Source organism: Moraxella lacunata (assembly GCF_900453205.1).
GTDB classification, from domain to species: domain Bacteria; phylum Pseudomonadota; class Gammaproteobacteria; order Pseudomonadales; family Moraxellaceae; genus Moraxella; species Moraxella lacunata_B.
Genome location: NZ_UGQU01000003.1, coordinates 229,946 through 345,288 on the forward strand (window position 1 = coordinate 229,946; position 115,343 = coordinate 345,288).

General features: G+C 43.4%; 111 protein-coding genes, 1 other RNA gene and 4 pseudogenes (2 of these 116 running past the window's edge). 71 read left to right on the forward strand and 45 right to left on the reverse strand.

From position 1 onward, the window contains the following. A protein-coding gene (gene exaC, locus DX073_RS10050) for an acetaldehyde dehydrogenase ExaC (protein WP_115007929.1) crosses the window boundary here: on the forward strand, positions 1 to 701 show its final stretch. The gene continues 814 nt to the left of window position 1, outside the view; only the last 701 of its 1,515 coding nucleotides appear in the window; the start codon falls outside the window, past its left edge; the stop codon is at positions 699 to 701. Positions 702 to 764: 63 nt separating this feature from the next. Here the strand turns inward: exaC and DX073_RS10055 are convergent, their stop codons facing one another. The 5 genes from DX073_RS10055 to DX073_RS10075 form a co-directional block, all read right to left on the reverse strand. Next, positions 765 to 1,250, reverse strand: coding sequence for a PIN domain-containing protein (locus tag DX073_RS10055; protein ID WP_115007930.1), 486 nt, complete (start codon positions 1,248 to 1,250; stop codon positions 765 to 767). A gap of 7 nt (positions 1,251 to 1,257) precedes the next feature. Next, positions 1,258 to 1,578 carry a hypothetical protein gene (locus tag DX073_RS10060; RefSeq protein ID WP_115007931.1) on the reverse strand — a complete coding sequence of 107 codons (321 nt, stop codon included), beginning with the start codon at positions 1,576 to 1,578 and terminating at the stop codon, positions 1,258 to 1,260. Between the two features lie 84 nt (positions 1,579 to 1,662). Then, positions 1,663 to 2,274, reverse strand: coding sequence for a rhomboid family intramembrane serine protease (locus DX073_RS10065; protein ID WP_115007932.1), 612 nt, complete (start codon positions 2,272 to 2,274; stop codon positions 1,663 to 1,665). Between the two features lie 161 nt (positions 2,275 to 2,435). After that, complete coding sequence (locus DX073_RS10070) at positions 2,436 to 4,661, reverse strand: NADP-dependent isocitrate dehydrogenase (protein WP_115007933.1); 2,226 nt, start codon at positions 4,659 to 4,661, stop codon at positions 2,436 to 2,438. Positions 4,662 to 4,847: 186 nt separating this feature from the next. Beyond that, positions 4,848 to 5,213, reverse strand: a complete 366-nt coding sequence (locus DX073_RS10075; protein WP_115007934.1) for a TfoX/Sxy family protein — start codon at positions 5,211 to 5,213, stop codon at positions 4,848 to 4,850. A gap of 163 nt (positions 5,214 to 5,376) precedes the next feature. Here DX073_RS10075 and DX073_RS10080 point away from each other — a divergent pair, with 163 nt between their 5' ends. Both DX073_RS10080 and pta read left to right on the forward strand, forming a co-directional pair. Continuing rightward, complete coding sequence (locus DX073_RS10080; RefSeq protein WP_115007935.1) at positions 5,377 to 6,564, forward strand: acetate/propionate family kinase; 1,188 nt, start codon at positions 5,377 to 5,379, stop codon at positions 6,562 to 6,564. 245 nt (positions 6,565 to 6,809) lie between these two features. Next, complete coding sequence (pta, locus tag DX073_RS10085) at positions 6,810 to 8,270, forward strand: phosphate acetyltransferase (RefSeq protein WP_115007936.1); 1,461 nt, start codon at positions 6,810 to 6,812, stop codon at positions 8,268 to 8,270. Between the two features lie 143 nt (positions 8,271 to 8,413). Here the strand turns inward: pta and DX073_RS10090 are convergent, their stop codons facing one another. Continuing rightward, entirely contained in the window at positions 8,414 to 9,316 is a 903-nt protein-coding gene (locus DX073_RS10090) for an IS982 family transposase (protein WP_115005464.1), read from the reverse strand. 259 nt (positions 9,317 to 9,575) lie between these two features. On the opposite strand from DX073_RS10090, the gene DX073_RS10095 reads away from it, so the two are divergent. The 6 genes from DX073_RS10095 (at position 9,576) to lpxK (ending at position 15,184) form a co-directional block, all read left to right on the forward strand. Next, the gene (locus tag DX073_RS10095) at positions 9,576 to 9,824 is read left to right on the forward strand and encodes a PspC domain-containing protein (protein WP_115008332.1); all 249 of its coding nucleotides are present in this window, start codon (positions 9,576 to 9,578) and stop codon (positions 9,822 to 9,824) included. Between the two features lie 138 nt (positions 9,825 to 9,962). Further along, a complete protein-coding gene (locus tag DX073_RS10100) occupies positions 9,963 to 11,003 on the forward strand; it encodes a ParB/RepB/Spo0J family partition protein (RefSeq protein WP_115008333.1) in 1,041 nt (346 codons plus the stop codon). Positions 11,004 to 11,036: 33 nt separating this feature from the next. After that, complete coding sequence (locus tag DX073_RS10105; protein ID WP_115007937.1) at positions 11,037 to 11,666, forward strand: MotA/TolQ/ExbB proton channel family protein; 630 nt, start codon at positions 11,037 to 11,039, stop codon at positions 11,664 to 11,666. Positions 11,667 to 11,882: 216 nt separating this feature from the next. Continuing rightward, positions 11,883 to 12,314 carry an ExbD/TolR family protein gene (locus DX073_RS10110; protein WP_115007938.1) on the forward strand — a complete coding sequence of 144 codons (432 nt, stop codon included), beginning with the start codon at positions 11,883 to 11,885 and terminating at the stop codon, positions 12,312 to 12,314. A 69-nt stretch (positions 12,315 to 12,383) separates the two neighbouring features. After that, complete coding sequence (msbA, locus tag DX073_RS10115; RefSeq protein ID WP_115008334.1) at positions 12,384 to 14,162, forward strand: lipid A export permease/ATP-binding protein MsbA; 1,779 nt, start codon at positions 12,384 to 12,386, stop codon at positions 14,160 to 14,162. Then, positions 14,159 to 15,184 carry a tetraacyldisaccharide 4'-kinase gene (gene lpxK, locus DX073_RS10120; RefSeq protein ID WP_115007939.1) on the forward strand — a complete coding sequence of 342 codons (1,026 nt, stop codon included), beginning with the start codon at positions 14,159 to 14,161 and terminating at the stop codon, positions 15,182 to 15,184. The genes msbA and lpxK overlap by 4 nt, the downstream gene beginning before the upstream one ends. A 32-nt stretch (positions 15,185 to 15,216) precedes the next feature. Here lpxK and DX073_RS10125 read toward each other — a convergent pair whose 3' ends face one another. Beyond that, positions 15,217 to 15,729 carry a WG repeat-containing protein gene (locus DX073_RS10125; RefSeq protein WP_181814424.1) on the reverse strand — a complete coding sequence of 171 codons (513 nt, stop codon included), beginning with the start codon at positions 15,727 to 15,729 and terminating at the stop codon, positions 15,217 to 15,219. Between the two features lie 151 nt (positions 15,730 to 15,880). On the opposite strand from DX073_RS10125, the gene kdsB reads away from it, so the two are divergent. The 4 genes from kdsB (at position 15,881) to DX073_RS10145 (ending at position 19,474) form a co-directional block, all read left to right on the forward strand. Next, on the forward strand, positions 15,881 to 16,648 hold the full coding sequence (gene kdsB / locus DX073_RS10130) for a 3-deoxy-manno-octulosonate cytidylyltransferase (protein ID WP_115007941.1): 768 nt from the start codon (positions 15,881 to 15,883) through the stop codon (positions 16,646 to 16,648). Position 16,649: 1 nt separating this feature from the next. Then, on the forward strand, positions 16,650 to 17,660 hold the full coding sequence (locus DX073_RS10135) for a DNA polymerase III subunit (protein WP_115007942.1): 1,011 nt from the start codon (positions 16,650 to 16,652) through the stop codon (positions 17,658 to 17,660). A 75-nt stretch (positions 17,661 to 17,735) separates the two neighbouring features. Then, a complete protein-coding gene (locus DX073_RS10140) occupies positions 17,736 to 18,422 on the forward strand; it encodes an SMI1/KNR4 family protein (RefSeq protein WP_181814425.1) in 687 nt (228 codons plus the stop codon). 164 nt (positions 18,423 to 18,586) lie between these two features. After that, on the forward strand, positions 18,587 to 19,474 hold the full coding sequence (locus DX073_RS10145) for a DUF2272 domain-containing protein (RefSeq protein ID WP_115007944.1): 888 nt from the start codon (positions 18,587 to 18,589) through the stop codon (positions 19,472 to 19,474). Between the two features lie 74 nt (positions 19,475 to 19,548). Here the strand turns inward: DX073_RS10145 and DX073_RS10150 are convergent, their stop codons facing one another. Further along, positions 19,549 to 20,586: an IS110 family transposase gene (locus DX073_RS10150; RefSeq protein ID WP_258556830.1), complete on the reverse strand. Its 1,038-nt coding sequence runs from the start codon at positions 20,584 to 20,586 to the stop codon at positions 19,549 to 19,551. 517 nt (positions 20,587 to 21,103) lie between these two features. Between DX073_RS10150 and pheA the strand changes: the two genes are divergently transcribed. From pheA to DX073_RS10175, 5 genes are all read left to right on the forward strand, one after another. After that, positions 21,104 to 22,216, forward strand: a complete 1,113-nt coding sequence (pheA, locus tag DX073_RS10155) for a prephenate dehydratase (RefSeq protein WP_115007945.1) — start codon at positions 21,104 to 21,106, stop codon at positions 22,214 to 22,216. A gap of 203 nt (positions 22,217 to 22,419) precedes the next feature. Further along, a complete protein-coding gene (locus DX073_RS10160; RefSeq protein ID WP_115007946.1) occupies positions 22,420 to 22,680 on the forward strand; it encodes a hypothetical protein in 261 nt (86 codons plus the stop codon). After that, positions 22,677 to 23,099, forward strand: a complete 423-nt coding sequence (locus DX073_RS10165) for a type II toxin-antitoxin system VapC family toxin (RefSeq protein ID WP_115007947.1) — start codon at positions 22,677 to 22,679, stop codon at positions 23,097 to 23,099. Before DX073_RS10160 ends, DX073_RS10165 begins: the two co-directional genes overlap by 4 nt. Position 23,100: 1 nt before the next feature. After that, positions 23,101 to 24,021: a prephenate dehydrogenase/arogenate dehydrogenase family protein gene (locus DX073_RS10170; protein WP_115007948.1), complete on the forward strand. Its 921-nt coding sequence runs from the start codon at positions 23,101 to 23,103 to the stop codon at positions 24,019 to 24,021. Between the two features lie 32 nt (positions 24,022 to 24,053). Then, positions 24,054 to 24,716: a LysE family translocator gene (locus DX073_RS10175; protein WP_115007949.1), complete on the forward strand. Its 663-nt coding sequence runs from the start codon at positions 24,054 to 24,056 to the stop codon at positions 24,714 to 24,716. A gap of 250 nt (positions 24,717 to 24,966) precedes the next feature. On the opposite strand, the gene DX073_RS10180 is transcribed toward DX073_RS10175, so the two are convergent. Both DX073_RS10180 and DX073_RS10185 read right to left on the reverse strand, forming a co-directional pair. Continuing rightward, complete coding sequence (locus tag DX073_RS10180) at positions 24,967 to 25,167, reverse strand: hypothetical protein (RefSeq protein WP_115007950.1); 201 nt, start codon at positions 25,165 to 25,167, stop codon at positions 24,967 to 24,969. A 10-nt stretch (positions 25,168 to 25,177) separates the two neighbouring features. Next, positions 25,178 to 26,107: a hypothetical protein gene (locus DX073_RS10185; RefSeq protein ID WP_115007951.1), complete on the reverse strand. Its 930-nt coding sequence runs from the start codon at positions 26,105 to 26,107 to the stop codon at positions 25,178 to 25,180. Positions 26,108 to 26,202: 95 nt separating this feature from the next. Here DX073_RS10185 and DX073_RS10190 point away from each other — a divergent pair, with 95 nt between their 5' ends. The 9 genes and pseudogenes from DX073_RS10190 (at position 26,203) to DX073_RS10230 (ending at position 32,054) form a co-directional block, all read left to right on the forward strand. Continuing rightward, positions 26,203 to 26,568 carry a helix-turn-helix domain-containing protein gene (locus DX073_RS10190; protein WP_220186744.1) on the forward strand — a complete coding sequence of 122 codons (366 nt, stop codon included), beginning with the start codon at positions 26,203 to 26,205 and terminating at the stop codon, positions 26,566 to 26,568. Positions 26,569 to 26,881: 313 nt separating this feature from the next. Next, a complete protein-coding gene (locus tag DX073_RS10195) occupies positions 26,882 to 27,919 on the forward strand; it encodes an IS110 family transposase (protein WP_258556830.1) in 1,038 nt (345 codons plus the stop codon). Between the two features lie 59 nt (positions 27,920 to 27,978). Further along, positions 27,979 to 28,365 (forward strand): Imm8 family immunity protein, encoded by a 387-nt coding sequence (locus tag DX073_RS10200; protein WP_147279719.1) that lies wholly within the window; start codon positions 27,979 to 27,981, stop codon positions 28,363 to 28,365. Positions 28,366 to 28,429: 64 nt separating this feature from the next. Then, positions 28,430 to 29,737, forward strand: a pseudogene (aroA, locus tag DX073_RS10205) (3-phosphoshikimate 1-carboxyvinyltransferase); the annotation flags it as partial. Beyond that, positions 29,737 to 30,135, forward strand: coding sequence for a type II toxin-antitoxin system VapC family toxin (locus DX073_RS10210; RefSeq protein WP_115007955.1), 399 nt, complete (start codon positions 29,737 to 29,739; stop codon positions 30,133 to 30,135). The pseudogene aroA and the gene DX073_RS10210, both read left to right, overlap by 1 nt. A 1-nt stretch (position 30,136) precedes the next feature. After that, complete coding sequence (locus DX073_RS10215) at positions 30,137 to 30,367, forward strand: hypothetical protein (RefSeq protein ID WP_115007956.1); 231 nt, start codon at positions 30,137 to 30,139, stop codon at positions 30,365 to 30,367. Then, a complete protein-coding gene (gene rarD, locus DX073_RS10220; protein WP_404932941.1) occupies positions 30,367 to 31,254 on the forward strand; it encodes an EamA family transporter RarD in 888 nt (295 codons plus the stop codon). The genes DX073_RS10215 and rarD overlap by 1 nt, the downstream gene beginning before the upstream one ends. Further along, positions 31,251 to 31,610, forward strand: a complete 360-nt coding sequence (gene folB / locus DX073_RS10225) for a dihydroneopterin aldolase (RefSeq protein WP_115007958.1) — start codon at positions 31,251 to 31,253, stop codon at positions 31,608 to 31,610. The genes rarD and folB overlap by 4 nt, the downstream gene beginning before the upstream one ends. Before the next feature lie 15 nt (positions 31,611 to 31,625). After that, positions 31,626 to 32,054: a 2-amino-4-hydroxy-6-hydroxymethyldihydropteridine diphosphokinase gene (locus DX073_RS10230; RefSeq protein WP_115007959.1), complete on the forward strand. Its 429-nt coding sequence runs from the start codon at positions 31,626 to 31,628 to the stop codon at positions 32,052 to 32,054. A 174-nt stretch (positions 32,055 to 32,228) separates the two neighbouring features. On the opposite strand, the gene DX073_RS10235 is transcribed toward DX073_RS10230, so the two are convergent. Then, positions 32,229 to 33,524 carry a DUF2868 domain-containing protein gene (locus DX073_RS10235; RefSeq protein WP_115007960.1) on the reverse strand — a complete coding sequence of 432 codons (1,296 nt, stop codon included), beginning with the start codon at positions 33,522 to 33,524 and terminating at the stop codon, positions 32,229 to 32,231. 16 nt (positions 33,525 to 33,540) lie between these two features. Continuing rightward, positions 33,541 to 34,371: an RnfABCDGE type electron transport complex subunit B gene (locus tag DX073_RS10240; RefSeq protein WP_115007961.1), complete on the reverse strand. Its 831-nt coding sequence runs from the start codon at positions 34,369 to 34,371 to the stop codon at positions 33,541 to 33,543. 170 nt (positions 34,372 to 34,541) lie between these two features. On the opposite strand from DX073_RS10240, the gene argC reads away from it, so the two are divergent. Next, positions 34,542 to 35,624, forward strand: a complete 1,083-nt coding sequence (gene argC, locus DX073_RS10245; RefSeq protein WP_115007962.1) for an N-acetyl-gamma-glutamyl-phosphate reductase — start codon at positions 34,542 to 34,544, stop codon at positions 35,622 to 35,624. 85 nt (positions 35,625 to 35,709) lie between these two features. Beyond that, positions 35,710 to 35,922: a heavy-metal-associated domain-containing protein gene (locus tag DX073_RS10250; protein WP_062498173.1), complete on the forward strand. Its 213-nt coding sequence runs from the start codon at positions 35,710 to 35,712 to the stop codon at positions 35,920 to 35,922. 62 nt (positions 35,923 to 35,984) lie between these two features. On the opposite strand, the gene DX073_RS10255 is transcribed toward DX073_RS10250, so the two are convergent. Both DX073_RS10255 and DX073_RS10260 read right to left on the reverse strand, forming a co-directional pair. Continuing rightward, the gene (locus DX073_RS10255; protein ID WP_181814426.1) at positions 35,985 to 36,605 is read right to left on the reverse strand and encodes a histidine phosphatase family protein; all 621 of its coding nucleotides are present in this window, start codon (positions 36,603 to 36,605) and stop codon (positions 35,985 to 35,987) included. A 65-nt stretch (positions 36,606 to 36,670) separates the two neighbouring features. After that, the gene (locus tag DX073_RS10260; RefSeq protein ID WP_115007964.1) at positions 36,671 to 37,666 is read right to left on the reverse strand and encodes an adenosine kinase; all 996 of its coding nucleotides are present in this window, start codon (positions 37,664 to 37,666) and stop codon (positions 36,671 to 36,673) included. A gap of 133 nt (positions 37,667 to 37,799) precedes the next feature. Between DX073_RS10260 and rlmN the strand changes: the two genes are divergently transcribed. From rlmN to bamB, 9 genes and pseudogenes are all read left to right on the forward strand, one after another. After that, a complete protein-coding gene (rlmN, locus tag DX073_RS10265; protein WP_115007965.1) occupies positions 37,800 to 38,987 on the forward strand; it encodes a dual-specificity RNA methyltransferase RlmN in 1,188 nt (395 codons plus the stop codon). A 219-nt stretch (positions 38,988 to 39,206) separates the two neighbouring features. Continuing rightward, positions 39,207 to 40,034, forward strand: coding sequence for a type IV pilus biogenesis/stability protein PilW (pilW, locus tag DX073_RS10270; protein WP_115007966.1), 828 nt, complete (start codon positions 39,207 to 39,209; stop codon positions 40,032 to 40,034). Continuing rightward, positions 40,031 to 40,840: a helix-turn-helix domain-containing protein gene (locus tag DX073_RS10275; protein ID WP_115007967.1), complete on the forward strand. Its 810-nt coding sequence runs from the start codon at positions 40,031 to 40,033 to the stop codon at positions 40,838 to 40,840. The genes pilW and DX073_RS10275 overlap by 4 nt, the downstream gene beginning before the upstream one ends. A 10-nt stretch (positions 40,841 to 40,850) precedes the next feature. Next, positions 40,851 to 41,969, forward strand: a complete 1,119-nt coding sequence (ispG, locus tag DX073_RS10280; protein WP_115007968.1) for a flavodoxin-dependent (E)-4-hydroxy-3-methylbut-2-enyl-diphosphate synthase — start codon at positions 40,851 to 40,853, stop codon at positions 41,967 to 41,969. A gap of 135 nt (positions 41,970 to 42,104) precedes the next feature. Further along, positions 42,105 to 42,779: a YceI family protein gene (locus DX073_RS10285; RefSeq protein ID WP_115007969.1), complete on the forward strand. Its 675-nt coding sequence runs from the start codon at positions 42,105 to 42,107 to the stop codon at positions 42,777 to 42,779. A 182-nt stretch (positions 42,780 to 42,961) separates the two neighbouring features. Then, on the forward strand, positions 42,962 to 43,798 hold the full coding sequence (locus DX073_RS10290; RefSeq protein WP_115007970.1) for a substrate-binding periplasmic protein: 837 nt from the start codon (positions 42,962 to 42,964) through the stop codon (positions 43,796 to 43,798). Between the two features lie 204 nt (positions 43,799 to 44,002). Further along, positions 44,003 to 45,271, forward strand: a pseudogene (gene hisS, locus DX073_RS10295) (histidine--tRNA ligase); the annotation flags it as partial. A 608-nt stretch (positions 45,272 to 45,879) separates the two neighbouring features. Continuing rightward, a complete protein-coding gene (locus tag DX073_RS10300; protein ID WP_115007972.1) occupies positions 45,880 to 46,680 on the forward strand; it encodes a YfgM family protein in 801 nt (266 codons plus the stop codon). A 282-nt stretch (positions 46,681 to 46,962) separates the two neighbouring features. Continuing rightward, positions 46,963 to 48,141, forward strand: coding sequence for an outer membrane protein assembly factor BamB (bamB, locus tag DX073_RS10305; protein WP_115007973.1), 1,179 nt, complete (start codon positions 46,963 to 46,965; stop codon positions 48,139 to 48,141). A gap of 85 nt (positions 48,142 to 48,226) precedes the next feature. On the opposite strand, the gene nhaC is transcribed toward bamB, so the two are convergent. Continuing rightward, on the reverse strand, positions 48,227 to 49,660 hold the full coding sequence (gene nhaC / locus DX073_RS10310) for a Na+/H+ antiporter NhaC (RefSeq protein WP_115007974.1): 1,434 nt from the start codon (positions 49,658 to 49,660) through the stop codon (positions 48,227 to 48,229). A gap of 158 nt (positions 49,661 to 49,818) precedes the next feature. Between nhaC and der the strand changes: the two genes are divergently transcribed. The 19 genes from der (at position 49,819) to DX073_RS10405 (ending at position 62,454) form a co-directional block, all read left to right on the forward strand. Next, entirely contained in the window at positions 49,819 to 51,237 is a 1,419-nt protein-coding gene (der, locus tag DX073_RS10315; RefSeq protein WP_115007975.1) for a ribosome biogenesis GTPase Der, read from the forward strand. Next, positions 51,237 to 51,539, forward strand: a complete 303-nt coding sequence (locus DX073_RS10320; protein WP_115007976.1) for a BrnT family toxin — start codon at positions 51,237 to 51,239, stop codon at positions 51,537 to 51,539. Before der ends, DX073_RS10320 begins: the two co-directional genes overlap by 1 nt. Beyond that, positions 51,529 to 51,774: a hypothetical protein gene (locus DX073_RS10325; protein ID WP_115007977.1), complete on the forward strand. Its 246-nt coding sequence runs from the start codon at positions 51,529 to 51,531 to the stop codon at positions 51,772 to 51,774. The genes DX073_RS10320 and DX073_RS10325 overlap by 11 nt, the downstream gene beginning before the upstream one ends. Before the next feature lie 14 nt (positions 51,775 to 51,788). Further along, on the forward strand, positions 51,789 to 52,550 hold the full coding sequence (locus tag DX073_RS10330; RefSeq protein ID WP_115007978.1) for a hypothetical protein: 762 nt from the start codon (positions 51,789 to 51,791) through the stop codon (positions 52,548 to 52,550). After that, a complete protein-coding gene (locus DX073_RS10335; protein WP_220186745.1) occupies positions 52,532 to 53,146 on the forward strand; it encodes an aminotransferase class IV family protein in 615 nt (204 codons plus the stop codon). The genes DX073_RS10330 and DX073_RS10335 overlap by 19 nt, the downstream gene beginning before the upstream one ends. Position 53,147: 1 nt before the next feature. Continuing rightward, positions 53,148 to 54,002 carry a metallophosphoesterase family protein gene (locus tag DX073_RS10340; RefSeq protein ID WP_115007980.1) on the forward strand — a complete coding sequence of 285 codons (855 nt, stop codon included), beginning with the start codon at positions 53,148 to 53,150 and terminating at the stop codon, positions 54,000 to 54,002. Between the two features lie 594 nt (positions 54,003 to 54,596). Beyond that, complete coding sequence (locus tag DX073_RS10345; protein ID WP_115008335.1) at positions 54,597 to 55,811, forward strand: RtcB family protein; 1,215 nt, start codon at positions 54,597 to 54,599, stop codon at positions 55,809 to 55,811. Between the two features lie 3 nt (positions 55,812 to 55,814). Next, positions 55,815 to 56,255 (forward strand): hypothetical protein, encoded by a 441-nt coding sequence (locus tag DX073_RS10350; protein WP_115007981.1) that lies wholly within the window; start codon positions 55,815 to 55,817, stop codon positions 56,253 to 56,255. A gap of 18 nt (positions 56,256 to 56,273) precedes the next feature. After that, positions 56,274 to 56,495: a hypothetical protein gene (locus tag DX073_RS10355; protein WP_115007982.1), complete on the forward strand. Its 222-nt coding sequence runs from the start codon at positions 56,274 to 56,276 to the stop codon at positions 56,493 to 56,495. Between the two features lie 89 nt (positions 56,496 to 56,584). Beyond that, the gene (locus DX073_RS10360; protein ID WP_115007983.1) at positions 56,585 to 56,959 is read left to right on the forward strand and encodes an HvfA family oxazolone/thioamide-modified RiPP metallophore; all 375 of its coding nucleotides are present in this window, start codon (positions 56,585 to 56,587) and stop codon (positions 56,957 to 56,959) included. Positions 56,960 to 56,971: 12 nt separating this feature from the next. Further along, positions 56,972 to 57,205, forward strand: coding sequence for a DUF2798 domain-containing protein (locus tag DX073_RS10365; protein WP_115007984.1), 234 nt, complete (start codon positions 56,972 to 56,974; stop codon positions 57,203 to 57,205). An 8-nt stretch (positions 57,206 to 57,213) separates the two neighbouring features. After that, entirely contained in the window at positions 57,214 to 58,530 is a 1,317-nt protein-coding gene (locus DX073_RS10370) for an FAD-dependent oxidoreductase (protein ID WP_181814427.1), read from the forward strand. Between the two features lie 45 nt (positions 58,531 to 58,575). Beyond that, positions 58,576 to 58,965 (forward strand): rhodanese-like domain-containing protein, encoded by a 390-nt coding sequence (locus DX073_RS10375; protein ID WP_115007985.1) that lies wholly within the window; start codon positions 58,576 to 58,578, stop codon positions 58,963 to 58,965. 10 nt (positions 58,966 to 58,975) lie between these two features. Next, the gene (locus DX073_RS10380) at positions 58,976 to 59,176 is read left to right on the forward strand and encodes a YgaP family membrane protein (RefSeq protein WP_036366328.1); all 201 of its coding nucleotides are present in this window, start codon (positions 58,976 to 58,978) and stop codon (positions 59,174 to 59,176) included. Positions 59,177 to 59,192: 16 nt separating this feature from the next. Continuing rightward, positions 59,193 to 60,101, forward strand: a complete 909-nt coding sequence (locus DX073_RS10385; protein ID WP_063514280.1) for an HvfB family MNIO-type RiPP peptide maturase — start codon at positions 59,193 to 59,195, stop codon at positions 60,099 to 60,101. A gap of 35 nt (positions 60,102 to 60,136) precedes the next feature. After that, entirely contained in the window at positions 60,137 to 60,928 is a 792-nt protein-coding gene (locus DX073_RS10390; RefSeq protein ID WP_115007986.1) for an HvfC family RiPP maturation protein, read from the forward strand. Positions 60,929 to 60,945: 17 nt separating this feature from the next. Then, positions 60,946 to 61,584, forward strand: coding sequence for an HvfX family Cu-binding RiPP maturation protein (locus DX073_RS10395; protein ID WP_115007987.1), 639 nt, complete (start codon positions 60,946 to 60,948; stop codon positions 61,582 to 61,584). Then, complete coding sequence (locus DX073_RS10400; protein WP_258556930.1) at positions 61,551 to 62,255, forward strand: sigma-70 family RNA polymerase sigma factor; 705 nt, start codon at positions 61,551 to 61,553, stop codon at positions 62,253 to 62,255. Before DX073_RS10395 ends, DX073_RS10400 begins: the two co-directional genes overlap by 34 nt. A 10-nt stretch (positions 62,256 to 62,265) precedes the next feature. Next, positions 62,266 to 62,454 carry a zf-HC2 domain-containing protein gene (locus tag DX073_RS10405; RefSeq protein WP_115007989.1) on the forward strand — a complete coding sequence of 63 codons (189 nt, stop codon included), beginning with the start codon at positions 62,266 to 62,268 and terminating at the stop codon, positions 62,452 to 62,454. A gap of 15 nt (positions 62,455 to 62,469) precedes the next feature. Here DX073_RS10405 and DX073_RS10410 read toward each other — a convergent pair whose 3' ends face one another. The 5 genes from DX073_RS10410 to DX073_RS10430 all read right to left on the reverse strand — a co-directional run bounded on the left by DX073_RS10410 (position 62,470) and on the right by DX073_RS10430 (position 66,706). After that, the gene (locus DX073_RS10410; RefSeq protein WP_115007990.1) at positions 62,470 to 63,201 is read right to left on the reverse strand and encodes a ribonuclease HII; all 732 of its coding nucleotides are present in this window, start codon (positions 63,199 to 63,201) and stop codon (positions 62,470 to 62,472) included. A gap of 68 nt (positions 63,202 to 63,269) precedes the next feature. After that, the gene (gene mnmC, locus DX073_RS10415) at positions 63,270 to 65,168 is read right to left on the reverse strand and encodes a bifunctional tRNA (5-methylaminomethyl-2-thiouridine)(34)-methyltransferase MnmC2/FAD-dependent 5-carboxymethylaminomethyl-2-thiouridine(34) oxidoreductase MnmC1 (RefSeq protein WP_115007991.1); all 1,899 of its coding nucleotides are present in this window, start codon (positions 65,166 to 65,168) and stop codon (positions 63,270 to 63,272) included. A 16-nt stretch (positions 65,169 to 65,184) separates the two neighbouring features. Then, positions 65,185 to 65,607, reverse strand: a complete 423-nt coding sequence (locus DX073_RS10420) for an SH3 domain-containing protein (RefSeq protein WP_115007992.1) — start codon at positions 65,605 to 65,607, stop codon at positions 65,185 to 65,187. Positions 65,608 to 65,615: 8 nt separating this feature from the next. Next, positions 65,616 to 65,921, reverse strand: a complete 306-nt coding sequence (locus tag DX073_RS10425) for a YciI family protein (protein WP_115007993.1) — start codon at positions 65,919 to 65,921, stop codon at positions 65,616 to 65,618. Between the two features lie 158 nt (positions 65,922 to 66,079). After that, positions 66,080 to 66,706, reverse strand: coding sequence for an inner membrane-spanning protein YciB (locus tag DX073_RS10430; RefSeq protein WP_115007994.1), 627 nt, complete (start codon positions 66,704 to 66,706; stop codon positions 66,080 to 66,082). A gap of 189 nt (positions 66,707 to 66,895) precedes the next feature. Between DX073_RS10430 and truC the strand changes: the two genes are divergently transcribed. Further along, positions 66,896 to 67,618, forward strand: a complete 723-nt coding sequence (gene truC / locus DX073_RS10435; protein WP_115007995.1) for a tRNA pseudouridine(65) synthase TruC — start codon at positions 66,896 to 66,898, stop codon at positions 67,616 to 67,618. A 381-nt stretch (positions 67,619 to 67,999) separates the two neighbouring features. Here truC and DX073_RS10440 read toward each other — a convergent pair whose 3' ends face one another. Next, entirely contained in the window at positions 68,000 to 69,079 is a 1,080-nt protein-coding gene (locus DX073_RS10440) for a 3-deoxy-7-phosphoheptulonate synthase (RefSeq protein WP_029103111.1), read from the reverse strand. Positions 69,080 to 69,320: 241 nt separating this feature from the next. Between DX073_RS10440 and DX073_RS10445 the strand changes: the two genes are divergently transcribed. The 3 genes and pseudogenes from DX073_RS10445 to DX073_RS14745 form a co-directional block, all read left to right on the forward strand. Next, positions 69,321 to 70,316, forward strand: a complete 996-nt coding sequence (locus DX073_RS10445; protein ID WP_220186756.1) for a polyprenyl synthetase family protein — start codon at positions 69,321 to 69,323, stop codon at positions 70,314 to 70,316. A 102-nt stretch (positions 70,317 to 70,418) separates the two neighbouring features. After that, a pseudogene (locus tag DX073_RS15085) lies at positions 70,419 to 70,538 on the forward strand (helix-turn-helix domain-containing protein); the annotation flags it as partial. Between the two features lie 82 nt (positions 70,539 to 70,620). Continuing rightward, positions 70,621 to 70,710: pseudogene (locus DX073_RS14745) on the forward strand (IS3 family transposase); the annotation flags it as partial. Positions 70,711 to 70,952: 242 nt separating this feature from the next. Here the strand turns inward: DX073_RS14745 and DX073_RS10455 are convergent. The 9 genes from DX073_RS10455 to DX073_RS14115 form a co-directional block, all read right to left on the reverse strand. Further along, entirely contained in the window at positions 70,953 to 73,103 is a 2,151-nt protein-coding gene (locus tag DX073_RS10455; protein WP_115007997.1) for a heavy metal translocating P-type ATPase, read from the reverse strand. A gap of 166 nt (positions 73,104 to 73,269) precedes the next feature. Continuing rightward, a complete protein-coding gene (locus tag DX073_RS10460) occupies positions 73,270 to 73,803 on the reverse strand; it encodes a hypothetical protein (protein WP_115007998.1) in 534 nt (177 codons plus the stop codon). 5 nt (positions 73,804 to 73,808) lie between these two features. Further along, on the reverse strand, positions 73,809 to 74,195 hold the full coding sequence (locus DX073_RS10465) for an ASCH domain-containing protein (RefSeq protein WP_115007999.1): 387 nt from the start codon (positions 74,193 to 74,195) through the stop codon (positions 73,809 to 73,811). Positions 74,196 to 74,227: 32 nt separating this feature from the next. After that, complete coding sequence (locus tag DX073_RS10470) at positions 74,228 to 74,722, reverse strand: hypothetical protein (protein WP_115008000.1); 495 nt, start codon at positions 74,720 to 74,722, stop codon at positions 74,228 to 74,230. Between the two features lie 11 nt (positions 74,723 to 74,733). Continuing rightward, on the reverse strand, positions 74,734 to 76,275 hold the full coding sequence (ilvA, locus tag DX073_RS10475) for a threonine ammonia-lyase, biosynthetic (protein ID WP_115008001.1): 1,542 nt from the start codon (positions 76,273 to 76,275) through the stop codon (positions 74,734 to 74,736). Positions 76,276 to 76,285: 10 nt separating this feature from the next. After that, the gene (locus DX073_RS10480; protein WP_115008002.1) at positions 76,286 to 76,897 is read right to left on the reverse strand and encodes a Fic/DOC family protein; all 612 of its coding nucleotides are present in this window, start codon (positions 76,895 to 76,897) and stop codon (positions 76,286 to 76,288) included. Beyond that, positions 76,894 to 77,064, reverse strand: coding sequence for a hypothetical protein (locus DX073_RS14360; RefSeq protein ID WP_156471027.1), 171 nt, complete (start codon positions 77,062 to 77,064; stop codon positions 76,894 to 76,896). Before DX073_RS14360 ends, DX073_RS10480 begins: the two co-directional genes overlap by 4 nt. A gap of 52 nt (positions 77,065 to 77,116) precedes the next feature. After that, on the reverse strand, positions 77,117 to 77,866 hold the full coding sequence (locus DX073_RS10485; RefSeq protein ID WP_115008003.1) for a YebC/PmpR family DNA-binding transcriptional regulator: 750 nt from the start codon (positions 77,864 to 77,866) through the stop codon (positions 77,117 to 77,119). Positions 77,867 to 77,939: 73 nt separating this feature from the next. Beyond that, positions 77,940 to 78,152: a hypothetical protein gene (locus tag DX073_RS14115; RefSeq protein ID WP_147279721.1), complete on the reverse strand. Its 213-nt coding sequence runs from the start codon at positions 78,150 to 78,152 to the stop codon at positions 77,940 to 77,942. A 119-nt stretch (positions 78,153 to 78,271) separates the two neighbouring features. Here DX073_RS14115 and DX073_RS10495 point away from each other — a divergent pair, with 119 nt between their 5' ends. Then, positions 78,272 to 79,102: an ion transporter gene (locus tag DX073_RS10495; RefSeq protein WP_115008005.1), complete on the forward strand. Its 831-nt coding sequence runs from the start codon at positions 78,272 to 78,274 to the stop codon at positions 79,100 to 79,102. A 128-nt stretch (positions 79,103 to 79,230) separates the two neighbouring features. Here DX073_RS10495 and DX073_RS10500 read toward each other — a convergent pair whose 3' ends face one another. Next, a complete protein-coding gene (locus DX073_RS10500; protein WP_115008006.1) occupies positions 79,231 to 79,836 on the reverse strand; it encodes an META domain-containing protein in 606 nt (201 codons plus the stop codon). 182 nt (positions 79,837 to 80,018) lie between these two features. Here DX073_RS10500 and DX073_RS10505 point away from each other — a divergent pair, with 182 nt between their 5' ends. The 3 genes from DX073_RS10505 (at position 80,019) to DX073_RS10515 (ending at position 83,707) form a co-directional block, all read left to right on the forward strand. Then, positions 80,019 to 80,888: an EamA/RhaT family transporter gene (locus tag DX073_RS10505; protein WP_115008007.1), complete on the forward strand. Its 870-nt coding sequence runs from the start codon at positions 80,019 to 80,021 to the stop codon at positions 80,886 to 80,888. Between the two features lie 190 nt (positions 80,889 to 81,078). Continuing rightward, a complete protein-coding gene (locus DX073_RS10510; RefSeq protein ID WP_115008008.1) occupies positions 81,079 to 83,112 on the forward strand; it encodes a UvrD-helicase domain-containing protein in 2,034 nt (677 codons plus the stop codon). Between the two features lie 40 nt (positions 83,113 to 83,152). After that, complete coding sequence (locus DX073_RS10515; RefSeq protein WP_115008009.1) at positions 83,153 to 83,707, forward strand: acyl-CoA thioesterase; 555 nt, start codon at positions 83,153 to 83,155, stop codon at positions 83,705 to 83,707. Positions 83,708 to 83,913: 206 nt separating this feature from the next. Here the strand turns inward: DX073_RS10515 and DX073_RS10520 are convergent, their stop codons facing one another. The 4 genes from DX073_RS10520 to DX073_RS10535 all read right to left on the reverse strand — a co-directional run bounded on the left by DX073_RS10520 (position 83,914) and on the right by DX073_RS10535 (position 98,749). Next, a complete protein-coding gene (locus DX073_RS10520; protein WP_115008010.1) occupies positions 83,914 to 85,767 on the reverse strand; it encodes a hypothetical protein in 1,854 nt (617 codons plus the stop codon). A 221-nt stretch (positions 85,768 to 85,988) separates the two neighbouring features. After that, positions 85,989 to 88,328 (reverse strand): hypothetical protein, encoded by a 2,340-nt coding sequence (locus DX073_RS10525; RefSeq protein ID WP_115008011.1) that lies wholly within the window; start codon positions 88,326 to 88,328, stop codon positions 85,989 to 85,991. Between the two features lie 238 nt (positions 88,329 to 88,566). Beyond that, the gene (locus tag DX073_RS10530; RefSeq protein WP_115008012.1) at positions 88,567 to 97,446 is read right to left on the reverse strand and encodes a calcium-binding protein; all 8,880 of its coding nucleotides are present in this window, start codon (positions 97,444 to 97,446) and stop codon (positions 88,567 to 88,569) included. 55 nt (positions 97,447 to 97,501) lie between these two features. Beyond that, positions 97,502 to 98,749, reverse strand: a complete 1,248-nt coding sequence (locus DX073_RS10535; RefSeq protein ID WP_115008013.1) for an RCC1 domain-containing protein — start codon at positions 98,747 to 98,749, stop codon at positions 97,502 to 97,504. Between the two features lie 382 nt (positions 98,750 to 99,131). Between DX073_RS10535 and DX073_RS10545 the strand changes: the two genes are divergently transcribed. Next, the gene (locus DX073_RS10545; RefSeq protein ID WP_115008015.1) at positions 99,132 to 101,678 is read left to right on the forward strand and encodes a heavy metal translocating P-type ATPase; all 2,547 of its coding nucleotides are present in this window, start codon (positions 99,132 to 99,134) and stop codon (positions 101,676 to 101,678) included. Positions 101,679 to 101,763: 85 nt separating this feature from the next. On the opposite strand, the gene DX073_RS10550 is transcribed toward DX073_RS10545, so the two are convergent. Then, entirely contained in the window at positions 101,764 to 104,553 is a 2,790-nt protein-coding gene (locus DX073_RS10550) for a DEAD/DEAH box helicase family protein (protein ID WP_115008016.1), read from the reverse strand. Continuing rightward, positions 104,543 to 106,120: a site-specific DNA-methyltransferase gene (locus DX073_RS10555; protein ID WP_309473756.1), complete on the reverse strand. Its 1,578-nt coding sequence runs from the start codon at positions 106,118 to 106,120 to the stop codon at positions 104,543 to 104,545. Before DX073_RS10555 ends, DX073_RS10550 begins: the two co-directional genes overlap by 11 nt. Between DX073_RS10555 and DX073_RS14750 the strand changes: the two genes are divergently transcribed. Then, complete coding sequence (locus DX073_RS14750) at positions 106,056 to 106,259, forward strand: hypothetical protein (protein WP_147279722.1); 204 nt, start codon at positions 106,056 to 106,058, stop codon at positions 106,257 to 106,259. The two genes, DX073_RS10555 and DX073_RS14750, sit on opposite strands and share 65 nt — an antisense overlap. A gap of 28 nt (positions 106,260 to 106,287) precedes the next feature. Here the strand turns inward: DX073_RS14750 and DX073_RS10560 are convergent, their stop codons facing one another. The 5 genes from DX073_RS10560 to DX073_RS10580 all read right to left on the reverse strand — a co-directional run bounded on the left by DX073_RS10560 (position 106,288) and on the right by DX073_RS10580 (position 108,601). Continuing rightward, entirely contained in the window at positions 106,288 to 106,788 is a 501-nt protein-coding gene (locus tag DX073_RS10560) for a site-specific DNA-methyltransferase (protein WP_115008018.1), read from the reverse strand. 257 nt (positions 106,789 to 107,045) lie between these two features. Continuing rightward, positions 107,046 to 107,186: an entericidin A/B family lipoprotein gene (locus DX073_RS10565; protein ID WP_115008019.1), complete on the reverse strand. Its 141-nt coding sequence runs from the start codon at positions 107,184 to 107,186 to the stop codon at positions 107,046 to 107,048. A gap of 166 nt (positions 107,187 to 107,352) precedes the next feature. After that, the gene (locus DX073_RS10570) at positions 107,353 to 107,700 is read right to left on the reverse strand and encodes a TusE/DsrC/DsvC family sulfur relay protein (RefSeq protein WP_115008020.1); all 348 of its coding nucleotides are present in this window, start codon (positions 107,698 to 107,700) and stop codon (positions 107,353 to 107,355) included. A 194-nt stretch (positions 107,701 to 107,894) separates the two neighbouring features. Next, complete coding sequence (locus DX073_RS10575; RefSeq protein ID WP_115008021.1) at positions 107,895 to 108,215, reverse strand: hypothetical protein; 321 nt, start codon at positions 108,213 to 108,215, stop codon at positions 107,895 to 107,897. Between the two features lie 2 nt (positions 108,216 to 108,217). Continuing rightward, on the reverse strand, positions 108,218 to 108,601 hold the full coding sequence (locus DX073_RS10580; protein WP_115008338.1) for a DsrE family protein: 384 nt from the start codon (positions 108,599 to 108,601) through the stop codon (positions 108,218 to 108,220). 112 nt (positions 108,602 to 108,713) lie between these two features. On the opposite strand from DX073_RS10580, the gene glnE reads away from it, so the two are divergent. The 4 genes from glnE (at position 108,714) to DX073_RS10600 (ending at position 113,323) form a co-directional block, all read left to right on the forward strand. Continuing rightward, entirely contained in the window at positions 108,714 to 111,722 is a 3,009-nt protein-coding gene (glnE, locus tag DX073_RS10585) for a bifunctional [glutamate--ammonia ligase]-adenylyl-L-tyrosine phosphorylase/[glutamate--ammonia-ligase] adenylyltransferase (protein WP_258556931.1), read from the forward strand. Between the two features lie 477 nt (positions 111,723 to 112,199). Then, positions 112,200 to 112,694, forward strand: coding sequence for a DUF4130 domain-containing protein (locus DX073_RS14755; protein WP_258556932.1), 495 nt, complete (start codon positions 112,200 to 112,202; stop codon positions 112,692 to 112,694). After that, positions 112,663 to 113,037: a TIGR03915 family putative DNA repair protein gene (locus DX073_RS14760; RefSeq protein ID WP_258556933.1), complete on the forward strand. Its 375-nt coding sequence runs from the start codon at positions 112,663 to 112,665 to the stop codon at positions 113,035 to 113,037. Before DX073_RS14755 ends, DX073_RS14760 begins: the two co-directional genes overlap by 32 nt. Positions 113,038 to 113,092: 55 nt before the next feature. Further along, on the forward strand, positions 113,093 to 113,323 hold the full coding sequence (locus DX073_RS10600; protein ID WP_115008022.1) for a transposase: 231 nt from the start codon (positions 113,093 to 113,095) through the stop codon (positions 113,321 to 113,323). 126 nt (positions 113,324 to 113,449) lie between these two features. On the opposite strand, the gene ssrA is transcribed toward DX073_RS10600, so the two are convergent. From ssrA to DX073_RS10615, 3 genes are all read right to left on the reverse strand, one after another. Further along, positions 113,450 to 113,808, reverse strand: a transfer-messenger RNA (tmRNA) gene (gene ssrA, locus DX073_RS10605). Positions 113,809 to 113,860: 52 nt separating this feature from the next. Then, the gene (locus DX073_RS10610) at positions 113,861 to 114,703 is read right to left on the reverse strand and encodes a substrate-binding periplasmic protein (protein WP_115008023.1); all 843 of its coding nucleotides are present in this window, start codon (positions 114,701 to 114,703) and stop codon (positions 113,861 to 113,863) included. 598 nt (positions 114,704 to 115,301) lie between these two features. Then, a protein-coding gene (locus tag DX073_RS10615) for an OmpA family protein (RefSeq protein ID WP_115008024.1) crosses the window boundary here: on the reverse strand, positions 115,302 to 115,343 show its 3' portion. Its footprint extends 2,073 nt past the window's final position; the window shows 42 of its 2,115 coding nt (coding positions 2,074-2,115); its start codon lies beyond the right edge, outside the window; the stop codon is at positions 115,302 to 115,304.

A 115,343-nucleotide genomic window follows, 5' to 3' on the forward strand; every position in this document is an offset into this window, starting at 1 on the left:
TTGCTGATGTCATGGACAAAGATGATGAGTTTTTGGACAAAGCCCTAGAAGGCTTTGCCATGTTCGCCCTAAACCAAGGCGAAGTGTGTACTTGTCCGTCTCGTGCGTTGGTGCATGAGAGTATCGCTGATGAGTTTATCAAGCGTGCCATTGAACGGGTTAAAAACATCAAAACAGGACATCCGCTTGATACCGAGACGATGATTGGGGCTCAGGCAAGTCAAGAACAGCAGGACAAAATCCTAAAATACATCGACATCGGTCAAAAAGAAGGGGCGGAGCTTTTGACAGGTGGCGGTGAGCGTAAAGAGAACGAAGACGGCGGATTTTATATTGAGCCGACTGTCTTTAAAGGCACCAATGGAATGCAGGTGTTCCGTGATGAAATCTTTGGTCCTGTCTTGACGGTTACAACCTTTAAGGATTTTGATGAAGCCATGCAAATCGCCAATGACACCATGTACGGCTTGGGTGCAGGCGTGTGGTCTCGCTCTGGAACGACTGCCTACCGTGCAGGGCGTGCGATACAGGCAGGGCGTGTGTGGACAAACTGCTATCACATCTATCCTGCCCACGCTGCCTTTGGCGGCTACAAAAAATCAGGGATTGGGCGTGAAAACCACAAGATGATGTTAGAGCATTATCAGCAAACCAAGAACCTATTGGTCAGCTATTCGCCAAAGGCAATGGGGTTTTTCTAAGTTTTTACTTAGTCTTTAAAGCCTTTAAACAAAAAACAGACAATGAAAAGTTGTCTGTTTTTTTTATTGAAAATGACGGTCTCGAATGTGATTGAAATTTATGGTTTTGATGCCGTGATTCACTCCAAAAGCATATAAAGGCAAATCTGCGGTAATCAAAACTGTGTGGGTATCCTTTGCTAGCTCAAAAATCGCACCATCGGTTAAGCCTAAATGAATAAAAGCAGGGCTTTTTATGATGTCTTTGGCGGATAAATATATTTCTTGTTTTTGGCTAATAAAATCCGCCAAATAAGCAAACAAAATCTGCCTGTGTTCGCCTTGCACCCAATCAATTAAATTAACTGTTTCAGCCAAAATATGGGGCGTGGTAATAATATCTTTAAATTGGCTGAGTAGGTCGTTTAATAAAATAAAATCATCGCTCGTATATTGACGTGTCTTTTTGTTTTTCTCAATAGAGCCCACACCCAATTGACCAACCAATAAGACGGTCAATAAGTTGGTGTCTAATAACGCCACATGGGCGGAATTGGCATAAAAGTGCATGATGACTTTAAAGTGGTCTTATCATCATTTTGATAAGTTTGCCATCATGGGCGTTTATTTCAAAGATTTTGTATTCTCGAATCATTTCTAGTCGCTCGCCTTTTTCGGCATTGAGATTGGCAAAATAGTCCATGGCAAGATTGGTGCGATATCTGGCATTACTCTCAATTTTGTGGCGTTCGGTATTATAACCCAAAGTAACTTTCCAGTTATCATGTTGGTCGTCAAAATCAATCTCTTCTAGACTTAAATCTTTGATGTCTTCATCAGCATACAGCTCTTTGGCGTAGAATTTGGCTTTTTTGACGGCTTCTTGCATATTTAACATGGTGCAACCCTTGGTTGAAATCAGGTTATTGTAGTGAATTTGATGGATTTTGACAAGACTGTTTTGTAATGGGTGCTTTTTAAATCACCTTAAAAAAGCAGGGTTTAACAAAGCGTTGATAAAATGTATCGCAATGGCAGGCTTGATGATGATGGTGGCAATCACGCCAAATGCCGCCCCCGATAGGTGAGCAAGATGGTTAATTCGTCCTGTGCCACGTCTGTCCGCCCAAATGCTATAACTGATGTAGCCAATGGCAAAAATAATCGCAGGAATGGGGATAAAAAACAGATAAATGGTCTGCCATGGTGCTAGCAGAATAAAGGCAAATAACACCGCCGACACACCGCCTGACGCCCCAAGACTGGCAAAGCGTGGGTTGTTTTTGTGGCGGATGTAGTCAGGAATGCTAGAAGCGATGATGGCAAGGGTATAAAAGCCCACAAAGCCTAACGCTCCTAGCTCATGAATATAAAACCGCTCCATGGTTCGCCCAAAAAAGTATAGCGTAATCATGTTAAACAGCAGGTGCATGCCGTCTCCATGTACAAAGCCACTGGTCAAAAAACGGTCGTATTGCTTATGGCGAGTGATGGAGATGGGGTCGAAGATGAGCCTACCAAGAAACGTTTTGTTTTGCCATGCCATAAGGCTGACAGCGACAGTAATAATAATGATGACAGTGGTGTGATTCATGATAAATAATGGTAAATGATGATAAGTGGTAATAAGTTAAATGATGGTCAGTATATCAAATTTGTACAGGGGTGCAACCATCATTACAATTTGCAACAAATAAAAATGCCATCCTAGGACGGCATTTTTATCATCTTTAACATCATGCTTTGATTGGCTTATTAGCCTAATTTGGCGATGATGTCGTTAAAGGTAGCGCTTGGACGCATGGCTTTGTCAAGCAAATCACGGTTGGCAAAATAGTAGCCTTCGGTCTCAACGGCCTCGCCTTGTACGCCATTTAGCTCGCTCACGATTGTCTCTTCTTGTTCGTTCAATGCTTTGGCAATGGGAGCGAACTCGTCGGCTAGGGCTTTGTCGTCCGTTTGTTCAGACAAGGCTTCTGCCCAGTATTTGGCTAGGTAGAAGTGGCTACCACGGTTGTCGATAGAGCCGAGTTTACGCTGTGGCGACTTGTCGTTCATCAGTAGCTCTTCGGTTGCCTTGTCTAGGGCATCGGCTAGAATTTGGGCTTTTTGGTTGTTTGTTTTTTGGGCTAGGTGTTCAAGTGATACCGCCAATGCCAAGAACTCGCCAAGTGAGTCCCAACGCAGGTAGTTTTCTTTGTTAAACTGCTGAACATGTTTTGGTGCGCTGCCGCCCGCCCCAGTCTCAAACATACCGCCACCATTCATGAGTGGCACGATAGAGAGCATTTTGGCAGATGTACCCAGCTCCATGATGGGGAATAGGTCGGTTAGGTAGTCACGCATGACGTTGCCGGTTACGCTGATGGTGTCTTTGCCAGCCACTAGGCGTTCTAGGGTGAAGTTGGCAGCGGCGGCAAGTGGTAAAATGCGAATGTCTAGACCGTCGGTGTCAAGCTCGGCAAGGTAGGCATTGACTTTTTTGATGACCTCGGCACTGTGAGCACGTTTTTCGTTGAGCCAGAATACCGCAGGCGTGTTAGACAGTCTGGCACGATTGACCGCCAAAGCAACCCAGTCCTTGACGGGGGCGTCTTTGGTTTGGCAAGCACGCCAAATGTCACCTGCTTCAACGTCATGAGACAGTAGGACATTGCCGTCTTGGTCTTTGACTTCAACTTTACCGTCTGCTTCAATCTCAAAAGTCTTATCATGCGAGCCGTATTCTTCGGCTTTTTGAGCCATCAGACCTACGTTTGGTACAGTACCCATCGTGGTTGGGTCAAAGGCACCATGTTCTTTACAGAACTCAACCACAGCTTCATATAGGGGAGCATAAGTGCTGTCAGGAATGATGATTTTGGTGTCTTGAAGTTCACCATTTTTGTTCCACATCTTGCCAGAACTACGCACCATCGCAGGGATAGAAGCATCAATGATAATGTCACTTGGAACGTGTAGGTTGGTGATACCCTTGTCAGAGTCAACCATTGCCACATCAGGGTTGTTGGCGTAGGTCTCATCGATGAGTTTCTCAACATCGGCTTTGACCGCAGGGTCAAGATTGTCAAGCTTGGCAAGCAAATCACCAAAACCGTTATTGACATTCGCGCCAGCATTTTCTAGCTCTTTGCCGTATTTGTCAAAGACAGGTTTAAAGAATGATTTGACCGCATGACCAAAGATGATGGGGTCAGACACTTTCATCATCGTGGCTTTCATGTGCAGGCTATATAGCACGCCTTTTTCTTTGGCGTCAGCGACTTGCTCGTCTAGGAACTTGACCAATGCTTTTTTGTTTAGCACGGTGGCGTCCAAAATCTCGCCAGCAAGTAGCGGTAGGGGTTTACGCAACTCTTTGCTGTTGCCGTCTTTGTCAGTAAAGACGATGTGAACGGTGGTGGCTTTATCTAGGGTGATGGCTTTTTCGTTGTGGAAAAAGTCGTTATCGCTCATGGTGGAGACGTGCGTTTTGCTGCCTTTTGACCACTCGCCCATAGAATGGGGGAATTTTTTGGCGAAGTTTTTCACCGCTTTGGGGGCGCGGCGGTCAGAGTTACCTTCACGCAGAACGGGGTTTACCGCTGAGCCTTTGACACGGTCATAACGAGCTTGGATATCACGTTCTTTGTTGTCTTGGGGTTCGGCAGGATAGTCAGGCACCGCATAGCCGTCATCTTGTAGCTCTTTGATGGTCGCCAAAAGCTGTGGCATGGACGCTGAGATGTTAGGCAGTTTGATGACGTTGGCGTCAGGCTTGGTGACGAGTTCGCCCAATTTGGCTAGGCTGTCTTCACGTTGTTGTTCAGGTTTTAGGTATTCTGGGAATTGAGATAGGACACGGCTTGCCAAAGAGATGTCGCTGGTGGTGATGTCAATGCCTGAGCTTTTGGTAAAGGCTTGGATAATCGGCAGTAAAGAGTGCGTGGCAAGGGCAGGGGCTTCATCGGTATAGGTATAAACAATGGTCGGTTTTGACATAAAAACTCCGAGTTTGGTGATTGTAAATGCAAGTTCGCTTTGCAAGGGAATATGTTGTTTTGGGTATGACAGTCGTTCACAGATAACCCAAAATTAGTGCCTATTATGCCATATTTTTGCCAATTTTCCTAACTTTTTTTGTGAAATAAGTCAAGTATTATTTTTAAATAAAATACCAAACATAAGTCATTTTTGATGATTAGGACGTGGCATTTGATTTTTTTGGCTTGCCCCTATCCCCAACCCTGCCCAACGGCACAGCTCATCAGTATCATCCAAGGCAAATTCAGGAAGCTGATAATAGCCCAATGCGACTTGTTTTTTAACGCCTGCTCGGCTTGTCCAATAGGTAAATTTCTCACAGTTTTTATCAATAAAGGCTTGACGGTTGTCATCATCGGCTTTTAGGTAAAGCGTGTCATTGCTGATAATGCCAAACATTTTACCGTTTTTAAAAAGGCACTTCGCCCCGAACATTTGCTTAACCGTGATGGGGGCAAGTGGGGCTAATTGGTCTAGGATAAAGGCGGTAAATTCACTGTATGCGGTCATGACGTGTGATAAATGTGATAAAAACGTATCTTACTCTAAACCAAAGCTGACCATTTTGCAATGTGTGAATGTGTGGTATTTTGGTTAAATCAGGCTTTTGTCAAAGCCTATTTTGTGTGTTATAATCATCGCCGTATCTTTTTCATTCCAATAAGGAAAGCTTATGTCTCTAACCAATCCCACCCTAGTGCTAAACTGTGGCTCATCATCTATCAAATACGCCCTTATCAGCGAAGACGGCAACACTCGCATTGAAGGTCTTGCCGAAGCGTTGGGCAATACTGACGCCCGTATCAAGCACAAAAACCTAGATGGCTCAAAAGTAGAAATCAATATCCCAAATTCGGGGGCTCATACCGAAGCCTTGCAAATCATTCTAGGCGAGCTTATCGCTGAGCATAAGCCTGTGGCGGTGGGTCATCGTGTGGTACACGGTGGCGATAAATTCAAATCGGCAACCGTCATCACCCCAGAAGTACTGGCAACCATTGAAGAGCTGGCAAGCCTTGCCCCACTTCATAACCCTGCCAACGCTGCTGGTATCAAGGCGATTAACGCTATTTATCCTGACCTGCCCCAAGTGGCGATTTTTGATACGGCATTCCACCAAACCATGCCTGCCCACGCTTACCGCTATGCTGTGCCAAAAGAGCTGTACACCGAACACCAAATCCGCCGTTATGGTTTTCACGGTTCATCACACGCCTATGTGTCAAACCGTGCCAGCGAGCTGACCGAGCAAACAGGCGAGCATGGTTGGGTAATTGCTCACTTAGGTAACGGCTGTTCAGCCACCGCAGTTTATAATGGCAAAAGCCTAGACACGTCTATGGGTATCACACCACTTGAAGGTTTGATGATGGGTACTCGCTCAGGCGACATCGACCCAAGCATTCACTTGCATTTGCACCGTACTTTGGGTCTGTCTATCCAAGAGATTGATACTTTGCTTAACAAAAAGAGCGGTCTTTTGGGCGTGTCGGGTGTATCTAACGACATGCGTAACCTAGAACAAGCCGACAAAGAGGGCAATGCTGACGCCACGCTTGCCCTAGAAATGTTTGCCTATCGTACCGCCAAGTACTTGCTTGGTTTGACTGCAGGTTTGCCTGTTTTGACAGGTTTTGCCTTTACAGGTGGCGTGGGCGAAAACGGTGCGGATATGCGTGCTAAGATTGTTGGTTATATGAAACATTTGGGTCTAAAAATTGACACCGCCAAAAATGCCGAGTTGTTCCGTGGGGCGGAGGGCAGTTTCCATGCGGACGGCTCATCAGCAGAATTGTGGGTTATCCCAACGGATGAAGAATTCCAAATCGCCAGCGAGTCTCGTGCGGTATTAGGGTTGTAATAAAAAGAAAAGTCAGGCAAACGTCTGGCTTTTCTTAAAAAAACCTGTGATTTTTTAATTAAATTAAAAGGCATTGTTAAATCAAAATACATTTTAAAATTGGATGTTATAGGGCAAATACCACGCCCAAGTATTTATGCGTTACAAAGGGCAGATGTAATTTGCCCCTACAAATCCATTTAAAGGTATTGTGATTGACAATGGCAAATTTAAAAATCTTACTAAAACTGATAAAAAGGTAACTTATGAAAACACTACTGCTTATCCCCACCACCAGCCAAATCAACATGGAAACGTTGGCTCAAAATGTCGCAAACTTAGTCGGTGGTGAGATTGTCGCCATCCCAAGCCATGATGAGTTGGTGAGTGCCATTAGCGACAACAACCTTGATGACCTGCTAGAAACCGTCATCGCCAAACAATCTGCCCCTGTCAGCGTGGTGGTGGGTGTGCTTGCCGATGAAAGCCGTCCTTATGCCAACCGTGTGAACCGTGAGTTGGGAACAGGTTTTGATGCGGACGTGATTTTGGTGGGCGATAATGACGTGCGTCTGCCTGTATTTGCGTCTGTGTTTGGCGGTCTCAAAGGCGAGCGTATTTGGGGCGTGATTGGCACAGCCGAACTGTCGGGCAAAGTGCAAGTCGTGGCACGCACCGACAAAGGCGGTCATTTATCTGAGATTGACGGTGGTGCTTTTGAAAGCTACAAAACGTCCGAGCGTACCCAAAAATTATCGCCCTATGCGTTTCGTAACCAAGTGGTTCGCCTTGCCCAAAACGCCAAAAAACGTATCGTTCTGCCCGAAGGCGATGAGCCACGCACCATTGAAGCGGCAGCGATTTGCCAAAGCCGTGGCATTGCTCAGTGCGTGCTTTTGGGCGACCCTGCCAAAATCCGTGCGGTGGCGGACGAGCGTGGCGTTACCTTGCCTGATGATATTGAAATCATTGAGCCGTCCACCATTATTGAAAAATACGTTGCCCCCATGGTAGAACGCCGTAAGGGTAAGCTAGATGAAGCAGGAGCAAGAGAAGCCCTACAAGACACCGTCTATCTTGGCACGATGATGCTACAAGTGGGTGACGTGGACGGCTTGGTATCAGGTGCGGTACACACCACCGCAGATACCATTCGCCCAGCGTTCCAGCTTATCAAAACTGCCCCACAGTACAGTCTAGTATCTAGCGTGTTCTTTATGCTACTGCCCGAGCAAGTGGTCGTCTATGGCGACTGTGCGGTAAACCCAAACCCTACTGCCGAGCAACTTGCTGAGATTGCCATTCAATCGGCTGAGTCTGCCAAAGCCTTTGGCATTGACCCCAAAGTTGCCTTGATTAGCTACTCTACCATGAACTCAGGTTCAGGCCCTGACGTGGATACGGTCAAAGGTGCATTGGAAATCGTCCGTGAAAAAGCTCCTGAGCTAAAAGTGGACGGCCCCTTGCAGTTTGACGCAGCGTCTGTACCAAGCGTGGGTAAGCAAAAAGCCCCAAATTCAGCCGTGGCAGGCGAAGCCAACGTGTTTATTTTCCCTGATTTGAACACAGGTAACACCACTTATAAAGCCGTGCAACGTACCGCAGGCGTGATTAGTGTGGGCCCTATGCTACAAGGTCTTAACAAGCCTGTTAATGACTTGTCTCGTGGCTGTTTGGTGGATGATATTGTTTATACCATTGCTTTGACAGCGATTCAAGCGGTGTAAATTTGTCATATTTACAATACATGATAAAAGAGTGGTTTTTTCCGCTCTTTTATTTTTATAATTGGGCATTGTTAAAAAACCAATCTTTGAATGGGTTTGTAAGGGCAAATCACATTTACCCTGTGATAAGATATACCCCACTCTCAACTAAAAATCATCTCAAACTTAAGCGGTGGGTTGCCAAGTTGTTTGTTAATCTCTATGCAAAAACTGTGGGCAAGTAGCTTTCTAGTAAGTCGGTTAGACAGATGCCATAAATCTCTTGCTTTTGTTTGTTGAATGTTAAATCTTTGTGACAGTTGCGAGATGACGGTCTCTATGGTTTTTCTGCTTTTTTTAAGATGGCTTAAAAACCCTTTATCCCTGTCATCGGTCATATTGTCCCTAAGCGGTGTTTGTAAGTCAATGTCAGCTTTGGCAAGTTCGCTTTGCAGATCTTTGGATAAATACCCTTTGTCGCCAAATAACTGACAGATGTGTTGCTTTGATTGGTTTTGTAGGATGTCTGTTAGTTCAAATACCATTTGTCTATCATCAATGTTGGCAGGTGTTAAACCAAAGCCAATCACTTGACCTTGTACACTGGTCAGTAGATGACCTTTAAAGCCAAAATAATGCTCATGTTGACTTGCACAAAACCCAAAACTTGCCACGGATTTAAAGCTTTTGTTTCGTCTTGCTCTACCATAACGACACACAGGCAAGGGAAAACTGTCAATCAGATAAGGGTTGTATTCATTCTGGCTGTGTATGCTGATTGCATTCATCATCTTATCTTTTACCCAAAGCAAATTGGCACAATGTTTGGCAAAATTAGGGTATGAGCCTAATTTGGGAAAGTAGTGAGTGTAATGATTGGTAAAATAAGCCCAAATACCTTTGTCTGTATCAAAACCCAAACACTCACCAACAAGTTCCATAGTGATGACTTCGGCATCGGATAAGGCAGGAGGATAGCCTTTGGTTCTGATAGGCTTAGTTACAATATTTTTATAAAAAGCATCTACCATAAGATAGACACTAATGATAAAATCATCATAAGACATAACTTACTCCCTTTGTTTTGTGGTGAAACTTGGATTGGGCTATGTCTTTTTTTATTTCAAGGGAAAGTTGAGAGTGGGGTAAGATATTGATTTTTGGGCGAATAAATTACCCCTACACGTCTGATTAAAAAATATCTTAATTGAACAGTGTTTTGTAAATGTAAAGTTTTGCAAAAGGGCATTGTATTTACCAAAAAAGACGTTATTATTTTTATACCCATTTCAAATTTATTTCATTTTAAAAGGTAAAAAACAATTCATGACCCATACTGCCAAACCCAAACTTATCCGCTTACACCGTTCAAAACATCATCGCATGATAGCAGGCGTGTTTGGCGGTATTGCCGAATACATGGGGTGGTCGCCTGCGGTGCTACGATGGCTGTTTGTACTGTCTATTCCACTGACAGCAACGGTGACGTTGTTTGGTGGGATTTTGTTTTATCTTATCATGTGGCTCATCATGCCCGAAGCGAGCGATGAGTCTTATATTTATGAGTCGCATTAATTTTGAATTTACCCCTTACCCAAAGACAACTTTGGGTATTTTTACGACAAAAAGCACACTTAGCACTTAGCATTTAACATAAGATGTTATTTGTGGTAAAATACCCTGCTATTTTCTGTAACACTGGTGTAAATGGGTATGACAAAAAAGCGTGGGCTTGGCACGAAACGTGGCTTAGAAGCCTTGATGGGCAACATTAAACGAGAAAGAGATTTGACCGCAGAAGCCATCATGCCGACAGCGGAATCTGCCCCTACCCCCAAGTCAGCCAGCCCCAAAAAAACTGGCACAAAAGCCAATGCCGACAAAAGCACCGCCCAAGTAGCCAGTAAATCTGCCAAGACTACCCAGTCTGAGCCCACCCAAGATGGTGAACAGGTCACGCTCATTCAAATCGACCCTGCCAGATTGCAATCAGGTAAATATCAGCCCAGACGAGACATTAAAGAAGAAGCCTTGCGGGAGCTTGCCGAGTCAGTACGTCAGCACGGGGTCATGCAACCCATCGTTATCCGTCCTTTGTTGGAGGGCGAGAGTAAGGCGGATGGCATTACCCATGAGATTATCGCAGGTGAGCGACGTTGGCGAGCTGCCAAACTGGCAGGGCTTACCACCATTCCTGCCATCGAGCGTGTGCTGTCTGATGAAGTGGCGATTGCCTTGGCACTCATTGAGAACATTCAACGTGAAGACTTGACGGTGTTGGAGCAGGCGGCGGCGTTGGAGCGGTTTCATACCGAGTTTGGTATGAGTCATGCGATGATTGCCGATGTCGTGGGTAAGGCACGCACGACCGTATCCAACCTGCTACGCCTTAACGCCTTGCATGATGAAGTCAAGGCGTTTATGATGGATAACTTACTTGACATGGGTCATGCTCGCACTTTGCTGTCTTTGTCCAAAGACCAACAGCCCATCATCGCCAAAAAAATCATTCATGCGGACATGACGGTGCGTGAAGCAGAAAAACTGGTCAAATCTATCTTGCACCCCGAGCCAAAGGCAGTCTTAGTCAATAGTCGTGAAGTCATCGCCCTAAACCAGAAGCTCTCGGACGCATTGGGGGCGACGGTTAAGCTAAAACAAGGCAAAGATGGCAAGGGTAGTGTGGAGATATTTTTTCATAGTCATGATGAGCTAAGTGGGCTGATGGCACAGCTTGGCGTGGCAAAGTCTTGATGTTTAACTAATAATTGTGTAACGGTGTAAATTATGTGGGAGCTTGTCAAAGCAGGCGGTTGGCTGATGTTGCCAATCATCGTGTGTTCTATTGTGGCACTGGTCATTATCATCGAGCGTGGCAAAGTGTTACGCATGGGTTTGCTTGCCCCGAGTGGACTTAGAGAACAGCTGATTGGTCAGTTGCGCACCAAGGGTGATATCAATAAAAACACTCTGCTTGCCATTAAAGAAGAGTCGCCATTGGGTGACATTTTGGCAACGGGGCTCTTGTATCGCCAGTATGGACTGGACAGTATGACCATGCACATGCAAAACCGTGCCAGCGTACAGATTCATACCTTAGAGAAGAACATTAACATGCTCGGTACGATTGGGGCGATTGCACCGCTTTTAGGTCTGTTAGGGACAGTACTGGGTATCATCATCTCATTTTTGGCGGTAACAGATGGCTCCATGCAAGACCCTGCCATGCTCGCAGGGGGTGTCTCTCAGGCTTTGATTACTACCGCAGGCGGTATGTTTGTCGCCATTCCTGCTCTGATGGCGTACCGTTATTTCCAAAGGCGTATTGTGGATATTAATGCCAAATTTGAAAGCGAAGCGGGGCTACTCATTCAAGAGATGTATGATTATGGGCTGATGAAAGATGGGTATTGTTAATTGAGTATACTTTTCTAGAAAGCCGTTCGTGGTGAGCTTGTCGAACCATAACGGTTTTCCTAGACTTCGACAAGCTCAGTCCGAACGGAAAACCTTAAAATCTATCTTTATTTAACAATACCGAAAGATGGTTCGCAAAAAGAGCCAATCCTAGCCAGCGAGCCTGTCGCCCATTCCCAAAATCAAAACCAAGAGCAGTCATAGTCGAGTATCGCCATGAGATTTCGTAAACCGACCGTTGAGCCTTTGGAAATCAATCTGACCCCCATGATTGATTGCTTGCTGTTTTTGATTGTATTTTTGCTGATGGCGACGACCTTTAATCATTTTAGTCGCATTAACATCGTCCTGCCCGAAGCCGAAGGCGTGGCAGTGACCAATGAAGGCAAACAGATAGAAGTGGCGGTACAAAAAGACGGTACTTATTTGGTTAATGGGCTTGCCTTAGGGTCTAGCACCGAAGCTGAGCTCATTAACATGCTCCAAAAAGAAGCGGGCAGTGACCGCAAACAACTGTTTGTCATCGCAGCCGATGCCGAAGCATCACACCAAGCGGTGGTGCGTGTCATGGATGTGGCAGGTAAAATGGGCTTTTTAAACCTAAACATCAGCACTGTTGTGCCAGCACCACAAAGCAGTAGTAAGTAATCGCAAGATTTATGCGGTGCGATGTGGCATTTTGTGTTAAAATGCCACAAAACTTTTCTTTTAAAAATCATGTCAAAACCTACCCCCCAAACCAACTTTGACCCCAATGATAAATTGGCGGTCTTTTTGCGTCTGATGTCCTACCTAAAACCTTACTGGTGGGCGGCGATTTTTATGGCGATTGGTATGGTGCTAAGTGCAGGCTCTGAGGTTGCCAGTGCCAAGCTCTTTGAGTTTATTATTGATGCCATTAACAACAATGATGAAAAAGGCAAATTTTGGTTTCCGTTTTTGGTAATCGCTCTGTTTTTCTTTCGGGGGGTTGGGGCGTTTTTGGGGGGATATTATTCGGCGTATATCTCTCGTAATCTTGTCTATCATTTGCGTGTGGCGGTGTTTGAAAAGCTGTTACGTTTGCCGTCTGATTTTTATCTAAAAAACCCTGCTGGCACGATTTCATCCAAGCTCATCTTTGATGTGGAGCAAGTTACCGCAGGCAGTAACGAGGCGATTACCACGCTACTAAAAGAAGGTTTGACGGTCATTGCGTTGTTTGGTTATCTGTTTTATAGCAACTGGCGACTGACGCTTGTTTTGATGATAGTCGTGCCACCGATTTTTTGGATTATCAAAAAGGTCTCTAAAAAATTCGCCGCACTATCGACAGGCATCCAAGAGTCCATGAGTGCGGTAAGCCATATCACCAATGAGGCAGTGGCAGGCTATCAAGTCGTCAAAAACTACGGCGGACAGGCGTATGAAGCTGATAGATTTAACAAAGCAAGTCTGGATAACCTGCAAAAGGGCATGAAAATCACGGTGCTTGCCGCCATTAATTCGCCACTCATTCAGCTGCTCATGGCGATGGGGATGTGTTTTGTGGTGTGGTTGTCGCTACGTCCTGAAGTGCTTGGCGGTATGACGGCAGGGCAGTTTACCTCCTTTCTTATCGCCGCAGGACTGCTTGCCCGTCCTGTTAAGGCATTGACCGATGTCAATCAAAAACTGCAACGGGGCTTGGCGGGGGGTGCGTCTGTGTTTAAACTGTTAGACACGCCTGAGGAGCGTGATACAGGCACGCTAACCCCTACTATTCATGGTAATATCCGTTTTGATGATGTCAGCTTGACCTATGATGGCGGTGTGCAAGCGATAAAGGGCTTTAACCTTGACATCAAAGCAGGCGAGACAGTAGCGGTGGTGGGACGGTCAGGCTCGGGCAAGACCACGCTGGTGAACTTGCTTACTCGTTCACTCACGCCGACGTCGGGACAGATATTGATAGACGGCACGCCCATTGATGACATTAAATTATCGTCTTTGCGTGAGCAGATTGCCATGGTCAATCAGCAAGTTACGCTATTTTTGGATACGGTCGCTCATAACATCGCTTATGGGGCATTATCCGCCAAATCCCATGATGACATCATACAAGCGAGCAAATCCGCTTATGCTCATGATTTTATTATGGATTTGCCAGATGGTTATGATAGTTTTATCGGGTCGGACGGTTTGCAGCTGTCAGGCGGACAACGCCAACGACTCTCCATCGCACGGGCGTTATTAAAAGACGCACCGATTTTGATATTGGACGAAGCCACATCTGCCCTTGATAACGAAAGTGAATACTATATCCAAAAGGCGTTAGAGACCGTCATGCAAGGACGTACTACGCTTGTCATCGCTCATCGCTTATCCACCATACAAAACGCCGACCGTATCATCGTCATGGATAAAGGGCAAATCGTGGAAATGGGCACGCATGACGAGCTGTTTGCCAAAGGCGGTATGTATCGCACCATGTACGAACGAACCTTTGATGAGCAAAGCGAACAGGGCAAGGCATGAAAAACTTAGAACTTCTCATCACAAAGGCATGGCAGGAAAACTCCCCCATGCTTGCCACGCTTGCCCCGTTGTCCGCTCTGTATGGCGTGGTGGGTCGTGTGCGTAAGTCCTTGTATGATAACGATAAACTTGCCAAATACCATGCCCCCATTCCTGTGATGATAATTGGCAATATCACGGTGGGCGGTAGTGGAAAAACTCCGCTTATCATCGCTCTTGTCAAGTATTTGCAAGATAAAGGTGTGAATGTGGGCGTGATAAGTCGGGGCTATGGACGGGCGGACAGTAGCCCTGCAATGGTTCGTGTCGATAGCACTCCCAAAGACGTGGGCGATGAGCCGTGCCTTATCGTCCAAAATACAAATGTACCTATGGCGGTGGGGGCAAATCGTGGTGGGACGATTGAGATTTTGCTTGAAAATTACCCAAATCTACAACTCATTATCAGTGATGATGGACTGCAACACTACGCCCTACACCGAGATGTAGAATGGATAGTGGTGGACGGTGTGCGTGGGTTTGGTAATGGCAAACTCTTTCCACAAGGGTTTTTGCGTGAGCCGATAGACCGCCTAGATGGGGCAACGGTCATCTATCATGACGCACGAGCCGAGCAGTATGATGATAATGCCCTTTTAATGCACTTAGCCCCAAACAATCCCATGCCACTTTTGGGAAATGACAAATCGGTAAATGATAAAACTTTACCACCCCAAAAGGTCTATGCCCTAAGCGGTATTGGCTATCCTACTCGCTTTTTTAAAACGTTAAATGAGCTTGGTTTTGACGTGGTGGAGCGTGCTTTTGGCGATCATCATGATTTTACCCTTGATGATTTGGCGGATTTGACCGATTTGCCAATCATCACAACCAGTAAAGATGCGGTTAAATTGCGTGAACTTGCCACACGCACGCCCCATGCGATTTTTGATAATGTATGGGTATTGCCTGTGCAGGCGGTGTTGTCGGAGGGAGTGTATGGGGAGATGGAGAGGGTGCTTGGGGAGCTTGGGATTGGTTAAAAGGCAGGATTACCTGCCTTTTGTGATTGAAATTATTGAATGCGTTTGCCTGTTTTGTCGATGTAAAATGTTTCGTCATCTAATTTAACCTTAGCCTGATTATTTTTAAAACTGTAAGCGTCATCATATTGAGTGGAAATAACTATTGTGCCTGTTCTATCAATAAATCCATACTTACCGTTCTGTTCAATTACCGCTAAACCTTCACGAAAACTATAAGCACTGTCGTATTGAGCAAGTATTGCTAATTTGCCCATTTTATCAATAAATCCATATTTACCATTTTGTTCAATTGGTGCTAAACCTTCACTAAAAGTGTAAGCGAAATTGTATTGAATGGGAATGATCACCTTACCTGTTTTATCAACAAAACCATATTTGTTGTTTTGCTTAACTAATGCCAAGCCCCCATTTAGGCAACTCACATCATCATAACCACTCACCTGTGGTCTTTCGCACGCCCATGCCGATAAGCCAAAAATAGCAACATAGATTAGGGTGGTGCTTAGGGAGAGTTTGGAAAGTTTGTTTTTAAATGATGTCATGACAGTTTTCATTGTAAGGAATTATCACTGATTATAGCAAAATTATCTGGTATGGTTAAGATTTTTTGTAGGGTAATTTGGGTGCGGTTGTGCTTTTCGTTTGGTTGATTTTGCTTTATAATGGGTCTTTTATCGCAACACAAAAAACTTTATGAAAACCCACATCATTATCCCCGCCCGCTACAAATCCACTCGCCTGCCTGCCAAGCCTTTGCTGGATTTGCACGGTCAGCCCATGATTCTCTGGACAGCTCAAAAAGCCCTGCAAGCAACCTTTGCCGACAGTGTGTGCGTGGCAACGGACGATGAGCGGATTTTTGCGGTGTGCGAGAGTGCGGGCGTGCCTGTGGTGATGACGGGTGAGCATGCGTCAGGCACGGACAGACTGGGGGAGGTGGCACAGATTTTGGGCTTGGCGGACGATGACATTGTCATCAATATGCAAGGCGATGAACCGCTTGTACCGCCTGTGTTATTAGAACAAGCCAAAAATCTACTCCTTGCCAATGACGACTGTGTCATGGCGACATTATGCGAAGTCATTGATAATTATGATGATTTTTATAAAAATTCGGTGGTAAAAGTCATCCACGCTCGCCAAAATGCCCTGTATTTTAGCCGTAGCCCCATGCCGTACGATAGAGACGGACATTTAAAAGATGAGCTTGGCGAGCGACCCAAAAACGCCTATCGCCATTTGGGGTTGTATGCCTATCGGGTCAAATTGTTAAAGGAATTTGGCACATGGGAGCAGGGCGAGCTTGAAGTGTTAGAGAGCCTAGAACAGCTTCGCATTTTAGAAAATGGTCAAAAAATCGCCATAGATGTCGCCAAAGTTGCCTTGCCGCTTGGGGTGGACACGCAGGAAGATTTGGATAGGCTAAATGCCATGCCGATTGATGAGTTTTTAAAATTCTGATATGAACGAACAAGAACAGTTGCCCTATTTTGCCCCGTTACTGCCTTGGCAAACCCACGCTTGGGAGCAGGTGGTCGGTCAGTTTTATGACGGCAAATTACCGCATGGGTTGTTGGCGTGTGGTATGGCAGGCATTGGTAAGCGTGAATTTGTGTGGCGGTTTGTGGCGTGGCTACTGTGCCAAAACAAGGGCGAGCAGGGGGCGTGTGGGGCGTGCGATAGCTGTCATTGGCTCATGGCAGGGACGCACCCCGATGTCATGGTGTTGCCGTCCGAGAGCTTGCCGACGTCTGATGAGAGCGAACGCTCGTCCATTAAGATTGATGACGTGCGAGCCTTACAAGAGTATAGCCACGTCAAGGGGCATGGCGTTCGGCTCATCGTGCTGGATGATGCCGACAGTCTCACGATTGGGGCGAGTAATGCTTTGCTAAAAACCTTAGAAGAGCCACGGGCAGGCGTGCATTTGATACTGATAAGCGACAACCCTGCCAAACTCATGCCTACCATAAAAAGCCGTGTGCAAGCCCTACCGCTTGGGGCTGTTGCTCATGATGTGGCGTTGGCTTATGTGGGTGGAGTGTTGGGTGATGAGAGTCTTGCCAGACTTGCCCTGACACTCACCGACGGGGCGGTATTAAAGGCGGTAGAGTTGCCAAAGGCGGTGTGGTTTGACAAGCGTGCATTATGGCTAAAAACATGGCTTACGCTAAGGCATGGCGAGCGGTCGGCAGTGAGTGCGAGCGACTATTGGCAGGGTGTGATGAGCTTTGCTGATTTTGCGGTTTTGACACGGCTTATGCTGATGGACGTGGTGCGAGTGGGGCTTGGGCTTGATAGTATTCACACCGACATGGACGTGGCAGGGCTGATAAATGGGGCGGAAAATCTAAGCCTTGATAAGGTAGAGAATTTTTTAGCAAGCCTTGATGATATGGCGGTGGCGGTGGGACAAAACGTACAAGAAAAAATGGCGTATGATGAGCTGTTTTGTCGGTTGGTGGATTTGTAGTATTTATTCTTGATTTTGTAGAATGTAAATTAAGCTCAAATGTTATTATTCATTTGCCATTTAAAGGAAAATATCATGACTGTTTCATTAAAACAATTACAAAACTTAGAAAATAAACATGGATTTAATTATCCCATACTTTATAAAACATTATGCCAAGATAATATGCTAACGTGGGGCAAGGTAGATATTCATTGGCAAAAAGAAGTCTATCCTAATTTAAAGGATAGTCCGCCATTGTCATTATATAGCAATTACATTGAAATTATGGATTTTGACGACATTGAGCATATTACAGATATGCTTTTAAATCAAGATGACTATATGGCAATCAACCCAAATTATTTATTTGTACCATTTGTGCAAGACGGCTCAGGGGATTATTATTGCTTTTGGTATCATCATGATTTGCCATATTTGTCAAAAGATGATGTGCCGATTGTGCTTTTTCATCATGATTATGATGAAGCTGATATTCTGGCAAAAGATTTACAGGATTTTATTTTTTATTTGATGTTGTATGGCGTTGTTGATATTGAGACTGACAGCGAGCTTATGCAGGATATTGGGACAAATTTAGCCAATTATCTAAAAAGCCATAAAAAATACCTAAAACCCGAGCATTACGATGTCATCAAGAAAATTTATGGATATGATTTTGATGATAATAAAGAAGGATTGATTGATGAAGATGAATTTATAAAAATTTTACATGAGCATATCGGCTTTGAAGGATTATTGACAAGTTTTGATTGTCGGTAAATTGTTTGATATCAAAAATTGGTATTATTAAGATGTATTATTAATGTCAAACAATATATTATTTTATAAAAAATATAAATTTTCTTATAAGAATATATTTGTCTTGCTTTTTAAAGCCCCCATCTTAATGATAAAATAAATTCCCTTGTAAAAAACCAAATCCCATGCCAAAACTTCTACCCCTACTCTGCACCGCCTTAGCCTTATCTGCTTGTGTGAGTACGCACGCTCCACAGGACAGCTTGCAAGACAATTTGTGGCAATCACCCGCACCCACATTCGCCCCACATACCCCAAAAGCCGAACGCATCGCCCAAATCGCCCTGCGTGAACACAAGGCATGGGGCGAGCCGTTTATCACCACAAACGGACAAATCGCCAAATATAGCCATTACGAATCCGAAAACGCACGCCTGACGGACGGCTCACGGGCGTGGGAGCGTGTAGTGGCGTATTGGCGTGATAGTGGGGCGTTGGCACGGCTTGATAGGGCGTTGCCTTATGAGCGTTGCGACAAGGCGGACAGCGGCGAGAACGCCAGCACCAACATTTGCCGAGCCTTTGTGAGTGATGTGGCATGGTCGGCAGGCTTTGTGTCGTATGTGATGAGACAGGCGGACGTGGATTTTTATGTGTCGCCACGCCATTTTGATTATATCGCCACATCTTGGCAGGGCGTGGGCGATTATCGCACGGCAGACCCTTTGGTAAGCCCCCTAAAACAGGGCGATATACTGTGCTATGTGCGAAGTTATGGGCGTGAGCTGATTGGCAGTTATCAGGATTTGGATAAGTATTTGGCGGATAATGGACGTGGTTTGCCTGCTCATTGTGATATTGTGGTCAAGACTGATAAGAAAAATCGTGAGATTTGGCTCATCGGCGGTAATGTACTGCATACCGTCATGCTACGCAAAATGCCTATGGATAATGACGGCAAGGCGATATTACCAGCCCCAAGCGAGACAGAATGTAGTCCCAATCATGAAACGGCGTGTAATTTTAATCGGCAAAATTGGGTGGTGGCATTGGTGTTGCAGGAGTGGGATTAAATACAATAGTAGCAACTGTATCCCTAAAGAATACAGTACCACCAACCCTCATTAACTTTGTTGGCTTGTGGATGTTACTTAACGCTAAGATTAAGATGATAATCCGCTTGCCAAACACTGTCATTTCTAACAATGGCGTTAATGACGATTAGGAGTTTACGCATACAAGCGTTGATGGCAACTTTAAAGGGTTTGCCTTTGCCTATCAAACGCTCATAAAACTGTTTAAATTTGGGTTCATATTGTCTTGCCACATTGGTGGCATTGTATAAGACATTACGAACCGATTGCCTACCCCCTTTGCAATGGCTCTTGTATTTAAGTGTGCCACTTTCTTTGGGGTGTGGGGCAACGCCCACTAAGGAGGCGATTTCTTTATTGCTTAATGTACCAAGTTCAGGTAACATTGACATCAAGGTAGCGACAGTAACACCACCAATCCCCTTGATGTCTTTAAACTTTTTTGTGGTGTCATCAAAATGTTTGCTTAGGGTGTCGATGTCTTGTTCTAACTTAGCAATCTGTTCATCAAGGTAAGCAATGACTTGTTTAACACTCTCAAGCTGACTTTGATGAATTTGCCAAATACGGTTCTTTTCTTGTACACGCATTGCCACAAGCTGATGACGGCGTACTACCAATGCCTCTAAGCGTTCTTGCTCTTCGCTTGGTGGGACATAGAGCAAATGAGTAAGTTTGCTCTCATCAAGACTTAAAAACTTGGCATAAAGAGCAAGCATTTTGGCATCTTGGTTATCTGTCTTAGCATTAGAATAAGACTTAGCAAACTGGCTGGTTTTATTAGGATTGGCAATCACCACATTAAAGCCTGATTGATACAGGGCTTTGGCAAGGGGGATTTCTAATCCGCCTGTACTTTCAAGTACTACCAAAGCTAGGTTTGTGCCTGCATTGGTATTAAGATAAGCCATCGCTTGTTTGATGTCGCCCCCAGTGTTTGAAAAGGTTTTGGTTTTATCCTTACAAGAAAGTGATACCACAAAGACCTTTTTGCCCACATCAATGCCACAGTAAATGGGTTCATTGGGCTTGTTCGCTACATTGGTTTTGGTTTGCTTGGTATTTTTGGTTTGTTTAGCATTATTCATCATTAACCTGCCTTGTATTCGGTTTAGAGTCTATCAACTGTACGGTTTTGATTGATGAAAGGTTATCCACTCTTAAAGCTACGACACGAACTTAATCTTGGGTGGTTGCCCTTATGGTTCTAAGGTGCGTACAAGATGTGGATAACGGGTTTTTGCTTATTATACCTTAAAAGGGGGTATACAAAGGTGTGTATTACGCACCGTTTTGGCATACAAAAATTACTTTACACTTAACTTAAAATATTAATTTATTGACTATGCAGTAATTATTTTTAATTGCAGGGGCAAATTGCAACTCACCCGTGCTAAATAAATCACTTATATAAAGGATAATAATTGGTGCGTGGTACGCACCTTACCTTTCGTTTGTTTTTATCAATTTAACACCCACAGCCCCAAAAACCGCCAATTTCCCCAACCAATCCCCACAAAATCACCCCCAAACCCCAAAAAAACATTTGCCCAAACCCCTAGTATTCATGTATCATTAACCTATTTTTAGCACACAAAAAGGGCAGACATGAGCAAACAAACCCCCAAAGCCAACCTAGACACCAACCAAATTACCGATTTGCGTGGCAAGATTGACAGCATTGATGAACAAATTCAACGACTTATCAACGAGCGAGCAGGCATCGCCCAACAGGTCGCCATCGCCAAAAAGAACCATGAAAATCACCCCATTTTTTATCGCCCTGAACGTGAAGCCCAAGTGCTAAAAGCGGTCATGGCTCGTAATACAGGACCTTTGAGCGGTGAGAAAATGGCACGCCTATTCCGTGAGATTATGTCGGTGTGTTTGGAGCTTGAAGCTCCGCAAAAGGTCGCTTTTTTGGGGCCTGTTGGCACGTTTACCCACGCCGCCGCCCTAAAACATTTTGGTAAGGCAGCGACAACCGTACCGCTTGCCACGATTACCGATGTGTTTCGTGAAGTGGAGGCGGGCTCTGCCATGTATGGCGTGGTGCCTGTGGAAAATTCCAGTGAGGGCGTGGTCAATCATACGTTGGACGCCTTTCTGGGGTCAAGTCTTAAAATCATCGGCGAGGTGGAGTTGCCCATTCATCACAACTTTTTGGTGGCAGAACACACCAAGGTGGACAGCCTAAGTCGCATTTATTCGCACCAGCAGTCGCTTGCTCAGTGCCGTCATTGGCTTGATGTCAATTTCCCCAATGTGGAGCGTGTGGCGGTATCAAGCAATGGCGAGGCGGCAAAACGCCTGCAAAACGAATGGCATTCGGCTGCCATTGCAGGCGATGTGGCAGTGGCAGAATACGGCTTGCACAAGTTGTACGAAAACATTGAGGACAACCCCAACAACACCACTCGCTTTCTTATCATCGGACACGAAACAGTTGCCCCAAGCGGTCAGGACAAAACGTCCATAGTCGTGTCAAGCCCAGACCGTGCAGGGGCATTGATTGAGCTACTAGAACCCCTAAAAAAACACGGCGTATCCATGACGAGCATTGAGACCCGCCCCGAACGCCCCAACAAATGGGCGTATGTGTTCTTTATTGATATGATTGGACATATTAATGATGATAATGTCAAAAATGCCATTGATGACATTGCCAAAATCGCCAAAGACGTGCGAGTATTGGGGTCATATCCTAAGGCGGTTTTGTAAAATCATGATGATAAAATTGCCCTGTTTTGGGGTAATTTGGTATTGTTAATTAACCCTATCTTTGAGCGGTTTTGTAGGGGTAAATTGCAATTTGCCCTTTGACAAAATGTTGATTTTGGGCGAATGTAATTCGCCCCTACTGCCCGAATTTTAAAACATATTTTTATTAACCAATACCAGTAATTTTAAATAGGGAGTAAACAATGATTACTGATACAGTAACAATTAACGAATACGGGCAAGTAACATTGCCGATGTGGTTTTTTGAAAAAATTGGAGCAAAAAAAGGCTCTCCATTAACCATTCAATTTGATGAACAAAGTGGCAATTTCCAATTTTTATCGCCCACTCATCAAGACGAACCAAAAAAGCAAATTAAATCAGGGTTTGGTATGCTAAAAACACATTTATCAGCACAAGATTTAGATGTAGATGTGGCACAATTTGCAAGAGATATTTTATGATTGGTTTGGATACAAATGTCTTAGCTCGCTATTATGTGCAAACCCAAAATGATGATATAAAAACGCAAAAGCAAAAACAAATTGCCAAGCAACTTCTTGACCATTCGCCAAGTTTATTTATTGCTAATACGGTAATTATTGAGTTTGAATGGATATTGCGTGCAATTTGTAAATTTAGTGTTGATGATATTATATTGGTTTATGAGCATTTATTATCCCTACCCAATGTATTTTTTGAAAATAAAACAATGATAGAAAAAGCCATTATTTTTGCCAAAGCTGGCATTGAATTTACGGACGCATTTCATTTGGCAAGTTATCAACATTGCAACGTCATGTATTCGTTTGACAATAAAGGTTTTGCCAAAAAAGTGGAAAAGTATCAATTTTTGCCAACCGTGATTGTGCCAAGTGAATAAGATGACTACCAAACCATTATTTAACAAAACCGCCATTATCGGACTTGGGCTTATCGGCGCAAGCCTTGCAACCGCCATGCTTGACAAAAGGCTCACCCATGAGATTGTGGCGTGCGATGACAATGCCGACACCCTAAAAACCGCCCAAGAAATTGGGCTTATCTCGCAAGGCTCGTCCATGCTCACGGACGTGCTACAAGGGTGCGATTTGGTCGTGATTTGTGTGCCTGTGCAAGCGGTGTTGCCGATTTTTCGTACGCTCGCCCACGCCAAAAAAAGCGGACTGCTTACGGACGACTGTATCGTGAGCGACGTGTGTAGCACCAAAATGAACGTCATCACCGCTTGCAACACCGCCCAAGATGAAACGGGCATTGACCTAAATTTTGTCCCTGCTCACCCCATTGCAGGGGCGGAGCGGTCTGGGGTACTCTCTCGTAAGGCGGATTTGTTTGTCAATCATGCCCTTATCATCTGCTCCAATCAAGCGGACGATATTTATACCAATAAAATCATAGACTTATGGCAAAATATCGGAGCGGTTGTGAGTCTGATGACCCCACAAAAGCACGATGAAATCCTAAGCCTAACCAGTCATTTGCCCCATTTATTGTCCTATGCCTTGACTTATCAGCTTGCCAAAGATGATGATAATTTAGAGATTTTTAAATATGCGGCGGGGGGATTTCGGGATTTTAGCCGTATTTCGGCAAGTAGTCCGATTATGTGGCACGACATTTTTTTGGCAAATAAACAGGCGGTATTAAAAGGGTTAGATGAGTATCAAAAGATATTGGACGAATTAAAATCTGATATTGAAAATAACAATTCAGATAAGTTATTAGAAACTCTTGCCATTGCCAAAAATGCCAGAGAATATTTTGGACAGCTTTTGATTGAAAAAGAGAAGCTCAAACAGTAATAAATCAAATCAACCTTTTTAGGAATACGCCAATGGATATCTTTATCAGCAATCTTGGAGCAAGTTTTGGCATTCATCATTTAATGTTATTTATCAGTTCAGCGGTTATTTTTATTTTGACACCGGGCATTGATACAGTATTTGTATTAAATCGCACTCTACAAAATGGGCGAATGGCAGGGATTTTATCCGCTCTTGGTGTGGCGACAGGTGTTTTGGTACATACTTTATTTGCCACGCTTGGGCTTGCCAGTATTTTGGCAAAATCAGCAACCGCTTTTATGGTGATTAAATATTTGGGGGCGGTGTATTTGATTTATTTAGGCATTATGGCGATTAAAAATGCCCTAAATGCTAAAAACTACCAAATCAATGCAGACACCAGCCCAAAATCTACCAAAAACGCCTATTTAATGGGGTTATTAACCAATGTCTTAAATCCCAAAGTGGCGTTATTCTTTTTGGCATTTTTTCCGCAATTTATCCAAAAAGAACAATTAGCGAGTGCCACGCCTTATTTATTTTTGGGTGGATTGTATTCGCTCTTTTCAGCCATTTGGCTTGTATTATTGGCGGTCATTGGAGCGATGTTTATTGGCTATTTGCAAAGTGTCAAAGCAAGACGGTCAATGGACGGCATCTCTGGCACGGCTTTTATTGGGCTTGGAGTGAAATTGGGATTTGCACAGCAATAAACTTTTGAAATTGCTAAAAATGCCAGAGAATATTTTGGGCAGTTATTGGTGGAGAAAGAGAGGTTAAAAAATAGTTCGTAGAGTATGTAAAGTTTGTAAGGTGCGTATTATGCACCAAATATAAAAAATGATGCGTAACAAACAAAACAAGATTATTTTTTAAACTTATTTTTTACATAATTGACACCGATACTAGCAAAAATAAATATAACAATAAGTTTGATGATTGTCATAATATCCATAAATAAACTCACTTTTTGCTTGAATTAAAGATAGCATTGCCAATATACAAAATAAAGCAATACAATAAAAATGCTCCAAAAATATCTACCATTCCAGACGAAACCATTCCACGATTGAGCATTTGGACTGCGTTTGGATTTAGAATAATTGCCAACACTAAGGATACAATAGGTATCCAAATTGGAAATTTTTTACGATTGTTTGACATTGATAAGCTCCTAATAACTACTTCGTAATAAATTATCACCAATCATTTGTCTATATTTGACAGCGGAATTCCAAGGGGCAAGTATTTCATTTTTAAGGCTACCAGCTCTCATTTTTAGGTATGAGTCTGCATTGTTTTCGGTGTATATGAATTCTGCACCCAATTTTTCCCTAGAAGCCTGTTCTAGGAAATTCTGATACATTTTCAGAAAAATAGGTATGTAATTTTGTTCAAAACCACGCTCGCTACGAAATTCGTAATGTTTTTCACAAAATTCTAAGAATGTTATGTAAAAATCGCCATTATAGACAGCTTTCTTTTTGCCCCTTTGTTGCTCCAATGTATCTACATAAAAACTATGTCTTTCTTGCAGAAAATTCTTTATAATAGTAATATTATTCTCATTGTGATTTAATCCATAAATTTTTAATATTAACTCAATCCATTTGTTTTCAATCCCTTTGGCAATACTTCGCCTTTTTTCTCTTAAATTTTCTATTTGTATGGCTTCATTGGATTGTGCAATATTGCTCAGAACTTGATTGTCTCTATTCTTATCTCCGCTAGGATTACTTGCTATGGCATAACGCATCATATCGGTAGAATGCATTTCGTATAGTGTAATACAATGTGTGAAAATAATTAGCTGAAAATAAGCAATTTCCAATTCAAACGCATAACTCCAAGCGTTTTTATCTTGATTTAATGAGAAAAATCCATCGCTATTTATAATATCCATTGTTTCTTGGTAACTTTTGGATAAGTATTCTAATCCCAATGCGATTTCTCTATTGTAATTGTTGGTGTGGCTTGATTTTGGGGCTTGGCTATCTTGGTTGTTTTGAGAGAATAAATAAAACAAAATAACAACGCCTGCAAGACCGCCAAAAAATATAAGAACTTCCACAAAACTCTCCAAAAAATTTTGAATTTCAACCATTATATGTTACAATAATTTATTTTATTTTTAAACCAACCTGCACTTGTCATTTGACAACTGCGAGTGGTCTTTTGTTAAAAAATATGGGTATTTTTATGATAAATGTTGAAACCATTCGTGAGTTAAGAGAGCAAAAGGACTGGACGCAAGAGCAAGTGGCGGAAAAATTAGGCATTACCAGAAATGGCTATGCCAAAATAGAAAGGGGTGAGAGTATGCCAAATTTAGAACGATTAAATGATATAGCGACTTTATTTGGTGTTGAAGTTACTGAATTATTGGATAATAAAAAATTTGTTTGTCAAATTAGTGAAAATCATAGCAATAATTATTATAATGGCGACCAATATTTAATTGCCCAAATTGAAAAATTGCAATTATTCCTTTGCCATAAAGATGAATTACTTGCTCAAAAAGATAAAGAAATTGAATTATTAAGAAAACTTTTGGATAAAGTTTGATATTTAATCGTAAGGTGCGTCATACGCACCACTTAATGAGATAATTATAATTGCTATTAATTTTTTATTTAATAATTATAATTACCCAATTCAAGAACTTTTATTTTTTAAAAAGGTGCGTAATACGCACCTTTGTATACCCCCTTTTAAGGTATAATAAGCAAAAACCCGTTATCCACATCTTGTACGCACCTTAGAACCATAAGGGCAACCACCCAAGATTAAGTTCGTGTCGTAGCTTTAAGAGTGGATAACCTTTCATCAATCAAAACCGTACAGTTGATAGACTCTAAACCGAATACAAGGCAGGTTAATGATGAATAATGCTAAACAAACCAAAAATACCAAGCAAACCAAAACCAATGTAGCGAACAAGCCCAATGAACCCATTTACTGTGGCATTGATGTGGGCAAAAAGGTCTTTGTGGTATCACTTTCTTGTAAGGATAAAACCAAAACCTTTTCAAACACTGGGGGCGACATCAAACAAGCGATGGCTTATCTTAATACCAATGCAGGCACAAACCTAGCTTTGGTAGTACTTGAAAGTACAGGCGGATTAGAAATCCCCCTTGCCAAAGCCCTGTATCAATCAGGCTTTAATGTGGTGATTGCCAATCCTAATAAAACCAGCCAGTTTGCTAAGTCTTATTCTAATGCTAAGACAGATAACCAAGATGCCAAAATGCTTGCTCTTTATGCCAAGTTTTTAAGTCTTGATGAGAGCAAACTTACTCATTTGCTCTATGTCCCACCAAGCGAAGAGCAAGAACGCTTAGAGGCATTGGTAGTACGCCGTCATCAGCTTGTGGCAATGCGTGTACAAGAAAAGAACCGTATTTGGCAAATTCATCAAAGTCAGCTTGAGAGTGTTAAACAAGTCATTGCTTACCTTGATGAACAGATTGCTAAGTTAGAACAAGACATCGACACCCTAAGCAAACATTTTGATGACACCACAAAAAAGTTTAAAGACATCAAGGGGATTGGTGGTGTTACTGTCGCTACCTTGATGTCAATGTTACCTGAACTTGGTACATTAAGCAATAAAGAAATCGCCTCCTTAGTGGGCGTTGCCCCACACCCCAAAGAAAGTGGCACACTTAAATACAAGAGCCATTGCAAAGGGGGTAGGCAATCGGTTCGTAATGTCTTATACAATGCCACCAATGTGGCAAGACAATATGAACCCAAATTTAAACAGTTTTATGAGCGTTTGATAGGCAAAGGCAAACCCTTTAAAGTTGCCATCAACGCTTGTATGCGTAAACTCCTAATCGTCATTAACGCCATTGTTAGAAATGACAGTGTTTGGCAAGCGGATTATCATCTTAATCTTAGCGTTAAGTAACATCCACAAGCCAACAAAGTTAATGAGGGTTGGTGGTACTGTATTCTTTAGGGATACAGTTGCTACACATTGAACAAATTTTTAAAATGAAAGCAGAAATCAAAGAAATTTTAGAAACTGAAAATTTTGGCTATTTAAAGGATTATTATCCTGAAAATCCCAATGATTTTTGTATCAATATTAGTATGGAAATTGGTATATTTGGTCAAGAAGGTACGGATTATTTTTATACCAGTATTTGTTCTTTTGATTATTTAAATCAATTAAAAGGACAGCAAAAAACTTTTCATCAAAGAGAGTTGATAATTATGGAAAAATATGATTATCAAGCCATTATGGCACATTTAAATCGCATTGTTACAATGTATGATGAAAATGATTGGCATACTTTGGCAAATCAATTAAACAAATATTTTTTGTGGGAATTTGATGATTATCGCCCTTAGATGAATTTTTTAACTAACTATTTTATTTGAACGGAAAAACCCTATGAAATACAAACTCACCCCAAGCAACACTTTTACAGGCACACATAAAGTCGCTCCTGACAAATCCATTTCGCACCGCTGTATTATGTTTGGTTCTTTGGCAAATGGCGTAACTCGTGTTACGAATTTCCTAGAAGGCGAAGACGCACTCTCAACCCTACAAGCCTTTAAAGATATGGGCGTACGGATAGACCGAGATGGCGATAAGGTAACGATTTATGGCGTGGGAATGCACGGACTAAAAGCCCCCGCCAAACCGCTTGATATGGGCAACTCTGGCACAAGTATGAGGCTACTGGCTGGGATTTTGTCCGCTCAGAGCTTTGACAGCACGATGATTGGCGACCCAAGCCTATCCAAACGCCCAATGGAGCGAGTCGCCAAACCCTTACGCCAAATGGGGGCGGTTGTGGCGACCACAGGCGAGCGTGGCACACCGCCAATCACAATCACAGGCAATCAGACCCTAAATGCCATCACTTATGATATGCCTATGGCGTCCGCTCAGGTCAAATCCTGCCTGCTTTTGGCAGGTCTATGGGCAGATGGCGAGACGGTGGTGGTAGAGCCAGAGATTACACGAGACCACACCGAGCGAATGCTGACCGCTTTTGGTTATGAGGTTAAGGTTACGCCTATGGGGCACGGCAACGAAATCCGTGTCAAGGGCGGTGGGGAGCTTGTGGCGTGTGATATTGAAGTGCCTGCAGATATTTCAAGCAGTGCGTTTTTTATGGTGGCAGGTCTGATAGCAGGGCGTGGCGATGTGGTGCTACCTAAGGTGGGTATCAATCCGACCAGAACAGGGGTCATTGATATTTTACGCCTGATGGGGGCGGATATAACGCTTAAAAATCAAACAATGGTTGGTGGCGAGCCTGTGGCTGACATTTGTGTCAAATCAAGTCAATTACACGGCATTGAGATTCCTTTGCACCTTGTACCGCTGGCGATTGATGAATTTCCTGTGATTTTTGTGGCAAGTGCCTGTGCGACTGGCAAGACCATTTTGCGTGGGGCAGAAGAGCTTAGAGTCAAAGAATCTGACCGCATTCAAGTCATGGCGGACGGTCTTGCCACGCTTGGCATTGATTGCACGGTGCTTGATGACGGCATTGAGATTGTCGGGCGTGGCGGACACGAATTTGTGTTTGGTGGTGGGGAGATTGAATCGCACCACGACCATAGAATTGCAATGAGCTTTGCGGTAGCGAGCCTGCGAGCGTCTGATGAGATTGTGATTAACGGCACAGAAACGGTGGCGACAAGTTTTCCGAATTTTGCCAAGTTGGTAAAAGAAGCGGGGCTGAATTTGGAAGTGGTTGAATAATGAAAAATATCATTGTTGATGCCAATATTTTGATTGCAATTGGATTGAATTTTTCTGAAAAACCGACCATTATTCAAGGGACAAAAGGGGCAAATTTATTTGCTCCGATTGTATTGCCTTTTGAAATTGGCAACGCATTATCAGCAATGGTTAAAAGAGAGCAAATCCAAATTGATGAAGCGAATGAATGTTGGCAAACCATACAATCTTTTCCTGTGCAATTATTAAAATTTGATATGCAACAAGCAATTAACCTTGCTTTTGCCAACAATAGTTATGCCTACGACGCTTATTATTTGCAATTGGCATTAGAAACTGGATTTTCTTTATTTACCTTTGATAAGAAAATGCAAAATATTGCCAATTCTTTATCCATTCCCTTAATAGAAGGAAAATAATATGCAAACTTTATCTGTACAAAATTTTCAAAAATCTTTTAATGAAATCATTCACATTGCCAAAAAAGAACCAATAGAGGTGAGTGCTGATGATGGTACAGTTTTTGTTTTTCAAATAAAAAAAGAATTTTACGAACAAAAATCGCCCCTTGATGTTGAAGGTGTAAAAACCAAAAAACAACTTTGTATGGCGGATTTGATGAGTGCGGTTGAAGAAAGCCGAAATCGATAATTAAAAAAATGCAAACCAATCAACAAAAAGGCATAGTATTAGGATTAACCGCCTATTTTATTTGGAGTTTATTTCCATTTTATTTTAAGGAGTTAAGTCATTATCATGCCATAGAAGTCATCGGTCATCGTTTAATTTGGACTTGTGTGCTTTTATTGTTATTTCTAATCCTCAAAAAACATTGGCAAGCCATCACGCTCATTAAGCAAAACCCCAAAATCATTTTTTGGACTTTTATTTCAGGTGTGCTGATTGCAATTAATTGGCTCACTTATGTATGGGCGGTGGGGCATGATAGGATTATCGATGCCAGTTTGGGTTATTTTATCAGTCCTTTAATGGGGGTGGCATTATCATTTTTTATTTTAAAAGAGCGACTTAGACCCTTACAATTCTTGGCGATTGCTTTGGCATTTATTGCGGTATTTATTCAAGTGGTAATGCTTGGATTTTTACCCATTGTGTCTTTATTATTGGCACTAAGCTTTGCATTTTATGGGCTGATGCAAAAACGCACGCCACTTGACAGTATTTCGGCATTGTTTTTGGAAACTGCCATGCTTGTGCCATTTTGTGTGGTGTGGTTTATGACTCATGATGTGCCAAGCAGTGAACCATCATTTTGGGTATCCCATGATATTTGGCTATTAATGCTCGCAGGCCCTATTACTTTAATTCCGTTATTATTATATAATCAATCCACCAAACTCGTGAATTTTAATACCCTAAGTTTCATGCAATATATTACGCCCACATCAGTATTTATGATTGCGGTGTTTTATTATCATGAACCCATTGACAGTAAAAGACTGCTGGTATTTGGACTAATTTGGCTTGGGCTTATCATATTTAGTATTGATATTTTAAAACATAGGAAGTCATCATGAATGATATTGTGTTTATTAAATCCTTAGAAATAAATACGCTCATCGGTGTCTATGATTGGGAGCGAGCCATTAAACAATCACTGGTAATAGATTGTGAAATGGTGTGCGACATGACACAGGCAAGCCAGACTGATGATGTGGCGTATGCCATCAATTATAAAACGGTGTGCGAAGACATAGAACGGCTATGCCACAAGATACAGGCGAAGTTATTGGAAAAACTTGCCGAAGAGATTTGTACATACTTGCTCGCCCATTATCCTTGCCAAACCATTACGCTTACCATTCATAAGCCCAATGCCATAAAACAAGCCGAAAGCGTGGGCGTAAAAATCATTCGCCATAAATCTGCATAAGTATTTTAATTAAAAATGATACGCCAATATATCATCGCCTTAGGCAGTAATCATGATAGCCAGATGAGTTTTAAAATCGCCCTTGATGAATTAAAGTCATGGGGCGATGTGGACTTGTCGTCTGTAATCATTGGTAAAGATTTTACAGGCAAAACAGAACTCATCTATCATAATGCCGTGATAATGATAAAGTTATACAAGCCGATGAATTATGATGAATTTAATGGCGTATTAAAAAACATAGAAACACAATGCGGACGAGAGCAGGATAATTTAAAAAAGGACAGTTTAAAAAAAGTGACTATTTTAAAAGTGCCTATGGATTTGGATATTTTGGCGTATTATGAAAATGATGAATGGTTTATTATTAAAAAACGCTTGCCCTTTAAAAATCATGAAAAAACGGGACTGATTGAAATCGCCCCGTTTTTATTAATTGATTAATTGGTATTGTTAATTAACCATACCTTTGGGTATATTTGTAGGGGAAAATCACATTTGCCCTGTGATAAAGTGTTGATTTTTGGGCGAATGTAATTCGCCCCTACACGTCCAAATTTTAGAATATATCTTTATTGAACAATACCGATTAATTAATTTACGAATAAAACCAATTCATCAATTTATCTGGTCAACATTTCGCTCATTTAATGCGTCTCGCCATTCATTGACATAACCGCCACTGTGTAAGATTTTGACAATCACGCCATAATCGCTATTTTGGCGAATCAAATCTACTTTGCGAAGTACGCCCCTATCAGGCAGGATACGGCAGTCCACGCCGAGTAGGATTTGGGCGTGTAGGGTGCTGGCGATTTGGGTGAGATACAGCACGTCTTCTTTGGTATCAACCGCCCCTAAGTTTTTGACATCATCGGTCAGTCCGTGCCATAGCTCATCATCGCTTGCCCACTCTAAGGTTGCCACGACTTTTTTGTGAGTGCTAAGGGCGGTTTTGGTGGGTGTTGGCGTGCGTGGGGTGAAGTCGTCTTTATCAACAATGGTTTGGTTAAAGGTGCGAAGTAAGTTTTCGTAATAATATAAATTGGGATCAATGGCAAAACGCTCACGGGCATTAAAATGGCACAGCAGGTAAGCACACAGGCGGGGTATCATGCCATAGACCACCACGGACAACATCATGAGTGTGGCAAGGCGAGCAGGGGGAACATCGCCCCGAGATAGGCTGATTTGGCTGGGTAGTTCAAAACCAAACAGGCTCGGCACAAAGCCCAAACCCTTTAAAATCATGGCAAAATGGCTTTGGGATAACAGCGTGGACTCCCACATAAAGGCATAGCTTTTGAACAAAAACAGCATGAGCAGGGCAAGCACACTGCCTGCCAAGCCACAGAGCCACGCCTTGTGAATGACTTTGCCGATTTGCCATGCGGTGTTTTTTTGAAATTCTTCTTGATAGATGTCAAAGGCTTCACTTTCTATGGCGGATTTGGGGCGAAGTCGGTCTAGTATGCCATAAATACCAGAATAGCGGTTGGGGTTGTTTAGCCTCACAAACCACAAAATAAGCGTAACCGTATGCCAGCCGAGCAGTCCAAGCAGTACATAGAAAAAATTAACCACGTGCGTGCTAAGCAGTCCAAGCACGCCCACAAACCCGACCACGAACGAGATACCTGCATAGAGCCTGCCGACACCCTTCACCAAAAAATCGCCTTTGTGCAGGGCGGTTTGTAAGTCGCCTTGACTGTCCATGAGCGTGGCACGATAGATGAGCTTATCGGTGGGCGTGCCGTCTGATGAGCGAGCAAGGTCGGTGGCAACTTTGGGGTCGGTGGCAAAGATAAAGCCTGACTTCTCTAAGCGTCTGACTAGGTCAAGCTGTTTGTGCGTGGCAGGGTCTATCTCATGGGCATTACCCAGATTTTCTAGGCGAATATTTTCTAATGACATGGCGTGGCTCGTGGGGTTATTGCTCTAATTCTCGCAATTTCTGCGTTAAATTGTCAAGTTCATCTTGTATGGCAGGGTTGTTTTTTACGCTTAGCTGTTTGGTGAGTTTTTTGATTTGGGTGCGGATTTTGGCAAGTTCAATGGCGTTTTTGGCAGTGTCTTTGTCCATGGGCGTGCCACTTGGCTCGCTCATGACGTTCGCCATGACCGACTCAACCGAGCTGACCACAGGTTTGGTGCCGTCCGTGATACTTTGGGCGACACGGTCAAGATGGCGATGATAGCGAGTGCGTAGATGTGCCTGCTCGTCCGCTCGCCCCTCTGCCGTGATGGTGCGTGGGTGTACTTCTAGGCGAATGCAGTCCACAGGACAGGGCGGTAGGCACAGCTTGCACCCTGTGCATAGGTCGGTTAAGATGGTGTGCATGTGCTTGGCGGTGCCGATGATGGCGTCCACAGGGCAGACAGGGATACATTTGGTGCAGCCGATACAGTCGTTCTCATTGATGATGGCTCGTACCTCCACGGGGCGGTCGGTGGCAGGGTCGGTTGCCCATTTGCTGGCAGTGGCGCTCAGGGTGGGGCGTGGGTCGCCATGCTCGGCAAGCACCGTGCTAATGGCGTCCGTTACCGCTTGACCACCCGGCACGCATAAGTTGTGAGGCTCGCCACGCACCGCCACGCCATAGGCATAGGGCAGACAGCCGTCTGGGTGTCCGCACAGACCGCACTGGGTCTGGGGCAAAAGTTCGTCTATTTGCTGGACGATGATTTTTTGGGTGGGGGTCAGGCGGTCAAGGGCTAAGGTGTTAAATAAAATCGGTAGGCAGGCTAAGCGGTCATTCATGGCGACAGGCTGTGAATAAAAGGGGTATTATAACAAGTTTTGGCAGGTTGTGCGAATTTGTGATTGGTGTGTGGCAGGCGTGATGTTAAATGTTGGATTTTATTTGCCAAAAGGAGTAAAATTCTTTATAATCCAAGGGTTTATTCAATGATTTTTATTTAGGAAAGCCCATGTCAAAAATTAACGTTGCCATCATCGGCGGTACAGGCTATACAGGCGTTGAGTTGATACGTCTGTTATCACGCCACCCCCATATTAATATCAGCCACTTGACTTCTCGCAGTGAAAAGGGGCGGGCGGTGAGTGAGATTTTCCCGAGCCTGCTTGGTGTGTGCGATGTTGTGTACAGTGATATGACGGATGATGTCATGGGCGAGATTGGCAAGGCGTGCGATGTTGTGTTTTTTGCCACGCCACACGGGGTCGCCATGAGTCATACGCCACGCCTTATCGCACAAGGGGTGAAGGTCATTGATTTGGGGGCGGATTTTCGTTTGCAGGATTTGAGCGAGTTTGGCAAATGGTATGGTTTGGAGCATATCTGCCCTGATGTGTTGGCCGAAGCGGTGTATGGCTTGCCTGAGATTCACCGTGAAAAAATCAAATCCGCCAAGGTCATCGCCAACCCTGGTTGCTATCCCACCACCGCCATTTTGGGGTTAAAACCTGTGATAGGCACCCAAAACAGTGCGGATAAACCGTTGATTTTGCCAAACATTATCATTGATGCCAAATCGGGCGTATCGGGGGCAGGACGTAATGCCAAGATGAACCTGCTATTTAGTGAATTATCCGACAATTTCTCTGCCTATGGCGTGGCAGGTCATCGCCATACCCCTGAGATAAGCCAAGGCGTGCATCTGTTCTTAGGGTCTAAATTTACCCAAAAAGTGCGGTTTGTCCCTCACCTTGTACCGATGATTCGGGGCATGTTTAGTACCATTCATCTGACCTTAACCGATGACGGTAAGGCGTTAAATTGGCAAGAGATTTTTGAAAAAACGTATCAAAACGAGCCATTTGTGGACGTGCTTGCCAAAGGAGTGCTCCCTGATACCCGTTCGGTGCGAGCGTCCAACCGCCTAAAAATCGCCGTTCATCAAGATGATGATGCCTTGACCGTGCTGGTCGTCCAAGATAATTTAGTGAAAGGAGCGAGCGGTCAAGCGGTGCAAAACATGAATATCCTGTGCGGATTTGATGAGATGTGCGGATTGGGTGTGGAGTTTGGCGGTTGTGCGGTTGTGCCTTGAAAAATATGTGTTTATCCCAACATAAAACACACCACTTGATTTTAGCGGTTTAATTTACCAATTTAATTTAACAAAGGAGCGTATCATGGCAGTTGAAACCCTAACCCTAAAAGTCTTTGGCATGACCTGTGATGGCTGTGTGCAAAGCGTGCATAACGCCATTAATGACATTGCAGGCGTGCAAAACGTGGAAGTCAATCTGCCCCTTGAACAAGCCGTCATTGAATATGACGACACCCAAGTGGATAAGATTGAGCTGATTCGTGCGGTAGAAGACGCAGGATTTAGTACGACCTAAGATAAATATAGACATAAATAAAAGGCTAATCCTATGGGTTAGTCTTTTTTATACGTTAGGGATTAGGCAATCCATGCCAGATTTTTGACATTATCCGCCACGTCTAACCGATACAGTACGGTGTTATGCATGGGCATGGCGGTCTGAAAAGCACGAAATCGCCTTATGTCGCCACTATCACGCACAGGCAGATTCATGAGCCGATAGGCAAGCAGTCCAAGCCAAATCCCATGCCCAAAAAACAGCGTATTATCATTAAATTCATCAATCCTACCGATGAATGTGTCAACACGCCCCATAAACTCGCCAAAGCTGTCCGCTCCCACGCCATGCCTATCATCTAGTCCCGCCGTTTGCCACCAGTTGGCATTCATCAGACGGCGTGCGTCCATCGAGATGTCTTTGATGGCATCAAAGGCAAGGGTATTTAACTCATCAAGCAGGTCAAGTGTGCTTGCGGTCATGTTATAGTGCCGACAAAATGGCAGGGCGGTCTGCTGTGTGCGAAGCATGGCAGAATGATAAATGTGGCTTGGGCGTATACCCATCTGTTGCCAATGAGTAAGGCGGTCTTTGGCTTGAGTGTGTCCTTTTTCGGTCAAAGGAATATCAGCATTGGGCAGGGGCGTGCCACCAGCGTTGGCAAGGCTTTCGCCATGACGGATAAAATATAGACTTTTCATGGTGTTTGTACCTATTAAAAAAGCGGAACTTTGCCCGCCTTTTAGATTCATATCAAATTTTAGATTTATCCCAAAACCGTCTGTTTAATCAAGCCATACTCCGCTTTGGGCAGTCTTGCCCCAAACTGGCTCACCACACGGCTTGCCACTGCTCCTGCCAATGCCACGCACGCCTGATAATCCGCCCCTTGTGCTAAGGCGTACAAGAACGCCCCTGCAAAGTTATCGCCTGCCCCGTTGGTATCCACCACGTCCGCAGGTGGGACATCATACAGGCGAACGCTGTCTTTGTCTGCCACGGTAGTGGGGTTTGCTCCGTTGGTGATGACGACTACTTTGGCGTGATTTAGCAGGGCATGAACCGCCCGAATGTCATCATCTGTCTCGGCAAAGAGTTTGGCTTCGTCCATGTTGCAAAAAATCATGTCCACACCGTCAGAAAGCCACGACATCACACCGTCTTTGGCAAAGCGAACTACTGCAGGGTCGGCAAAGCTCACCACGATTTTGACCCCTTGTGCTTTGGCGGTTTGGCACAGTTTGCCAATGGCATTTTGTACGGACGGAGTCATGGCAAGATAGCCTTCTAGGTATAGGTATTTTGCCCCAGCCAACACATCAAAATCCACGTTCGTCTCGTCAATGTCGCCACTTACCGCCAGATTGGTCTGCATGGTGCGTTCGCCGTCAGCGGTAACTAATACTGCACAAGTACCGGTCGCCCCTACCACTTCGGCTTTACTACCGTCTATCGTCACGCCCATATTTGCCATGTCGGATAGATAGAACGCCCCACGTTTGTCATGCCCCACTCGGCAGTTATAAAAAGACGTGCCACCCAATGCTGAAAAGCACGCCACCGTGTTGCCTGCCGAACCGCCCCCTGCTTGCTTGGCGGGGGTCAGCCCATGCGTGTTTAAAATGTCAAATAGGGCGGTCTGCTCGTCTGTGCTAGCAAGAGTCATGTTGCTTTTGGTGAGTCCTGTTTGGGTCAAAATCTCATCGGTGAGTTTAAATTCGGTATCAAGAAGAGCGTTACCAATGGCGACAAGTTGGTACATGGGGTTTCCTTATGATTTAGAAAATGAAAAACGCCATTATAACAAAATTTGCCAAAATTGCCTGTTAAATTCATGACTTTATCAGATTTTTTTTGTATAATAAGCGGTTAATTTTTTAAAATAAAACAATACCATGACCGCCAAAATTCCTGTGATTCACACGCCCGACACGCCAAACACCGACCAAAAAACCAATCTTTTGGGTATGTCAAAAGAGGAACTCTCCCAATTTTTTGTAGCTATGGGCGAAAAGGCATTCCGTGCCACGCAGGTGATGAAATGGATTTATCAGTTTGGCGTTACCGACTTTTTTGAGATGACCAACCTATCCAAAGCCTTGCAAGCCAAGCTCGACAAAGTGGCGTGCGTTGTGCCACCCACGGTCAAATTCAAGCAGTTTAGCGAGGACGGCACTCGCAAATGGGTGTTTGAAGTGGCGGGCGGTTCGCTTGTTGAGACGGTGCTAATCCCTGCCGAAGATGGCAAGCAGTTTGGGCGTAAGACCTTGTGCGTGTCTAGTCAAGTCGGCTGTGCGTTGGACTGCTCATTTTGTAGTACAGGCAAACAAGGCTTTGAGCGGGATTTGACCGCCAGCGAGATTATCGGACAGTTGTGGGTTGCCAATCAGTCCTATATGCAAGGCGTTGCCCCAACTGAGCGTGAAAACCGTGTTACCAATGTTGTCATGATGGGCATGGGTGAGCCACTGTTAAACTACGAGCCTGTCGTGGCGAGCATGAGCCTCATGCTTGATGACCATGCCTTTGGCTTATCCAAACGCCGTGTTACACTCTCCACGTCTGGCATCGTGCCAAAAATGTATGACCTTGCCAAGGACATTGATGTGGCTCTTGCCATCAGTTTGCACGCTCCTAATGACGAACTGCGTAACGAGCTTGTGCCTATCAATAAAAAGTACCCGTTGGCAGAGCTTATCCGTGCCGCCAAAGCCTACGTCTATGATGAAAACCCCCGCCACAAAAAGCACGTTACCATTGAATATGTCATGCTACACGGGGTCAATGACAGCGATAAACACGCTCATGAATTGGTGGCGTTACTGGCGGATTTGCCAAGTAAAATCAACTTAATTCCCTTTAATCCTTTTCCGCACGCTCCTTATGGACGTTCTAGCAATAACCGCATTCATGCGTTTAGTAATATCCTAAATCAAGCAGGCTTTGTCTGCACCGTCCGCCAAACTCGTGGCGATGACATTGATGCAGCGTGCGGTCAGCTTGTCGGACAAGTGGCGGACAGAACACGGCGAGCCAAAAAATGGCAAGAGAGTATCCAAAAACGTCAAGACCAAAAAGCGTGATGGTTTAAAAATACGATGAAATAACAAGATTTTGGTAGGAAAAAGGCAAAAATATTGGCAAAAATCATTGATAATTGTTAGAATGGCGATTATTTGTCCGCTGTATTTGTTCAATGCCAAATAAGTATGTAAGTTTTGGGGTTGTCAGTATGGATTTGACGCCCTACTTAGGTTAAGACAAAACGGTTAATTTTAAATCATAGTCATTATGGTAAAGTCATGAAATATTTAGTCATTCCTGTGCTATTGACCGCCTTATTGGCAGGATGTCAGAGTACCTCACAAAGTTCGAGTACGGTTTATCAAGGCACTGACCCATCACAGCGTAAACGTGATAAGTCTGAGCTTGCCCAAGCACGTACTGCTCTGGCGGGACAGTTTATCGCTCAAAGACAGCTTGATGCCGCCAAAAGACAGCTTGATGAAGCGTTAGAGGCGGACAGCCGTTATGCTCCCGCCTATGACATGATGGGCAATCTACTTAGAATAGAGGGCAGTCCTAGCAATGTCGCCAAAGCTGATGAGTATTTTAAAAAGGCGATTAGCCTAGACCCTGAGTTTACCCAAGCACGCAACAACTATGGCGTGTATCTGTCAGAGCGTGGGCGTTACCAAGAGGCAATAGAGCAATTTAATATCGCAGGGGGCACGCTCGGCTACCGTAACCGTGCGGGAGCCCTTGAAAATCTTGGGCTGACTTATTTAAAAATGAATAACCCAGCAGCGGCAGAAGTAGCCTTTAATAAGGCGATGGAAACTGAGCGTGGTACAGTCGTGGCAAAGATGGAGATGATTGACATTCTCATCAATAGACGTGAGTCTCTAAAAGCCAAAGAGTATTTTGAGGATTTAAAGAGTTTATCCCAAATGCATGGTCAGCCCATGCCACCACGTCTGATATACCAAGGCATTCGTCTAAATATTTTACAAAACAATCACCAAGAGATTCAGCGGTTGTCCAGTCAGCTTTTGTCGCAGTATCCGCTGTCCGATGAAGCAAAAAAACTAAAACAATGGCTAAATAACCCAACGGGAGCATTAAAGTGAGTCAAACCAACGACAAACCAACATCAAACACAGGTTTTGGCGGTAAATTAAGAAGTGCCAGAACATCTCGGGGTTACTCACTAGATGCAGTGGCAGGCGAGCTCAACATTCTAAAACGCCATGTGCAGGCGATGGAAGAAGAAAACTTTGATGCCCTGCCCCAATTTGCATTTGCTCGGGGTTTTGTGGTGAACTATGCTAAGTTTTTGGAACTTGATGCCGATGAGTTTGCCCGAGAGTTTGAAAGCATCTATCCTGAGAGCAAACGCACCAAGCGTGTTGAGGACATCAAAGCACCACTGGCACCCATGGGTACCATTGAGCGTGGGCGTGGGGGCATGCGATTTAATCCATGGCTCATTGCAGGGGTGATTGCTTTGGTGATTTTTGGGTTTGTGCTATTAAAAATCATATCTAGTGCAGTGGGTAAATCAGATGAGACCAATCCAACGACCCAAACACAAGTGCTAAGCCCGAGCGAACAAGCCCAAGGAGCGGCAGTCGGGGCATCGGGTTCGGCATTAAACCTAGGTACAAATGATGGCGAGCCTACTACCCAAGCTGTGACAGGACAAGGCGTGATTGATATTTGGTCAAAGGGTGATGTGAATATCAAAATCACCGACAAAAATGATAACGTACTCATGCAGGGCTTGCAGTCTCGTGGCGGTTATCAGTTAAAGGGCGAAACACCCTTTACCATTGAAATTGACAATCCTGCTCAGGTGGATTTAAACTTCAACCAACGCCCCATTCGCTTGGGCGAGCATACCCAAAACGGCAAAGCCACTCTAACCCTACAATAAGCGAGTCATCATGAGCCATCACAGCCCCATCAAACGCCGTCCCACTCGCCAAATCATGGTTGGCAATGTCGCCATCGGTGGTAACGCTCCCATTAGCGTACAGAGCATGACCAACACCAACACTTGCGATGTGGATGCCACAGTCGCCCAGATACAACGCTGTGTGGACGCAGGGGCGGACTTGATGAGGGTCTCCACGCCTACTATGGAGAGTGTGGAGGCATTCGCCCAAATCAAAAGACAGGTAAACATTCCGCTCATTGCTGACATTCATTTTGATTACAAAATCGCCCTAGCGGTGGCGGACGCAGGGGCGGACTGCTTACGCATTAACCCTGGTAATATCGGCAATGACCAAAAGGTGCGTGAAGTGGTGGCTTGTGCTCGCCACCATAACGTGCCTATCCGTATCGGGGTCAATGCAGGTTCGCTTGAAAAAGATTTACAAAAAAAATATGGCGAACCGACAGGACAAGCCATGTTGGAGTCGGCATTACGTCATATTGATATTTTAGAAAAACTAAATTTTCAAGACTACAAAATCTCAGTCAAGGCGTCTAACGTTTTTTTGACCCTAGATGCTTATCGGCTTATCTCGGCAGAGGTGGACTGCCCGTTGCATTTGGGCGTTACCGAGGCTGGCGTGTATCGTACAGGCACGGTCAAATCCGCCATTGCCCTAGGTGGGCTTTTGCTTGACGGCATTGGCGACACCATGCGGATATCCTTGGCAAGTCCGCCTGAGGAGGAGATTAAAATCGGTTTTGATATTTTAAAATCGCTAAACATTCGCTCCAATGGCGTAAACTTTATCGCTTGTCCGTCCTGTAGTCGTCAAGAATTTGACGTGATTAAGGTCATGAACGAGCTAGAATCTCGCCTAGAAGACATCAGAGAACCGCTTGATGTGTCCGTCATCGGCTGTAAGGTCAATGGACCGGGGGAGGCTAAGGAAGCGACCATTGGCGTGGTGGGGGCAAGCCCCAATTCGCTCGTGTATAAAATGGGACAAAAAAGCCATTTGATTGATACCAAAAATCTAGTGGACGAAATAGAGCAAATGGTGCGTGAAAAAGCCAAAGAGTTGGCAGACAAGCGAGCCAATGAGATTATTAGAGTGGCTCAATAAAATTGTCATTTGGTATTTTAACGTATGCTTGTATTTTGCATTTGTTAATGATGGGTATTCTCCGATACATAAATGTTCTTGCCGACTTTAATAGATTATTTTTTTTAATTTTATGTTTTTATATGAGGTAATGTGATGAAACATACTTTTGTTTTGGGTCTTCTGATCCTATCATTTGGTATGCATGGTTGTGCCAAAGAAGAAAATTTTGCCGAACAGCCTGCTGTGGAGAGTAACCCCCCCCCGCACGGTGTCCAAATGGCAGAAAAGTCAAATGAACTATCCTTTTGGATTTTAGATGAGGCAGACATTAGGTTTTATAGCACAAAGACCGATAAGGATGACAATGATATTGTTGAGGAGGGTGTTTTTAATACCTATTTTGGCTATTTGGATAAGCAAGGTAACCTAAAAATGGAGATAGAGCTTGACAGTGTTGAAACTGACATCTCTATCAGAAACCAAAGAATTAAAGAATGGCTTTTTGAGACAGAGAGATTTCCAAAAGTGGAGATTCAATCTCAAATAGATTATGACTGGATAAATACTCTTGGTGTTCATAAAGAAGTAAGTAAAGTGCAACCACTGACCATTTCTTTTCATGGTAAGACAATACAAACCGAGGCGTCTCTTAAAATCATAAAGTTGGATAATAATACAATAAATGTGATGACACAGGAGCCTATTCACTTAAATCTGCTAGAACTTGAAATGATGCAAGGCTTAAATAGCTTAACAGAGGTGATGAATTTAAAGAGCATTGGTTATTTGGTGCCAGTCAAATTTCAAGGCATATTTAAGAAACCTTAAATGATATTTATCAAATCATACATAAAATGACTTTGCATTTAATTGGCTATATTGATATAAAATCTTACGCCTTAATAGCACCCAGGATAATAACGCAAATCAATCATAAAGATGATTTGTAAATGCTTATCTCGTATTTGTGTTTGTGTATTTAATGGCTTTTACTTCTTGGAATTTATTTTATGAAAAAAAATATTTTATCATTCATGACAGTTTTATCATGTTCTTTATTAATGTTTGCTTGCTCAAATTCTGACAATTCATTAAAGAATGATGAAAATAAACAATCAGGTATTAATAGTAATGTTAGTACCACTCAAAAATCATCTTTTGATGTTAAAGTTGGTCTTATGTCGTCTTCAACTGGCAATGCGCCAGTTATTTTTATTAACGAAAAGGGAGATATTCAGGGTTTTGAGTACGATATTTTAAAAGAAATAGATAAACGTTCTGATTATAATTTTCAATATGAATATCAGCCAAGAGATGACCTTTTCAATCGCATGAATAATAAAGAGATAGATATTATCGCAGGTATTGAGATTAGTGAGCAACGAATTCAAAAATATAATATGACCAACTCTTATTTGGATGTTTATCCGATAACTTTGCTAAGTAAAAATCCAAAAATAAAGAAATTGGAGGATATTGGGAAAAATTCAACAGCTGTTAAAGAAGATTCAATGCAAACCACATTTGCAATTGTCAAAGATTATGAAAATAATTATGACGATGCTAACATAGACTATACAGTCAGTGATTGGATTTCTGTACAGACTCTTTTAAGAGATGATGCTCAGATTGCAATTGGCAATTCTGTTGTCATACCTTATTTTTATTCAAAATATTCAACAAAAAAAGACCCTTTGTATTTTTCGATTGATTATGACTATCCGCAAGAATCTTATGGATTTTTGATAAACAAAGAAGATGTGGATATGATGAATGACATAAATAAGCACATTTTAGATATGAAAAGTGATGGCACTTATCAAAAGATATTTAAAAAGTGGTTTTAGTTTTTAACTAATAACAAAAATGATGTTAATCTAAATTGAGCTACTCTCTGCAAAATGAAAAAGTGCTACGCTTTCTATTCATGGCGAGCTTGTAAAACCATAGAAGAAACCGAATTTTTGATAAGCTTAGGGTGAATGGTTTGTGTAGTAAAATTTAATTTTGCTAGCTGTATCTTTTTGATAAAACTGACTTAGGAAAAAAACATGAGTAAACTTACCGCCATTCGTGGCTTTAATGACATTTTACCCACTGATACCGCCAAATGGCGAGCGGTGGAGAGTGTTTTGACCCAAGTGCTAGACGGTTATGGGTTTAGCCAAATCCGCCTGCCCATGGTGGAGGAGACCGACCTGTTCGCCCGTGGCGTGGGCGAGGCGACCGACATTGTCGAAAAAGAGATGTTTGGCGTGGTGCATGGCAACCAAAATACAGGCAAAGACGAGAATGAAAAATCGTTCACGCTCCGCCCAGAGGGGACAGCAGGGTGCGTGCGTGCGGTGGTGGAGCATAATCTGACCCGTGGCGACACGCCAAAACTGTGGTACATGGGGGCGATGTTCCGCTATGAGCGTCCGCAAAAGGGACGTTATCGCCAGTTTACTCAGCTTGGGGTAGAGAGCATTGGCTCGCCCCTGCCTGACGCTGATGCCGAGCTGATTGCGATGACGGCGATGATGTGGAAATGCCTTGGTATTGATGAGCATGTAACGCTGCAGCTCAACACATTGGGCGAGGCTCATGAACGTATCGCTTATAAGACGGCATTGGTTGAGTATCTGACTGCTCATTTTGATGGGCTAGATGACGACAGCCAACGCCGTGTGAGTACCAACCCCTTGCGAGTGCTTGACAGCAAAGATGAGCAAACACAGGCGATTTTGCTTGGGGCTCCGAAGTTGTCCGACTTTTTGGGCGATGAGAGTCGTTTACATTTTGAGCAGGTGCAAAACTACCTGCACACGCTTGGCATTGATTTTGAGATTAACGAAAAGCTCGTGCGTGGGCTTGACTACTATAATAAAACCGTTTTTGAATGGGTAACGGACAAACTTGGCTCACAGGCGACGGTGTGCGGTGGTGGGCGTTATGACGGGCTTGTTGGCATTGTCAAGGGTAAGCCTGAGCAGAGCGAGCCTGCGGTGGGCTTTGCCATGGGGCTTGAACGCTTGATGTTACTCATGGAAACTGTCAATCCGATTGCCGATACTGCCGACTGCGATGTGTTTGTCGTGGCAAGCGAAAACGTGTATATGAATGCCGTGCTATATGCCAATGAGCTACGCACGCACCGCCCAAATATGCGTGTCAAAATGGCGTCCGCCACTAGCCTAAAATCACAAATGAAAAAGGCGGACAAGTCGGGGGCAAAATTTACCGTGATTATCGGTGATGATGAAGTTGCCAATCAAACCGTGTCGATCAAAAATATGGCGACAGGGGAGCAAAGGTCGTTTGATGTGGACGATGTGTTTTTTGATTTTGGCTTTATTGGTGAAAGCCTATTTGCTCAGTGGGAAGAAAAAACAGGCACGACATTGCCAAAAAGGTTTGAAGAATTTGAAAACTTTACCAAAGAATACGCCGACTTTGCCGAAGGGGTGTATTTGACAGAAGATTTTGACAAAGACACTGTCAAGGCGTGGATTGACCAAGAAGACGGGGAATTTGTTGAAAAGATTCATATCTTTGCCAATGCCAATGGCACGGGGAGCGAATATGCCTTTTGGCAAAAAGATGATGAGACAGACCTTGAAAATGCCCCAATCGTGGTATTGGGCGATGAAGGCGGACTTCATGTTGTCGCCCAAAACTTTGATGAATGGCTAAGTCTTTTGTCGCTTGACAGTGAAATTTATGTGGATTGGGAAGAGGCGGGCTTCGCCCAAATGAGCGATGAAGAAAAAGAAGAGTACGGCGACAATCCAAGCGAGTTTGCCGATGAGTATCGTTCTTGGCTTGACGAGCAGGGGCTAAGTGCCATTGATTTTGATGAGGCGGACAAGATTGTCCAAAACGCCCAAGCCAACCATGGCGATGACTTTTTGGCGTGGTGCAACCAATTTTTTGATGAAGAGTGATTATGACAGAATTAGTAACGACAGATAAGCAAGCCATGAATGCTCTAAAAAAGCACGGCAACAAAATCGTGTGGGCAGTGATTTTGGTATTGGCAGGATATTTTGGCTGGGATTTTTATCAAAAAAACTATGCCAAAATTGACACCGTGGCAGCCGATAGCTACACGCTAATCACCGAGAAAAATGATGCGTTTGTCCATCAAGCCGATAAAGAAGCATTAGCCAGGGACCAACAGGCTTTGTTTGCAGATATTGATAAATTGGTGGCGAACCATGGCAAGACCGCTTATGCATGGCAGGCTCTCATGATAAAGGCGCGCCATCAGTCGGATAACGGTCAGTACACCGAGGCGGCGACAACCCTAAAACAGGCAAGTCAGATAAACTTGGATGATGAGGGGCTGACCGCAATCACTCAGCTAAGACTGGGGCAGTCGCTATTGGCGGCAGGTAATGCTGATGAGGCTTTGACGGTGGTCAATGGTGAGTTTCCTAAGGCGTTCGAGAGTTCAAAGCAAGAACTACTGGGCGATATTTACGTCTTAAAAAATGAGGATGACAATGCCAAGCAAGCCTATCAGCTGGCGTGGGATGGACTGACCGAGCGTGGCGAGAGTCGCTCACTGCTTAGCCTAAAAATGCAAGCACTGGGCATGACCCCAACGCCCATCACGCCCAAACACCAAGTAGTGGCAACGCCAGTCCAAACTGATGCGGACGTGACAAGTGCCAATGCCCAAACAGTGGGTGCAAATGATGTACTGTCAAATGAGAATGAGACTGTGCAGGGCGGCGGCGAGTGATGACACAAAGTGGCAATACAAACACACCATTTATCAACTCATGATAAACAAAACTTTGCTAAAATTAATGCGTTTTAACTGATACACCCAAGAGACTTTAAAATCACTACAAACGCAATGATGTTTGGATGTAGGGGCGTGCTGTGCACGCCTTGTGTAGTAATGTTATCAAAGGGTGTGCTCAGCACACCCCTACAAACCCGTGGTAGATATCAAGTTGTTTGGGTGTATATCAACCACAATCAAATCTAAACCAAATACAGAAATCAAATAAGGATTCGCATGAAACACATCACCAAACCTTTGGCTGTGGCAAGTGTGGCGGTATTGGCACTGACTGCCACAGGTTGCGACCGTTTTAGTCGCAGTAAAACCCCTGAGAACAAACCTGCCAAACTGGTCAAGATTGATAATGAAGTGGCAGTCTTAAATAAAGTTGCCAGTTTTTCATTGCCCCAAACAGGTGGGCGTTTTAAGGGTACCAATGTCAATAAAAAAGACGTGGCAGACTTGCAGGTGGCTTCTGTGGGTGATATGCTCATCGCTGCCAGTCGTACGGGTGTGGTCAGTGCCTTTACTGGTAATGCTCAGACATGGTCGGTAAATGTTGGCGATGTCATCAGCAGTGGCGTGGCAACCGATGGTCGGCTTGTGGTGGTTGGCACTCGCTCGGGTAAGGTGGTGGCACTCGATGGCACGACAGGGAGTGTGGTGTGGGAGCGAAGCTTGCCTAGCTCGTCACTTGCTCCTGCCCTTATTGGCAGTGGTCGTGTGATGGTCTCTGCCAATGACGGCGTGATTTATGCTCTAAATGCCAGTGATGGCAGTCAAGTGTGGCAGTTTAGTACCCAAAACCCTGCCGTCAGTGTGCGTGGTGTGGCAACACCCATCAGCCTAGATGCTAACACGGCACTATTTGGCACAGCAGATGGGCGTATTCATGCCATCAACCCACAGGCAGGTACACCGTTGTGGACACGTCGGGTAGGGCGTGCAGTCGGTGGCAGTCAAGTCCACCGCATGAGCGATGTTGATGGCACGCCATTGGTAGTAGGTCAATATCTGTATGTACCAAGTTATAGTGGGCAGTTGACTGGGTTTGACATGAGTGCAGGACGTACTCTATTTGTCAGCGAGCTTGCCAGCACCAAATCTCCTGCTCTGCTGGGTAATCAGCTCATTGGCACAAGCATTCATGGCGATGTGGTTGCCTTTAATGCGATGACAGGCGATGTTTTGTGGGAGAATAATGAACTCAAATACCGCCGTCTGACCAATCCTATCGTCATTGGCAGTCATGTGGCGGTGGGCGATTTGGACGGTGTGGTGCATGTTTTTGATAACACAGGCAGAATCATCAGTCGTACAAATACCAAAGGACAGCTAACCAGTTTGCAAGTGATAGAAAACCGCTTATACACCCAAAGCAGTGAGGGCGTGGTTGCGGTGTGGCAGTTTTGATAATTGACTGAAAAGTTGTAAGTCCAAAAAATAAAAAAGCCAATGCATGACATTGGCTTTTTTATGTTGGCTTGATGTTGGTTTGTTAGTGGGTCTTAGCTTGCTCTAATTTATCATCAGCCCTTGTAATCGTAATTCCTGTAAAGCCAAAAAAGAGCGTCAAAAATAAACAACTATAACAAAACACCGCATACGGCACATAGTCAAGCACAGGCATACCAAACACCCCTGCCAAAAACACCCCATACACACCCCACGGCACCAAAGGATTGATGACTGTGCCTGAATCTTCTATCGTGCGAGCCAAGTTTTTGGGGTGCAAGCCTAGGCGTTTGAACTCAGGAGCAAAGGTATTGCCCGATAACAATAGGCTCAAATACTGCTCGCCCACCAAAAAATTGACCCCAAATGCCGTCAAAGACGCTGTCAATACCGCACGACTGGCACGAGTCAAAAGATGACGAATGGCGGATAATAAAGCAGGCAACACTCCCAAAGCGTGCAAGAGTCCGCCCAAGCTCAATGCCAAAATCACAAGAAGCTGGCTAAAAAACATACTTTCCAAACCGCCCCTTGACACCAATCGCCCCACATCGCCAAGCTCCAAGCCTTCGGCAGGTTTGTACCCTGCAAAAAACCACTCGCCAAGCTCAGCAAGACTTGGCGAGCTATGGATATAAGTGATGATAAGCGACACGGCAATGGTTGCCGATATGGCATAAATGGCGTTCACTCGCATGACAGCAAGGGCAATCAGCACAGCAAAGGGGATAAGGGCATAGCCATGTACCAAACCACTTGCCACAAGACTATCCTGCAACACCGCCACGTCCGCCAAATCGGCACCGCCATCGCCTGACAACACAAAAAACACCACCGCCGAGATAAGCCACGCAGGTATGGTTGTGTACATCATGTTTTTGATATGGTCAAATAAGTCAATGCCCACGATACTGGCGGCAATGCTTGTTGTGTCGGACAAAGGCGACATCTTATCGCCAAACAATGCCCCCGAGACCACCGCCCCTGCGACTATGGCAGGATTGGCGTTAAAGGCTTCGGTCATGCCCAAAAACGCCACGCCCACAGTCGCACAAGTGGTAAACCCGCTACCAAGTGCCACGCCAATCACACTTGCCAAGATAAAGGCGGACAAATAAAACATCTGGGGCGATAAGACATTAAAGCCATAATAAATCAAGGCTGGAATCGCCCCACTCATCATCAAAGCGGACACGAGTAGTCCAATGAACGAAAACAGATAAATCGCCCCCATGCCTGTGGATACGCCCTTTATCATACGCTCTTGCATATCATCAAAGGCGATACGCCGACTAAACCCAAACATAAGCAGACCCAATATCACCAAAAGCAAGGACAAATGTGGCACAAAGCCCCATGCTATCATCGTAACGCCCAAAATGATAATGGCGCTGATGGCAATCACTACCGCTTGGGTGTGGTTTAGGGTCAAAAGGGTGTCGTCATGATGTGAATGATGAATGTGTTTGTCGGTCATTTTCGCTTCTTTGATGTCTCTAAATGGCTTATTATACCTTATTGATCGCCATTCGTATATGTAGTGATGTTCTTTGTTTGGCGTAAGCAAAATCAATAAATACCATACCCCGTCAATTTTATGTTAAAATAGTAAGTTTAAAAATACAAGAGAACACCATGTCCCTAAAACCCGTAGTCGCCCTGATAGGTCGCCCCAATGTCGGCAAATCCACACTGTTTAACCAATTTACCAAATCCCGTCAAGCCCTAGTCGCTGACCTAGCAGGGCTGACCCGAGACCGCCAATATGGCGATGTGTTTTTTGAAAATAAATCCTTTATCGTCATTGACACAGGCGGTATTGGCGAGGCTGATGACGGCAAGGGCAACATTGATGACTATATGGCAACACAGTCGTACACCGCCATTCATGAGGCGGACATGGTCGTGTTTGTCGTGGACGCACGGGCAGGACTAACCCCAAGCGATGAGGAGATTGCCAAGTTTTTGCACACGCTGGGCAAGCCTGTCTTTTTGGTAACCAACAAAACAGACGGTGTACACGAAGCGTCCATTGCTGAGTTTTTTGGCCTAGGTTTTGGCGAGCCAATTCCGACAAGTGCCAGCCACGGCAAGGGTGTAACGAGCCTGCTTGAAATCATCACTGCTGATATGCCCGAGACGCTCGCCGAAAATCCCGAGACGGACGGCTTGAAACTGGCGATTATCGGTCGCCCTAATGTCGGCAAATCCACGCTGGTCAATCGCTTGCTTGGTGAGGAGCGTGTCGTGGTGTTTGATATGCCAGGGACGACAAGGGACAGTATTTATATTCCCTTTGAGCGAGAAGGTCGCCAATACACGCTCATTGATACCGCAGGCGTGAGACGGCGTGGGCGGATTGATGAAAAAGTAGAAAAATTTAGCGTTATCAAGACCTTGCAGGCCATCAAAGATGCCAATGTGGTCGTGTTGGTGATTGATGCCCACGAGGGTATCGTTGACCAAGATTTACATATGTTAGGCTATGCTCTGGACGCTGGGCGGGCGATTGTGATTGCCATTAACAAATGGGACAATCTTAGCCAAGACCAAAAAGACATTGTCAAAATTGAAATGGACAGACGTTTTCATTTTATTCCGTGGGTTAAGATTCATCTGATTTCTGCCCTGTATGGCAATGGCGTGGGCAATCTGTATCCGTCTATTCATAAGGCGTATGATGCGTCCATGTTTAAGGTGTCCACGTCTCGCCTTACGCAGATTTTGCAAGATGCGGTGGAAGCTCACCAGCCGCCAATGGTGGGCGGTCGCCGTATCAAACTTCGCTATGCTCATCTGGGTGGGCATAATCCGCCTGTCATCGTCATTCATGGCAACCAAACAAGCAGTTTGCCAAAGAGTTATCAGCGTTATCTTGAAAACGTGTATCGGGACGTGTTTAAATTAGAAGGCACGCCCCTTCATGTGGAATTTAAACAAAATGCCAACCCATACGAAGGCAAAAAAAATCCCGTCATCAAAAATAAAGCCAAGGTCATGCGTGAGCGTAAACGTATTGCTGAATTTAAGAAACGGGATAAGAAGAGAAAGTAATGCTGGTATTATTTAAGCATGGGATTTATTTTTATTGGAATGACAATAAATTTAAATTGGTGTATGATAATAGAGAAGTGAGTTTTGATGAAGTGGTTTCGGTATTTGATGACCCTTATCAATTAACCAATATTGATAGTCGCTTTGATTATGATGAATTGCGTATGCGTACTGTTGGTATGTCAAATCAAGGCAGACTATTGGTGGTGGCATGGGTACAAACATCTGATGATGAAATTACAATCATCACAGTATTTAAACCTGTCAACACACAACTTAGGGAGTACCAAAATGCAAGATAAATCCATAAAAGAAATTGAAGTGGCGGATTTTGTTGTAACTGCCAAAGATAATGTTATGCCAGCGATATTAGAGCGGTATCATGCCAATAAATCCCAAGAGCAATCAAAAGTATTAAAAGACACTCAAATTAAAGAATTATTTGATGATGACGTCATTGATATATTGGCAAACCTACCCAAAAATACCAAAGACAGACAAATCATCAATGGGTTAATTCGGGCGGTTTACGCTTAATTTAATAAAATCTTATGTTCAAAAATATCCGCATTCTTATCCTACTGTGCATTTTGCTGATTGTCGCTGTTAATAGCTTTCGTGATAAAAACCACGATTGGCAAAAGCCTGTTTATGTCGCCATTTATCCCATTAACGTGGATAATTCGCCAGAAGTTGCCAAATATATCGCAAGTCTATCTGATAGCGATTTTAAAGAAATAGAGACTTATCTCAATACCGAGAGCAAAAAATACGGTCAAAACGCCAGTTTTTATTATCGGCTAGGGCAGGAAGTCAAAGCCATGCCCCCTGTGGTGCCAAGAAATGGCGGAATTACAGACGCGATTATTTGGAGTTTAAAATTTCGCTATTATGCTTATAAAAATGCCCATGACGTTGGCGTGCCGACCAATTTGCGGTTGTTTTTGCAGTATCATAGCCCTGACAAAAAAATCATCACTGAGACATCTACCGCCCTACAAAATGGACGCATTGGCGTGGTCAATTTGTTTGGCATGGACAAAAAAACCGCCAATAACAACGTGGTCATCGCCCACGAGAGCCTGCACGCTTTTGGGGCGAGCGACAAATACGACCTAGCAAATGGCATTCCCATTTATCCGCACGGCTACGCCAACCCCGCCCAAAACCCACGCTATCCGCAGACCCAAGCCGAGCTTATGGCGGTGCATATCCCCACATCGCCGACCAAATTTGACATGGCACGAGACCTAAAACAAACGGTCGTGGGCGAGATGACGGCAGTTGAAATCAAATGGAAAACACTGGATTAGTCATGCTTTTTGAGACGCTTGCCATAAATAACGGACATATTTTAAATCTGAATTATCATAATAGACGATTTAAACAGGGGCAGTTATTTTTACATTGTCAAAGCATGATTGATGATATTGCCGATATAATTTGTGTGCCTGATGAATTTAACAATAAATTTATCCGTTGTCGTGTTACTTATGATAAATATAGCATAAAAGTAGAATATTTTGATTATACCCCAAAATCCATTCACTCTTTTAAAATAATAGAATGTGATAGTATAGATTATGCTTATAAATATGATGATAGAAATTTATTAAATCAGTTATTATCCCAAAAGGGCGATTGTGATGAAATTATCATTATAAAAAACGGCTTGGTTACGGATTGTTCTATTGGAAATTTATTATTTTTAAAAGATAATCATTGGTACACGCCTGATACACCATTATTACAAGGCACTCAGCGAGCTTATTTATTGGAAACCCAAAAAATTCATTTGGCAAATATTGATAAAAATAATATTTGGCAATATGAAAAAGTGATGATGATAAATGCCCTAAATGCGTTTGATGAAAATAGGGCGGTGTTAATTACAAATATTAAGGAGTAATATGCTAAGATTGGCGATTTTTGCGGACATTCATGGCAAATTTTTATTGCCATTTAAACTAGTGAATTATTACCAAACCCTGACAGGGCAAGCGATTGACGCCATTATCCAATGTGGCGACATGGGAGCATTTCCCGATAAAAACAACATGGATAAAGCGACATTAAAACACGCCAGACATGACAGAGATGAGCTGGGTTTTATGGATAATTTTGTCAAAATGGATAATGACATTGCCAAATTTTTAAATACGCTTAATATCCCCATGTATGCCGTGCGTGGCAATCACGAAGACCATGATTTTTTGGATAATTTAGAACATAACAGTGATAAAAATTTGCCTTATTTTCATATTGATTGTTATCAAAAAATTTGGGTATTAAAAACAGGCTTTCCGCTCATATTAACCAATGAAACTGACAGCATTAGCCTGTTGGGAATTGGACGAATTGGTGATAGAAAAGGGAGAGATAATAAAACATTTATCCAAAACTACGAACGAGAACAATTAAAAAAGCTCTATCAAACCTGTGGCGACATAGATATTTTAATCACGCATGACAAACCAAGCGAAAGCATTCGTGGTTATGGCTCATCTGATGTGGCGGATGCATTGGATAATATTGCTTTTTATTATCATTTTTATGGGCATACGGGCGAGCCTTATCATGAAACACTTGCTGATAATGGCATTACCCAATCGGTAAAAATCAAAGAATTGGAATTTAATCAAAAAGGCAAATTAGAAACAGGCTCTATGATAATTTTAGAAAAAGACAAAGACAATATCAGCATAAAAAGCGTGCCATTATTTGACATTATTCATTCTGATAAAGAAAGTTGGCGATATGTATGACTGTTTGGGATTTTTATAAAAATTTTTAAAAACCCCTTGACTTTTTATTTTTATCGCTTATCATATACACATTCACGCACCAAGTACGCTTGGTGCATTTCATTCACCCAAACAGCAATAGGAGTAAAACAATGTCTGTATCTTACAATCTTTGTAATTCAAAAAAGACCAGCCGTTTTGACTGTTTGGGCAAATCATTTTTGATATAAGCCTTATATCAAGCCAAACACATAAAGACGGTGGCAAGCCTTAATATACAAGGCTTTCACCGTTTTTTATTGTCTAAAATTTGCCCAAAAAATCGCTAAGATTTGTCTTAAAAATTGATAAAGTGCTTTATCAGTTTTGACGGTTTTCTTTTCCCAAAATATTGTCTTTTATTTGTCATTTTTATATTTAAAAATGATTGGGGAAGTATTGTCTTTTAATTTTTGTTTATTTAATTAGCTAAAAATTGAATGATTTTTGGTTGGGGTTTTTATATCAAAAATTTGGTTTTTTTTAAATTCAATCATCATTGTAGAGGCGAATGACATTCGCCCAAAAAATACCAATAACACAATCCCCAAACCAACCCAAAAGAGAAATAATTTTATGAGTATCGGACTTATTTTAAATGAAAATGGCAACAATGGCGTGCCTGTCAAAATCTTTACCAAAGACGTGGAGCAAAAGGCGTTAAATCAGCTCTACGCCATGAGCCAGTTGCAGTTTATCCATAGCCATATCGCTGTCATGCCTGACGTTCATGCGGGCAAGGGGGCGACTGTGGGGAGTGTGATTCCGACCAAATCGGCAATCATTCCGTCTGCGGTGGGCGTGGATATTGGTTGTGGCATGAACGCCCTACGCCTGTCTATCAAGGCAGGGCAGTTGCCCGATAACCTAAAACCTGCCCGCCTTGCTATTGAAAAACACGTCCCTGTCGGCTTTGAAAAGCACAAGCAAATCATGGCAAAAATGAGTACGCTTGACCCGCTTGCCATTCGTCTCAAAAAAATTACCGACAAGCACAAGGGCTTGTTAAAAATGCTTAATAACTTTGACAGAACGTGGGCAAAACAGCTTGGCACATTGGGCGGTGGCAACCACTTTATTGAGCTGTGCGTGGACGAGAATGATGATGTGTGGATTATGCTCCACTCTGGCTCTCGTGGGATAGGCTCGTGCATTGGCGAGTATTTTATTAGCCTTGCCAAAAAGGTGAATGAGACGTGTTTTGGTTATATTCCTGACCGTGAGTTGTCGTATTTGGCGGAGGGTACGCCGTTTTTTGAGGATTATATTGAGGCGGTGGGCTGGGCTCAGGACTATGCGACCGAAAACCGCAAGGAGATGATGAGACTCATTATCAAAGCCTTGCAAGGCAAAGACGCTCAATTTCCCCGCTTTACCGTAACCAAAGAGGCGATAAACTGTCATCACAACTATGTGAGCCGTGAGACGCATTTTGGCAGTTCGGTCTATGTAACTCGCAAGGGGGCGATTAGTGCCTATGAGGGCGAGCTTGGCATTATCCCTGGCTCTATGGGAGCGAAGTCCTATATTGTGAAAGGCAAGGGTAATAGCGAGAGTTTTTGTAGCTGTTCGCATGGGGCAGGGCGTAGGCTAAGCCGTGGGCGTGCGGTGCGTGAGTTTGGCTTGGCGGATTTGGTCGCTCAGACGGACGGTATTGAATGCCGTAAGGACAAGGGCGTGCTGGACGAGATTCCACAGGCGTACAAAGACATTGATGAGGTCATGGCAAACCAAACTGATTTGGTGGAGGTGGTGCATACGTTAAAGCAGGTGATGTGTATTAAGGGGTAATAAATGATTGAATTTAAACAAAAAATAACGCCATTATTAAGCAAAGAAAAAATATTTATTTTTGATAAATATTTTAATGCTTATGATAATTTAATGCAAAGTATTGAATTTTATTACAAACAAAATAATGATACTTATTATTTTATTTGTGCAACTTATTATATTGAGCTGTTGCTAAATGGTTTGGCGGACATTACCCCAAAAAATCCGTGCCAGTTATTGTCAGATTATCTTGATAATTATCGTGATTTGGATTTTGCAAATAATGAAAAATCTATGATTAACGATAAGGATAATTTTATTCAAAACATACAATTATTTATTGATAATTATCGCAATCATCAAGGGTTTTGTGATAAAGATGATTTGATTGTGGTTTGTAATGATTTAATTGAATTTATAAAATTAAGCCAAGATAATGATTTGGTTAAACGGTATGGTTAAAATTTAAAGGAGAGCGTTATGAAAATCAAAACCCAAAAATCTCTCATCAAACTTGGCGAAAAATTGGCAAATCACCCAATTTACCCAAGTGCGATTAAAGTACGCAACCAAACCGCCTTAAACCCTTTATTAAAAAAGGGCGGTATCCACGACAAAGACAACCCCAAAACACGCCATAAAAAAGAGCGTGCCAAAATACGTTTGCACCTAAAACATGGGGGGTATGACAACAATTTTTAAAAATTTTTCAAATTTTTTGTAAGATATTTGCCCCACGTCCGTCTAAGGTGTATCATAAAATGGTTTATGATGTTTAATTGGAGTTTATCATGTCAAATCTTAACCGTAAAATCACAGGTCTTGCCGTTGCAACCCTACTTGCCACAGGACTTACTGCTTGTAAAGAAGAAAAGGTAGAAGCACAGCCCATGGAGCAAGGCTACCAAAATGCCGAGCCAGCCCAGCCTGCTACTGCCGAGCCTAACCAAGCAACTGCTACCGCCACCGACACCAAAACTGCCGAAGGCAAATGCGGTGAGGGTAAATGTGGCGAAGCAGGGTGCAGTGCCACCATGACCGACAAATCAGCCAATGCAGGCTGTGGGGCGAACACCGCTACGGCGACTGCCGACAAATCAGCAACTGCCAGTTGTGGAGCAAGCACCGACAAAAACGCTAATGCCAGTTGTGGCGGCAACAAATAATCCCATGTCATCATGGTGTCTAACAAATTTTCATCTGTGATTTTTGCCCTTTACATGGCGGTGATAATGGCATTCATCATGTCGCTGGTATCTGTCGCCATGAATACAGGGATAGATGACAATTACCTAATAAGAGTATTTTGGGCATACATCAAAACCATGCCTATTACCTTTGTGTGCATTTTATCTTTGCGTCCTTTGGTTGTGCGTTTGACTGAACGGACGCTTGGACGTTGGTCGTCATAGGAGTTTTTATGATACAAACCAAAAACTTAATCATCGGCTTTGGTAAAGCAGGCAAAACGCTGGCAGGGCTGTTTGACAAACAGGGCGAGCGTACCATTTTGGTTGAGCAATCGGACAAAATGTATGGCGGAACGTGTATTAACGTGGGCTGTATTCCGTCAAAAAAACTGATTCATGAAGCCAAAACAGACAGTTTTGCCGTTGCCATGCAGGACAAGGATAAACTCATCTCTGCCTTGCGTGAAGCTAATTTTAACAAAATCAATGACTTACCAAATGTAACCGTCATTACCGCACAAGCGAGTTTTATTGATGATAATACTGTTGCCCTATCCACAGGCGAGACGGTGCGTGCCGAGCGGATTTTTATCAACACAGGCACGACCCCCATTATGCCACCGATTGCAGGCGTGGACGGCGAGCGTGTTTATGACAGCACGGGGCTTTTAAACTTAGGCGACAGCCAAGCGACCGCTCCCAAGCGACTGGTTATCGTGGGTGCAGGCTTTATCGCCCTTGAATTTGCCTTTATGTATCACGCTTTTGGCAGTCAAGTGAGCATTGTTGAAAAATTTGACAGCTTTTTGCCAAACGTTGATGATGATGTGCGTGCGATTGTGCTTGACCTATTAAATGAGCGTGGCATTACGGTGCATTTAGGGCAAGATGTCCAAGAATTTAAACACCTAACAGAGCATACCCAAGTCATCACCGATAAGATGACCCTTGATGCTGATGCTGTGCTTGTCGCCATTGGTAGACGACCCAACACGGACGGTCTAAACCTACAAAATACAAGCGTACAACTAAATGAGCGTGGCTACGTGGTGTGCGATGACAAGCTAAAAGCCACCGACCGCATTTGGGCGATGGGCGATGTCGCAGGTTCACCGCAATTTACCTATATCTCTCTTGATGATTATCGCATTGTGGCGGACGATTTGTTTGGAGACGGCACACGCCATAGAGCCGACCGCAAAATTTTCCCAACGAGCGTTTTTATCACACCGCCTTTATCACAAATCGGCATGAGCGAAAAACAAGCCAAAGACAGTGGCAAAAATTACCAAGTGGCAACCTTGCCCGCCCAAGCCATTGTCAAAGCCAAAATCACAGGCAATACCAAAGGTTTATTAAAAGCGATTGTGGATAAAGATAGTAACGAGATTTTGGGCGTTACGTTGTTTTGTGAAAATAGCCATGAGATTATCAATTTATTTAAATTGGCAATGGATAATGGCATTAAAGCGGATTATTTTAAAGGGCAAATTTTTACACACCCAACCATTAGCGAATCATTAAATGATTTATTTGCCCAATTTTAATTGTTTTTAAATAAATTTAATCGGTTTAATTTAAAAAGGTGTCTTATGAAAAAACTCACTCTTGCCATTGCAATTAGCATTTTGGGATTAACTGCGTGTAACAGTTTTGCCAATACCTCATCAAAACAAAACAATGCCAAATCTCAAACCCAAACTCAATCACAAATCAAACCAAAAGCAAAAGGCGTTTGGATTGATGTTCGTAGCCCCGAAGAGTATCAAGCAGGGCATTTGTCAAATAGCATCAATATCCCTGTTGGCGATATTGCATCAAAGATTTCTGCCATTGAACCCAATAAAAACAATCCTATCAATCTATATTGCCGAAGTGGCAGACGTGCCGAAGCCGCTCGCACAGAACTCTTAAAATTGGGCTATACCAATGTTACCAATCACGGTGGTTATGAAGACCTAAAACAACAAGGCTATCGTTAAGAGGTGTTTTATGAAAATCAATGTTGGTAAACCTGATAAAATTGTACGAATTATTTTGGGTGTTGTCATTATTGGCTTGGGTGTTTATTTTGGTTCGTGGTGGGGAATTGTTGGGCTTGTGCCATTATTGACAGGTTTTATGAATTTTTGCCCCATTTATCATATTTTGGGCATCAGCACTTGCAAATGCCATGTTGATAACAAACCCTAATAATTAGGAAAATAAAATGACAAGTAAAAGACCATTACACGGGGCAGGGCTTGGCTTTCGCCGTGAGTTATTGCCACAAATGTCTCTTGATGATGCCAATGCCATTCATCAATTAAGCCAGATTGATTTTTTTGAAGTGTCGCCTGAAAATTGGATAAACTCCCACGGCATTATGGGCGGACGTTTTGAAAATATCTTGCGTGCTTATAGCGAGCGATTTTCTTTTATTTGTCATGGACTTTCTTTATCTATTGGCAGTTCAAAAGAATTGGACGTGGCTCATGTAAATAATATTAAGCATTTTATGAAGTCGCATAACATCAATTTATTTACCGAGCATTTGTCTTGGTGTAGTGATGACAAAGGGCATTTGTATGATTTATTGCCCATTCCTTGCACCGAAGAAGCGGTATTTTGGGTTGCCGAGCGTATTAAAAAAGTACAAGATATTTTAGGTTCTCAAATTGGCATTGAAAACGCCTCATATTATTATCTACCGCCCCAAAGCCAAATGTCCGACAGCGAATTTATTTCTGCGGTGGTAAAAGAAGCCGATTGTTTATTGCATTTAGATGTGAATAATATTTTTGTCAATAGCCAAAACTTTGGTTTTGACCCACACCAATATTTGCGTGAATTGCCGCTCGAGCGGACGTGTTATTTGCACGTTGCTGGGCATTATGTGGACGATGACGGCTTGATTGTGGATACGCATGGCGATAGCGTGGTGGAGCGTGTTTGGGCGTTATTAAATGACGCTTATGGTTTGATATTTGCCAAAACAGGTAAAACGGCAGATAAGATTCCGACTTGTTTGGAGCGTGATTTTAATTTCCCAGAACTTAGCGAACTCACCCGTGAAGTTAAATTCATTCGGGAAATTCAAGAACGTCATAAAAATAATTCTACATTTAAATTGGCTTAATTATTTTAATGATAATTTAATAAAATGGCATAACAATGATGATTGATAAAGCACCCAAGTTACGCATCTTTCAGCGTGAATTTGGCGATTATATCCGCAAACAAAAACACGATAATACTGATACCGTGCCTGCTCGTGTGGGGCAATTATATCAAAATCTGATTTATAATAATGTCTCTGGCTTTGTCAATCAATGCTTTCCCATTACTCGCAGTATTATTGAGACGCATTTTGGCATATTGGTTTGGCAAAATCTGATTAAAGATTTTTTAAAACATGGCGATATGGCAAGTCCGTATTTTAGTGAAATTACCGAGCAATTTGTCGGCTATTTGACCGATGATGTTTTGACAAAATTTGATTTGCCTGTTTATTTGTCCGAATTTGCCCATTATGAATGGGTGGAATTGTTTGTAGATAATCTACCGAACAATACTCCCAAGCCTATTTTAATGTATCAAAATGCGTCTATTTTTATCAATCATACCGCCCAGATTTTATATTATGAATGGGCGGTGCAGGATATTAGCGTGGCATTTTCTCCCAGTCAAAAAAGCCCGACTTTTTTGGTGGTGTATCGTAAAGTGGTGGACGGTACATTTAAAACGGCATTTATGACCATAAGCCAGCTTAGTTTTATCATACTAACCTTTATGCAAGAAAAGCAAAATGAAGAGGTATGTTATCAAAATACAAATGAGTTATTGGCAGAGCTACAACGCACCTTTGAATTAAATGATGAGATTTTTGATAATATCAAAACTTCGTTTGATGATTTGGTCAATACAATGATTGATAATCAAATTTTTTATAACCAATCTTTTTAATAAAAATAAGGTAAATTATGATAAAAAAATACAACGCTTATTACAATAAATTTGTTGTAAATTTAAATAAATTAGACTTTTTGCCATTATTCGCCATTCGTCTTTATCTTGCCCCTGTGTTTATTATGGCAGGGCTAACCAAATACCGTTCGTTTGATGATACGGCACAGTGGTTTGGTAATGCCGATTGGGGGCTTGGTTTGCCATTTGCATCCTTTTGGGTAGCAATGGTGATTGTTGCTGAATTGATTGGTGGTGTGGCGTTATTACTCGGCGTGGCGACTCGTTTTTTTGGCGTGTTATTGGCAATCACAATGGCGGTTGCCATGCTTCTTGTGCATTTAAAAAACGGCTGGCACGCCATTACCCCAACCGACCCTGCGACCAATATCGCCCAATTATTTGGCGGATTGGGACAGGCAAGTTTGGATAATTCCATACAAGCGGGCGAGCGATTAAATAAAGCCCGTGAAATCTTACAAACGCATGGCAATTATGACTGGCTGACCGAAACGGGTAATTTTGTGGTTTTAAATAATGGCATAGAATTTGGCATGACGTATTTTATTATGCTACTTGTTTTAATTACCTATGGGGCGGGGCGGTATATAAGCATTGACTTTTGGATAAACAAAAGTCTGCCAACTTTGAAATAATACTGTGTCAAACTCGCTCACAGTACTATTTGTACAGCTTCGCTCGTTTTCCTTGTCTTATTCCAAATTTGTTTGACTTAAAAATGCACCAAATAGAATTACGCCAATTTGATAAAAAAAGCATGGATGAGATATATCAGTCCATGTTTGCTTTTGCGTATAACCAATTAAATCACGAACAGCACGCCAAAGATGTGGTGCAAGATGCTCTCTTAAATGCCTTAAAATATGCCGACAGTTTTCAAGGAAAGTCCGCCTTTAAAACATGGGTATTTGCCATTTTAAAAAATAAAATTGCCGATTTTATTCGCCGAAATAAACACTATGAAATGATAAGCGATATGAGTGAAAATAGCGATGAAGAATTTTTGGCAATGCTGTTTGATGATATTGGGCATTGGCAAAATGGCTCATCGCCAAATGCCTTTGATAATCGTTGGGCAAGTCCGCATGAAACAGCTGAAAATGATGAATTTTGGCAAGTATTGGAACTTTGTTTGGAAAATCTGCCAAAAGAGCAGGCGCAAGTTTTTTTGATGAAAGAATATATAGAATTGGGTAGCGATGAGATTTGTCAAAACTTAAATATCACTCGCCAAAATTTATATGTGTTATTGCACAGAGCCAGATTAAGATTGCAAATGTGTTTGTCGGTAAAATGGTTTGTTTAGGGGGAATACAATGAAACGATTAAAAAATTGCCAAAAAATGACTGAATTGATGAGCTTATCACAAGAAGAACCATTGACTTTATCTCAAAAAATGGCGGTAAAGTTTCATCTTTTGATGTGTCCTGAATGCCGCAGGTTTGATGATAATAATCGGGTGTTAAAAGAGATGATAAAACAGCATAAGAATTTAAAGGGATGATTTGTTTTAAAGCGATTAAAAAAGCTGATTTGCCAATATCGTCCGCATGGGATTAAAACTTTTACGATGCTCGGGCAATATCCCATGCTCATAAATGGCGGTGGTATGGGCTTTGCTGGCATAGCCTTTGTGCTTGTCTAGTCCATAATCAGGATAAATCTTGGTATAGTCATTCATGGCGGTATCACGATGAACCTTGGCAAGGATACTGGCACAAGCGATAGACGTGTGAAGGCTGTCGCCCTTGATGAGCGTGTGAATGCACGGTTGAAAATCGGTAAAGTCATCGGACAGCGTGGGCGCAGCGTTGCCGTCTATCACGATGATAAGATTGTCATTTTTGCTAACGTTATTTAACACAATCAAATTTTCAATAGCAAGTCTCATGCCCAAAAGAGTCGCTTGATAAATGTCAATCGTATCAATCACATAAGCAGGAATGTCAATAATGACATAGCTTTGGCAGGTTTGCTTAATCGGGTCAAAGACCAGATTCCGCTTTTTTTCGGACAATTTTTTGCTGTCGTTGATAAGAGCAAGGGGCGTATTTGTCAGGTCAATTTGCCCAAATTCGCCCGTCAAATCATTATCCAAAATCACCGCCCCAACCGTCATTTGCCCAAACAGTGAACCTCGCCCTACTTCATCAATGCCGATGACAAAAGTGCGTGATGTGGGTTCGTGATTTTTGTGGGCGACAACGGTGCAAGCGTGGGCGTGCGTGTTTTGGGTGTGGGCTTTTATCATGGTATTTTTAAAATTATAAAAACCGTTCGTGCTGAGCTTGTCGAAGCATGGCGGTTTTTTGCGTAAATTTATCTATTTTGGTCAATCGGTGTTTGCAGGCGTGGACGGTTTGGGTTTAATTTATCCAATAAAATATGAGAGACAGGCAACGGCTCATCAAAAATCAACCCTGCCAAAATCTCACCACAAATCGGAGCAAAACTAAACCCCTTTGATCCCATGCCATAGACGGTGTATAGTCCTTGATTGCCCATTTCACCGCCAACTTGACCGCCTATTTCTCCGACTAGGGGGTGGTAATCAGGTGTTTGGGCTCGTATGCTTGCCCGTCCGTGTAAGTCCTTGGTATTGATGTTTAACTCATCGGCAAGGCTTGGTAGACTTTGGCGAAGTTTAGCCAAATTAAATTCATGCTCATCATCACGCACCGATGTATCAGTATCATTACGCACAAAACTTGCCCCCATTAAAAAGGTGGGCGTATCGCCTTTATCAAAAGTGGCACAATAGCCGTCATATTTTATTGGGGTGGCGATTTTGGCTTTTAACTCATCAGATATATGGCGAATATCAAGCCATGAGACTTGCCCACGGATTTTTCTGGGGTTAAATAACTCATCATTTAATAAATAACTTTCAAACCCTGCACAAATGACCACGATGTCGGCAGATAGCTCTCTGTTGTCATCTTTTGCCGTCCATGTGTCATTGTCTTTTGTGATGTGTTTGGCATGAAACTGTTTAAAATGAATTAGGGGGTTTGATAAAATAAAATCCGCCAATTTATGTGTATCAATTAGACCTGCTTTTGGCGTGTGGGTGTTGATGATTTGATGATTAAAATCAGCATTGTCTGAATTAAAATTTTCATTAAAAATACCAATCAGCTCATCAGGATAGCTGTTTGCTAAATGAGCTAATTTTTCATGCGATTTTTGCGTGGGTAATAAAAAATCTATCGCCCCTGTTTGGGAGAATATCTCATCATTTGATGATTGATTAAACGCTTTGTAAATCCGCTCGGCATACAAAAAGCTGACGGTGGGCAGATGATTGGGAGCGTCTGATAGTTGGGTGAGTTTGGGGGCGAACAGGGCTTTGGGGTTGCCTGACGCTCCTGCTAGTGGGGCGGTTTTGTCAATCACGCTGACCGCCACGCCACGCCTTGCCAACGCATGAGCGGTAAAGAGTCCTGATACGCCAGCTCCGATGATGATAGCCGATTTTGGCGTGGGTTTGGGTGTGGCGTTGCCGTCAAAGGTGGCGGTTATCATCTCACGCTTACGCCCAAAGCCCTTGATTTTTTGTACACTCATGTCGATAGCTGTCAAGGCTCGTCTGACTGCCCCACTGCTGGTAAAGGTGGCAAGGGTGGCGTTAGGTCTAGATAGGCGTTTGATTTGACCAAAAATCTCGTCTGACCACAACTCGCTGTTTTTGGCAGGGGCAAAACCGTCTAAGAACCAAGCATCCGCAAGTCCATCGCTTATTTTGCAGAAACTATCCAACGCATCGCCTAGCCATAAATCTAGCGTGATATTGCCAAAATGCAAGCGATGACACCCTGTTAAGGCAAGCGGATAATTATCCAGTAAATCCTTGATAAATGGGGTGGTTTGTTCGTCCTGCCATGCCGATAGGGCGGTGGTTAGGTCGGCATGAGAGAGCGGATATTTTTCGGTACTGACAAAATACAGACGGGCGGACGGCGGGGCGGTTTGTTGCCAGAGCAGGCAGGTTGCCAAAAAGTTTAGCCCTGTGCCAAAGCCTGTCTCCATGATGACAAAATGCTCATGTTCGCCCAAATTGGCAAAGCGGTGGGGCAAATCATTGCCTTGCAAAAAGACATGATTGGTCTCATCAAATCCGCCCGCTTTTGAAAAATAAATGTCGTCAAACTGCTCGGAGCTGGGCGTGATGTTGCCCAAACTGTCGGTTTGCCATGTGATGTCTGCGGTCTGTATCATGGTCTGTCAGGTCGGTTTATTTGCGTTTCATGATGAGTGACGCTAGGATAAAGCCAAGGATGAACGACACCAAGGTGCTGATAACGCCATAAAGAAACAACTGTCCACTACGTTCATTGACCAACACATTGACCTGCGTGGTCAGCTCGTCAATCCGCCCTTGTAGTTCGCTGTTTTTGGCGAGTAGCTCGGTATTGGCACGGGACAGCTCATTATCGTCGGGGCTGTTCAGCTCGGCAATGGTGGGGGCGTTGGGGTCGTGCGGGCTTGCAGGTGGTGGCGGGACGGGGGTTTGGCTCTCTGCGTTCTCACTCTCGCTGGCATTGCCATTGGTGCTGGCGGTGGGCGTGCCAGATGTCGGATTGGAGGCGGTTTGAGCAAGGCTGACCGCAGGCAGTAAGGCGGTGGCAAGCAAGGCGGTAATGATGGCAACTCTCATGGCAACTCTCAGGCGTCACTGTCGGCAGGCAAGGCTTGGATAAAGGGGCGAATGTCCACATGGCTATACACACCGCCATGCAAATACGGCTCGTCATTTGCCCATGCTCGGGCTTGCTCGATGTCATCAAAATGGGCGATGATAAGGCTGCCGCTCATGGCAGGTTCGCCGTGTGTGATGGGCGTGGGGCCTGCGATGACAAGGCGGTTTTGGGCGTGTAGGGCGGTCAGTCGCTCGATGTGAGCAGGGTGAATCTCGCTACGTTTGGCGGTGCTGTCGGCAACATCATGACCGATAATGGCAAATAGTGGCATGGGGTTTTCCTAATTTTGGATTAATGTGTTGTTTGATTTGGTTGTTTGTTACGAATAGGGTTTGCAAGATATTTTTATCAATTTTATTTTGATAAATTAAAATAAAATCTATGGATATCTATGAATCATAGGTAAAGCCATATTTTAGCACTTTTAAATTATTTTTTAACTGCTGTTTCATCTATCTTAATGTGTTTACGCAGGACAATAAACATACCGACCATAAAGCTTATCATGACGATAATATCGCCAAAGGCGGTAAACTCGCCCCAGTACTCGCCCCCCATAAAGATAAAGGCAAAAAAGGCGTGTAGGCTTGCCATGAGTACAAAAAATCCTGCCCATGCTAGATTAAGTTTTTTCCATGCTGATGATGATAAGTCAAACACAGGGGAGAGTAGTTTTTGAATGGCGGATTCTTTGTTGCTCAAAAAAAATGGCGACAAAAATAAGGCAAGGGCAAAGCCTAGATTAATTAAAATCGCTTTTAGGCGAATATAAAAATCATCACGCAAGGCAAGGGTTAGCCCGCCAAACACCACGGTCATCAGTAGCACAAAAATCTGCTGTTTTTGCAGACGAAATTTTTGACTGACAAACAAAAAGCCATATATGACAAGCGTGGCAAGGGTCAGCCCTGCGGTCGCTACGATGATGTGGTTGTTGTTCTCGCCCCCTGTTAGCCCAATGGCGGTCAGTAGGGGGTGGGCAGGATTGTCCTTGTCTGTGGTCTTATACAGATAAAAAAAGACAATGATGGGAATGTAATCAAGTAGGGCTTTCATGGGTGTGATGTGTCTAAAAGGTGCTATTTTACACGCTTTTGGGGGTAAAAGTAAAATAAATTGGGATTTGGTGGGTGTTTTTTGCAAGATGAATAAATTGCAAGATAAACTGGCGTTATTTGTTGTAGCAAGGTAAAATACTGCCCCAGTCGCTCTATCAGGCAAGCTAAATAAATCGGAAACGGCAAAATGTTACAAATTTTATATCAAGATGATGACGTGGTGGTGGTAAACAAACCTGCTGGTATGCTTGTTCATCGCTCATGGCTTGACAAGCATGAGACGGTATTTGTGATGACGGTTTTGCGTGATATGCTTGGGCAACACGTTTTCCCTGTTCATCGGCTAGACCGCCCGACATCAGGGGTGCTATTATTTGCTAAGTCGTCAGACGTGGCACGGACATTATCTTTACAATTTGAAAAGCACACGGTAGAAAAGTCGTATCTGGCGGTGGTGCGTGGGTATTTGCTCGGCAGCGGGCGGATTGATTATCCCTTAAAGGTCAAACTTGACAAAATCGCTGATAAATTTGCCAGTAGCGACAAAGAACCACAGTCCGCCATGACTGATTATGAGAATTTGGCAACGTGCGAAATGCCCTTTGTCTCGGTGGATAGATACGCCACATCTCGGTATAGCCTTATGAAACTTATCCCAGTTACAGGGCGAAAACACCAACTAAGACGGCACATGACTCATCTTTTTCACCCCATTGTTGGCGATACCACGCATGGCGACACCGCCCAAAATCGTGCGGTGGCAGAGTTCACAGGCGTATCAAGGCTGCTTTTGCACGCTCATACTTTGGCATTTGATGACATGAGTGGCAAGCGTATCACGGTGGTCGCCCCACTTGATGATGGATTTGGCAAGGTGGTGCGTGATTTTGGGTGGGGTAATTTGCTCTAATAATGTTGTATTTTGACAAAACCACCCAATTGAACCGACCTTTAAATCTTAGACATAAGACAAAAGACTAGGTTGTGGCAAGTGGTTGTATCAACTCCGATTGGACTAAGATTCTGTAAGTTCACAGGACTTAGCCCTTTTGGTTTGCTCTTTATTCTACAGCGAACAAAATTGAATTCTGCACGCAAGCCGTTCACCCTGAGTTACGCCTGTGGGTCGGTTTCTATTATGGTTCGACTTAGCTCATCACGAACGAAAAACCTTAGCACTTTTTCATTTTGCAGAGTGTACTTTTTAGGTTAATGTCTTTATAGGGTATAGAAACAATAAAGGCGAATCTCTCCGCCTTTATTTGTGGATTTAAGGTTTTTACCGCCAGTTTTAACGATTTGGCAAATGCTCTTTGACGTCTTTGGCAAACTGACGTAACACGTCCACTGTGCTGTCCCAATCCAAACAGCCGTCCGTAACCGATTTGCCGTATTCTAATTGGCTTAGGTCGGCAGGGATATTTTGACGACCGCCTTTTAGGTGACTTTCAATCATGAGACCCATGATAGATTTGTTGCCTTTTTGGATTTGCCCTGCGATGTTTTGGATAACCATGGGCTGTAAGTAGGGGTCTTTGCCAGAGTTGGCATGGCTTGCGTCCACCATGATTTTGCCGTTGGTTTTGCCACGGGCAAGCTCGTTTTCGGCGGCGGCAATGGCGGTTTCATCATAGTTGGGCTGGTCGTTACCGCCACGCAATACCACATGGGCGTATTTATTGCCCTTGGATTTGATGATAGACACTTGTCCGTCTGATGACAATCCCAAAAAGCTATGCCCTGAGCTGACCGCTTGCATGGCATTGACCGCTACGGTCATGGAGCCGTCCGTACCGTTTTTAAAACCGACAGGGCAAGACAAACCGCTTGACATCTCACGGTGGGTTTGTGATTCGGTGGTTCTGGCTCCGATTGCCGACCAGCTAATCAAATCTTGCATATATTGGGGGGTGTTAGGGTCAAGGGCTTCGGTGGCACACGGCAAGCCTTTTTCGTTTAATTCCAAAAGTAGCTTACGAGCCATACCAAGCCCTTTTTCGATGTCAAAGCTGTCGTCCATGTTCGGGTCATTGATAAGCCCTTTCCAGCCTGTGGTGGTGCGTGGCTTTTCAAAGTACACACGCATGACGATAAATAGCTCGTCTTTTAGCTCGTCCGCCAACACTTTTAATTTGTCCGCATACTCATGGGCGGCATTGACATCATGGATAGAGCAAGGTCCGACCACGACTAGGATACGCTTGTCTATGCCATCCAAAATGTCTTCGATGACCTTGCGACCGTGCAACACGGTGCTAAATGCTTGGCTAGATAGGGGGTAGGTGCGTTTTAGTTCGGCGGGGGTGATTAGGGGTGTGATTTTTTCAATATTCACATCATCAATTTCTGTATGGTGGGTTAAAAAAGACATAATACCTGCCTGTATTTATTGGGTTTGGTCAAAGGGGTATTATGCACAGTTTTACACCGTTTGACAAGATAAAAAGTGAGAAAAAGGGCAAAAATTTTAAAAATAGTTTATGGATTTTTATAAATTGATAATTTATGGTTATTTATAAAATTGCTAAAAGTTGGTACAAAATCCCATCTCTCCTTTTGCCCAATGCCCTCAAATGTGCTATCATAGCCCCATTTTAGTTTTGAGAATGACAATGATCACGCCCACTTATTCTGAGATTTTATCCGTTGTTGCTGATGATTTTGCCGTCATGGACAAGCAGGTTTTTGGCTCGCTAAATTCCAAAGTTCAGCTCATCATGAAAGTGTCCGACCACGTCATCAACGCAGGCGGTAAGCGTATGCGACCTTTGATGACTTTGCTTATCTCACGCATGATAAAGGACGAGCAGTACAAGCCAAGTCTAGAACTTGGGGCGATTACCGAGATGCTCCACACCGCCACGCTCGTGCATGATGACGTGATTGATGAGTCTGGCATGAGACGGGGGCGACCGACCGCCAACGCCACTTGGAATAACGCCACGGCTGTACTGGTGGGCGACTATCTTATTGCACGCTCGTTTAACCTTTTGACGGGTTTTGGCGACATGGCGTTATTAAAGCTGTTCTCGGACGGGACGTGCGACATTGCCGAAGGCGAGGTACTACAACTGCAACACCAGCACAACATCGAGACGACCGAAAGCGACTATCTACAAATCATTGATGGTAAGACTTCACGGCTTTTTATGATGGCGTGCGTGGGTTCGGCTTTGCTTCATGGTAAGCATGATGACAAGGAGTTACTTGCCAATTTGTCTGATTTTGGGCAACATTTTGGCAATGCCTTTCAGATGATTGATGACGTGCTGGACTTTATGGGCGACAGTCAAACGATGGGCAAAAATCTGGGCGATGACCTAGCCGAAGGTAAGCCCACTTTACCGATTATCAAAACCTTAGAAATCCTAAAACAAACCAACAGCGATGACTATGACAAGCTAAGAATCGCTGTGCAAACAGGCAAAACGGACAATGCCGAGACGCTCATCGGCTTGGTGAAGTCATCAGGGGCGTTGGACTATTGCAAAAATCGGGCGTTGGACGAAACTCGCCTTGCCCAAACGGCTCTCATGAAACTGCCTGATAACAAATACCGCCATGCGTTGTATCAGCTGACTCAATTGGCGAGTGCCAGATTGGTATGATTTTTAAAAACTACCGTTATCTAATGAACCACCCCCAAAGCTTGCCACTCTAACCTTTGGGGTACTTTCTATGGCAAAATACCAACCGACTTTAAACTGTCTGTGATTGAGTATTATCTTAATCATCACAGTTATCACCAAACCGCCAAACACTTTAATCTAAACCACAAGACTGTAGAGCCATGGGTTAAAACCCATCAAACACATGGCATTGATGGCATCAAAAGACGACATGCAAAGGCTGTTTATGACACAGACTTTAAGCTTAATGCCGTTCAAGCCATTCAACAAAGCCCAACTCATCAAAGCAGACAAAGACTTGCCTTTAAAAGAACAGATAAAGCACATTTATCATACACACAAAGGCAGGTATGGTTATCGTCGAATTACACTCTACAAAATGAAAAAGCACCACGGTTTTTCGTTCGTGGTGAGCTATGCCTGCCCATGACGGAAACCGACCCACAGGCAAGCGTTTGGCGAACGGAAAACCTAGTTCAACATACTTTTTTAGACCACACCTAATTTTTTAATCAATTTATTTTAAAAAATAAATTTAATCACAATTTTGTGCGTAATTAGCACCCACCAATATCGTGTATTTTTACCATCATTTTAATTAAAATGATACCCCATTTATTTATCCTTTGTATTTTCTTTTAAATCCACCCCCTTTAACCGCAACGCATTGGCAAGCACCGACAGCGAACTTAATGCCATGGCGATACTGGCTATCATCGGATTTAAGACACCAATCATCGCAAGCGGTATGCCGATGATGTTATAAATAAAGGCAAAAAATAGGTTTTGTTTGATGTTCGTCAAGGTCAATTTGGCGATTTTGTGGGCGTGATAAACACTCATCGCCCCGCCCGTCTCCGACTGTATGAGCCGAACACTTGCCGAGCCTGTCGCCACGTCTGTGGCACCCCCCACCGCCATGCCGATGTCGGCTGTGGTCATTGCTAGGGCGTCATTGATACCGTCCCCTATCATGGCGGTTTTGTGAGTTTTTTGTAATTCTTTGATTTTTAAGGATTTATCCTGTGGCGATAGCTCCCCATAGCCGTCTATGCCAAGCTCATCTGCTACGCTGTCCACCACGCTTTGACGGTCGCCACTTAGGATAACAGGCGTGATACCGTCTGCTTTGAGTTTATCAATGAGCGTGCAGGCGTCCGCTTTTAGGGTGTCGGCTAGGGCAAAAATCCCTGCCAGCTTGTCATCAATTGCCACAAACACAAGACTGGCAGTAGGATTGGCTTGGATAAAGGCGTGTTCTTTCTCGCCCAAATCAGCATGAACAAAACCGCTCGTCCCCACCTTTACCACGCCCACGCCAGCGATGTCGCCTTGTATGCCTTGCCCTGCTTGGCTTAGGATATTTTGGGCAGTCAATGTCGGAGCGTGATTATCATGAGCATAAGCGGTTATTGCACGGGCCAGGGGGTGCGTGCTGTGGCTCTCAATGCTTGCACTCACGCCAAGCAATGTGGGCGTATCGGTCAGGCTCAATGTATCCACCACCACAAGATGACCGTTCGTCAGCGTGCCTGTCTTATCAAAGGCGATCGCCCCAATCTGCCCTGCCGTCTCCAACGCCACCGCGTCCAAAAACTGCACCCCATGCCGACTTGCCACCCCCATGCCCGCCATAATCGCTGTGGGCGTGGCAAGCCCCAACGCACACGGGCAAGCAATAACAAGTACGGCAACCGCTCGCATGAGTGCGGTGTCAAATTGCCCCAAAAGATACCAATTTGCCAAAAACGTCAGCACCGAAAGCCCCACCACCACAGGCACAAACACGCCTGCCACACGGTCGGCAAGCCGTGCAATCGGAGCCTTTGTCCCCTGTGCGTGCGACAGTGCGTCCGTCATCTGCCCAAGGGTGGTCTGTGAGCCTGTGGCGTGGGCTTGATAGGCAAAACTACCGTCCACCACCACGCTCCCTGCCAGTACGTCATCGCCATAAGTTTTTGATAAATAGGCACTTTCTCCTGTTAGATGAGCTTGGGTAATGTCCCCTTGACCGTCCATGATGACCCCGTCCACGGCGATTTTGTCGCCATGATTGGCTTGCAAAATATCGCCCACTTTGACGTCCGCCAACGCCACGTCCGACCACACATCGCCACGCTTGACCTTGACCGTCTGCGGTAGTAGCTCCATGAGTTTGGATAAGGCGTTAAGACTGCCTGTTTTGGTGCGGTGTTCTAGGTATTTACCAAGGCTCACAAAAGTCAAAATCATCACGCTTGCTTCAAAATACACATGACCGCCCACAAGATAAGCATAAGTAGAATACGCCCAAATCATACTCGTCCCCAATGCCACCAGCATGTCCATGCCAAGAAGTCCGCCCCTTATCCCTGCCCACGCTCCTTTATAAAAAGGTGTGGCAAGGGCAAACTGGGCAATGCTTGCTAGCACAAACTGCACCCAATTTGGGGGCATGAGTGCGTGCGAGCCTATCATCATGCCTGCCATACCCACCCAAAACGGCAAGGACAGCACACCAAGGGCAATCAAGCGATATGGCGGTGCGTCACTATGGGGCGTGGTTTGGGATTGGTCTTGGACAAATTCCCCTGTAAAGCCTGTCTTTTTTATCCATGTCAAAATCTCATCGTGAGACGTGTCGCCTATCATGCTAAGGGTCAGCGTTTCTGTGGCAAAGTTCACATCAGCACGCTCTACGCACTCTTTTTTATTTAAGACTTTTTCTAGGCGAGTGGCACAGGCTTGGCAGGTCATGCCTTGTATGGTTAGGGTGTGGGTGGACATGGTTTGACTCTTTTGATAGATGACAGGGCTTACCTAATCCCTACTATCTATGGGCAAAAGATTGTTTGTCAATAGCTCATAGGCATGACTGCTTAAATGAGAATTTGGGCTTGTTGATGGTTTAATAATTAAAATGACCACATTCTTATGATTTAAGAAGTATTTTTTATGATGGGTTCTTGTTGGTATTTTGTACAATTTTTTCCTTTACAGCATCAACCCACGCCTGCGTTTCTGGGGTTTTGGCATAAGGATTTAGGGTAAATTCTTTATTATAATTACAAGTATCCGCCCAACTGATAAACCTTACTTTATTTCCCAATGTGGTGGGGTTTTTAAAGGTTAATTCTACCACATTATTTTTGATGGAAAATAAATAGCGATAAGTAACAGATTGGATATTACCATAATCTATTGATTTACTTATCTTGCCATTTCTAATAAATAACCCATTTTCTACTTCTTTGACTTCATCGGCAAGAATTAAAATATTTGCTTTCATATAATTAAAAGCCATTATATGAAAAGCAGTCATCACAATCACAAAAATGAAAAATATGATTGATGAATTGCATGCCATTGGTAGGGCGGTTAAGGTAAAAATACTGATAAAAATTATCCCAATAAAATACATTATTTTATATTGTATTTTATAAAAATAAACAGTATCACTGGCAATACTTTTTGGAATTAAGGTCATAATACTTAAACCACCTTAAATTCGGTAAATAAAAGCCTCATTTGTTTGTCAAATACCCCATAGCGTTCAAAAAATTCTTGATGGGCTGTTCGCCAATACTGCAAAGACAAATCGCCTTCACCTTCTTTTTTTGCCAAATTTTCATCAACTTCATCAAAGTTTTTGATAAATTGGGCGACAAGTTGCACCACGCATTTGGGTGTGTCTTGACCGTCCGTGATGACTTCATAGCCACCGACCAAAGTTTTGTCATTTTCTTTCAAATGCCAGCTTAGGGCGGTGCAAGTCAATGTCTTTTTGCCGTCTAATACAAGTTGTACAAGTTCATCCGCCATTTGTGGACTGTCGCCAAACGACCAATGGGGTAGGGTATCAAGGTTTGGAATGGTCATTGTGTATTTGTTAATAGGTTTTGATTGACTGTTTACTTGATTTTTTCTTGCAGGCTATGGATATAACTTTCCGTTACAGGATTTTTTGTCCAAGCGGTTTTAAAATTACTCGCATCTTCCCAAGTAACAAAATATACCTTTTTACCAAATTGATTGGGCTTTTTAAAATAAAATGTAACAATCGGATTTTTGTTATCCAAAAACCAGTTGGTATGATATTTTACTTGTTCCAAATCACTAAAAAGAATTTTTTCGTATTTTTGACCAATAACAATAATAAAACCGTCAATCGTTTCCCAAACTTCATCAGCGTGATTTTTGCTAAGTGTGATAAAATAAAAAATACCAATGGCAAATAATACAAGCATCGTCACGACTTCAGAGGGCGTTAATTCTTGAAACTTCATAACAAAAAATATGCCAAAGAATAGGGGCAATACATACTTTGAAAGTGATTTGTCCAAAGCGGTACAATCAACCGCAATACTCTTTAAGCCATGTTGTTTGATAAATTGACGGTCTAGCATAAATTAGCTAACTACTTCAAAAACACCCCATAGCCCACATTTTCACTTAAATCTTCACAATCATAACCAATCTCAGTCAATGCGTCCACGATTTGCCGTGATGAATGGGCGGTAGCTTGTAGTCCCACCAATACTCGTCCTTCTGCCGCCCCGTGATTGCGGTAGTGAAACAGAGTTACATTAAAATCTTGCCCGAGTTTTTCAAGGAAATTTAATAGAGCATTGGGGCGTTCTGGGAACATCACACGGAACAATTTTTCGTCATTGAGCCGACCGTGTCCGCCAATCAAATAGCGAATGTGCGTTTTGGCGACTTCATCATCGGTCAAGTCAAAGGCGGTGTAGCCCCCCTTGTCCAGATTGTCCATAATCGTGGTGCGTTCCGCCTGACCGTCTTTTAAGCCAATGCCCACAAATATTTGGGCAACGCTTGGACTCGTTGCGTCTAACCGATAATTAAATTCGGTGATGTTACGCCCTTGCAAGGTGCGACAAAAGTCCAAAAACGCCCCTGTTTTTTCGGGCAACTGCACCGCAAAAATCGCTTCTTTGTTTTCGCCAATCTCAGTGCGTTCGGCAATATAACGCAAGCGGTCAAAATTCATATTTGCCCCCGAGACAATCGCTACGCAGTTTTTGCCAGTCAAGTTATGCTCTTTGATGTACTTTTTTAGCCCTGCCAATGCCAACGCCCCAGACGGCTCAACGATATGGCGGTTTTCTTCAAAGATGTCTTTGACACTGGCACAAATTTCATCGTTATTGCAGGTTATCACGTTATCGATGACTTTGCCTTGACCGTTGGATTTGGTTAGATTGGCGATGTCAAAAGGAATTTGTCCGATTTGGGCGACCGCCACCCCGTCTGCAAATAGGCTTACTTGCGGTAAGCGAGTGCGTTTGCCGTCCGCTAAGGCGACTTTTAGGCACGCTGCCCCTTCGGATTCCACCGCAATGACCTTGACGTGTGGGGCAACTTCCCCCAAAAATGCCGACACGCCTGCCACCAAGCCACCACCGCCCACAGGTACAAACACATATTCCATCTCTCGCCAGTCTTGGGAGAGTTCAAGGGCGACCGTGCCTTGCCCTGCGATGACTGCTTTGTCATCATAGGGGGCGATGTAGGTCATACCGTCCGTTTGGGATTTTTCTATGGCATAGCGGTTGGCTTCGTCAAAACTGTCGCCGTGTAGATACACCTGTCCACCAAAGGCTTTGACCGCTTGGACTTTGATGTCGGGCGTGGTTTTGGGCATTACAATTAAGTTATTGATTTTTAAGCGATTTGCCGAATATGCCACCCCTTGTGCGTGGTTGCCAGCCGAGGCACAGATGATGCCTTTTGCTTTTTGTTCGTCCGAAAGCTGGCTGATTTTGTTGTATGCTCCACGCAATTTAAAGCTAAACACAGGCTGTAAGTCTTCGCGTTTCAAGCGAATGTCGTTGCCAAAACGGGCGGAGAGTTTGCTTGCCTTATCAAGTGGTGTGCGAATGGCGACATCATAAACGGTGGCGGTGATGATAGAGCGGACGTAGTCGGATAGGGTCATGGCTGGTTACTTATAATGTTAAAAATAATCTCTTCAAAGCCGTGATAAGTGGCATAATAATGACTCTCTTCGGCGGCTTGATACCATTTTGTTGGGAAAGATAAGGCGTTGTGGTGTCGTTTAGCACGACATAAAAGCCTGCTTGATTAGCAATGATAAGCAAGGTCTCTCGCTGTGTGCGACCATTGCCGTCAATAAAGGGGTGTATGGCGTTTAGCTCGCCCATAAATTTGGCACTTATTTTGACAAAGGCTTGTTTGTCCATGCCGTGATGTAGTTGGCAAGTTAATTCATCATAGATTTTGGCAAGCTCTTTGGCGATAAATTCAGGACGACAAAAAGGCAATCCTCGCCCTGTGGTATAGTCCCGAAATTGCCCTGCCCACGCATAAAGCTCACCAAAAAGCTCCTTGTGCATGGCTTGTAAGTCTTGCGGCGATAGGCTTTGGGCGTTTTTTGACAAACCATGGTGTAAGGCATATTCCACAAAAAACGCTTCGGCACGGTCAAGGTCGGCTTGGGTGGTAATGCCAAGTTTATTGACAAGCACGCTTTTGCCAATCTCGCCATAAAAATAATGCTTGGCGGTGGTCTCATCAGAATGTGCCGAACCGATTTTCACGCCTTTATGCCCAAATGCTGTTTGACGGCTTGATAAAACTGTGCCTTGGGGCGGTCAATCACCGTTGTCATAAAACGCTTGTCATCTTGGGTTAGCACAATCCCTTCAATGGCGTTGTTTAGGCGAGTGTAGTTTTGACGATGTGTGGTCTGTTGGTTGGTTGTCATTTATCTATCCAAATCAAAATAGCCATGCAAAACACGGCTATTTATTAAAGCATTACGCATCTAATTGTGCCATCACTTCATCGCTAAAATTCACGTTAGTATAGACTTCTTGTACGTCATCTAAATCCTCTAACATATCAATCATTTTTAGCACACGCTGGGCATCATCAATGTTATCAATGTCAGCATTTGTGCTTGGCGACATGGTTACTTCGGCATTGTCCGCTTTTAGCCCTGCATCAGCTAGTGCATCCACCACCGCCCCAAAATCGTTAGGCTCTGTGATGACAAGCAAGCTCTCGCCGTCATTTTCAATATCCGTTGCCCCTGCTTCTAGGGCGACTTCCATGACTTTATCTTCAAGAGATACATCATTAAAAACAATCTCGCCACGCTTAGAGAACAAATACGCCACCGAACCTGATGTACCTAGGTTGCCACCGTGCTTAGAAAAAGCATGGCGAACCTCGCCCACCGTGCGGTTTACGTTGTCGGTCATGGTCTCCACGATGACTGCCACACCGCCCACGCCATAGCCTTCATAGGTAATCTCTTGGACGTTGTCGCCTTCTCCGCCCCCTTGCCCACGTTCAATGGCACGTTTAATCACGTCTTTGGTCATGTTGGCGGCGTTGGCTTTTTCTAGCACGGCACGCAGGCGTGGGTTGTTGGCAGGGTCTGGGTCGCCACCTTTACTGGCGGAGACGATTTCACGAATGATTTTGGTAAAGATTTTGCCTTTTGCGGCATCTTGTTTGGCTTTACGATGTTTGATGTTCGCCCATTTACTATGACCTGCCATAGAATGCACCTTTAAAATGAAAATAATAAAAATGAGTTATTATACAAGGTTTGGGCGGATTTGCCAATATTTGCTAGGGGCAATGTGTGCGATGATGCGTTTCTTGATATTCAGGCGAACTCATGTCAAGATAGCCTTGTGGTGTGCGTGGGGCTGGGATATGGCGTTGGCAATTTGGGTCGTAAGTTGGGTAAGTTTGGGGGTTTTGGCTCCCATTGTCAGAAAAATCCGCCATGTTCATGCAAGTGGTCAGGACAAGGGGTAGCATTAAGATGATGATTCTCATGATAAATCAAATGTAAAAAGCCTAAAACGTATCAATCATAACAAGAATTTTGTAAAAATACTATCCCAAGCCCCAACTTTATTATAAAATACGCCCATCTTTCTCTCATTCTATCTTGCATGAAAGCCCCTGTTTACAAAAAAAGCCTGCCCTTAAAAGAGAAAATCCACATCATTATCGAAGGCACTGACACGCCTGCGGGACGATTTTTTGATGTGGGGCTACTCATCGGTATCGCTTTTAGCGTGGTCGTGGTCATGCTTGACAGCGTGCTGTATTTGCGTTTGCAGTATGGCACGCTGTTTTTGTATGCAGAGTGGTTTTTTACCATTTTATTTACCATAGAATATTTATTACGACTATACTCCGCCCCCAATCGCAAGCGTTATGCGTTTAGCTTTTTTGGCGTGATTGACTTACTTGCGTTATTGCCAAGCTATCTTAGTTACTTTTTTGTGGGAACGCAGTATTTGCTTGTGGTGCGGATTTTGCGGATTTTGCGGATTTTTAGGGTATTTAAGCTCAAATCCTACATGCAACAAGCAGGATTTTTGGCGGCTGCCTTTCGCACCAGTCAGCACAAAATCATCGTCTTTTTCCTATCATTATTACTGCTTGTGACCATTTTTGGCTCGGTCATGTACGTGGTCGAAGGCCCTGAGAACGGCTACACCAGCATCCCCAAATCCATCTATTGGGCGGTTGTGACTTTGACAACCGTGGGTTATGGCGACATCTCCCCCAAAACCCCGATAGGGCAAGCGATTGCAAGCATGGTGATGATTATGGGTTACTCCATCATTGCCGTACCGACAGGGATTTTTACCGCTGAGCTGTCACGCACCATGCGACCACAGCTACACCCCATCACCTGCCCAAAATGCGGTAAATTCGGGCATGCATCCAATGCTAAGTTTTGTGATAGATGTGGACATGATTTGCATTTGTGATTTATCTGTTTTATGCTCTCTAAATCATCAGAATGCAGAATGCCAAGCCTTATCAAACTTACATTAACTATGACCTAAACATCTGCTTTGCTTTAAATAAATATCACATCTAATGAATTTGAAATTTGTCATAAGCCAGGCTTTGTCGCAACTGTGTTGATAAATAGCCAATATTGATGATTGTGGGTTATTTTTAAAATCTTTTGCATGTCTTTTTGATAAATTTCATAATCACCATTTAAAATAACAGTATGGATAATGTTGTCATCTAAATCTTTAGGTAGTGGTGAGCAAGCCATTTCAGTTGTTGGTAGGCTACCTTGAATTTTTATACCCGTCTTGGTGAGTACAAATTCACCATCCATGCTGTTGCAATTATTGGGCATGTATATCCAATGATTGTCTAATTCTACACTTTTTTCAAAAATCAATATAAAATCATCTTTTTTAACAATCGGCAAATTTAGGTTGTTAAAATTTATATCACTTACTACAATCAATCGCCACTGATTGGATATAGTTTCATAAGTTAACACTAATTTTTGCCAATCACTAGATTTTAGGGAGCTTAATAATTCATCATTGGTTGGTAATGCTGGCGGTGGTTTGTTGTTATCTTTGTTGCCATTGGTGATATTGACATCATGTTCAATCGTGTTTTTTGAATTTTGATTGTGATTGGTGCAGGCAGAAAGTAACATTATGAATAAAAGAATAGAAATTTTTATGTTCATCGCACCGTATTTTTGTTAAGTTTGATGCTTTATTATCACACATCATATTGATGATTTCAAATGGAGAATTGGATAAAAGGGTGGACATCTTGGTTGATTTGGTGAACACCCCTTCACGCCACTTGACAAACGCCCAATTATGGTTATAATATCACACCAATTTGTAACAAAATATTTCATCCATGATTTTTCTACTCTCTGCCATTTGTGCCAGTGTCTTGGTGTCTATTTTTCTAAAAGTAGCACGCCGTCAAGGTATTGATATCGCCCAAGCCATTTTGGTGAATTATATCACCGCCATTATTTTATGTATTTTTTTATTAAAGCCCAGTTTAAATGTCAGTGAAATTATGGCAAATGGGGCATTTATCGTCATCGCCTTGGGCGTGCTGTTGCCGAGTGTATTTATCATCATGGCAAAGGCGGTGCAATTAGTCGGTATCGCCAAATCAGACGTGGCACAGCGTTTGGCGTTGTTTTTGCCGATATTGGCGTCATTTACCATTTTTGGCGAAAGTCTAACGCTTGCCAAAGGCGTGGGTATTGTCTTAGCCTTTTTATCTTTAATCACCCTAACTTATAAACCCAATCTAAAAAACAGCCACGCAAAAACGGACAATTCATTAAATATCAAAAACACCGCCTTAATATTAGGTGGGGTATGGGTAGGCTATGGCGTGATTGATATTTTATTTAAACAAATGGCGAAACTTGGCAATGCGTTTCCTAATACACTTTTAATCAGTTTTATATTGGCATTTGTGCTGTTATTTATTTATTTGATAATCAATAAAACCAAATGGCAAGGTAAAAGTTTGATGAGTGGGATTTTGCTTGGGGCATTAAACTTTTTTAACATTTTATTTTATATCAAAGCTCATCAAGCCTATAAAGATGACCCGACCTTGGTATTTGCTGGCATGAATATCGGCGTGATATGTTTGGGGGCGGTTGTGGGGCTGCTTATTTTTAAAGAAAAAATCTCCAAAATTAACGGTATGGGGATTGTCTTGGGCGTGTGTGCGGTGTGGTGTTTGTTTTATTTGACTTGATTTGAAATAATTTTAAATAATAAAAATCATCAGGTGCGTGTTACGCACCTTTCTATGTAATATGGATAAATTTTAACCAAAAAATACGGCATAACAACACTGCACATTACCGATAAATTTACCACAAACTTTTGCCCAATTTGCCAAAATCCATTATAATAGCCAACCATTTGCCCGAAGAATTTAGATTATGAGCCAATTAAACCCCCGCCAACAAGAAGCCCTAGCCCATGTTTCAGGTCCTTTGCTCGTTCTGGCAGGGGCAGGGTCGGGCAAGACATCGGTCATCACCCAAAAAATCGCTCATCTTATCCAAAACTGCAACACGCCTGCCGAGCGTATCACGGCAATGACCTTTACCAATAAGGCGGCAAGGGAGATGAAAGAGCGTGTCAAAAAACTCCTGCCAAGCGAGAAAACTCGTGGGCTGACGGTGTCCACATTTCACCAGTTTGGTTTGCAGTTTTTGCGGTATGAACTCATTAACACGCCCCTAAAAGGCAATTTTAGTATCATGGATGCAGACGACAGCAAACGCCTGCTTGCCGAGCTAATGGTGCGTGATAACCTATCAGGGGCGGAGCGTGCGGACATGGTGGGTAAGGCGATTAAGATGATTAGCGACTGGAAAAATGACCTAGTCGCCCCCGAAGATGCCGAGCGGACACTGACCGACCCCGAAGATGTGATTTTTGCTCATCTGTATGGACTCTATGAGCGGAATTTGCGAGCGTATAATGCGGTGGATTTTGATGATTTGATTGTCCTGCCTGCTCGCATTTTAAAAGAAAATGAGCGAGTGCGTGAAAAATGGCAAAACCGCATTCGCTACCTGCTCGTGGACGAGTATCAAGACACCAACACCGCCCAGTATGAGCTTATCAAGCTACTGGTCGGCATTCGGGCAAGGTTCACGGTGGTGGGCGATGATGACCAATCTATCTATGCGTGGCGTGGGGCAAAGCCTGAGAACATGGCATTATTAAAGCAGGATTTCCCCAATTTGCACGTTGTCAAGCTAGAACAAAACTACCGCTCTACCAACCGCATACTGGCGTCTGCCAATGCGGTGATTACTAATAATGAGCATATTTTTGAAAAATCGCTGTGGTCAGATAAAGGGCATGGCGAGCTGATTCGGGTGCTAAGCTCGCCCGATGATGAGGTGGAAGCGGAGCGTGTGGCAAAAGAGATAGTGACGCACCGCCTAAGACATAACAATTCATGGGAGCAGTATGCCGTGCTGTACCGCTCCAACTTTCAGGCTCGGGTGCTAGAAGCCGAACTGCGTTCACTACAAGTGCCGTATAAGCTCTCGGGCGGTACGTCATTTTTTGCTCGCACGGAGATTAAGGACGTCATGAGTTATTTGCGGATTATCCTAAATCCTGATGATGACGCGGCATTTTTGCGGATCATCAACACGCCCAAGCGTGGCATGGGTTCGGCAACCTTAGAAAAGCTCGGACTGTTCGCCCAAGAACACAGCCTATCGCTACTGTCTGCCTGCTCTCATGCAGGGCTAAAATCGGCAGTGGGAGCAAAGGCAGGGGCGACCCTTGCCAGTTTTGGGGAGTTCATTGAGCATTATACCCGTGAGCTTTATGACAACCCCGACCCCATGCCACTGGTGCGTCAGATGATTATGGAGACGGGGTATATTGACTACATCAAAGAAGACAGCAAAACGCCCCAACAAGAAAAAAACCGCCTTGATAACATCGAATCCTTGTACTCGTCCATTCATGCACTCATAGACCGTGCCGAAGATGATGATGAAAAAAGCATTGAGGCGGTGATTCGTAAGCTTGTGCTACTAGACATGCTAGAACAACAGCAAGAAGAAGAAAATACCAACAAAGTGAATCTCATGACCCTGCACGCCGCTAAGGGGCTTGAATTTGATTTTGTGTATATCATTGGGGTCGAAGAAGACATCTTGCCACACCGTAACTCTATCGTCTCGGAGACGGTCGAAGAAGAACGCCGTCTCATGTATGTGGGTATCACACGGGCAAGGCATGAGCTGACCTTGATGTACGCCCAAAAACGCAGGGCGGGCAAAGAGTATCGCCAGACGACGCCTTCACGCTTTTTGGACGAATTACCAAGCGACCACATTGATTATCCTGCCAAACGCCAAAAATCTGCCGACCCGAACAAGGTCGCCACAGACTATTTGGCGAACATTCAGGCAATGCTTGCCGCCAAACGTAAAGGCTAATCGTTTATCACTAATCCATTTATAAAAATCTGAGTATATTATGTATCCATTTTTACGCCTAACCCAAAACATCATCAGCAGTGCAACCGCTTATCACAAAAGCAAAAAGTCAGGCACGGTGGCAGGTCTGACTGACACGACCGAGTATCGTTTTACCGCCAATGTGAATGATATTGATAACTTTTTTGAGATGAACAATGGGCGGATTTTGACGTTGTTTGACCTAGGGCGAAACGACTTTGCCATTCGTACAGGTCTGGGTAAAAAACTCGTACAAAAGCGGTGGGGTTTGGTGGTGGCAGGCAGTACCATTCAGTATCGCAAACGTGTGCGACTCTTTGATAAAGTGCTGATGAAAACTCGGGTATGTGCCATTGATGATAAGTGGTTTTATATGGAGCAGACGATGTGGGTGGATGGCAAATGCACTTGTCATGCACTGCTTCGTACGGCGGTAACCAACTTTATGACGGGCAAACCCATACCGACCGCACAGGTGTTATCATCGCTTGGCTATGACAGGGTGAGCCTACCGCCCGATGAATGGGTGCAGGCGTGGATAGATGCGGACAAACAGCGACCGTTTCCGCATTAAATATCAGCAAACCTTTTAAAAGGCTTTATACAACATATACACCCAAGAAACTTTAAAATTACTACAAACACAATGATGTGTGGACGTAGGGGCGTGCTGAGCACACCCCTACAAACCCGTGGTAAATATCAAGTTGGTTGGGTGTAATACACAAAAGGGGATAGAGTATATCCCCTTTTTTATATAGGTTAAAATCGACAACACACTCATTTATCGCTGGGTTTGCCGTTATTATCCATGTCTTCATCAAGATAATCTTCATCAAAGTAATCTTCATAAAGCTCATCGCTGTAATCGCCATAATCATCGCCATCATAGCCATCATCGCCATAGTCATAATCATTACTGGCACTGCCTAAGGCATAACGAGAATAATGCTCCATAAAAGGTGGCTTCTCGCCTGTCTCCTTGAATCTGGCTCGTAGGGCGTCTTGGTAGGTAAAGAGATTGACGCTGTTGTCGGCATTGGGCGTTTGACTGGCAGATGGCAGGCGAGCGAACTCATTTACGTGTTTGGCGTTTTGAAAGATTTGGGTAAAGACATCCACAAACAGCGGTTCACTGCCCGTCACGCCTGCCTTGTCCATGTATCTGGCTCCGACCGTGTCATCGGTCAGATAATGACGCTGATGTACCCAAGCGATTTTGCCATGTGAGACACCATAATGCGTGGCAGGGGCATATTTAGAAATAGGGCGGTCTTCTTGGGGCGTATCATCGGTGCTATGTAGCTCGCCATAGTAGCTCTCGATTTGCCGTTGCAGATACAAAAATAGCCCACGCATGAGTAGCTCGCTATTGACCACAAGGTCATCACGGCTGTTATTAGCGGTGTTCGTCTCCGCCTTTGTCTCTGTCTGGGCGGTGTCGCTGTCGGCATTTATCACATGAATCACGCTCTCACCGTCAATAATCTCACGCTCATAAAAATCGGGCATCTGCTGAGTAAGTGTTGGATATTTGGCGGTCATCTCTTGGTAGAGTGTGTCGGCAAAGACATAGTTGCTGTACGCTTTGGCAGACTCTTTGACGTTATTTTTGATGATGGTGGGCGTGTTTTGGATAAGGGTTAGCTTATCGGCAGGCAGGTTATTGGCGATAAACGGCAACTGGCTAAGCTCATCCGCCCCTGCCATGACAAAACCGTCTTGGGGCAGTGCCATAAAGCTCTCTTTTTTGGCGTTTAGGTAGGCTTTGATTAAATCACGGGTAAAGCTCTCGGGCAGACTGCCGTCATTGATGGGGATGTACAGCCATTTGCCTTGCCAGCTGTCGCCCAGTTTGGCGTCAAGCAGTTCGCTGTTTAGTAGAGCAAAGTTATCCGCCCACAGATAAATGCCCCCTGCTTTTAGGTCGATGTATAGGGGCTGATTGATGGACATGTGCAGGTTTTTGGCGGTGTAGTCTAGCATGGGCAAGGCGGTAAACTTGCCTTGTAGGGGTTGATAACTGCCGACCACACGCACGCTAGATGGGGTGATGAGATACTCGTGCAGTAGCTCGGCTTTTTTGGCGTCTAGGGGCGTGGCAGGACGGGCGGATGGCTCATTGGTCTGACCATCTAGGTGAGTGCTGATGGCGTGGATGAATGCCTGTTCTTGCTCATCGGGGGTCAGCTGTCCGCTTTGTTCATAAAAATTTTCAAAGTCAAAAGGCTGATAGGCGGACGCTTGTTCTTGTTCATCACGGCATGCCAAAAAGTCGTCTTTGATTTTGGTGCGATGGGCTTGGTATTTGTCATCGCTGATGGGCAGATTGTCCGTCTTAGCAGTTTGAAGTAGGCGGACATAAGCATGGTCATGCACCGCTTCGCAGTCGTCAGCTGGCGTGCTGTCGGTGACGTCTTTTAGGGCGTGACGGCGGATGTCGTTAGAGACATAGACATTTGTCTCGTAGCTAAATGATGAGCGAAGTTGTGATTTGACCGCTTTGGCTAGGACTTCTTTGGCGTGATGGTCGGTATTAGCGGTGGCGGACTGTGGGGCTTGCGTGGTGGCACAGGCGGTCATCAGACAGCTAACGACAGCCAAACTTAGTGTGCGATAAGGTAGTGTTTTCATGGTTTTCCTTAGAGTGTATTAATCGGGATAAGTCCCAATCTTGGCTGATGATAAGGTATTGATTTGTAAAGTTTAAAATGACAAAGATAAATTTATCAGTATTGCAATGCTGGTTTTTAGCATTTTTGTCAATTTTACCGATTTTATCAGTTCTATCAATCAATTTAATTTAATGTAATTTAATCAAATCAAGCCAAGAATGGGGCAAGCCTTGTAAATGGTTATCTTGCTTCTTCTGCCGCCATTGCTGCCGCCGTTGCCGCTTCGGCTGCTGCACAGGCTGTATCGCCTTCGCATTCGTGGTCATCTGATGGGCTAAGCTCATAATCATAACCATAGCGTGCCATGAGTGCTTCATATTGCTGTTCGTTTTCTTTTTTGGCTTGCTTGATGAGTGCCACGCCGTCCACGGCGGTCGTTTTGGCAAAGGTGTCTTTAAATTGGCGTGCCAAAGCGTGTTTGTCAAACAGCCCCTTGTCATAGCGGACTTGGTTTAGGCTTTGGGTGGTCATGCCACTGATGTGCTCGTCCAGACTGCTTAGGGTCTGGGTGGCGATGATGTTGCCTTGGCGGTCAAGATAAACATAGCTGGTCGTGTTCAAGGCAAAAGGCAGTATGCCTTCAACCGCCCCGAACAGTCCGCCCGCGTCATCCGTGCGATAACTGCTGTTTAGCATGGTAAAGTTGTCAATGATGGATTTGATGGTGTTTGGCGTGCTGATGGGGTTGCCGTCAGCGTCGGTGTGGTCGCTGACTTTATCGGCATAATGCTCGGGGTGCTTGTTCACATAAGCATGCAAATCACGCCCGACGTGCTTGGCGATGATGGCGTAGGCTTTACCCATTTCTTTGGCACCAAACTCAACCTTGATGGCACGACTTGCCCCAACTTCTTTGGCAAAGGCGTCTTGACTGATGTCCATGGGTGTAAACTTCTCGCCATTTAGTCCTTCCATGCCTGCGATGATGCCGTCAGAGATTGCCGTATAAATCACGTCAGTAGGTATCTGTTTTTGCAATTCATCAGGCAGGACAAAGGACATCAGACCGTCTGGCACGTCTTTGGGTAGGGGGGCGTGCTTAGGACTGATGAGTGCGACCAGTGGCAAGACGGCTGAGACATCGGCGGTCAGCTCGCCTTTGGCGTGGTCGGCACGCACAGGCAGTTGCATGGAATAAGTGGCGGTGGGGCTGTCATAGTCAATCGACCACAAATGCTGACTGCGTTTGGCACTCGGTTCATGGTGGGAGAGACCTTGGATGCTTAGGTGCTGATACTGATATAGGTTTTGGGCGGTGACCTGTTCGGGGGTTCGGTTCATTTTAAATATCCCCCCAAGCAAGGACGACAGCCCATAATCACGGCTTTTTACGTCTGTTTTGCCCTGCTCACGCTCTTGTTCTTTCATCTCACGACAGGCACGAAGTGAGCCGAACACGCCTGAGTAGGGGTCATAACTTTCATAATAATAGTCATCATCCATGGCAGACTCTGCTAATGATATATGGCACGATGTGTATTCTTCACGAACTGCATTAAACTCATCGGCATGCTTGATGTGGTCTTTGCCTGACTGAACCAAAGCCTGATTTTGAGCGATGGCATGAGTGGCACACTCTTTGGCACTTGCTTGTTGTTGCAACTCTTGCTGGGTTGTTTGGTTGGAGATGTAATGATAAGGATGAAGTAACTGTGTTCCACCAGTAACAGCATAAGTGCAAGCATTCACAAAAGTTGCTAATGAAAATAACTCATTATCATGATTTGTAATATCATCAGCTGTCTTGATGTGCTTGGCGGTGTTTATGGCATCCTGTTTAAAGGTGGTAGCACAGGCTTGTAGTTGGTGGATGTCTTGTTTTTGATAGCCTTGGGCAGTGGTAAGTAAAGCATTGGCTTTGGCTTGAAAAGAGCGATCAAAGTCATTGATGTGCTTTTTAAAAGCTTGTTGGTCAAAACGTCCATTGTCTTTGACAAAATCACCCATATTTATGTAGGCAGACGTAAATGTATGGTTTTCTAGCTCATATGCCAACATTTTAATCTCATCTGACACCGCTTGATACTCTTCGCTCATGCCGACCGCACGAGTTACGGTATCAGGGGTGAGTCCATTTTGTTCATCATCATAGCGTAGATAAGGCAAGTCGCCAAGCTCGCCATCCTCCCCCAAATAGTCGCTGATGGTCATATAAGGCTCGCTTGCGTCATCATCAGTCTTGTGAGCCTTGTCCTTATAATCCATGACCTTGATAAAGGTGGTAAAGGCACTGTCCGAGTCTTTGTCAATCTCGCTGACTGCTAGGGGCTTGACGGCATAGTGATAAGTGGACACCGCATAACGCTCGGCATTCATGTGCTGACGTAGTGCCGTGACTAGGTCGTGCTGTGCCAGTTTGGATGGTGACAGGCTTTTGTCGATGTGCGTGATGTTATGGGCAGGCGTGGGCGTGGTGCTGTGTGTGCTGGAGGTAGACTGGCAGGCACAGAGCAGCACACTTGCCATGGCTAGGCTTAGTGCTTTGAGGGATGGCTTAGGCATTTGGGGTATTTTGGGCATGATGTGTCCTTGGGTGGGTTATTGGTGCTTTTAATCTGGATAATAATCAGATTAGATTATACACAAATTTTATCATTTTTAAATTGGTTTTTGCTTTTTTCCATGTTTTTTCCATAAAAAATTCATGGATTTGGGTTGGGTGCATTAACCAACTGTAAAAACCACCCCAAACAACCCACATAAAACGCCCCCAAACCTAAATTTGAGGGCGTAAGATAAAACACAAGTAAAGTCAAACTTAAATAATTGTCGTGCCACTCTCTGTGGTGAGAGTCTTAAATTCCTCCATTAGTGCCAAAGACACATCGAGTGCTTTGTTAAAGCCGTCAATGTCTGTATGGGTGGCAGTTTTGCTTGACTTGAACAGACCAAGTAACTGGGTGGCACTAATGCTACCGCCGTCAGCAAAGCTGATATTGATGTCAGCATTATCGCCTCCTGTAAAGAAGTCTTTGATGGTCAGCTCATCAGTACTTCCAGATACTTTTAGAATAAGGTCATTATTCATCTTGGTAAGACCCCTGCCAACTTGGTTAAAGCTTATGCCATCAAAGTAGATGTTGTCATAGCCACCGTCTGTATTAACGATGGTGTCTTTGCCAAAACCTTTGGTAAAGTAGTATAGGTCATTGCCACTGCCACCGATAAGTCTGTCATTGCCACTGCCACCGATGAGAATGTCATGTCCTGCTTTGCCATCTAAGGTGTCTGCCCCTGCTAAGCCCTGTAATTGGTCATGACCGTCTGTGCCATAAAGCTTGTTGGCACGAGCATCTCCGATGATGTGATTGTCTTTTGAGATGGTTAGCGGTGCATTATCATGGACATCTGGGCTTACGGCAGGTGGCAGAGCTGATTCATCAGACTTTGTTGGCACTTCTTTACCAAAAAGCTCATAGATTCTCTTGTAATCAATCTGACCGCCTGTCTCAAACTTGATGGTCTCGATAACGCTGTCGGCACTGCCAAAGAAGTCTTTTAGTGTTACTTGATTGGTGGTGCTACCATTGACTCGCAGTATCAAATCATTGCCTGACATCAAAAGAGTGGAACCTACCTGATTAAAGGTAATGCCATTACCAAACACCAACGTGTCATTACCGCCTTTATCAATGATGGTGTCAACGCCTTTTGTGTAGACAAACGTATTATCGGCGGTTGTGCCTCTTAAGGTGTCATTGCCTTGGGTGTCTTTGATGGTATCACCGATGGCAACAGGGGCTGATGGAGATGTCTCTGTGGGCTTATCCACTGTGGCATCAGCAATGCTAAGGTTGATATACGCCCCTGCACTGTGATTAAAACTGTCTTCACCCCATAAGATGAATTGAAGGTTGCCTGCTGTTCCTTTGGGTGGTGTGCCTGTTAAGGTGAGCGTGCTGGGGTCAAAGGAGAGCCAATCAGGTAGGGGCTCATACTGTCCATCAGCCCCCGTGCTGGCAAGTGTGAGACGATAAGACAGCTCGCTGTCATAAGCATCCACGTCTTTAATGGTGTCTTTATCAAAGGTGATGGATAGGGCTTTGTCAATCTCGCCTTTGATGGGTCTTGGGTGTTTATTTACCCAAGGGGCGTGGTTATTAGCCTGGGCAAATATTTTTGCCTCAAATTCGCTTTGAGATAGCGTGGTGGTATTACCGCCTTTTGTAAAGGTGATTTCATCCATGCGATTGTCAAAGCCGTCTACCTGTTCTGCAAAGTAATCTATGAGCGTGATTTGGTCGTTTGTGCCCTTAAAGCGAATTTGGAGCATGTCATGATTGCTTGCTGTGTTGGTTACACGCACAAGCATCGCCTCTGACAAATCATAGCCATGAATCGCCAAAGTGTCTTTGCTCTCTAAGCTGTCAGTGCTTAGGATGGTATCACGCCCACCGCCTTTTTGATAGATGATGGTGTCATTACCTGATAGGGCATTAACAAAGTTGTCTTTGTTGTTTAAGGTAATGATGTTATCTAGGTCATTACCAAAGGCTTTTGTTGCCTCGCCTTTTAAGATGAGATTCTCTACATCATTAAACAGTAGGTTGTAAGAGCCTGTTTTTACAGTATTGCCAAACTCGTCAAAACTATAAAATGGACGGTCAACATGTTGTTCTACGGTATCTATACCGCCATCGAACTGCTCTACAACATCATCAAACTCATTATCAACGACATAGTAGTCGTTGCCAAGACCGCCATCCATGAGGTCGGCACCCATGCCGCCGTCAAGAATATCATCACCGTCACCACCATTAAGGGTGTCATTGCCTACACCACCCATCAGATGATTGTTGCCAGCATTACCGATGATTTGGTTGTCAAATTCATCACCAATAACATTAAAGTTACCATCACCTAGCAAAGTAACCGCCTCAAAGTTGTTGCTGGACAAATCGAAATCAGAGGCGATGTGAATGGTGTCATAGCCTCCTGCTAAGTCTTTGCCTTCTTCAAGGTAGGTGTCAAATTCATCAACAATATACACGTCATCGCCAAGACCACCGATGAGGGTGTCTGCACCTTCTCCGCCTTCTAACCAGTCGTTGCCATTACCACCTGTTAGGGTGTCTGCACCTTCTCCGCCGAATAATTTTATGTTGTCATAAGCATAGTAGGACACATGGGTTGTCTCAGGATTATTAATAACAGCAATCACATCATCACCAAGACCACCATCAGCAGTACCTTTATGAATGGTAATGGCATCATCGCCTGCTTCCCCATAAATTTTAACATAAGGATTGTACCCTGTACTAATGATAGTATCATCGCCATCGCCTGCATAAACAGACACAAAACCAACATGACTTACACTACTTTGTCCATTATCGTAGTGCTTGACCTTAAAGGCATTGTCATTGAGGTTGATGACATCATTACCATCTTTGGCATAGATTATTTTATCCCCAAATCCAGCACCAGCAATGTCATTGATAACATCATCAGTGTTGGAGTAATGAGCCTCAAACTTCCCTTGTGAAATAAAGTCTCGCAGACTAAATTGAGTGGCATGATAATTGTTATGCCCTCCAGTTAAATTCAAATCAACACCCTCAACATAAACACTTAAGTCGTCCATCTGATTAATGTCAAAGTTTGTTATCGTAAAGTAGTTGTTGGTATGTGCTTTACCATCACTACCATAAGGGCTGTTTGGGTATTGCCATCTATGGATTTCATAAACTAAGGTTTGGCTGTTACTGTCATAAATAAATTTACCCAATCTGTTGTGATTGTTGCTAAATTCATAATGCCCAACCTCACCTACTTTGTATAAAAAATTACCATATTTTGCCAATTTAAGACTTTCATAGTTAGACATGCCATTATAACCTGTCATACCTACACTCCCCCAGTGACCCCAAGGAATGTAGGCAAGATTGCTATCAATATGAATAATACCATCTTTATCATCAATGAGAGTATTTGTTGTTCCGTGGATATGATAGGCATCGTAACCACGACCGCCAATTAAAGTATTGACCCCATGATTATCCCTTAGAATATCATCGCCATCACCCCCATAGAGCGTATCATTCCCCTCATTACCATAAAGTGTGTCATCGCCATCACCACCATAGAGCGTATCATTCCCCTCATTGCCATAAAGCGTGTCATTGTCATCTTGACCTTCCAAAATATCATCTCCTTGTCTGCCAAACAAGATATCGTTACCTGCATTCCCTGTAATATGGTCATCACCATCAAAGCCATACAAGGTATCATTATCAATATTGCCTTGCAATAATTTGGATAAGATGTCTATGGCATTCCATTCAATACCGCCATCAAAACGCAAGACATCAATCACATTTTTATTAATGTTTGGTGTCGTATTATCTACAAAATAATCAGTAATGGTTACACGATTTTCAGTTTTGGCTTGCCAAATCACTAAATTCTTTTGGTCTTTATAAATGGCAAGATTTTCAGGATTAATGTCTTTAAAATAAAGAATGTTTACCCCCTCTCGCTCCTTAACAATGTCTTGCCCCCAATCTTTCTCAAAGACATAAATGTCATCGCCATCTCCACCCTCCAAGATGTCATTGCCCCTACCGCCATTTAGAATATCGTCATCACTAATGACACTAACTACATTAAAAGAGTTTCTATCAAATTGTGTATTCCCTCTTAGAATATCATTGCCATCGCCACCACTTAGAATGTCTTGACCGCGCCCACCCTCAAGTATGTCATTTCCTTCTCCGCCATTTAGGGTGTCATTACCATGCTCACCATACAGCCAATCATGACCTTCTCCGCCATTTAGGGTGTCATCGCCATTTTTGCCAAATAACTTATCATCACCCATACCGCCATAAATAATATCATCTTCATTGTCATAGCCTAAGATGGTATCATTTTGATTGGTGCCTTGCGCAATTTTGGCTTTAATGTCATTTGCTGTCCAAACAATACCATCTGCAAATTTAAGGCGGTCAAGATGATAGCTGGTAAGACCATTATTGTCAAAGAAATTGTCTACAGTAATGCTATCGTTTGACAAGATGGCATCATTTTGCAAGTATTGAATAATTAAGTTTCCATTCTCTCTTTTGAGTAGAATCATTTCAGGTGTAATGTTTTGCCTAAATTCAATCGTGTCGTATTTATTTTCCGAAGCCGTTGTGATGATATCTTTCCCATCACCCAGACCAAAGAGATAGGTGTTGTTGCCCGTACCGCCTTTTAGCACATCATTGCCAGCACCACCAATCAAAATATCATCACCTTCATCGCCGTCTAACTCATCTTTGCCATCGCCACCATCTAATATATCATCACCATTCTCCCCATAAAGCGTATCGTTACCCTCTTGTCCTTGCAGGTGTGCGTTTTGGTTTGCATAGGCATACAGTTTATCATCACCTGTACTACCTTGCTGGGCTTTGTGTAAAATGTCGTTCACCGTCCAAATTGTGCCATCAGCAAATCGAATTTGATCAATGCGATAGTCGGTTTCTCCGCTTTTATCAAAGAAATATTGGATGGTAACGCTGTCCTCTGGTGAATATTGAATAATAAGATTGTTTTGATAATCTCGTTTTAGACCAACCATTTCAGACTTAACATCACTGGTAAAATAGATGGTATCCAGTTTTGCTAAATTCGCATCATGATTAATGATAATGTCTTTACCATCACCCAGCCCAAACACATAAGTGTCACTACCTGCACCGCCCTCTAAGCGGTCGTTACCCGCACCGCCAATGAGAATGTCATTATCCATTCCCCCTCTTAATGTGTCATCACCCATCAAGCCATAAACAATATCATTACCCTCTTTAGCATCCACGACATCATCTTGTGCTGTGCCTTGAATACTATCTCCCTTATAACTTGCATTGGTAGTTGAGATAGATTCCAACATTAAAATGGTTGCCAATTCATCTAAATTTTGCTCTTTGATAGCCATATTAAATTGCTGTAACCAATCATTATAAAGTTGGCTATGATTAATATCCAAATATTTGATAGTAAAGTTAAGTTCTTCAATAAGTTGTTTACCGTAAGTTGCCTCTTTTTTGTAGCTGTCAATAAGCTGATGAATTAAGGTGCGAAAATCAGCCTGATAGACTTCTTCTAAAACCCCCTTATATTCGTGTTGATTAAGTTTGAAATCCACCAAAGACAACCAAACTTTGTGATGGGTCTGACTTAACAGCTGACTGTGTAGATTGTTTAAAGTGTTGCTATAAGCCCCCTCTAACGCCCCAACCGCAAACCGATGTAATCCAATATTACTCCATTCATCCTCCTTACCCCATAAGGCTTTTAATGCCCCTAATTGCTGTAAATTCACTCGTCCTTCTATGAGTTCTCCTTGTTTTGTATTGGCTTGTCCTGTCCAATGGATAAGGATTTGCTCGGCAATGGTAGATTGATTCTCAAACGTAGCGGTATTAAATTGAGTAATTAAGTTTCGTAGCTGACCCGTTGTGTCATCGCTGATAGCGTGGTGCAAAGACTTGACGGTGCCATAGCCAATTAGGTTGGGTAGAGCCTTGATGTCGTCGGTAATGCCCACCTCATCATCATTGACTTGCCATTTGGTGTTTGAAGTATTGACCTGAAACAGTAAGGTTTTGGCAATGCCTTGTTTGATAACAGGGGTAGAGATAGTCTCTGCAGGATTTGCTTCACTCGCAGTTAAGACAGTTACAACCTGATTAAAGTTGCCTTGATAAGTGTGGGTTACTTGGTTGTTATCCACTTGATTGTCTGATTGTTTGGTAAGATGAATATCCAAAATACCATGTTCTGCTAAGGTTTTAAGTTCATCTGTTTGAGAGATGCCATCTTGGTTTTTATCTTGCCAGATTTTCAGACTGCGGTAGATGTTATCTTTGGCATCAATCAGTCCATCTTGATTACTATCATATTGAGCCAGTGCCATAAAGCCATCGCTTGCTTTATTGTCCGTCCCTTGAATCAGGGTATCCGTGCCAAACAGCTCAGCACCATTGTCAATTCTGCCATTGCCATTGATGTCCAATACCACAAAACCATCTGTACCACTGACCCAAGAGGTCTGCTCTGCAAAGCGGTTGCCATCCAAATCAAAGTTAACCCCACGGCTAAGATGAACAGTGTCTATCTGCCCGTTATGGTTAAGGTCAAGAACCAGTGGGTCAGAGCGTGTTGGAGGGTTTTTTGGTGGGGCAAAAGGTGGTGTTGGAGGGTTCTTATTATCACCACCATCTTCCGTCTCTTTTAATTTTAGTTCACCATCATTCCAGTACCATACTTTGGCGATTAATTTTTTAGTTGCAATATGATGGATGTTCAAATGGTATTCACCACTTTCAGAGTCATAGTATTTTTGCAAGTCTAGACCGTCTATGGTCGGTGCTTTTGCATGAATACGCTCATACAATTCTTTGCTGTATTTGTATATGTAATACTGTTTATCCTCGCTATACCACAAAACATCACTGATTTTTTCACCCATCTTCAGCATTTTACCATCAATCATGATGTGACCTTTGCCATCCCTATCATAGATGTTATCAGCATATAGGTGTGTGTCAGAGGCATCTTCTACCGAGAAATGATAAACATCCTCACCCTCTAAGTCAATCATGACATCCTTGGCGTTACTTCCAAAGAAATTATCATTGCCCTTACCGCCGTTGTAGGTATCGATTTCACCAAGTGGTGATTTTGGTGCATCTTTCTTTTGACTGTTGCCATAGATATTGTCATTACCATCACCGCCCCAAAGCGTATCAGAACCTAGACCGCCTTCTAGGGTGTCATCGCCTTCTCCGCCATCCAAAAAGTCATTACCTTTTCCGCCATTTAGGGTGTCATTACCACCCAGTCCATATAGTTTATCCTTACCCTTGGAGGTAAAGTTCAGCTCATCGTCAAAATGCGAACCAACAAAGGTAACATCATAACTGCCGTTATCATAGTTGCTTAGTTTTTCACCACCTCTTTTGTATTCAAGTTGTTTATTGACATCCTCAAACATCACATAAGGGTTTTGCAAATCTTCGGTGTCTCGCCAGTGGTTGATATACAGACCATCCCCACTGTCTGCGTATTTATGAGGGATTTGATAATCATCTTTATGACTATAATAATCCGAGTGTTTTTCCATAAGATTATTGTCATAAACCATCTTGCTCATTTTGGCAAGATTTTTGAAAAATTCATATTCCCATTCTTTATCATAGTCCTTATCATTGACAAATTTTTTGTAGCTATAACTGTCATTACCCAGTATTTTACCAAGTTTGGCTTGCCCACCACCGCTCACCGAAAAAGTAATTGCCGAATGGTTCAATAAGGCGTGACGCATGAGTTTGCCATCATCTGTATCGACTAAGGCATTGTGAGAAAATGTGGCGGTGTCAGAGTTAAATAGGGTGTAAATCTTGATACCAGAAGAAGTGTCTTCAAAGTCTTTAATGAGGTTGAATAGGAAGTTTTGTTCCGCTTCCAAGTTCCATTCTGCTTTATTGTCCGATAATCCCCCATGAAAAGATTTTGCCAAATATTCAAACAAGGCATTGAGCTTATCCCCATTCATTAAAGCGGCAGCTTTAAGGACGCGATTAAAACTATTGATGCTATAATCATTATCTATGGTATGTAGCAGATAAGCATAGACAAACGCATCTGTTAAGGGGATGATGCCATGCTGGTCAAGAGGACTTGAACCCAGTGGTAAGTCTGTAGTAATCTCTTGTGTCTCACCCACCTTAACGCCAGACCCTGAGACAATATCAAGACCTTCTTCGGTAAGAATGTTGGTCATGTTGCCTTCGATACTCAAAGGCTCCCAGCCTAATGCCTCAAAAAGATTATTAACACCAACATAGCCTGCTGAAACAAAAATCTTGAAACGACTTAACAGCTTAGCGGCTTTGCCAAGTTTGGGATGGTCAAACAGCTCTTCTAGTTTGGGCAAATCCTTTCCAGTATGATTCTTGTAGTACTCATAAATCTCTTTGACTTCATCAATGGACTCTAGAGCTTTGCCAGCCTTTTCAAGCAAATTAGCATCGGGGCGATAACCTGCGCCATTATAGCCGTAAGCCCAACTAATGCCCATTTCGTCATCTTTGATTGCCATAGACGATAAAAAACCACCCAAGCTGTGACCTGTGGTGGTTATCGTAGCACTCTCTGGAATAAGACCATCTTTTTTGGCTTGTGTCAAAAATTCTTTCATGCTATCGGACTGATCATTATCACCCTCCATCGCAAGATCGGCATCTGACACAAGGTCAGCAAATGTGGAGAAAAATCTTTCAATGCCATCAGTATCAAACTCTGTCCCACGATTGACAAGCACATAATGATTATTGTCCGTTTTTGATTTAAAAATCATGCCATTATAGCCATTGACCTTTGTCTCGATGGTTGGTGTGAGAGGAAAAACAGGGATATTTGGCATTTCGAGTGTCACACTCACATCATCGTCATCAGCCACTTTGACAAAATCAAATTTACTGACTAGGTAGTCTGCCATGGCGGTGGTCATTTTGGATTGCTTGCTCTCCATAAGCAATGTTGGTACATCGCTCAATGCAACCCCATCCTTTTTATTTTCTGCCAACATATAGCCAGCTCTTGCCAATAGAGCGTGATAAAACACATCTTTCATTGAAGCTTTCATAAAAAATCCTTGTAACCAAAAGTAAAAAAGAATGAGACTTGATTATATACTCGTTTTAGTGGGTTGTAAACAGCGATTTTTGTACTGTTAAAACATCATCACGACTTGCTTGTCCTTGACGAGACTCCCCTGTACCAATCATACCACTAAACCAGCCCCAAGCATATAATTCTCCGTCTTTAGTTAAAACGCCAGAGGCATCATTGCCATTCACAAGTAAGGCAGGATTATTCATATTCTCTGCAATTTTAATCGGGGTACGATAAATGGTGGTTGATGGAGCATTGTAACTACCATAACCAATTTCACCCCAAATATATAAATTACCATCCACATCTACGGCAGAACGGTCGCCAATATTGACAATTCTATTTAGGTAAGGGTGCTTGATAGGCAAATCAGGAGCTTGACCTTTGGGTAAGCCAAGCCCTGCCAATGAGCTATTTCCCCATACCCATACTTCACCATTATCAAGTAATGCCATACAGCCAATGCCTGTTACAGCAATATCTACTGCTTTTCTGGGCAGAGTTACTTTTTCGGCAGGATAGTAATGGATCTCTTCATTGGTTGAACGAATGACTTCACGCCCTAAACTACCAACAGAACTACCAGTTGTATAAACTTCTCCTTTGTTATCAAGAGCTAACACAATACCTCCTTCATTATAAATTGCCACAATATCCTTTAAATTGGCTAATTTTATGGGTGCTGTAAGTGGTTCATTTATGCCATTCATGGAACCTTGTTTATTGCTACCAATGGCATATACTTCCCCATTCTTATTGATAAAAAATGAATTGTGTGACCCTGCACTCACATCCACAATATCCTCCAATCCTTCAACCTTTCTTAGTTCACCAACAGGTATGTCCGTTCCTGCTTTTGGGTCTACCACGCCATCATAGTTAAACCCCCAAGCCCAAACTGTACCGTCTTTTCTAAGAAGTAGCATATGACTTATGCCACCAGAGATGGCAACGGCATCATTGATACCCTCTACTGGCATTGGAGTGGGGTCTACATGGTTACCTGTGGTGGTGGATCTGATTTTACCTGCACCACTTCCCCAAGTCCATAATGTGCCATCATCTTTAATCCCTGCCGCCCAAGTCTTTGTCATCGCCACCTTCTTAGGCTCTATGATAATCTCTAAGGGTTGTTCTAATGGGGTGTCAGGCATATTTGCCTTAGGGTATTTATCATTACACGCAGTTAAAGCAACAGATAGGCATAAAAAAAGAGCGGATAGGGCTCTGGTGGGGAGGGGGTGATAAAACACATCTTTCATTGAAGCTTGCATAAATAACTCCTATTACCTTGATAAAAAAAAGAATGATTTTTATTCTACGATAAATTTAATGGGTTGTAAATAGGGATTTTCCAGTTAATAATTGCTTTGATGTAGATGTTGGTTTGGGGTTGTATCGTTGATTGGCAATTACCACTCTTGCCAATCAAACCAATTTTATGATAAAAAGTGATGACCATTTCACCATGTTGGCGGGTTTGTACGTCCCAAAGCTTGATACACTCTACAAAATGAAAAAGTGCTACGGTCTTTGTGGTAAAATTCAATTTTGTTAGCTGATGTCAAATTTAAAAAGCAATGAGCTTGCCACACCCCGCCTCACCCATTCTACCCAAGCCATGTTATAATACCACTTTTGCACGCATGATACGCCATGACCGACACCCCCCAAGACCCCATTGACACCAGCCTAGTGTTGCCCCCTGACGGGCATTGTTTTCATTGTGGCGAGAAGTTGCCCAGTGAGCCATTTTTTACCGTGATTTTTGATAAGCCACGCCCCATGTGCTGTTTGGGTTGTCAGCTTGCCTCAGAGAGCATTGTGGAGCTTGGGCTTTCGCAATACTATCTTGACCGCCGTGAGATAAGTCCGACCGCACCGCTACCGCTTGCCAATTTTGACGCTTATAATCATGACGATGTCAAAGCCCAATTCGTCTATCGTGAAGACGGTGGTAGTACGGCAGAACTGTCGGTGGCGAATTTGCGTTGTACGGCATGTACATGGCTCATTGAGACACGCCTGCGTGGTCTGGACGGGGTGCGAGCGTGTCAGGTCAATCTCACCCAACAGCGTATGCGTGTAAACTGGGATGAGAGCCGTTGCAGTATTGGTGATATTTTGGGGGCGGTGCATTCGGTCGGCTATGACGCTCGTCCGTATCGACAGGACACGCATGAAGCGATGATGAAACGCCAAAACAAGCAAATGCTTATCCGTCTGGGCGTGGCGGCGGTCGGGGCGATGCAGGCGATGATGTTTTCTATCGGGCTGTATTTTGGCGATTATTCGGGCATGGCGGACGAACACCGTCATTTTCTAAGGGCGGTGGCGTTGTTTGTTACCATGCCTGTCATTTTTTATGCAGGCGTGCCGTTTTTTCGCTCCGCTTATAATGCCATAAAGGCTCGGCAGGTCAATATGGACGTGCCTGTCTCTATCGCCCTTATCGTAACCTTTGGGGCAAGCCTATACGCCACGCTGACCCAATCAGGCGAGACGTATTTTGACTCGGTATCCATGTTTATTTTCTTTTTGCTCGCCGGTCGCTACATTGAGCAAAACACACGGCTAAAAGCGTCCAACATGGCAAGCGATTTGGTCGTGATTGAGCCTGTGCTTATCAAACGGCTTGGGCATTCGGACGAACTCATTGCAGAATTTGCCAATGGTTTGTTGGATAACGAACTCATCAAAGACTGGCAAAATGCTCATGCCAGTCATGACGTGGCGGACGATGATAAAGTGCTTGCCCAAGCCCTAACGGTCGGCGATGTCATTTGGGTAGAAGCAGGGCAACAAATCGCCTGTGATGGCGTGCTGTTGTCGGAGTCTGCCACGGTGTCGCAGAGTCTTTTGACAGGCGAGAGTGATTTGATTGTCAAAAAACAAGGCGATACATTGGCAGGTGGTTCACAAAATGACGCACAGCCTTTTGTCATGCTTGTAACCGCCCAAACGGACGACAGTCAAATGGCACTCATCGACCGCCTGATGAACCGTGCGATGAGCGAAAAACCACAAATCGCCCAAGATGCCGACCGCATGGCACGGTGGTTTGTCGCTCGAGTGCTCGTACTGTCGGTACTGATTTTTGTGATATGGCTGTTTGTGGACAAAACCCAAGCCCTATGGGCAACGGTGGCGGTACTGGTGGCAACCTGTCCGTGTGCGTTGAGCCTTGCCACGCCCATTGCCTTGACCATGGCGACCAACCGACTGGCAGGTTTGGGCTTTTTGGCGACTCGGGGGCATACCATTCAAAGCCTGTCGGAAGTCAGCCATGTGGCATTTGACAAAACAGGCACGCTCACGGTCGGGCAAGCCAACCTACTGCATGTGGATTATACCACCCATGACAAAACGCATTGGCTAAAAGTCGGAGCAAGCCTAGAAGTCGGCTCAAAGCACCCTGTGGCACGGGCCATCCTGACGTCCGCTCACGGCTTGCATTTGCCAAAAGTGCAAAACGCCACGCACCACACGGCAGGGGGTGTGGAAGGCTGTGTGGACGGGGTGTGGTATCGTATCGGGCACGATGGATTTGTGTTAAATGGCGGTGGCGGTCATCTGATAACCGAACGGCTTGACACGTTTGGGGCGAATATGTCGGTGGCATTGTCGGTTAAGGCAGGCGAGAGTTGGGACATGGTGGCACGTTTTTATTTTAATGACGTGGTACGCACGGACGCTAGACAAACGATAGACAATCTAAAAAAACAAGGCATTACCCCGCTCATGCTAACAGGCGACCCAAGCGACAACGCCTTAACAGTCGCCCAAACGCTCGGCATAGAACACGCTTATCATGGTCTATCGCCAACCGATAAAGTCAATCATATCAAAGAGCTACAAAAAGACGGACATACCGTGCTGATGGTGGGGGACGGTATCAATGACGCCCCTGTACTCGGTGCGTCCAACGTATCGGTGGCGATGGCAGGGGCGAGCGATTTAGCTCAGGTGTCGGCAGATGGCGTGTTACTTGGGGGTAAATTGTCCGTCATCAATAATGCCATAAACCTATCGGTAAAAACTCGCTACATCATCCGCCAAAATCTGCGGTGGGCATTGGTGTATAACACGCTTATCCTAGTGCCAGCAGGTTTGGGCCATGTACCGCCTTGGCTTGCCGCCATTGGTATGAGTTTGTCTAGCCTTTTTGTTGTGGCAAATGCCATGCGGATAAAGCGAAGTTGAACCGAAGTTATAATCATTTAACTTCAAAATGCACCAATGACAGTAAGGTGCGTATTACACACCTTACCATACTGCCTACAATACACTACTCTATTTTTTCAGAAACTGCCCCTAATGGGAACAACTCTGTAAATTGACCATACTCTTTTGGGTTTTTCTCATTGTCAGTAAAAAAAGGCAAACCAATCAAACGATAATGCGGTGTATCTTTTTGCAGAATCTTATCTTTGCCATATTCTGCCGTAATGGCTTCTAAAAAAGCTTCTTTCCATTTATCGTGTTCTGCTAAATGCTCACCTTTGGGTTCAATGAAAATTTGGTAATGCAAAAAGTCGTTCACTCTATTGGAAGAAGATGTTTGTTTGCTTTTTAGTAATAAAATAAAATCGGGCATAAATCCTTCACCATTGGCAAAGTTATTCAATTTAAACACTTCTTCATTACGGATTAAATGAATGTCATATTTAGATTCTAAATTACCCAAACGCTCTGCAATAAATTGAATTAACGCTTCTTCTATAGTTGTTCCAGCAAAATTATCCATCACATACCAATCATTTTGCGTGGCAATAGTCGTTTTTACATCATCTTTTTTAACCCATTTTTGTTTTGGTGTGCCAAAAATTTCCCACAATTTTTTAGGCGTAAATTCTTTTGTACCGATAAATGGCGTATCACTTTCATTCAAACGCTTTTCAACCATTTCCAAGATTTTCAGACAGCTTGCAAGTTTATCATCTGGGTGAATCTGTTTATCTTGCTCTAATCCTAAAAATTCAATTTGCCAATCTTTTAGTAATTTATTTTGTAAGTCGTTGCGATTTTGAATATTGAGTTTGTTTTGCAAGCGGTCAAAATGAAATAAAGATTGGCTATTTTTCCCTTTGATATGTAATGCTTTATTAAAAATGTGCCGTTCCATTTCACTCATTTTTATGGTTTGAGTAAAATTATTTTGTGTGCCAATTTGTTGTGCTATTTCATCCTTTTCATCGGCTGTAAATTGTGTTTCTTGCAACAGCTGATTGCCATGAATTTGAAATAAAAGCGTTTGTGGATTGGTTTTTAAACTCTCTGCATTATTGGCTTTAGCATTGGGATTTTTTACTTTTTGATTTGCCCAAATCAATAGGTTTTTAAAAGTTTCATCATCTGCAAATTCAGATTTTAGTTTGAAGGTGGTTAAAACCTTGTCTTTATCGTTTTCGGGAATAAAGCCATCTTTGCGAAGTTCTGCTTTTAATTCTGAAATATAGCGAGATTGCTCATCGTGCGTGTAATAAAACAATTCTTCCAAAATACGCAAGTCGTGTTGCATGTCGTTGTCAAATTTGCGTTTATTCGGCTGTTTATCTTCAAACGCAAATGGAAAATAACGCACGCCACGCCCAATCAACTGCTTTTCCGATACGGTAGCGGCAGCCGTTTTTCCCGATTTTTTATTTGAACCACCGCCGTTTTGCCCTTCGTACAAACGCACAATATCAAACAAATTCAGAACGTCCCAGCCTTCGGTTAGTCTATCCACCGTAAAAATGGCACGGATTGGATTATTAGCCGCTTCCAAATTGTTTAGCAGTTTTTCCGTTTCGCTGTCGGTTTTTTCGGTTTTGGTTTTGTTGGTTTCGGAATTGGTAATAATGACATTGTGTTTTTGATAATTTTGTTTTACCCAATTTACCAAATGTGCAAACTCAAAGTCATTTTCCTGCATAAATTTTAGGGCTTGTTCGGTGCGGGTTTTGCCTTGTTCGTTGGCGTTATCGCTGTCGTTTAAGCTCATTGAAAATGTCGTTAAAAACGAAAAATCAACCGCTTGCACATTTTCTACCCAATTTAAAAATGCCAAATAATCCGTTTTTGACTCATCAATCGTCTTACTTCTAAACAACATTACAGGCTTGAAATTGGCAATGCCATATTTTAACGCAACTTGATGGCGATACCAAGCAAACAATAAAGCGTGCAACACTCGCTCTTTTTTGCCTAGTGTGCTAGATACCAAATTGATTTCTTTGGTATAACCTTTTTGCAAAAATTCTTTTAAACCAAATTTTGTGATGATTTTATCAGCGTATTTTTGTTGCACTTCGGCATTTTCAGGCAGTGTGGCGGTAAATTCTAACAGCACATTTTGGCTAGGATTGCCATTTTTATTGAGTAGTAATTGCAAAACCATATGTTCCCAGCCTTTGCGTTCAATCTCGGCATTGCCTGCATTGGCTTTTAATTCCACTTCCAGATCCAATACAGTTTGTTTGTTACCTTTGGTTTGAGCATTTAAATGGTGTGCTTCATCGCCCAGCATTACAAGGTTCAAATCGTGCAAATCCGATAATGTCGTTTGATTTTCTCGCTCGGTGTGAATGTCGTTGTACAGTTTTTGAATACTGGTAAATTTAATTTCAATGCCGTCTGGATATTGGCTAAATGTCTCTACTTTGCGAATCGGAATTACCGTATCGCCTTGCAAAATCTTTTCGGTAAATAAAAATTTTGCGTGGCTTGGGTCAATAAAATTATTTTCCGTTTTATCCACGATATTATTTTGATTCACAAAAAACAAAAAATGACGATAGCCTTTTTCAAAATAATACAAAATCAATGTAGCCATCATCATCGTTTTGCCTGCCCCTGTCGCCATATTAAATAGCAAATGCGTAGGGCGGTTTTTAATGTCAGGGAAATCTGTGATTGATTTTAAATTTTCAAAAATCAAAAAATTTTCCAAAGCCGATTTTTGCCAATCAAAAAATGGATATTTCAAATTATTGGTAATGAATTTGGGAATGGCAAATTTGTTGGTATCGCCGTCTTCCAAATAAATTTGTTTTCGGTTTTCAATCACTTCAAATAAAGTTTTATTATTCGCCATCTTTTTTCTCCGCTTGATTTTGTGCTGATTGATAGAACGCACGGCTTAACGCTTTATCGTTATCATTTAGACAACTTGCAAATTGTTTATCATCCATTTCAGATAAAGAAACATACATTTGATTTAAATCCAACATTTCAAGCACCATTTGTTTTTGTTCGTCTAATGGCAAAGATTGAAATTCAGGCTCGTTAATAATTTGGCTAAATTCATTGACACTCACATTGTATTTTAAGAAGTATTTTTCGCATAATTCATTAAACAGTGTTTTGATGTCGTCTATATTTTCGCAAGCCAAAATTTGTTGTTTGGCGGTTTCGTTAAATGGGGCAAGCTCGGCATATACAAACTCGCCACCGCCTTGCCAATTCACGGCTTTGGAAATACCGCTTTGTTCGCCTTCAATCACTTTTTTTAGCCGTTCAACGGCAAGCGTTTCAATATAATCCATTTGCTCAATGCCGATATATTGACGACCCATTTTGTGGGCAACGGCACAGGTTGTACCAGAGCCTAAATGGTAGTCTAGGACGATGTCGCCCTTTTTCGTTGCACAATCTAAAATGATTTTTAACAGTTGTTCAGGTTTTTTACCATTTGCAAAATTAACTCCCCCTTCTTGAGCAACCCCACCTGTGGTAGTAATCTTGAACCAAATATCGCCAATATATATAGATGAATTTATTTCTGCAAATGCCAATTCAATTCTGGCGGTTTCGGTTTCTCGGTTAAAATCTGTCAAAATAATTTTTACATCGCCACTGGGATTGGTAAGAGATTGAATGGGCTGTTTAAAATCTAATTTAAGAGCTTTTTTTCTCAATGCTTTATTTGGTTTAGATGCAACAATTCGATAAGCATTATTCCATTTCCAATCAGAAATAGCTTGTTCATGAATTTGTTCTGCAGTTAATTTATTCTCTGATATAACTGACAAATGATTAGATACCCATTCATCAATAATAATTTTTTCATTTGATTTTATAAATTCTGATAATGAAACTAAAGATAGTCCATTAAGCAGTTTGTCCAATTCTGTTATTTTTTTATCTTCAATTAATTCAATAATTCTTTCAAAACTTTGGGGAGTTAATTCAGGAATAATTTGATTGTATTCTTTATCCCATTTTTCTTTTGCCTGTTTGGGGATAGTTAACTTAATCTGATTTTTATTTTTAGCATATAAAATGATGTATTCTTTTAGTTTTGGAAATTTCTTCCCTTTAATAGCGTGTTTAATTTTATTCCCAGAAGCATTGCTCATTTCAGGAATAATCATATTAATGAAATTTTCACGCTCAAAAATCTCATCCATTAATATTTTCAAATACGCCTGTTCATTATCATCACATTGTACAAAAATTACCCCATCATCAGCCAATAATGTTTTCGCAATTTCCAAGCGATTTTTCATAAAAGTGAGCCACGATGAATGATTGAATTTGTCGTTGTATTTAAAGCCGTCATTGCCAGTGTTATAAGGCGGGTCGATATAAATCAGCTTGATTTTGCCTTTAAACTGTTTGGCAAGCGAATGCAGGGCGATTAGATTATTGCCTTTGATAATGAGATTTTCGGCAGGTGTGCCGTCAGAATGGCGTTTGATGTCGCCAACAGGTTGTTTGCCGTCTGCGGTGTGGCGGGAGAATTTTGAGAATGCTTTTGCGTCAAAAAGTCGGTCAATTTCATCAAAAGCAAGCGTTTGATTAAAAAATATTTCTTGCCTTTTTCGGGTTAATTTGGTGTATAATTGGCTGGCTGGCTGGCTGGCTGGCTGGCTGGCTGGCTGGCTGGCTGGCTGGCTGGCTGGCTGGCTGGCTGGCTATTACTGCGTTTAAAATAAATCTCTTCGCCTTCTTCGGTGCTTTGCCCACCATTTAATACACAATCTTTAAACGGAAAATCCAACACAATATCGCTACTGTCTTTCAAAAAACGATTGCCGTCCGTCAAGCCAATGCGATTGGCGTATTTTGTGTAGGAATTATTGACGCCGTGTTTATCCAAGAAAAAACGAAAATCCTGCAATTTAAACACCAAAACGCCATTTATTTCCACAAAAAAATGGCGTTTTAAATCATCATTTCCCAACAACAAACCGATAATGGTCGGGTCGGTTTTTTCTACCAAATCCAACAGAATGTTTTTGGCTAAAATGGTTTTTTCTTCGTTTGCCCATACTTTTTCGTGTGATAGTAGGGCTTGGGTTAATTGGGATTGAAGGTCTGTATTCATGGGTAAAATCCTTGTGATTGCTTGTATGAGGTGATTGCAAAGGTTTTATCTTATTTTATAAAAATGTCATCAATGGCAGGCACGCCCTAAATTTTTTGTTACGCCTAATATGATAAAACCCCTTACAGCTCAATAACTGTGGCGAATTTTATCAAGTTTTTGTGGGCATATCAACGCATTATTAAAACATGGTCTAAATTAAACATAAAAACAAGCCCAACCTTGGTGTAGATTGGGCTTGTTTGATGGAGTGTCAATTAGATTTTGTCTTGAACCTTTTGAGCACCGTCAGTCACGGCTTCACCAGTTCTTGATATGTCTTTACCAAAACCTTTGATGGTGTTGCAACCAGTTAGTACGAACATGCCAGCTAGGGCAACAACAAGTACCTTTTTCATAAGATAACTCCTAGTTAAAAAATGGGTGAGAAAACTCTCAAAACTTATCTTATCCAAATATTCATCATTTTACTGTAATAAAATGTAATCAAACCTTGCAAAAAGTGGTTTGTTTTTAAATTTTAGATTGTGCAAATCAAAGAACATGCACATTTTAATCAATCATCTATAAACAATTCGGCGGTTTGGGTAGTCCTGCCAAACGATTGACATGGCGTGCGACCAATCCTGTGTTAAAGAGCTGTTGGAGTTTGGCGTTGTCAATCTCATCATCGGGCAGGGCGATGGATAGATGTTTGATGAGTGGGCGAGTGGCAGGGCTGTGATGATATTTGTCAAAAAATGCCCGCACCTGTGCCAGTATGCGATAATGTACGTCTGTAAGCTGTATACCCAAGGTATCGGCAAGCTGTTGGGCGATGGCAGGTGTCCAAAGCGTGTGGTCGGTCAAATGCCCATCAGCGTCCAAGGTTAGCTCATTAGGCAGGGGAGTTGTGGTGTCGGTCATGGTCATGGGGCGGGTTGGGGGCTAGTTGCAGGATTGGTTATATAATTAAAATTGGTAGTGGTCTAAAAAGTATGCTGAACTAGGTTTTCCGTTCGCCCTGAGTCTGCCTGCGGGTAGGAAAACCGTTAGGTTTCCCAAGCTCACCACGAACGGTTTTCTTTGTAGCATACTTTTTGAACCAGAGCCTTAAAATTATGGGGTTAAAATTCAAGCACGCTGTCAAATAACACACGTTTATCATCAAGCACGCACCGCTCATCAGCTAGGGCGTGCCGAATGTCATCATCAAATCGTGCCATCTGCTCATCAGTAAAGCCGTGCCATGCCTTTTCTATATCATACAAATCAAGCGACTGTATCATGCCATAGATACGACTGTCAGGGTCGCCAAGCAGTAGGTGGGTGGGCGTGTCCAGAAATAGCGTGACATCATGGTCAAAGGTCGCCAGCACAAAGGCAAGGGCGAGTGCTTCATAAGCGATGAGTTCGTTGTCGCTAGCAAGTTTGATTAGGATATTCATGGTTAAAACTGCACCAGTTGGGTGTCATCATCGATGTGTAGTGCCAGCTCGGAGAGTCCGACCAAGCGAAAAGGGGGTAGGATGTTCTCACCGTCCAAGCCATGACGACTGGCGTTATCGGCGTCGCTAATGCCCCGTGCCAAAGCGGTGCTGACACAGACGGGCAAATCAAGATGATATCGCTCGGCAAGGGCGACCCACAGGCGACCGACATCAGGCACGTCCGCACTTTGCCACGCTAGGCGATTGGCGGTGTACGCCCCGTCACCGTAGAAAAATACCGAGACACGCTCGCCACTGTCTAGTAGCGTGGTGGCGGTCGTTAGGGCTTCTTTGCCTTGGCGGTCGTGGGGGCTTTTGGTGATGAGTAGTAGGGTGTGTGCCATGATAATGATGGGTTGTTTTTTGGATATTATAGCGTAAATTTTTAAATTTGGTGTAAAATAAGCAAAAATCATCAATCAATAAATCCCAAATCAACAAATCGAGCGAGTTGCCATGTCTGATTTTTGCTCCAGTGATAGCGAGCTTGCCACGCTTGCCCTTGCCAGTCCTTTTGCCTTTGGCATTTATCAAAAACAGCCGTCACAGGTCGGTGCGTTTTTGGGTCGATTTGGTTTAACTCATTCCCTTGACCGTGCGGTGTTTGATGGATTAATCAGAGAGTTTGTGGCGATTTGTGCAGGCATAAGCGGTGCAGAAGATGATATAAAAGAGAATGATAAAAAAGAGAATGATGTAAAAGAGAATGATGTAAAAGATGGCATAAATAAGGATGATAAAAAAGGGAATGATAAAAAAGACGATATGAGATATGCCGATGTGCGATATGATGAGATTGATGAATCGGCAGTCATGCAAGCGATGCGAGAACTTAGAGCCATGCTGATGGTCAAATGGATATGGCAAGATGCATTGGGAGTCATCAGCTTAGAGAGACTCACCACGGAGCTGTCGGACTTTGCCGATGCGTGCGTGTGCTTTGCCAAGGACTATGCATGGCACAAGACGGCAGAGCGGTATGGAGTCCCCATGACCAGTAGCGTGCAGTTGGCACAGACAGGCATGGGGGGCGTGGGCAAAAAAAGCCCCAAAATCATGCCTGATGAATTTGCTGTCATAGCCATGGGCAAGCTCGGGGCAAGAGAGCTGAATTTATCAAGCGACATTGACCTGATTTTTGTGCATTTGGGGGCAGGCGATACTGACATCAGCGAGCAGGGCAAAAAGAGCGTGGAGAATCAGAAGTTCATGACCACGCTTGGGCGAATGCTCATCCGCCTGCTTAACGACCACAGCGAGCATGGCTTTGTGTTTCGGGTGGACATGCGACTGCGTCCGTGGGGTGATGGCAGTCCGCTCATCATGAGCTTGTCAGCGTTAGAGAAGTATTTTAATCAGCATGGGCGGACGTGGGAGCGGTTTGCGTGGTTAAAGGCGAGAGTGGTCAATCCCGTATCCACGCCCTTTGCCGATGAGCTGTCGGCAGTGATGAAAAATTTCGTGTATCGTTATTATATCGATTATACCGCCTTTTCGGCACTGCGTGAGATGAAAACGCTCATCATGGCACAGCAAGCCCAACGCCAAGACACCGATAATGTCAAACTGGGCGTGGGCGGTATTCGAGACATTGAGTTCATCGCACAGGCATTCTTGCTCATCTATGGCGGTCATCATTTGGCATTGGGCGAGCGGTCGGCTTGTCTGGATGTGCTGTCCATGTTGGGTGAGCTTGATTATTTAGATGATGATGAATGCACCAAGCTTATGGATGCTTATCGCTTTTTACGGCGATTAGAACATGCCATCCAAGCCCGTCATGATGAGCAGACCCAGAGACTGCCGATGGGCGATGAGCTGGTGGCGATTGCACAGGTATTGGGCTTTGAGAGTGTGGTGGATTTTCAAGCGGTGCTTGCCCGTCATCGGCAAAATGTCTTTGTCCCCTTTAACCGCATGGTCACCGACCGCCAAAGCCCCACGCAGTCACTGGGCGAGACGGCAGAGATGGAGCAGGTGTTGCAGGGACTGCTCAGTGCTGATGGCTTGCATTTGTTAGATGAGTTTTGGCAGTCCAAGCTGGTCACCAGTTTAGAGTCTGATGCCAAAGCACGCCTTGATGGGGCGTATCCGATTTTGCTACATGCACTCTGTCATCATGCCAAGAGTGATGGGGCGGAGCGTGCCGATGATGCGGTGCCACGCCTTATCATGCTGTTAGAGTCCATCTGCCGTCGCTCGATATATCTGGTGATGATAGCAGAGAACCCGAATGCGACCATGGGGCTTATTCCCATGCTCTCAGCAAGTCCGTGGATAGCACGAGAGCTTGCCTTGCACCCCATGCTCCTTGATGACTTTTTGCAACAGCGTTATTTGCATTTGCCCAACAAAGCAGAGCTAACCGACATCCTAAGACAACAGCTACTTCGGGTACTACCCTTTGATGATGAGCAGTATCTGACCGCCATTCGCACCTTTAAAAAGTCACAGGTGCTGGCTGTGGCGACCGCTGACATCCTAGGCTTACGCCACATCATGAAAGTCTCGGACAGCCTAACCTTTATCGCCGAAGTTGTGCTGTCATCGGCACTTAGTAGGGCTTATGATGAGCTGGTCGCCAAACACGGTCATCCCGTGCGTGCCGATGGCATGCCCACCGATGAGACGGCATGCGGTTTTGCGGTCATTGGCTATGGCAAATTGGGCGGGATTGAGATGTCTTATGCGTCAGATTTGGACGTGGTGTTTTTGCATGACATTGACGAAAAAGCCGATACCGTGGGCGACAATGTCAAGGTGATTAGTGGCATGAAGTTTGCGTCCCGTCTTGTCCAAAAGGTCATCACTTATCTGACCACGCAGACCCGTGATGGGCGTGCCTATGAGCTGGACATGCGTCTTCGACCATCGGGCAACGCAGGCGTGATGGTCGTGTCGGTGCAGGGCTTTGATGACTATCAGCGTGATAAGGCGTGGGCGTGGGAACATCAGGCACTGGTACGGGCTAGGGGCATTGCAGGCGACAAGGCGGTGCTGGATGCCTTTGATGTCACTCGCCATCAGGTGCTGACCGCTCACCGAGAGTCCGAGCAGGTACGCCAAGACGTGCTGTCCATGCGTCAAAAGATGAAAGAACATCTGGGCACCAAATCATCAAATCAGCCCAACAACCACGGACTGGTTCAGCCTTTTCACATCAAGCAGGACTTTGGCGGGTTGATTGACATCGAGTTTTTGGCTCAGTTTATGGTGCTTGCCCACGCCCATGCTCACCCGAGCCTTGCCATCTGGTCGGACAACGTGCGTATCTTTGAAGAAGTGGCAAAGACAGGACTGTGGTCTGATGACTGGTGCGACAGACTCACGCAGGCGTATTTGGCACTGAGAAAAACCACGCACGAGCTGGCACTGTCCGAAAAACAGGTCGTGGTCGATGATGATAACTGGCAAGCGATTCGGGCATTTGTGTGTGGCGTGTGGGGCGAAGTGATTGGCGAGTAAAAGACTTGACAAAACAAAACCTTCGCCGATAATCTTTTGAAAATTGAAAATTGAAAATTGAAAATTGAAAATTGAAAATTGAAAATTGAAAATTGAAAATTGAAAATTGAAAATTGAAAATTGAAAATTGAAAATTGAAAATTGAAAATTGAAAATTGAAAATTGAAAATTGAAAATTGAAAATTGAAAATTGAAAATTGAAAATTGAAAATTGAAAATTGAAAATTGAAAATTGAAAATTGAAAATTGAAAATTGAAAATTGAAAATTGAAAATTGAAAATTGAAAATTGAAAATTGAAAATTGAAAATTGAAAATTGAAAATTGAAAATTGAAAATTGAAAATTGAAAATTGAAAATTGAAAATTGAAAATTGAAAATTGAAAATTGAAAATTGAAAATTGAAAATTGAAAATTGAAAATTGAAAATTGAAAATTGAAAATTGAAAATTGAAAATTGAAAATTGAAAATTGAAAATTGAAAAACGACCTGGATTTATTAACCATCGATGACAATATTACCCTAACCCATGACAGTGATTTTGATGGCTGGCTGACGGCGGTGTTTGTCTGTTATGAGCAAAAGTGCACAGACAGGGCGACTTTGGTGTGCCGTCATGAGTACATACCAAAGTTTTTTGACACGGTCGTGGATGTAACAACCGACCCTGCCAAAGCCGAACGGGTGCTGACCAAGCTCACCCAAACGCTTGGCAAAGATGGCATAAGACAGCTCATGTGGGCGTACTTATCCGAGCTTGACTATATCCCAAACGTGCTTTTTGGTGTGGTCAAATACGCCCCGGTCAATCCCACAAAAAATATCCTAAAAGACCACGCCCATCCCGATGTCATGGCTCTACACCAAACGGTCAAATCAGTTGGGCGAGAGCGACACCACATGAAAGCCTTTGTCCGCTTTGAGCATACCACAGACGAGGGTGTATTTTGCCAAAATCAACCCCGATTTTAACGTCCTGCCACTCATCACCAATCACTTTAAGGTACGCTATCAAGACCAAGATTTTGCCATTTATGACATCAAGCGGAGCTATGGTATTTTGTCAAGGCAGGGCGATACAGACGTGCAGATGATTGTCGGGATTGATGATGATGTATTGACAGACAGTCGCTCGGTGTGGAGTGATGATGAGGCTCGTTATCAGCGATTTTGGCAGGGATATTTTGCCAATGCTATCATCAAAGAGCGTATCAATCCCAAGCTACATAAGCAGTATCTGCCCATTCGTTATTGGCGATATCTGTCTGAGAAACAAGTGCGTGGCGATGAAGAGTTTTTGAAGAAAAAACGCTGATATTTCCTTCTTTGTCAATGGGCATGATTATTAGAATATGATTTGAAAAGCTGTTATGTTTTGGATTCTTATCTTAGACAATGCAAGATTTCACAGAGTGAAACACTTGCAAGAGCTTGCCAATAACACACCATACAAACACATCATCTTATCATTACCACCTTGCTTACCCAAGCTAAATCCAATAGAACATACTTGGGCAACCATTAAGAAATGGCTTAGAAGTTATTTGGCGGAGTTTGAGACAATCAAAGAGAGTTTGAAGTGTTATTTTGGGGTTTGGTGAGTATACTATGATACACGATGACTTTATGAGATACAACAAGACAATAAAAAAGCCTTGATTTACAAGGCTTTTTTGATGGTTTATGACACTTAAAAATACTTGATGATTTTTAGTGATTTGGATGGGTGGTGGAGATGGCGGGAGTTGAACCCGCGTCCGCCAGCACTACGCCCATGACTCTACACGCTTAGAGTCTGTCTTTGGCTTTAATCCGCACCGACCCGACAGTCAGGGTGGATTGGACGATTTGCTAAGAGTTCGCACCTGTCATCGCAACGCTAACAGATGCTATCCTTTGTACGTTCGCATCGGGGTGAGCAACCAGACCAAAGGCAATCTGTGCCGACCCAAGTAGCCCTTAGGCTGCTAGTGCGTAAGTTTCGTCGTTTGCGACTATTTTAAATTGTATGTTGATTTACAAGAGACATACGCTCTTGACGTGCATCATTAGGTTTCATTACCAGCGTCGAAGCCAGAACATCCCCAATGGCTTGATTATAACAAAAATCATCATTCAAATCAAGGGTTATACATGACCTAGCTTGATTTCTTAGCTGTCTGTGCCGACTCGCCACCAGTATTTTCAAACCATTTTTGCTCTAATGCTTGAAACTCACCAGAGGCTTTCATGTCTGCCAGCCCCTGATTGAACATCTCAATCACTTGCGTCTTGCCCTTGGGCGCCACCGCGACCGCATATGAACCCTTGTCATTCGCATCGCCATGTTCTAACAGTTTGGTCTTATACTCAGGATGTGCATTGGCAATATGTTGAACGATTTGCTTGTCGCTAATAATGGCATCCACTTTACCATTTGCCAAATCCTGAAAGCTCAAAAACACCTTGTCCTGAGCCACCACTTGGTCAATGCCATTATCACGGGCAAAATTTTCAAATACCGTTTCTTTTTGCACACCTAATTTTAGTGACTTTAAATCTGCCACAGAATCAATATCTGCTTTACCATCCAAGGATAAAATACCCGCAGGTAAATACACATAAGGATTGCTGAGCAGATACTTGCCTTCACGTTCAGGCGTATAAGAGATGGATGAGATGGCAAGGTCGCTCGTCCCTTGCTCTACTGACTTAAACATCTCTTGCCAAGGCAGAACATTAAACTTGACGGCATAACCATTTTTTTGGGCGATATGAGTGATAAGTTCTACATCAAAACCGATGGGATTGCCCTTTTCATCAATATAAGCAAAAGGCGACATGCCACTATTGACTGCCACCTTGATGGTTTTGGTGTTGGTGTTGTCGGTATTGACAATATTTTGTGTGGCAGGCTCTTTGTCGCCACAAGCCGATAAAAATCCAGTCATGCAAATTGCACCAATCATGACGCCCTGACCTAAAAATGAAGTGTATTTCATAACCGCTCCTAACGATTTTTATGTTTATTTAAACTTTCTTAATAATATTGGGTAGATTTATTAATAATAATCATACTCAATATTGATAATATTGTATAAAATAACATTGATTTTTGCAATGATTAATATTGGAAAAATTCATTAATAATATTAGGGATTTTAGTTATAAGTATTTGGGTATTGTTAATTGAGTATACTTTTCTAGAAAGCCGTTCGTGGTGAGCTTGTCGAACCATAACGGTTTTCCTAGACTTCGACAAGCTCAGTCCGAACGGAAAACCTTAAAATCTATCTTTATTTAACAATACCAGTATTTGAAATAATTATCTTTTTTACATTTTTTAAAAAAACTATTAATCTTAATTTTCATGAAATTTGATAAATAAAAAACCATGTTGTCTTTAATGAATTTATATCAAGCATCGGGGCATGTCTTCTTTATGTATTTTTGTATAAATAACCATTTGGATTCATAAATTTTAAAATGCAGATTGCACCAAAAAGGGCAGACCTGCCCTAACCATGCAGATATCCATAAAAAACCCGTGATTCACTCACGGGTTTGCTGTTTTAAAAATGGATTAAAATCACGTTTGGCTTAACGCACTTCTCTTTCTACACCTCGCCCTTGCTCAGAGCT

Coding starts and splice junctions, on each gene's coding strand:
- DX073_RS10055 (WP_115007930.1), bottom strand. CDS start 1,250: ATGCACTTTTATGCCAATTCCGCCCATGTGGCGTTATTAGACACCAAC.
- DX073_RS10060 (WP_115007931.1), bottom strand. CDS start 1,578: ATGTTAAATATGCAAGAAGCCGTCAAAAAAGCCAAATTCTACGCCAAA.
- DX073_RS10065 (WP_115007932.1), bottom strand. CDS start 2,274: ATGAATCACACCACTGTCATCATTATTATTACTGTCGCTGTCAGCCTT.
- DX073_RS10070 (WP_115007933.1), bottom strand. CDS start 4,661: ATGTCAAAACCGACCATTGTTTATACCTATACCGATGAAGCCCCTGCC.
- DX073_RS10075 (WP_115007934.1), bottom strand. CDS start 5,213: ATGACCGCATACAGTGAATTTACCGCCTTTATCCTAGACCAATTAGCC.
- DX073_RS10080 (WP_115007935.1), top strand. CDS start 5,377: ATGTCTCTAACCAATCCCACCCTAGTGCTAAACTGTGGCTCATCATCT.
- pta (WP_115007936.1), top strand. CDS start 6,810: ATGAAAACACTACTGCTTATCCCCACCACCAGCCAAATCAACATGGAA.
- DX073_RS10090 (WP_115005464.1), bottom strand. CDS start 9,316: ATGTCTTATGATGATTTTATCATTAGTGTCTATCTTATGGTAGATGCT.
- DX073_RS10095 (WP_115008332.1), top strand. CDS start 9,576: ATGACCCATACTGCCAAACCCAAACTTATCCGCTTACACCGTTCAAAA.
- DX073_RS10100 (WP_115008333.1), top strand. CDS start 9,963: ATGACAAAAAAGCGTGGGCTTGGCACGAAACGTGGCTTAGAAGCCTTG.
- DX073_RS10105 (WP_115007937.1), top strand. CDS start 11,037: ATGTGGGAGCTTGTCAAAGCAGGCGGTTGGCTGATGTTGCCAATCATC.
- DX073_RS10110 (WP_115007938.1), top strand. CDS start 11,883: ATGAGATTTCGTAAACCGACCGTTGAGCCTTTGGAAATCAATCTGACC.
- msbA (WP_115008334.1), top strand. CDS start 12,384: ATGTCAAAACCTACCCCCCAAACCAACTTTGACCCCAATGATAAATTG.
- lpxK (WP_115007939.1), top strand. CDS start 14,159: ATGAAAAACTTAGAACTTCTCATCACAAAGGCATGGCAGGAAAACTCC.
- DX073_RS10125 (WP_181814424.1), bottom strand. CDS start 15,729: ATGACATCATTTAAAAACAAACTTTCCAAACTCTCCCTAAGCACCACC.
- kdsB (WP_115007941.1), top strand. CDS start 15,881: ATGAAAACCCACATCATTATCCCCGCCCGCTACAAATCCACTCGCCTG.
- DX073_RS10135 (WP_115007942.1), top strand. CDS start 16,650: ATGAACGAACAAGAACAGTTGCCCTATTTTGCCCCGTTACTGCCTTGG.
- DX073_RS10140 (WP_181814425.1), top strand. CDS start 17,736: ATGACTGTTTCATTAAAACAATTACAAAACTTAGAAAATAAACATGGA.
- DX073_RS10145 (WP_115007944.1), top strand. CDS start 18,587: ATGCCAAAACTTCTACCCCTACTCTGCACCGCCTTAGCCTTATCTGCT.
- DX073_RS10150 (WP_258556830.1), bottom strand. CDS start 20,586: ATGATGAATAATGCTAAACAAACCAAAAATACCAAGCAAACCAAAACC.
- pheA (WP_115007945.1), top strand. CDS start 21,104: ATGAGCAAACAAACCCCCAAAGCCAACCTAGACACCAACCAAATTACC.
- DX073_RS10160 (WP_115007946.1), top strand. CDS start 22,420: ATGATTACTGATACAGTAACAATTAACGAATACGGGCAAGTAACATTG.
- DX073_RS10165 (WP_115007947.1), top strand. CDS start 22,677: ATGATTGGTTTGGATACAAATGTCTTAGCTCGCTATTATGTGCAAACC.
- DX073_RS10170 (WP_115007948.1), top strand. CDS start 23,101: ATGACTACCAAACCATTATTTAACAAAACCGCCATTATCGGACTTGGG.
- DX073_RS10175 (WP_115007949.1), top strand. CDS start 24,054: ATGGATATCTTTATCAGCAATCTTGGAGCAAGTTTTGGCATTCATCAT.
- DX073_RS10180 (WP_115007950.1), bottom strand. CDS start 25,167: ATGTCAAACAATCGTAAAAAATTTCCAATTTGGATACCTATTGTATCC.
- DX073_RS10185 (WP_115007951.1), bottom strand. CDS start 26,107: ATGGTTGAAATTCAAAATTTTTTGGAGAGTTTTGTGGAAGTTCTTATA.
- DX073_RS10190 (WP_220186744.1), top strand. CDS start 26,203: ATGATAAATGTTGAAACCATTCGTGAGTTAAGAGAGCAAAAGGACTGG.
- DX073_RS10195 (WP_258556830.1), top strand. CDS start 26,882: ATGATGAATAATGCTAAACAAACCAAAAATACCAAGCAAACCAAAACC.
- DX073_RS10210 (WP_115007955.1), top strand. CDS start 29,737: ATGAAAAATATCATTGTTGATGCCAATATTTTGATTGCAATTGGATTG.
- DX073_RS10215 (WP_115007956.1), top strand. CDS start 30,137: ATGCAAACTTTATCTGTACAAAATTTTCAAAAATCTTTTAATGAAATC.
- folB (WP_115007958.1), top strand. CDS start 31,251: ATGAATGATATTGTGTTTATTAAATCCTTAGAAATAAATACGCTCATC.
- DX073_RS10230 (WP_115007959.1), top strand. CDS start 31,626: ATGATACGCCAATATATCATCGCCTTAGGCAGTAATCATGATAGCCAG.
- DX073_RS10235 (WP_115007960.1), bottom strand. CDS start 33,524: ATGTCATTAGAAAATATTCGCCTAGAAAATCTGGGTAATGCCCATGAG.
- DX073_RS10240 (WP_115007961.1), bottom strand. CDS start 34,371: ATGAATGACCGCTTAGCCTGCCTACCGATTTTATTTAACACCTTAGCC.
- argC (WP_115007962.1), top strand. CDS start 34,542: ATGTCAAAAATTAACGTTGCCATCATCGGCGGTACAGGCTATACAGGC.
- DX073_RS10250 (WP_062498173.1), top strand. CDS start 35,710: ATGGCAGTTGAAACCCTAACCCTAAAAGTCTTTGGCATGACCTGTGAT.
- DX073_RS10255 (WP_181814426.1), bottom strand. CDS start 36,605: ATGAAAAGTCTATATTTTATCCGTCATGGCGAAAGCCTTGCCAACGCT.
- DX073_RS10260 (WP_115007964.1), bottom strand. CDS start 37,666: ATGTACCAACTTGTCGCCATTGGTAACGCTCTTCTTGATACCGAATTT.
- rlmN (WP_115007965.1), top strand. CDS start 37,800: ATGACCGCCAAAATTCCTGTGATTCACACGCCCGACACGCCAAACACC.
- pilW (WP_115007966.1), top strand. CDS start 39,207: ATGAAATATTTAGTCATTCCTGTGCTATTGACCGCCTTATTGGCAGGA.
- ispG (WP_115007968.1), top strand. CDS start 40,851: ATGAGCCATCACAGCCCCATCAAACGCCGTCCCACTCGCCAAATCATG.
- DX073_RS10285 (WP_115007969.1), top strand. CDS start 42,105: ATGAAACATACTTTTGTTTTGGGTCTTCTGATCCTATCATTTGGTATG.
- DX073_RS10290 (WP_115007970.1), top strand. CDS start 42,962: ATGAAAAAAAATATTTTATCATTCATGACAGTTTTATCATGTTCTTTA.
- DX073_RS10300 (WP_115007972.1), top strand. CDS start 45,880: ATGACAGAATTAGTAACGACAGATAAGCAAGCCATGAATGCTCTAAAA.
- bamB (WP_115007973.1), top strand. CDS start 46,963: ATGAAACACATCACCAAACCTTTGGCTGTGGCAAGTGTGGCGGTATTG.
- nhaC (WP_115007974.1), bottom strand. CDS start 49,660: ATGACCGACAAACACATTCATCATTCACATCATGACGACACCCTTTTG.
- der (WP_115007975.1), top strand. CDS start 49,819: ATGTCCCTAAAACCCGTAGTCGCCCTGATAGGTCGCCCCAATGTCGGC.
- DX073_RS10320 (WP_115007976.1), top strand. CDS start 51,237: ATGCTGGTATTATTTAAGCATGGGATTTATTTTTATTGGAATGACAAT.
- DX073_RS10325 (WP_115007977.1), top strand. CDS start 51,529: ATGCAAGATAAATCCATAAAAGAAATTGAAGTGGCGGATTTTGTTGTA.
- DX073_RS10330 (WP_115007978.1), top strand. CDS start 51,789: ATGTTCAAAAATATCCGCATTCTTATCCTACTGTGCATTTTGCTGATT.
- DX073_RS10335 (WP_220186745.1), top strand. CDS start 52,532: ATGGAAAACACTGGATTAGTCATGCTTTTTGAGACGCTTGCCATAAAT.
- DX073_RS10340 (WP_115007980.1), top strand. CDS start 53,148: ATGCTAAGATTGGCGATTTTTGCGGACATTCATGGCAAATTTTTATTG.
- DX073_RS10345 (WP_115008335.1), top strand. CDS start 54,597: ATGAGTATCGGACTTATTTTAAATGAAAATGGCAACAATGGCGTGCCT.
- DX073_RS10350 (WP_115007981.1), top strand. CDS start 55,815: ATGATTGAATTTAAACAAAAAATAACGCCATTATTAAGCAAAGAAAAA.
- DX073_RS10355 (WP_115007982.1), top strand. CDS start 56,274: ATGAAAATCAAAACCCAAAAATCTCTCATCAAACTTGGCGAAAAATTG.
- DX073_RS10360 (WP_115007983.1), top strand. CDS start 56,585: ATGTCAAATCTTAACCGTAAAATCACAGGTCTTGCCGTTGCAACCCTA.
- DX073_RS10365 (WP_115007984.1), top strand. CDS start 56,972: ATGGTGTCTAACAAATTTTCATCTGTGATTTTTGCCCTTTACATGGCG.
- DX073_RS10370 (WP_181814427.1), top strand. CDS start 57,214: ATGATACAAACCAAAAACTTAATCATCGGCTTTGGTAAAGCAGGCAAA.
- DX073_RS10375 (WP_115007985.1), top strand. CDS start 58,576: ATGAAAAAACTCACTCTTGCCATTGCAATTAGCATTTTGGGATTAACT.
- DX073_RS10380 (WP_036366328.1), top strand. CDS start 58,976: ATGAAAATCAATGTTGGTAAACCTGATAAAATTGTACGAATTATTTTG.
- DX073_RS10385 (WP_063514280.1), top strand. CDS start 59,193: ATGACAAGTAAAAGACCATTACACGGGGCAGGGCTTGGCTTTCGCCGT.
- DX073_RS10390 (WP_115007986.1), top strand. CDS start 60,137: ATGATGATTGATAAAGCACCCAAGTTACGCATCTTTCAGCGTGAATTT.
- DX073_RS10395 (WP_115007987.1), top strand. CDS start 60,946: ATGATAAAAAAATACAACGCTTATTACAATAAATTTGTTGTAAATTTA.
- DX073_RS10405 (WP_115007989.1), top strand. CDS start 62,266: ATGAAACGATTAAAAAATTGCCAAAAAATGACTGAATTGATGAGCTTA.
- DX073_RS10410 (WP_115007990.1), bottom strand. CDS start 63,201: ATGATAAAAGCCCACACCCAAAACACGCACGCCCACGCTTGCACCGTT.
- mnmC (WP_115007991.1), bottom strand. CDS start 65,168: ATGATACAGACCGCAGACATCACATGGCAAACCGACAGTTTGGGCAAC.
- DX073_RS10420 (WP_115007992.1), bottom strand. CDS start 65,607: ATGAGAGTTGCCATCATTACCGCCTTGCTTGCCACCGCCTTACTGCCT.
- DX073_RS10425 (WP_115007993.1), bottom strand. CDS start 65,921: ATGCCACTATTTGCCATTATCGGTCATGATGTTGCCGACAGCACCGCC.
- DX073_RS10430 (WP_115007994.1), bottom strand. CDS start 66,706: ATGAAAGCCCTACTTGATTACATTCCCATCATTGTCTTTTTTTATCTG.
- truC (WP_115007995.1), top strand. CDS start 66,896: ATGTTACAAATTTTATATCAAGATGATGACGTGGTGGTGGTAAACAAA.
- DX073_RS10440 (WP_029103111.1), bottom strand. CDS start 69,079: ATGTCTTTTTTAACCCACCATACAGAAATTGATGATGTGAATATTGAA.
- DX073_RS10445 (WP_220186756.1), top strand. CDS start 69,321: ATGATCACGCCCACTTATTCTGAGATTTTATCCGTTGTTGCTGATGAT.
- DX073_RS10455 (WP_115007997.1), bottom strand. CDS start 73,103: ATGTCCACCCACACCCTAACCATACAAGGCATGACCTGCCAAGCCTGT.
- DX073_RS10460 (WP_115007998.1), bottom strand. CDS start 73,803: ATGACCTTAATTCCAAAAAGTATTGCCAGTGATACTGTTTATTTTTAT.
- DX073_RS10465 (WP_115007999.1), bottom strand. CDS start 74,195: ATGACCATTCCAAACCTTGATACCCTACCCCATTGGTCGTTTGGCGAC.
- DX073_RS10470 (WP_115008000.1), bottom strand. CDS start 74,722: ATGCTAGACCGTCAATTTATCAAACAACATGGCTTAAAGAGTATTGCG.
- ilvA (WP_115008001.1), bottom strand. CDS start 76,275: ATGACCCTATCCGACTACGTCCGCTCTATCATCACCGCCACCGTTTAT.
- DX073_RS14360 (WP_156471027.1), bottom strand. CDS start 77,064: ATGACAACCAACCAACAGACCACACATCGTCAAAACTACACTCGCCTA.
- DX073_RS10485 (WP_115008003.1), bottom strand. CDS start 77,866: ATGGCAGGTCATAGTAAATGGGCGAACATCAAACATCGTAAAGCCAAA.
- DX073_RS14115 (WP_147279721.1), bottom strand. CDS start 78,152: ATGAGAATCATCATCTTAATGCTACCCCTTGTCCTGACCACTTGCATG.
- DX073_RS10495 (WP_115008005.1), top strand. CDS start 78,272: ATGAAAGCCCCTGTTTACAAAAAAAGCCTGCCCTTAAAAGAGAAAATC.
- DX073_RS10500 (WP_115008006.1), bottom strand. CDS start 79,836: ATGAACATAAAAATTTCTATTCTTTTATTCATAATGTTACTTTCTGCC.
- DX073_RS10505 (WP_115008007.1), top strand. CDS start 80,019: ATGATTTTTCTACTCTCTGCCATTTGTGCCAGTGTCTTGGTGTCTATT.
- DX073_RS10510 (WP_115008008.1), top strand. CDS start 81,079: ATGAGCCAATTAAACCCCCGCCAACAAGAAGCCCTAGCCCATGTTTCA.
- DX073_RS10515 (WP_115008009.1), top strand. CDS start 83,153: ATGTATCCATTTTTACGCCTAACCCAAAACATCATCAGCAGTGCAACC.
- DX073_RS10520 (WP_115008010.1), bottom strand. CDS start 85,767: ATGAAAACACTACCTTATCGCACACTAAGTTTGGCTGTCGTTAGCTGT.
- DX073_RS10525 (WP_115008011.1), bottom strand. CDS start 88,328: ATGCCCAAAATACCCCAAATGCCTAAGCCATCCCTCAAAGCACTAAGC.
- DX073_RS10530 (WP_115008012.1), bottom strand. CDS start 97,446: ATGAAAGCTTCAATGAAAGATGTGTTTTATCACGCTCTATTGGCAAGA.
- DX073_RS10535 (WP_115008013.1), bottom strand. CDS start 98,749: ATGCAAGCTTCAATGAAAGATGTGTTTTATCACCCCCTCCCCACCAGA.
- DX073_RS10545 (WP_115008015.1), top strand. CDS start 99,132: ATGACCGACACCCCCCAAGACCCCATTGACACCAGCCTAGTGTTGCCC.
- DX073_RS10550 (WP_115008016.1), bottom strand. CDS start 104,553: ATGGCGAATAATAAAACTTTATTTGAAGTGATTGAAAACCGAAAACAA.
- DX073_RS10560 (WP_115008018.1), bottom strand. CDS start 106,788: ATGAATACAGACCTTCAATCCCAATTAACCCAAGCCCTACTATCACAC.
- DX073_RS10565 (WP_115008019.1), bottom strand. CDS start 107,186: ATGAAAAAGGTACTTGTTGTTGCCCTAGCTGGCATGTTCGTACTAACT.
- DX073_RS10570 (WP_115008020.1), bottom strand. CDS start 107,700: ATGACCATGACCGACACCACAACTCCCCTGCCTAATGAGCTAACCTTG.
- DX073_RS10575 (WP_115008021.1), bottom strand. CDS start 108,215: ATGAATATCCTAATCAAACTTGCTAGCGACAACGAACTCATCGCTTAT.
- DX073_RS10580 (WP_115008338.1), bottom strand. CDS start 108,601: ATGGCACACACCCTACTACTCATCACCAAAAGCCCCCACGACCGCCAA.
- glnE (WP_258556931.1), top strand. CDS start 108,714: ATGTCTGATTTTTGCTCCAGTGATAGCGAGCTTGCCACGCTTGCCCTT.
- DX073_RS10600 (WP_115008022.1), top strand. CDS start 113,093: ATGTTTTGGATTCTTATCTTAGACAATGCAAGATTTCACAGAGTGAAA.
- DX073_RS10610 (WP_115008023.1), bottom strand. CDS start 114,703: ATGAAATACACTTCATTTTTAGGTCAGGGCGTCATGATTGGTGCAATT.